The organism is Natronobacterium haloterrestre, assembly GCF_900112205.1.
GTDB lineage: Archaea > Halobacteriota > Halobacteria > Halobacteriales > Natrialbaceae > Natronobacterium > Natronobacterium haloterrestre.
In genome coordinates this window covers 1-111,980 of record NZ_FOKW01000006.1, presented here as the reverse complement: position 1 = coordinate 111,980, position 111,980 = coordinate 1, and the positions used below count along the sequence as shown (strand labels likewise).

Annotated in this window: 112 protein-coding genes, 1 tRNA gene and 2 pseudogenes (1 of these 115 running past the window's edge); 57 read left to right on the top strand and 58 right to left on the bottom strand. The window is 62.7% G+C overall.

What is annotated here, in order from left to right; genetic code table 11:
• Positions 1–281, bottom strand: partial view of a phosphatase PAP2 family protein gene (locus tag BM113_RS12755; RefSeq protein ID WP_089788459.1) — the beginning only. 577 nt of this gene lie to the left of the window's left edge; only the first 281 of its 858 coding nucleotides appear in the window; its start codon is at positions 279–281; its stop codon lies beyond the left edge, outside the window.
• A 168-nt stretch (positions 282–449) separates the two neighbouring features.
• Positions 450–1,604, bottom strand: a complete 1,155-nt coding sequence (locus BM113_RS12750) for a multicopper oxidase domain-containing protein (protein WP_089788458.1) — start codon at positions 1,602–1,604, stop codon at positions 450–452.
• A 148-nt stretch (positions 1,605–1,752) separates the two neighbouring features.
• Between BM113_RS12750 and BM113_RS12745 the strand changes: the two genes are divergently transcribed.
• The 4 genes from BM113_RS12745 (at position 1,753) to BM113_RS12730 (ending at position 5,860) form a co-directional block, all read left to right on the top strand.
• Positions 1,753–2,571, top strand: coding sequence for a type 1 glutamine amidotransferase (locus tag BM113_RS12745; protein ID WP_089788457.1), 819 nt, complete (start codon positions 1,753–1,755; stop codon positions 2,569–2,571).
• Positions 2,572–2,760: 189 nt separating this feature from the next.
• Complete coding sequence (locus BM113_RS12740) at positions 2,761–3,906, top strand: ABC transporter ATP-binding protein (RefSeq protein ID WP_089788456.1); 1,146 nt, start codon at positions 2,761–2,763, stop codon at positions 3,904–3,906.
• A gap of 10 nt (positions 3,907–3,916) precedes the next feature.
• Entirely contained in the window at positions 3,917–4,876 is a 960-nt protein-coding gene (locus BM113_RS12735) for a carbohydrate ABC transporter permease (RefSeq protein ID WP_089788455.1), read from the top strand.
• A gap of 6 nt (positions 4,877–4,882) precedes the next feature.
• Positions 4,883–5,860, top strand: a complete 978-nt coding sequence (locus BM113_RS12730) for a carbohydrate ABC transporter permease (RefSeq protein ID WP_089788454.1) — start codon at positions 4,883–4,885, stop codon at positions 5,858–5,860.
• 24 nt (positions 5,861–5,884) lie between these two features.
• On the opposite strand, the gene BM113_RS12725 is transcribed toward BM113_RS12730, so the two are convergent.
• The 6 genes from BM113_RS12725 to BM113_RS12700 all read right to left on the bottom strand — a co-directional run bounded on the left by BM113_RS12725 (position 5,885) and on the right by BM113_RS12700 (position 10,336).
• Positions 5,885–6,286: a hypothetical protein gene (locus BM113_RS12725; protein WP_089788453.1), complete on the bottom strand. Its 402-nt coding sequence runs from the start codon at positions 6,284–6,286 to the stop codon at positions 5,885–5,887.
• A 1-nt stretch (position 6,287) separates the two neighbouring features.
• Positions 6,288–7,556 carry an ABC transporter substrate-binding protein gene (locus tag BM113_RS12720; RefSeq protein ID WP_394327718.1) on the bottom strand — a complete coding sequence of 423 codons (1,269 nt, stop codon included), beginning with the start codon at positions 7,554–7,556 and terminating at the stop codon, positions 6,288–6,290.
• Positions 7,557–7,735: 179 nt separating this feature from the next.
• Positions 7,736–8,182, bottom strand: coding sequence for a hypothetical protein (locus BM113_RS12715; RefSeq protein ID WP_089788451.1), 447 nt, complete (start codon positions 8,180–8,182; stop codon positions 7,736–7,738).
• A gap of 106 nt (positions 8,183–8,288) precedes the next feature.
• On the bottom strand, positions 8,289–9,566 hold the full coding sequence (gene thrC / locus BM113_RS12710) for a threonine synthase (protein WP_089788450.1): 1,278 nt from the start codon (positions 9,564–9,566) through the stop codon (positions 8,289–8,291).
• Between the two features lie 47 nt (positions 9,567–9,613).
• Positions 9,614–10,033, bottom strand: coding sequence for a helix-turn-helix domain-containing protein (locus tag BM113_RS12705; RefSeq protein ID WP_089788449.1), 420 nt, complete (start codon positions 10,031–10,033; stop codon positions 9,614–9,616).
• A 51-nt stretch (positions 10,034–10,084) separates the two neighbouring features.
• The gene (locus BM113_RS12700; protein ID WP_089788448.1) at positions 10,085–10,336 is read right to left on the bottom strand and encodes a DUF8001 family protein; all 252 of its coding nucleotides are present in this window, start codon (positions 10,334–10,336) and stop codon (positions 10,085–10,087) included.
• A gap of 130 nt (positions 10,337–10,466) precedes the next feature.
• Between BM113_RS12700 and BM113_RS12695 the strand changes: the two genes are divergently transcribed.
• Entirely contained in the window at positions 10,467–10,937 is a 471-nt protein-coding gene (locus tag BM113_RS12695; protein ID WP_089788447.1) for a histidine kinase, read from the top strand.
• Positions 10,938–11,452: 515 nt separating this feature from the next.
• On the top strand, positions 11,453–11,953 hold the full coding sequence (locus tag BM113_RS12690) for a hypothetical protein (RefSeq protein ID WP_089788446.1): 501 nt from the start codon (positions 11,453–11,455) through the stop codon (positions 11,951–11,953).
• A 67-nt stretch (positions 11,954–12,020) separates the two neighbouring features.
• Here the strand turns inward: BM113_RS12690 and BM113_RS12685 are convergent, their stop codons facing one another.
• The 9 genes from BM113_RS12685 to BM113_RS12645 form a co-directional block, all read right to left on the bottom strand.
• A complete protein-coding gene (locus tag BM113_RS12685) occupies positions 12,021–13,151 on the bottom strand; it encodes a [LysW]-lysine hydrolase (protein ID WP_089788445.1) in 1,131 nt (376 codons plus the stop codon).
• Positions 13,148–14,296, bottom strand: a complete 1,149-nt coding sequence (locus tag BM113_RS12680) for an aspartate aminotransferase family protein (RefSeq protein WP_089788444.1) — start codon at positions 14,294–14,296, stop codon at positions 13,148–13,150. The genes BM113_RS12685 and BM113_RS12680 overlap by 4 nt, the downstream gene beginning before the upstream one ends.
• Positions 14,293–15,159 carry an acetylglutamate/acetylaminoadipate kinase gene (locus tag BM113_RS12675; RefSeq protein ID WP_089788443.1) on the bottom strand — a complete coding sequence of 289 codons (867 nt, stop codon included), beginning with the start codon at positions 15,157–15,159 and terminating at the stop codon, positions 14,293–14,295. Before BM113_RS12675 ends, BM113_RS12680 begins: the two co-directional genes overlap by 4 nt.
• Before the next feature lie 139 nt (positions 15,160–15,298).
• On the bottom strand, positions 15,299–16,381 hold the full coding sequence (argC, locus tag BM113_RS12670; protein ID WP_089788442.1) for an N-acetyl-gamma-glutamyl-phosphate reductase: 1,083 nt from the start codon (positions 16,379–16,381) through the stop codon (positions 15,299–15,301).
• Positions 16,381–17,265: a lysine biosynthesis protein LysX gene (gene lysX, locus BM113_RS12665; protein ID WP_089788441.1), complete on the bottom strand. Its 885-nt coding sequence runs from the start codon at positions 17,263–17,265 to the stop codon at positions 16,381–16,383. Before lysX ends, argC begins: the two co-directional genes overlap by 1 nt.
• Positions 17,262–17,426: a lysine biosynthesis protein LysW gene (lysW, locus tag BM113_RS12660; protein WP_004267676.1), complete on the bottom strand. Its 165-nt coding sequence runs from the start codon at positions 17,424–17,426 to the stop codon at positions 17,262–17,264. The genes lysX and lysW overlap by 4 nt, the downstream gene beginning before the upstream one ends.
• A 271-nt stretch (positions 17,427–17,697) precedes the next feature.
• On the bottom strand, positions 17,698–19,182 hold the full coding sequence (gene argH, locus BM113_RS12655; RefSeq protein ID WP_089788440.1) for an argininosuccinate lyase: 1,485 nt from the start codon (positions 19,180–19,182) through the stop codon (positions 17,698–17,700).
• Between the two features lie 2 nt (positions 19,183–19,184).
• A complete protein-coding gene (locus BM113_RS12650; RefSeq protein WP_089788439.1) occupies positions 19,185–20,459 on the bottom strand; it encodes an argininosuccinate synthase in 1,275 nt (424 codons plus the stop codon).
• A gap of 327 nt (positions 20,460–20,786) precedes the next feature.
• The gene (locus BM113_RS12645; protein ID WP_089788438.1) at positions 20,787–22,019 is read right to left on the bottom strand and encodes a DUF7343 domain-containing protein; all 1,233 of its coding nucleotides are present in this window, start codon (positions 22,017–22,019) and stop codon (positions 20,787–20,789) included.
• Positions 22,020–22,126: 107 nt separating this feature from the next.
• Between BM113_RS12645 and BM113_RS12640 the strand changes: the two genes are divergently transcribed.
• The 3 genes from BM113_RS12640 (at position 22,127) to BM113_RS12630 (ending at position 23,346) form a co-directional block, all read left to right on the top strand.
• Positions 22,127–22,315, top strand: a complete 189-nt coding sequence (locus BM113_RS12640; protein WP_089788437.1) for a DUF7554 family protein — start codon at positions 22,127–22,129, stop codon at positions 22,313–22,315.
• A gap of 99 nt (positions 22,316–22,414) precedes the next feature.
• Positions 22,415–22,915 carry a 2'-5' RNA ligase family protein gene (locus BM113_RS12635; RefSeq protein WP_089788436.1) on the top strand — a complete coding sequence of 167 codons (501 nt, stop codon included), beginning with the start codon at positions 22,415–22,417 and terminating at the stop codon, positions 22,913–22,915.
• An 83-nt stretch (positions 22,916–22,998) separates the two neighbouring features.
• The gene (locus tag BM113_RS12630; RefSeq protein WP_089788435.1) at positions 22,999–23,346 is read left to right on the top strand and encodes a hypothetical protein; all 348 of its coding nucleotides are present in this window, start codon (positions 22,999–23,001) and stop codon (positions 23,344–23,346) included.
• Between the two features lie 16 nt (positions 23,347–23,362).
• Here BM113_RS12630 and BM113_RS12625 read toward each other — a convergent pair whose 3' ends face one another.
• Positions 23,363–25,576: an ATP-dependent DNA helicase gene (locus BM113_RS12625; protein WP_089788434.1), complete on the bottom strand. Its 2,214-nt coding sequence runs from the start codon at positions 25,574–25,576 to the stop codon at positions 23,363–23,365.
• A gap of 146 nt (positions 25,577–25,722) precedes the next feature.
• Here BM113_RS12625 and BM113_RS12620 point away from each other — a divergent pair, with 146 nt between their 5' ends.
• The 3 genes from BM113_RS12620 (at position 25,723) to BM113_RS22875 (ending at position 27,441) form a co-directional block, all read left to right on the top strand.
• Positions 25,723–26,136, top strand: a complete 414-nt coding sequence (locus tag BM113_RS12620) for a hypothetical protein (RefSeq protein WP_089788433.1) — start codon at positions 25,723–25,725, stop codon at positions 26,134–26,136.
• A gap of 148 nt (positions 26,137–26,284) precedes the next feature.
• Positions 26,285–26,812 (top strand): metallophosphoesterase, encoded by a 528-nt coding sequence (locus tag BM113_RS12615; RefSeq protein WP_089788432.1) that lies wholly within the window; start codon positions 26,285–26,287, stop codon positions 26,810–26,812.
• A gap of 497 nt (positions 26,813–27,309) precedes the next feature.
• The gene (locus tag BM113_RS22875; protein ID WP_007141233.1) at positions 27,310–27,441 is read left to right on the top strand and encodes a DUF7859 family protein; all 132 of its coding nucleotides are present in this window, start codon (positions 27,310–27,312) and stop codon (positions 27,439–27,441) included.
• 9 nt (positions 27,442–27,450) lie between these two features.
• Here the strand turns inward: BM113_RS22875 and BM113_RS12610 are convergent, their stop codons facing one another.
• Positions 27,451–28,464 carry a threonine aldolase family protein gene (locus BM113_RS12610; RefSeq protein ID WP_089788431.1) on the bottom strand — a complete coding sequence of 338 codons (1,014 nt, stop codon included), beginning with the start codon at positions 28,462–28,464 and terminating at the stop codon, positions 27,451–27,453.
• Positions 28,465–28,581: 117 nt separating this feature from the next.
• On the opposite strand from BM113_RS12610, the gene BM113_RS12605 reads away from it, so the two are divergent.
• The 4 genes from BM113_RS12605 to BM113_RS12590 all read left to right on the top strand — a co-directional run bounded on the left by BM113_RS12605 (position 28,582) and on the right by BM113_RS12590 (position 31,512).
• The gene (locus BM113_RS12605; RefSeq protein ID WP_245758045.1) at positions 28,582–29,592 is read left to right on the top strand and encodes a hypothetical protein; all 1,011 of its coding nucleotides are present in this window, start codon (positions 28,582–28,584) and stop codon (positions 29,590–29,592) included.
• On the top strand, positions 29,576–29,818 hold the full coding sequence (locus tag BM113_RS12600) for a hypothetical protein (RefSeq protein ID WP_007141236.1): 243 nt from the start codon (positions 29,576–29,578) through the stop codon (positions 29,816–29,818). Before BM113_RS12605 ends, BM113_RS12600 begins: the two co-directional genes overlap by 17 nt.
• A gap of 84 nt (positions 29,819–29,902) precedes the next feature.
• The gene (locus BM113_RS12595; protein WP_007141237.1) at positions 29,903–30,997 is read left to right on the top strand and encodes an aminopeptidase; all 1,095 of its coding nucleotides are present in this window, start codon (positions 29,903–29,905) and stop codon (positions 30,995–30,997) included.
• 92 nt (positions 30,998–31,089) lie between these two features.
• Positions 31,090–31,512 (top strand): universal stress protein, encoded by a 423-nt coding sequence (locus BM113_RS12590; protein ID WP_089788430.1) that lies wholly within the window; start codon positions 31,090–31,092, stop codon positions 31,510–31,512.
• 40 nt (positions 31,513–31,552) lie between these two features.
• On the opposite strand, the gene BM113_RS12585 is transcribed toward BM113_RS12590, so the two are convergent.
• Positions 31,553–32,326, bottom strand: a complete 774-nt coding sequence (locus BM113_RS12585; protein ID WP_177209162.1) for an SDR family oxidoreductase — start codon at positions 32,324–32,326, stop codon at positions 31,553–31,555.
• Between the two features lie 142 nt (positions 32,327–32,468).
• Positions 32,469–33,014 carry a hypothetical protein gene (locus BM113_RS12580; protein WP_089788428.1) on the bottom strand — a complete coding sequence of 182 codons (546 nt, stop codon included), beginning with the start codon at positions 33,012–33,014 and terminating at the stop codon, positions 32,469–32,471.
• 157 nt (positions 33,015–33,171) lie between these two features.
• Here BM113_RS12580 and BM113_RS12575 point away from each other — a divergent pair, with 157 nt between their 5' ends.
• A complete protein-coding gene (locus tag BM113_RS12575; protein ID WP_089788427.1) occupies positions 33,172–33,537 on the top strand; it encodes a hypothetical protein in 366 nt (121 codons plus the stop codon).
• Positions 33,538–33,662: 125 nt separating this feature from the next.
• Here BM113_RS12575 and cysE read toward each other — a convergent pair whose 3' ends face one another.
• The 3 genes from cysE to BM113_RS12560 form a co-directional block, all read right to left on the bottom strand.
• Positions 33,663–34,175, bottom strand: a complete 513-nt coding sequence (cysE, locus tag BM113_RS12570; RefSeq protein ID WP_089788426.1) for a serine O-acetyltransferase — start codon at positions 34,173–34,175, stop codon at positions 33,663–33,665.
• A 72-nt stretch (positions 34,176–34,247) separates the two neighbouring features.
• Entirely contained in the window at positions 34,248–34,916 is a 669-nt protein-coding gene (locus tag BM113_RS12565; RefSeq protein WP_089788425.1) for a metallophosphoesterase family protein, read from the bottom strand.
• Between the two features lie 97 nt (positions 34,917–35,013).
• Positions 35,014–35,610 carry an IMP cyclohydrolase gene (locus BM113_RS12560; protein ID WP_089788424.1) on the bottom strand — a complete coding sequence of 199 codons (597 nt, stop codon included), beginning with the start codon at positions 35,608–35,610 and terminating at the stop codon, positions 35,014–35,016.
• A 91-nt stretch (positions 35,611–35,701) separates the two neighbouring features.
• Between BM113_RS12560 and BM113_RS12555 the strand changes: the two genes are divergently transcribed.
• Both BM113_RS12555 and BM113_RS12550 read left to right on the top strand, forming a co-directional pair.
• Complete coding sequence (locus BM113_RS12555) at positions 35,702–36,505, top strand: homing endonuclease associated repeat-containing protein (protein ID WP_089788608.1); 804 nt, start codon at positions 35,702–35,704, stop codon at positions 36,503–36,505.
• A gap of 115 nt (positions 36,506–36,620) precedes the next feature.
• Positions 36,621–36,693 (top strand) — tRNA-Gln (locus BM113_RS12550).
• 113 nt (positions 36,694–36,806) lie between these two features.
• Here the strand turns inward: BM113_RS12550 and BM113_RS12545 are convergent.
• The 6 genes from BM113_RS12545 to BM113_RS12520 all read right to left on the bottom strand — a co-directional run bounded on the left by BM113_RS12545 (position 36,807) and on the right by BM113_RS12520 (position 44,094).
• The gene (locus tag BM113_RS12545; protein ID WP_089788423.1) at positions 36,807–38,177 is read right to left on the bottom strand and encodes an oxidoreductase; all 1,371 of its coding nucleotides are present in this window, start codon (positions 38,175–38,177) and stop codon (positions 36,807–36,809) included.
• A gap of 50 nt (positions 38,178–38,227) precedes the next feature.
• Positions 38,228–39,271 (bottom strand): NAD(P)-dependent alcohol dehydrogenase, encoded by a 1,044-nt coding sequence (locus BM113_RS12540; protein ID WP_089788422.1) that lies wholly within the window; start codon positions 39,269–39,271, stop codon positions 38,228–38,230.
• A 74-nt stretch (positions 39,272–39,345) separates the two neighbouring features.
• Entirely contained in the window at positions 39,346–40,482 is a 1,137-nt protein-coding gene (locus BM113_RS12535) for an LEA/WHy family protein (RefSeq protein WP_245758044.1), read from the bottom strand.
• Between the two features lie 86 nt (positions 40,483–40,568).
• Positions 40,569–41,132 carry a carboxymuconolactone decarboxylase family protein gene (locus BM113_RS12530; protein ID WP_089788421.1) on the bottom strand — a complete coding sequence of 188 codons (564 nt, stop codon included), beginning with the start codon at positions 41,130–41,132 and terminating at the stop codon, positions 40,569–40,571.
• A gap of 92 nt (positions 41,133–41,224) precedes the next feature.
• A complete protein-coding gene (gene cgi121, locus BM113_RS12525) occupies positions 41,225–41,737 on the bottom strand; it encodes a KEOPS complex subunit Cgi121 (protein WP_089788420.1) in 513 nt (170 codons plus the stop codon).
• Positions 41,737–44,094 (bottom strand): ATP-dependent DNA helicase, encoded by a 2,358-nt coding sequence (locus BM113_RS12520; protein WP_089788419.1) that lies wholly within the window; start codon positions 44,092–44,094, stop codon positions 41,737–41,739. The genes cgi121 and BM113_RS12520 overlap by 1 nt, the downstream gene beginning before the upstream one ends.
• A gap of 112 nt (positions 44,095–44,206) precedes the next feature.
• Between BM113_RS12520 and BM113_RS12515 the strand changes: the two genes are divergently transcribed.
• On the top strand, positions 44,207–44,644 hold the full coding sequence (locus BM113_RS12515; protein WP_089788418.1) for a universal stress protein: 438 nt from the start codon (positions 44,207–44,209) through the stop codon (positions 44,642–44,644).
• A 163-nt stretch (positions 44,645–44,807) separates the two neighbouring features.
• On the opposite strand, the gene BM113_RS12510 is transcribed toward BM113_RS12515, so the two are convergent.
• Together BM113_RS12510 and BM113_RS12505 are read right to left on the bottom strand one after the other, a co-directional pair.
• Positions 44,808–46,016, bottom strand: coding sequence for an inorganic phosphate transporter (locus BM113_RS12510; protein ID WP_089788417.1), 1,209 nt, complete (start codon positions 46,014–46,016; stop codon positions 44,808–44,810).
• Between the two features lie 77 nt (positions 46,017–46,093).
• A complete protein-coding gene (locus tag BM113_RS12505; RefSeq protein ID WP_089788416.1) occupies positions 46,094–47,017 on the bottom strand; it encodes an alkaline phosphatase family protein in 924 nt (307 codons plus the stop codon).
• 93 nt (positions 47,018–47,110) lie between these two features.
• Here BM113_RS12505 and BM113_RS12500 point away from each other — a divergent pair, with 93 nt between their 5' ends.
• Both BM113_RS12500 and BM113_RS12495 read left to right on the top strand, forming a co-directional pair.
• Positions 47,111–48,400 carry a glycosyltransferase family 2 protein gene (locus BM113_RS12500; RefSeq protein WP_245758043.1) on the top strand — a complete coding sequence of 430 codons (1,290 nt, stop codon included), beginning with the start codon at positions 47,111–47,113 and terminating at the stop codon, positions 48,398–48,400.
• A gap of 23 nt (positions 48,401–48,423) precedes the next feature.
• The gene (locus BM113_RS12495) at positions 48,424–49,521 is read left to right on the top strand and encodes a lysylphosphatidylglycerol synthase transmembrane domain-containing protein (RefSeq protein ID WP_089788414.1); all 1,098 of its coding nucleotides are present in this window, start codon (positions 48,424–48,426) and stop codon (positions 49,519–49,521) included.
• A 21-nt stretch (positions 49,522–49,542) separates the two neighbouring features.
• Here BM113_RS12495 and BM113_RS12490 read toward each other — a convergent pair whose 3' ends face one another.
• Positions 49,543–50,997 carry a hemolysin family protein gene (locus tag BM113_RS12490; RefSeq protein ID WP_089788413.1) on the bottom strand — a complete coding sequence of 485 codons (1,455 nt, stop codon included), beginning with the start codon at positions 50,995–50,997 and terminating at the stop codon, positions 49,543–49,545.
• Between the two features lie 166 nt (positions 50,998–51,163).
• Here BM113_RS12490 and BM113_RS12485 point away from each other — a divergent pair, with 166 nt between their 5' ends.
• A complete protein-coding gene (locus tag BM113_RS12485; RefSeq protein ID WP_089788412.1) occupies positions 51,164–51,409 on the top strand; it encodes a ferredoxin in 246 nt (81 codons plus the stop codon).
• Between the two features lie 19 nt (positions 51,410–51,428).
• Here the strand turns inward: BM113_RS12485 and BM113_RS12480 are convergent, their stop codons facing one another.
• On the bottom strand, positions 51,429–52,082 hold the full coding sequence (locus BM113_RS12480) for a helix-turn-helix domain-containing protein (RefSeq protein ID WP_089788411.1): 654 nt from the start codon (positions 52,080–52,082) through the stop codon (positions 51,429–51,431).
• Positions 52,083–52,163: 81 nt separating this feature from the next.
• Between BM113_RS12480 and BM113_RS12475 the strand changes: the two genes are divergently transcribed.
• Positions 52,164–53,594 (top strand): cytochrome P450, encoded by a 1,431-nt coding sequence (locus BM113_RS12475; protein WP_089788410.1) that lies wholly within the window; start codon positions 52,164–52,166, stop codon positions 53,592–53,594.
• Positions 53,595–53,608: 14 nt separating this feature from the next.
• Here BM113_RS12475 and BM113_RS12470 read toward each other — a convergent pair whose 3' ends face one another.
• Together BM113_RS12470 and mdh are read right to left on the bottom strand one after the other, a co-directional pair.
• Complete coding sequence (locus tag BM113_RS12470) at positions 53,609–54,271, bottom strand: HAD family hydrolase (RefSeq protein ID WP_089788409.1); 663 nt, start codon at positions 54,269–54,271, stop codon at positions 53,609–53,611.
• 109 nt (positions 54,272–54,380) lie between these two features.
• A complete protein-coding gene (gene mdh, locus BM113_RS12465; protein ID WP_089788408.1) occupies positions 54,381–55,295 on the bottom strand; it encodes a malate dehydrogenase in 915 nt (304 codons plus the stop codon).
• 153 nt (positions 55,296–55,448) lie between these two features.
• Between mdh and BM113_RS12460 the strand changes: the two genes are divergently transcribed.
• From BM113_RS12460 to BM113_RS12440, 5 genes are all read left to right on the top strand, one after another.
• Positions 55,449–55,925 carry a TIGR00725 family protein gene (locus tag BM113_RS12460; RefSeq protein ID WP_089788407.1) on the top strand — a complete coding sequence of 159 codons (477 nt, stop codon included), beginning with the start codon at positions 55,449–55,451 and terminating at the stop codon, positions 55,923–55,925.
• Positions 55,926–55,963: 38 nt separating this feature from the next.
• Complete coding sequence (locus tag BM113_RS12455) at positions 55,964–56,650, top strand: helix-turn-helix domain-containing protein (RefSeq protein ID WP_089788406.1); 687 nt, start codon at positions 55,964–55,966, stop codon at positions 56,648–56,650.
• A 70-nt stretch (positions 56,651–56,720) separates the two neighbouring features.
• Complete coding sequence (locus BM113_RS12450) at positions 56,721–57,497, top strand: alpha/beta fold hydrolase (protein ID WP_089788405.1); 777 nt, start codon at positions 56,721–56,723, stop codon at positions 57,495–57,497.
• 35 nt (positions 57,498–57,532) lie between these two features.
• On the top strand, positions 57,533–57,961 hold the full coding sequence (locus BM113_RS12445) for a GNAT family N-acetyltransferase (protein ID WP_089788404.1): 429 nt from the start codon (positions 57,533–57,535) through the stop codon (positions 57,959–57,961).
• A 91-nt stretch (positions 57,962–58,052) separates the two neighbouring features.
• A complete protein-coding gene (locus BM113_RS12440; RefSeq protein ID WP_089788403.1) occupies positions 58,053–58,841 on the top strand; it encodes an Sjogren's syndrome/scleroderma autoantigen 1 family protein in 789 nt (262 codons plus the stop codon).
• Here the strand turns inward: BM113_RS12440 and BM113_RS12435 are convergent.
• Both BM113_RS12435 and BM113_RS12430 read right to left on the bottom strand, forming a co-directional pair.
• Positions 58,838–60,118 (bottom strand): AMP-binding protein, encoded by a 1,281-nt coding sequence (locus BM113_RS12435; RefSeq protein ID WP_089788402.1) that lies wholly within the window; start codon positions 60,116–60,118, stop codon positions 58,838–58,840. The two genes, BM113_RS12440 and BM113_RS12435, sit on opposite strands and share 4 nt — an antisense overlap.
• A 75-nt stretch (positions 60,119–60,193) precedes the next feature.
• The gene (locus BM113_RS12430) at positions 60,194–60,994 is read right to left on the bottom strand and encodes an alpha/beta fold hydrolase (protein WP_089788401.1); all 801 of its coding nucleotides are present in this window, start codon (positions 60,992–60,994) and stop codon (positions 60,194–60,196) included.
• 132 nt (positions 60,995–61,126) lie between these two features.
• On the opposite strand from BM113_RS12430, the gene BM113_RS12425 reads away from it, so the two are divergent.
• A complete protein-coding gene (locus BM113_RS12425; protein ID WP_089788400.1) occupies positions 61,127–61,738 on the top strand; it encodes a DUF8121 family protein in 612 nt (203 codons plus the stop codon).
• Positions 61,739–61,742: 4 nt separating this feature from the next.
• Here BM113_RS12425 and alaS read toward each other — a convergent pair whose 3' ends face one another.
• On the bottom strand, positions 61,743–64,517 hold the full coding sequence (gene alaS, locus BM113_RS12420) for an alanine--tRNA ligase (RefSeq protein WP_089788399.1): 2,775 nt from the start codon (positions 64,515–64,517) through the stop codon (positions 61,743–61,745).
• 500 nt (positions 64,518–65,017) lie between these two features.
• Here alaS and BM113_RS12410 point away from each other — a divergent pair, with 500 nt between their 5' ends.
• A complete protein-coding gene (locus BM113_RS12410) occupies positions 65,018–67,381 on the top strand; it encodes a GAF domain-containing protein (RefSeq protein WP_089788397.1) in 2,364 nt (787 codons plus the stop codon).
• A gap of 10 nt (positions 67,382–67,391) precedes the next feature.
• Here the strand turns inward: BM113_RS12410 and BM113_RS12405 are convergent, their stop codons facing one another.
• Positions 67,392–67,934, bottom strand: coding sequence for a putative phosphothreonine lyase domain-containing protein (locus tag BM113_RS12405; protein WP_089788396.1), 543 nt, complete (start codon positions 67,932–67,934; stop codon positions 67,392–67,394).
• A 163-nt stretch (positions 67,935–68,097) separates the two neighbouring features.
• Positions 68,098–71,187, bottom strand: a complete 3,090-nt coding sequence (locus BM113_RS12400; protein WP_177209161.1) for a replication factor C small subunit — start codon at positions 71,185–71,187, stop codon at positions 68,098–68,100.
• Positions 71,188–71,323: 136 nt separating this feature from the next.
• Between BM113_RS12400 and BM113_RS12395 the strand changes: the two genes are divergently transcribed.
• Complete coding sequence (locus tag BM113_RS12395) at positions 71,324–72,451, top strand: bactofilin family protein (RefSeq protein WP_089788395.1); 1,128 nt, start codon at positions 71,324–71,326, stop codon at positions 72,449–72,451.
• Positions 72,452–72,514: 63 nt separating this feature from the next.
• Positions 72,515–72,754: a ubiquitin-like small modifier protein SAMP2 gene (gene samp2, locus BM113_RS12390; RefSeq protein ID WP_089788394.1), complete on the top strand. Its 240-nt coding sequence runs from the start codon at positions 72,515–72,517 to the stop codon at positions 72,752–72,754.
• A 37-nt stretch (positions 72,755–72,791) separates the two neighbouring features.
• Here the strand turns inward: samp2 and ilvA are convergent, their stop codons facing one another.
• On the bottom strand, positions 72,792–74,030 hold the full coding sequence (gene ilvA / locus BM113_RS12385) for a threonine ammonia-lyase (protein ID WP_089788393.1): 1,239 nt from the start codon (positions 74,028–74,030) through the stop codon (positions 72,792–72,794).
• A 391-nt stretch (positions 74,031–74,421) separates the two neighbouring features.
• On the opposite strand from ilvA, the gene BM113_RS12380 reads away from it, so the two are divergent.
• From BM113_RS12380 to BM113_RS12365, 4 genes are all read left to right on the top strand, one after another.
• Positions 74,422–74,820, top strand: a complete 399-nt coding sequence (locus BM113_RS12380) for a GNAT family N-acetyltransferase (protein WP_089788392.1) — start codon at positions 74,422–74,424, stop codon at positions 74,818–74,820.
• A 154-nt stretch (positions 74,821–74,974) separates the two neighbouring features.
• On the top strand, positions 74,975–75,286 hold the full coding sequence (locus BM113_RS12375; protein ID WP_089788391.1) for a DUF7521 family protein: 312 nt from the start codon (positions 74,975–74,977) through the stop codon (positions 75,284–75,286).
• A complete protein-coding gene (locus BM113_RS12370; protein ID WP_089788390.1) occupies positions 75,283–75,783 on the top strand; it encodes an FAD synthase family protein in 501 nt (166 codons plus the stop codon). Before BM113_RS12375 ends, BM113_RS12370 begins: the two co-directional genes overlap by 4 nt.
• A 77-nt stretch (positions 75,784–75,860) precedes the next feature.
• Positions 75,861–76,421, top strand: a complete 561-nt coding sequence (locus BM113_RS12365; protein ID WP_089788389.1) for an SHOCT domain-containing protein — start codon at positions 75,861–75,863, stop codon at positions 76,419–76,421.
• 51 nt (positions 76,422–76,472) lie between these two features.
• Here BM113_RS12365 and BM113_RS12360 read toward each other — a convergent pair whose 3' ends face one another.
• Both BM113_RS12360 and BM113_RS12355 read right to left on the bottom strand, forming a co-directional pair.
• The gene (locus BM113_RS12360) at positions 76,473–78,851 is read right to left on the bottom strand and encodes an ATP-dependent DNA helicase (protein WP_089788388.1); all 2,379 of its coding nucleotides are present in this window, start codon (positions 78,849–78,851) and stop codon (positions 76,473–76,475) included.
• Between the two features lie 142 nt (positions 78,852–78,993).
• Positions 78,994–79,950, bottom strand: a complete 957-nt coding sequence (locus tag BM113_RS12355; RefSeq protein ID WP_089788387.1) for a CPBP family intramembrane glutamic endopeptidase — start codon at positions 79,948–79,950, stop codon at positions 78,994–78,996.
• Between the two features lie 152 nt (positions 79,951–80,102).
• Here BM113_RS12355 and BM113_RS12350 point away from each other — a divergent pair, with 152 nt between their 5' ends.
• A complete protein-coding gene (locus BM113_RS12350) occupies positions 80,103–80,375 on the top strand; it encodes a DUF7127 family protein (RefSeq protein WP_089788606.1) in 273 nt (90 codons plus the stop codon).
• 34 nt (positions 80,376–80,409) lie between these two features.
• On the opposite strand, the gene BM113_RS12345 is transcribed toward BM113_RS12350, so the two are convergent.
• Positions 80,410–81,039 carry a metal-dependent hydrolase gene (locus BM113_RS12345; protein ID WP_089788386.1) on the bottom strand — a complete coding sequence of 210 codons (630 nt, stop codon included), beginning with the start codon at positions 81,037–81,039 and terminating at the stop codon, positions 80,410–80,412.
• A gap of 110 nt (positions 81,040–81,149) precedes the next feature.
• Between BM113_RS12345 and BM113_RS12340 the strand changes: the two genes are divergently transcribed.
• On the top strand, positions 81,150–81,758 hold the full coding sequence (locus BM113_RS12340; protein ID WP_089788385.1) for a DUF1684 domain-containing protein: 609 nt from the start codon (positions 81,150–81,152) through the stop codon (positions 81,756–81,758).
• Positions 81,759–81,812: 54 nt separating this feature from the next.
• Positions 81,813–82,187, top strand: coding sequence for a 2Fe-2S iron-sulfur cluster-binding protein (locus tag BM113_RS12335; protein WP_089788384.1), 375 nt, complete (start codon positions 81,813–81,815; stop codon positions 82,185–82,187).
• Between the two features lie 42 nt (positions 82,188–82,229).
• On the opposite strand, the pseudogene BM113_RS12330 reads toward BM113_RS12335, so the two are convergent.
• Positions 82,230–82,502 (bottom strand): annotated as a pseudogene (locus BM113_RS12330) (class I SAM-dependent methyltransferase); the annotation flags it as partial.
• A 61-nt stretch (positions 82,503–82,563) separates the two neighbouring features.
• Here BM113_RS12330 and BM113_RS21910 point away from each other — a divergent pair.
• From BM113_RS21910 to BM113_RS12320, 3 genes are all read left to right on the top strand, one after another.
• Complete coding sequence (locus BM113_RS21910) at positions 82,564–82,917, top strand: hypothetical protein (protein ID WP_143095841.1); 354 nt, start codon at positions 82,564–82,566, stop codon at positions 82,915–82,917.
• 2 nt (positions 82,918–82,919) lie between these two features.
• Positions 82,920–83,894 carry a tyrosine-type recombinase/integrase gene (locus tag BM113_RS12325; RefSeq protein ID WP_089788383.1) on the top strand — a complete coding sequence of 325 codons (975 nt, stop codon included), beginning with the start codon at positions 82,920–82,922 and terminating at the stop codon, positions 83,892–83,894.
• A 76-nt stretch (positions 83,895–83,970) separates the two neighbouring features.
• Positions 83,971–84,213, top strand: a complete 243-nt coding sequence (locus BM113_RS12320) for a hypothetical protein (protein ID WP_089788382.1) — start codon at positions 83,971–83,973, stop codon at positions 84,211–84,213.
• 351 nt (positions 84,214–84,564) lie between these two features.
• On the opposite strand, the gene BM113_RS21905 is transcribed toward BM113_RS12320, so the two are convergent.
• Complete coding sequence (locus BM113_RS21905; protein WP_143095840.1) at positions 84,565–85,719, bottom strand: hypothetical protein; 1,155 nt, start codon at positions 85,717–85,719, stop codon at positions 84,565–84,567.
• A gap of 1,278 nt (positions 85,720–86,997) precedes the next feature.
• Between BM113_RS21905 and BM113_RS21900 the strand changes: the two genes are divergently transcribed.
• A complete protein-coding gene (locus tag BM113_RS21900) occupies positions 86,998–87,441 on the top strand; it encodes a hypothetical protein (RefSeq protein WP_143095839.1) in 444 nt (147 codons plus the stop codon).
• A gap of 133 nt (positions 87,442–87,574) precedes the next feature.
• Here BM113_RS21900 and BM113_RS12300 read toward each other — a convergent pair whose 3' ends face one another.
• The 4 genes from BM113_RS12300 to BM113_RS12285 are packed head-to-tail and all read right to left on the bottom strand — an operon-like array spanning position 87,575 to position 90,902.
• The gene (locus BM113_RS12300; RefSeq protein ID WP_177209160.1) at positions 87,575–87,922 is read right to left on the bottom strand and encodes a LuxR C-terminal-related transcriptional regulator; all 348 of its coding nucleotides are present in this window, start codon (positions 87,920–87,922) and stop codon (positions 87,575–87,577) included.
• Positions 87,915–88,757, bottom strand: coding sequence for a COG3415 family protein (locus BM113_RS21895; protein ID WP_143095838.1), 843 nt, complete (start codon positions 88,755–88,757; stop codon positions 87,915–87,917). The genes BM113_RS12300 and BM113_RS21895 overlap by 8 nt, the downstream gene beginning before the upstream one ends.
• The gene (locus BM113_RS21890) at positions 88,747–89,859 is read right to left on the bottom strand and encodes a hypothetical protein (protein WP_143095837.1); all 1,113 of its coding nucleotides are present in this window, start codon (positions 89,857–89,859) and stop codon (positions 88,747–88,749) included. Before BM113_RS21890 ends, BM113_RS21895 begins: the two co-directional genes overlap by 11 nt.
• A complete protein-coding gene (locus BM113_RS12285) occupies positions 89,856–90,902 on the bottom strand; it encodes a hypothetical protein (RefSeq protein WP_089788375.1) in 1,047 nt (348 codons plus the stop codon). Before BM113_RS12285 ends, BM113_RS21890 begins: the two co-directional genes overlap by 4 nt.
• Positions 90,903–91,120: 218 nt before the next feature.
• Between BM113_RS12285 and BM113_RS21885 the strand changes: the two genes are divergently transcribed.
• Entirely contained in the window at positions 91,121–92,104 is a 984-nt protein-coding gene (locus tag BM113_RS21885) for a DUF8102 family protein (protein ID WP_143095836.1), read from the top strand.
• A gap of 184 nt (positions 92,105–92,288) precedes the next feature.
• Here BM113_RS21885 and BM113_RS21880 read toward each other — a convergent pair whose 3' ends face one another.
• Complete coding sequence (locus BM113_RS21880) at positions 92,289–92,825, bottom strand: V-type ATPase 116kDa subunit family protein (protein WP_143095835.1); 537 nt, start codon at positions 92,823–92,825, stop codon at positions 92,289–92,291.
• A 388-nt stretch (positions 92,826–93,213) separates the two neighbouring features.
• Here BM113_RS21880 and BM113_RS23105 point away from each other — a divergent pair, with 388 nt between their 5' ends.
• The gene (locus BM113_RS23105) at positions 93,214–93,372 is read left to right on the top strand and encodes a DUF7563 family protein (protein ID WP_449406646.1); all 159 of its coding nucleotides are present in this window, start codon (positions 93,214–93,216) and stop codon (positions 93,370–93,372) included.
• 16 nt (positions 93,373–93,388) lie between these two features.
• Here BM113_RS23105 and BM113_RS12265 read toward each other — a convergent pair whose 3' ends face one another.
• Positions 93,389–94,117, bottom strand: coding sequence for a recombinase family protein (locus BM113_RS12265; RefSeq protein WP_143095834.1), 729 nt, complete (start codon positions 94,115–94,117; stop codon positions 93,389–93,391).
• 192 nt (positions 94,118–94,309) lie between these two features.
• On the opposite strand from BM113_RS12265, the gene BM113_RS21875 reads away from it, so the two are divergent.
• Positions 94,310–95,308: a ComEC/Rec2 family competence protein gene (locus tag BM113_RS21875; RefSeq protein ID WP_143095833.1), complete on the top strand. Its 999-nt coding sequence runs from the start codon at positions 94,310–94,312 to the stop codon at positions 95,306–95,308.
• A gap of 769 nt (positions 95,309–96,077) precedes the next feature.
• On the opposite strand, the gene BM113_RS21870 is transcribed toward BM113_RS21875, so the two are convergent.
• Complete coding sequence (locus tag BM113_RS21870; protein WP_143095832.1) at positions 96,078–97,094, bottom strand: ComEC/Rec2 family competence protein; 1,017 nt, start codon at positions 97,092–97,094, stop codon at positions 96,078–96,080.
• A gap of 197 nt (positions 97,095–97,291) precedes the next feature.
• Between BM113_RS21870 and BM113_RS21865 the strand changes: the two genes are divergently transcribed.
• The 5 genes from BM113_RS21865 to BM113_RS21860 all read left to right on the top strand — a co-directional run bounded on the left by BM113_RS21865 (position 97,292) and on the right by BM113_RS21860 (position 105,682).
• Positions 97,292–98,446, top strand: coding sequence for a HEPN domain-containing protein (locus tag BM113_RS21865; RefSeq protein ID WP_143095831.1), 1,155 nt, complete (start codon positions 97,292–97,294; stop codon positions 98,444–98,446).
• Between the two features lie 366 nt (positions 98,447–98,812).
• Positions 98,813–101,671, top strand: coding sequence for a hypothetical protein (locus tag BM113_RS12255; RefSeq protein WP_143095830.1), 2,859 nt, complete (start codon positions 98,813–98,815; stop codon positions 101,669–101,671).
• Complete coding sequence (locus BM113_RS12250; protein WP_089788368.1) at positions 101,664–102,581, top strand: PglZ domain-containing protein; 918 nt, start codon at positions 101,664–101,666, stop codon at positions 102,579–102,581. The genes BM113_RS12255 and BM113_RS12250 overlap by 8 nt, the downstream gene beginning before the upstream one ends.
• 9 nt (positions 102,582–102,590) lie before the next feature.
• Positions 102,591–105,290 carry a DUF1156 domain-containing protein gene (locus tag BM113_RS12245; protein WP_089788367.1) on the top strand — a complete coding sequence of 900 codons (2,700 nt, stop codon included), beginning with the start codon at positions 102,591–102,593 and terminating at the stop codon, positions 105,288–105,290.
• A gap of 2 nt (positions 105,291–105,292) precedes the next feature.
• The gene (locus BM113_RS21860) at positions 105,293–105,682 is read left to right on the top strand and encodes a DUF8076 family protein (RefSeq protein ID WP_143095829.1); all 390 of its coding nucleotides are present in this window, start codon (positions 105,293–105,295) and stop codon (positions 105,680–105,682) included.
• A 94-nt stretch (positions 105,683–105,776) separates the two neighbouring features.
• Here BM113_RS21860 and BM113_RS21855 read toward each other — a convergent pair whose 3' ends face one another.
• Both BM113_RS21855 and BM113_RS21850 read right to left on the bottom strand, forming a co-directional pair.
• A complete protein-coding gene (locus tag BM113_RS21855; protein ID WP_143095828.1) occupies positions 105,777–106,220 on the bottom strand; it encodes a hypothetical protein in 444 nt (147 codons plus the stop codon).
• Positions 106,217–106,858: a hypothetical protein gene (locus tag BM113_RS21850; protein WP_143095827.1), complete on the bottom strand. Its 642-nt coding sequence runs from the start codon at positions 106,856–106,858 to the stop codon at positions 106,217–106,219. Before BM113_RS21850 ends, BM113_RS21855 begins: the two co-directional genes overlap by 4 nt.
• Positions 106,859–107,037: 179 nt before the next feature.
• On the opposite strand from BM113_RS21850, the pseudogene BM113_RS12235 reads away from it, so the two are divergent.
• The 4 genes and pseudogenes from BM113_RS12235 to BM113_RS23095 all read left to right on the top strand — a co-directional run.
• A pseudogene (locus tag BM113_RS12235) lies at positions 107,038–107,733 on the top strand (helicase-related protein); the annotation flags it as partial.
• On the top strand, positions 107,720–109,057 hold the full coding sequence (locus BM113_RS12230; RefSeq protein ID WP_089788365.1) for a DUF790 family protein: 1,338 nt from the start codon (positions 107,720–107,722) through the stop codon (positions 109,055–109,057). The pseudogene BM113_RS12235 and the gene BM113_RS12230, both read left to right, overlap by 14 nt.
• A gap of 122 nt (positions 109,058–109,179) precedes the next feature.
• Positions 109,180–109,329, top strand: coding sequence for a DUF7837 family putative zinc-binding protein (locus tag BM113_RS23100; protein WP_449406645.1), 150 nt, complete (start codon positions 109,180–109,182; stop codon positions 109,327–109,329).
• A 146-nt stretch (positions 109,330–109,475) separates the two neighbouring features.
• Entirely contained in the window at positions 109,476–109,811 is a 336-nt protein-coding gene (locus tag BM113_RS23095; protein WP_449406644.1) for a DUF7344 domain-containing protein, read from the top strand.
• Positions 109,812–109,830: 19 nt separating this feature from the next.
• On the opposite strand, the gene BM113_RS12225 is transcribed toward BM113_RS23095, so the two are convergent.
• Positions 109,831–110,214, bottom strand: coding sequence for a TRAM domain-containing protein (locus BM113_RS12225; protein WP_089788364.1), 384 nt, complete (start codon positions 110,212–110,214; stop codon positions 109,831–109,833).
• 51 nt (positions 110,215–110,265) lie between these two features.
• Positions 110,266–110,457 carry a hypothetical protein gene (locus tag BM113_RS12220; RefSeq protein ID WP_143095826.1) on the bottom strand — a complete coding sequence of 64 codons (192 nt, stop codon included), beginning with the start codon at positions 110,455–110,457 and terminating at the stop codon, positions 110,266–110,268.
• Between the two features lie 680 nt (positions 110,458–111,137).
• Here BM113_RS12220 and BM113_RS12210 point away from each other — a divergent pair.
• Positions 111,138–111,410: a PadR family transcriptional regulator gene (locus BM113_RS12210; RefSeq protein ID WP_089788361.1), complete on the top strand. Its 273-nt coding sequence runs from the start codon at positions 111,138–111,140 to the stop codon at positions 111,408–111,410.
• The last annotated feature ends 570 nt before the right edge of the window (positions 111,411–111,980 follow it).

Here is a 111,980-nt window from a genome sequence, read left to right as displayed (position 1 = left end):
TCCTGTAGTACCGCCACGAACGCCCCTTCGACGGCGTAGATCGATTCGGTCATCCTCCAGCCGATCGCGTACGAGAGGTCCAGTCGCTCGTCGTGAGTGATCCACTTGAGCAGGAAGACGACGGCCGCGACGGCGAGATACGGAGCGGTGCTCGCGATCCGGCGATCGAACGTGTCGATCGTTCGCCGAACCTGCTCGGCCGTGAGACAGAGAAGACAGGTGGCTACCAGTCCGAGCCCGACGACGACGGCAGTAACGATCGCAACGGATGGCAGAGCCATTTCGAAGGGACCTCGCGTCGGCGAAGGGGTAGTGTGCCCTACCGTATCACGCTTTTCCGCTTAACGGTGTCGGTCAGAACGATATCGGTCAGTTCGGTCCGGATGGGCGGCGGAAGAAACGAACGGATCGGCGGCGAAGCGTCGTCCGAGATACCGCCGGTCGACTGCTCAGCCCTCGTAGCCCGCGTAGTCCATCAGGTCCGCGAAGATGTCGGAGTCCATGGCATCCCGATAGACGATGGCGTTGACCATCCCGCCGGGGTAGGAGTTGCCGTTCATAGCGTGGTCGACCTTGTGACAGTGCATCAGATAGATACCGGGTTCGGCGTCGGCCTCGAACTCGAGGGTGTGTCGCTCCGCGGGGGCGACGTTCGTGACGTCCTGTTCGTACTGGGCCGCCTCGGGGATCTGTCCGCCGTCCTTCTCGACTAGCCGGAACCGGTGGTTGTGCGTGTGCATCGGGTGGGACATGTAGCCGGCGTTGACCACGTGGAGCCGCACGGTATCGCCCTGATCGACGATGATCGGCGACCCCTCCTCGGGGTGGATCGTCCGCGGGAGGCTCTTCCCGTTGATCGTGAACACGTCCGGGTTACGGTTGCGGGGGCTGTAGTCGAGGTCTTCACCCGCGAACTGTCGGTTGACCCTCGAGTCCCAGTCCTTGACGGTGAAGAAGTACTCCTTGTCGGCCGGCTCGTACCCCTTCGGATCGACGCGGAAGATGCCGTACATCCCCATGTCGATGTGGCGGTGAGTCTGGTAGTGGCAGTGATAGAGGTGGGTGCCGGGGACGTTCGCGGGAATCTCGTACGTGTGTTTCTCGCCGGGTTCGACCGTGATGCCGGTCGTCGTCGGGACGCCGTCGTTCTCCCAGGTCTTTTTCGCGCCGTGGAAGTGCAGCGTGTGCGGGTGATCGTTGTCGGTGTTGTCGAGCGTGACCTCGATGTCGTTGCCTTCCGTGGTCCGGATGATCGGTCCCGGAACGCTGGGCTCGCCGTCGTCGGCCTGGAACGCCCATACCCGGGGCAGTTCCACTGGGCCACCCATCGAGTCCATCGGATGGGCGGCGTGGCGAGCAGTCACCGAGCGCAGCGTGACGCTCCCGCCGCGTTCGTCGACGTCGACGACTTCGGGCGATTTCGTCCACGGGAGCCCCGAGCCGTCGTCCTCCGGGTCGGACGCCGCGGGCTGGGAGTCAGTCTGTGCGGGGGAGCTACTACCCTGTGTAGTACAGCCGGCCAGTGCCGCCGTTCCGAGGCCGGTCGCAGCGAGGAAGTCACGTCGCGAGAAGTCGAAGCCAGGAGCACCAATACGATCTTTCATACGAGTGGTCGTATGAAAGTCCGACGTATAACGGGCCCAGCAATTCTCGAGTCCCGGGAAGCGCGGCAAACACGTTCGCCTGGAGTACAAAAAGGACGACGCCGGCGTCCCCGAAGGCCTATTTCCGTCCAGAACACAGGAAGGCCTAATGGATCGACTCCGCATTGCCGTCCTGAACGCGGCACACCGGGACGAGAACACGACGCGAAACTTCCGGCGCGAACTCGACGCTTCCCTCTCCGAGTTCGACGTCACCGAGGGTGAGATCCCCACCGACTACGACTACGACGGCGCGGTCGTCACGGGCTCGCGTTCGTCCGTCTACTGGGACGAAGAGTGGATCGACGCCACCAAAGGCTGGGTGGCCGAAGCGATCGACCGCGGCGTTCCCTTCCTCGGCGTCTGTTGGGGTCACCAGCTGCTCGCGGACGTCCTCGGGGGTACCGTCGAGGATATGGGCACCTACGAGGTGGGCTACAGCGACATCGAACAGGTGGCCGACTCTCGGCTGTTCGACGACGTGCCCGGAGAGTTCCTCGCGTTCACCAGCCACTCCGACGCGGTCTCGGAGCTTCCACCCGGTGCAAAACCCCTCGCGGAGAACGAGTACTCGAATCACGGCTTCCGCAAGGACCGCGCCTTCGGCGTCCAGTTCCACCCCGAGTACGACTCGAAGACAGCCCGGGAACTGGTCCACCGGAAGGAACTCTCCGACGAGCGCCTCGAGTCCATCCTCGAAGAGATCACCGCCGAGAACTATCGGCGTGCCTGTCCCGCGAAACTCGTTTTCGACAACTTCCTCGAGTACGTCCGCGAGGTCCGGGCGGCCGACGCTTCCGCGGAGGCCACCCCCGAGGCCGAGAGTGCCGCCGGCATCGAGACCGGGAGCGGGAGCGGGGGCACGAGCGGGACCGGCGCTGGCGGCCGCGGCGCGGAAGCCGAACCCGAAACCGGACAGACCAACTGACGACTCGATTTTCCCTTGCCGCCGACGGTGATCGATCGCAACCGATCGAACTCATCTGGCGGCTTGCCCTCCACTAATCACCCATTTCGACCGCGCTAAACACCGATTCACGTATCAACGAGCCTGACGATGTAACCGGGATTAATGGGCGAATCCACCGTACGTCAGCAGGTCATGACATCTATCACCATGGACGGTGTTAGCAAATACTTCGACGGGGGTGAGACCGTCGCGAACTATCGACTGAACCTCGAGGTCGACGACGGCGAGTTCCTCGTCATTCTGGGGCCGTCCGGCTGTGGCAAGACGACGGCACTGCGGCTCGTCGCCGGCCTGGAGGAGCCCTCGGAGGGGGACATCTACTTCGACGACGAGCGGGTCAACCGGTGGTCGCCGAGCGAGCGCAACGTGGCGATGGTGTTCCAGAACTACGCGCTGTACCCCCACATGAGCGTCCGGGAGAACATCGCCTATCCGCTGAAAGTACGAGGGATCCCGCCCGACGAACGGGATCGGCGGATCGAGGAGGTGACGGAACTGCTTCACATCGAGGGCCAGATCGGGAAGCGCCCGGCCGCGCTGAGCGGCGGGCAGCGACAGCGGGTGGCCCTCGCGCGGGCGATCGTCCGGGAGCCGTCCGTCTTCCTCCTCGACGAGCCGCTGTCGAACCTGGACGCGAAGCTCCGCCAGGAGATGCGCAGCGAGCTGAAACGCCTCCAGGACGAGCTTGGGATCACGACCATCTACGTCACCCACAACCAGGAGGAGGCGATGAGCATGGCCGACACCGTCGTCGTCATGAACCGCGGGACGATCCAGCAGATTTCGCCCCCCGAGGAACTGTACTCCCGGCCGCGGACGGAGTGGGTGGCCCGTTTCATCGGCTCGCCGCCGATGAACCTGTTCGAGGGAGAACGGCGGAACGGCTCGATCGCCATCGGCGAGGCCGGTACCGTCGACCTCGAGAGCGTGGCGGGGGTTCGGGGGATCGACGCTACGTCCACGTCCACATCCACGTCCGCGTCCGCGTCCGCATCGCTCTCCGACGACCTCTCCCTGGGCGTCCGCCCCGAGGACCTCTTCCTCTCGAGCGAGCGGCCCACCTCGGGGAACGCGCTCGAGGGGACGGTCGATACGGTCGAACCATTGGGCGAGTACACGCTCGTCAACGTGGCCGTCGACGACCGGCTCGTGAAGGTGAAGGTCGGCGACGCGGACGTCACGCGGGGCGAAGAGGTCTGGCTGACGTTCGACGACGAGGACGCCTATCTATACGACGAGAACGGCGAGCTAGTGACGCAAGCGCCCAGTCCGCAGCCGACGGAGGGCCGATAGTCGCACGATCATGAGCTTACGGGACTACGTCGACGCGCTCGACGCGGACGCAACCCCCGGACTGAGCGTGGAGATCGACCGCGAGAAGGCCGTCGCCCTCGCGGTGTTTCTGATTCCGGGAATGACTCTGTTCGGCATCTTCTCCGTCGGGCCGATCGTCTACTCGGCGGTAGGGAGCTTCTTCTCGTGGGACGCGTTCTCGATGCAGCAGTTCACTGGCCTCGAGAACTGGATTCGGACGTTCAGGGATCCGCTGATCATCAACTGGGAGAACCTCAGACGCTGGCGGTTCCCGATGGGTGCGCTGGCGCAGAACCTCCTGTGGGTGGTGCTCCACGTCCCGATCAGCACCGTTCTCGGGCTCGCGATGGCGCTGCTGTTCGCCGATCTCCGGGGCCGGCGGATCCTTCGATCGATGGTCTTTCTGGGGTTTACCGTGCCGACGATCGTGATCGGGCTGGTCCTGCTTTTCATCTACGATCCCCAGGCCGGGGTCTTCAACGAACTGCTCCGCGTGATCGGCATGGAACACCAGGTCCGCAACTGGACGCAGTCCCCGCAGGTGGCGATCTACGCGCTCATCGCCGGCGGAATCTGGGTCCAGACCGGGTTCAACATGCTGCTGTACAGTTCGGCGCTGGCCGCGATCGACCCCTCGCTGATCGAGTCCGCGAAGATCGACGGCGCGGGACCCTACCGCCGGTTCAGGGACATCATCTGGCCGCTGGTCAGGCCCGTCACCGCGGTCGTCGTCATCATGGGCATCATCTGGGTGCTCCGGGTGTTCGACATCGTCTACGCGGCCGGCGGCTCCGCGGGGGGACCGAACCACGCCTACTCCGTGCTCGGGATCGAGGTGTACCGGGCCGCGTTCGAACCGCCGATCGACTACGGGAAGGCGATGGTGGTGGCGCTCGTCCAGCTGGTGATCGTCGCCCCCCTCGCCGCGTACATCGCCCGTATGGGCTGATCAGACATGAGTGACAGCGACGACCCATTCGAACCGAGGCGACCCGGAACCGATCCCGAACGGGAGAGCGACGGACGCGGCTACCTGTCGGTCGACGAGATCCCCGAAACCGCACCCGCCAGGGAACTGGACTGGGCGACGCGGCTCGCCAACGCGACCCCGTCGCTTCCACGGCTACTCAAGTACGCCATCGCGATCACGGTCGCGGTCCTCTGGATCGTCCCCTTCCTCGGACTCTTTATGGCCTCGCTGCGCCCGCTCAACGAGATCATCCAGGGGTGGTGGCACCTCGAGGGGATGACGCTCACCCTCGAGAACTACCAGCAGGCCTGGACCTACCGGACGGCACCGATGCGCCGGGCCCTGATCAATACCCTGATCGTCACCGTCCCCGCGGTGCTCGTCGTCATGTTGCTCGGCGCGATGGCGGCCTACCCCTTCGCGCGGTTCGAGTTCCCGCTGAAGACGACGCTTTTCTTCCTGATCCTGCTCGTGATGGCGGCGCCGCCGGAACTGGTCGCGATGGGCAACTACAACACGCTCCGCGAGGTCGGGCTGTTCGACACGTACATGGGGCTGATACTGGTCCACATCGGCTGGGGGTTGGGCTGGGTCGTCCTCTTCCTGCGGAACTACCTGCTGGGGATCCCGAAGGAACTCGAGGAGGCCGCCCGCATCGACGGCGCGTCGCGGTACCAGATCTTCCGGACGATCATCCTGCCGCTGTCGACGCCGGCGCTCGTCTCAGTCGCCGTGATCCAGTTCACCTGGGTCTGGAACGCTTTTTTCTTCCCGCTCGTGTTCATGCGCTCGCCCGAACTCTACCTCGCGCCGCAGGTGCTCCCCCTGATGCGCGGGCGCATCCAGGTCGAGTGGGGGCTGGTCGCCGCCGGTTCGGTGATGACGATGATCGTTCCCGTTCTCCTGTTCCTGACCCTCGAGCGGTACTACAAGCAGGGGATGGTCGCCGCCGTCACTGACTGACGTGACGGTGGCGACGACGGCGGTTCACAGCGGCAACAGCCCTGCCTCCGTCGCGGCCGCCGTCGCCGCGATCGCCGCGAGGTTCACCAGGAAGAACGCCCGCGAGGACTTCCAGGCGAAATAGAGGAAGGTTACGAGCGGCAGCGCCGCGATCATCGCCGGTCGGGTCCCCCGCACCGCCAGCGTGGCGAGAAACGCCGTCGTGAACACGTACAGGACGTCCACGACGGCGGCGCTCGCGTTGCGCCGGCGGAACTCCTCGAGGAGGACGAGCGGCGATCTGGCGCCGTCGCTCCCGTCGAACCCGTTGGTTCCATTGGTTCCGTTGGTTCCGGCGGTCCCGGCGGTTCCGGCCGTATCGGCGGTTCCGGCCGTATCGGCGGTCTCGGCGTTCCGATCGCTTTCGCCGGCACCGAGTTCGCTCACGTCACAGCCCGCCCCCGTCCGCCACGGATTCCTGCAGGAGGTCGGCGAGCGAGTCGACCAGCGAGGTGACGTCTTGGTCCGGACGTGCCCAGAGGCCGGTCAGCGACGCCCAGAACTCCGACTGGAACGGATCGCCCACCGTGTCGTCGAGGTCGGGAACGAGATCCACCTCGTCGGCCCGGTCCGCGAGGTCGCCCATGATCTCCACGTCGTATGCCTCGTCCGGCACCTGCGCGTTCGAGGCGATGAAGCCCCCCCGTTCGGCCCAGACCTGCTGGCCCTCGGCGGAGACGAACGTCTCGACTGCCGTTCGCGCCGCCTCGACGTTCTCCGAGTACTGTGGCACCGTAAACCAGTTCTCGGCGGCGACCATCGCCTCCGCACCAGGGATCATGAAGTAGCCGAGGTCGTCCGGATCCTGGATCGCCTCGAACGCCGGCGTCCACGACCCCATGAAGTAAAGCGGCGTCTCGTTCTCCCAGAAGAACTCGTACTGGACGCCGAAGTCCCGCACCTCGCTGAAGTAGCCCGCCTGGAGGAGGTCCTGTATTTCCTCGAAGGCGGCGACGACACGCTCGTCGGTAAACTGGGTATCGCCGTCGACGAGTCCCCGCTGGAGTTGTCCCCCGTTCTCCTGTCGGATGATGAACCCCTCCGTCACGTCGCTCAGGGGCCAGCCGTCCCCGTTTCCGGACGCGATCGGAGCCTCGACGCCCGAAACCCCGTCGATCTCCTCGAGCAGGTCGAGGAATTCGTCGTAATCCTCGGGCTCCTCGAGACCGTTGTCCTCGAAGAACGACTGGCGGTACCAGAACCCCGGCTTGAGGTCCATCTTGAACGGCGCCGCGTATATTTCGCCGTCGGCGCTCACCTGATCCGCGTCGGTCGCGAACTCGTCGGGGTCCCAGACGTCCCCCATCGCTGCCAGGTGGCCACGCTCCGCGTCGGACTGGATCCGGGCCGGCGACGGCATCACGACGATGTCGGCGGTTGCGACTCCGGCCTCGTAATCCATCAGCGTTCCCGTCAGAATGGCTTCCGTGTCCCGCGGCTGATACGTGATGTCGATCCCCGTCTGGTCCTCGACGTAATCGACGACGGCGAGGAAGTCCTCCTCCTCGCCGCCGGTCCAGACGCCGGTTACGGTAAGCGCTTCCTGTGCGGCCGCCGATCCCGCGACGCCGATCCCCACTCCCGCGAGTCCGACGGCTCCGCCACCCATTCCTCGTAGCACGGTACGCCGATCGAACTGACCGTTAGGTTCGGTCATACGGGATGCTATGACCGATCCTAAACTTAATCATTTTTCACAATAATCCTGTAATGGCGGATTTCGAGACAATCATCGGTTCCGAGATCAGAGGCGGTCGGCCGCCCATCGCGTCGGTCGAACGGGCGGCCAGCGTACGGGCCGGCTACGCGAGTAGGGCGGCGCTACGACTGTCGGCGTCAGCGACGCCAGCGCTCGAGGAGACGGCCCAGGAGGCCCGGGTCGCGGTCGCGATCGCGGTCGCGGTTGCTGTCGCCGTCATGGTCACGGGTGCCGGCCCCCTCGAGGGCCTCGGTTCGGTCCTCGAGCAGCCGCTCGTACTGCGTAATGACGGATCGCCGACGGCGCTCGCTGGTCGTCAGCGCGCGCTCGAGCGCCGTCACGCGGGACTGGAGTCGAGCGCGTTCGATACGGGTCGAGAGGTCGGTATCGTCGGGTGATCGGGACCGCGGGGACCGCGAGGACGCCTCCGGTGACCGGAACCGGTACTCGTACTCGTGTTCGCCGTCCCTGACGTCGGGTTCATCACTGGAGTCGGGGTCAGTCGTCGCCTCTCGAGTCACGTCGTCGGGTCGGGGCTCCCGACGGTGGTAGCGGGTCGTGGGGGGTCGTTGCTCGGCGGACATGGGCCGAATGGCGGTATACGACTCTCGGCAAAAAGGTTCAGTCAGCCGACCGTCAGACGCGGCGGTCGAGAGTGCTCGCTTCGAGGCGCGCGAGGACGCCGTCGCTCTACTGCTCCGACGAATTCCTGCCCTCGAGGTGTGCGAGAATGCCCCCGGTGTCGGCCGGCACGGGTTCGGGCTCGTTCCCCGCGGCCGCCGCCGCGTCTGGGTCCTTGAGCAGGTGGCCCGTGGTCAGGCAGGCGACTCGCTCGTCGTCGGCGACGATCCCCGCCGCACGCAGCTTCCGGAGGCCGGCGACCGACGCCGCGGAGGCCGGTTCGACGCCGATGCCCTCCGCCGCGAGGTCGCGCTGGGCCTCGGTGATCTCGTCGTCCGAGACCGCGATCGCGGTGCCGCCGGTCTCGCGGATGCCGGGCAGCGCCTTCGGCGCGTTCACGGGGTTGCCGATCCGGATCGCAGTCGCCCGGGTCTCGACCTCCTCCCAGCGGCGGACTTCGTCGGCCCCGTTCTCGACCGCCTCGACCATCGGCGCCGCGCCCTCGGCCTGGACGCCGGTCAGTTTCGGCACCTCGCGCTCCTCGACCGCGCCCGCCTGGACGAGTTCGCGGAACGCCTTGTACAGCGCCGCGGTGTTGCCCGCGTTGCCGACCGGCAGGACGATCCGGTCCGGGAAGGCCCCGTAGTCGTCGCGGAACCCTTCGAGGATCTCGAGGCCGATCGTCTTCTGGCCCTCGAGTCGGAACGGGTTCAGCGAATTCAGCAGGTAGGCCTCCCCGCGCTCGGCGAGTTCCCGGACGATATCGAGACAGGCGTCGAAGTTACCGTCGACCTCGAGGATGCGCGCGTCGTGGAGCGCGGCCTGGCCGACCTTCCCGGCGGCGACCTTCCCCGCGGGCAGGAGGACGAGCGTCTCCATGCCGCCCCGCGAGCCGTAGGCCGCCAGCGCGGCGCTCGTATTGCCGGTAGAGGCACAGGCGAGCCGCCCGACGCCCAGTTCTCGTGCGACGGCGACGCCGACGGTCATCCCGCGGTCCTTGAACGACCCCGTCGGGTTCATCCCCTCGTGTTTGATCCGCAGCGCCTCGACCCCGACGTCGGCTTCGAGTCGGGGGACCTCGTACAGCGGCGTCGCCCCCTCCTGGGTCGTGACGCCCTCGGAGAGCGGGAGGGCGTCGGCGTAGCGCCAGACGCCGCGTCCCGAGAAGTCCTCGAACGTGGGGAGGTCGGCATAGCGTACCTCGAGCAGTCCGTCGCACTCGTCGCAGGTGTAGCGGACGTCCTCGAACGGCGCGAAGGTGTCGCCGCAGGCGATACACTCGAGCCAGACGCCGTCGTCCGCGACGCCGGGTACGGTCGGCCGGTCGGCCGAGAGGCTGAGACTCATTGTCGTCCGAGAGGTAAGCGAGCGGGAAAAAGTGAGCGGATGCGGCGTTACTCCCGGGGGTCGGATCGGACCCCCGGTCTCGGTCGCTCCCGGTCGGCGTCGAACTCGTCGATCACGCCGTGGACCGACCGCGTCCACGCGTTCAGCGCCTCGTGGAGCATCTCCTTGGCGTCCGGGAGTTCGACCGCGGTGTACTGGTAAACGTAGCCGCCGCCCTCGAGCAGTCGCCGGTCGCGCTCGACGAGTCCACGGTCCTGCAGCGTCGACAGCGACCGGTTGATCGTACTCCGGTCCCGGTCGAGGACCGTCGCGAGTTCGTCGATCGTACTCCCGGGCCGCTCACAGAGCGCGAGGTAAGTCCGCGTTTCGTGATCCTCGATCCCGAACACACAGCTCATTACCTTCTCGAACGGCGGGTCCGAATCCTCGAGGAGTTCGCCGAGTCGGTGTTGCGGGTCCGTCGCCATACGCTCCGTACGAACGCAGGTATGAAAGAACCCCACACACTGTCCGCGCCGTTACTCCTGCTCCGAGGGATCCTTGACGTAGCCGTTTTTCCGGATACAGCGGCGCATCTCCCGTTCGCTCTCGTGGCGGTGGAGCCGCGTCGGCGTGTCGCAGTAGTAGACGGAGCCGTCGTACCGAAGCGTCACCTCGTGTTCCTCGCCGAGCATCGTCGTCGTGATCACGACCCGCCGACCGTCCTCGATCGCCTCGAGGATCGCGTCGGCCACGAGTTCGCCGGCCGAGATCCGTACGGTGTCCGCCATGGGTATGGCTGTGTGTCTCGGTCCCAAAGAACCCCACGTCGCCGATCCCCCCATCGTCCCGTTCGGCGGCCGTGTACGAGCGACGCCAGACCGGGATACCGCTACTACACCCCCTGTGCTATAGATCCACATGGCACAAGAAGCCGAACGACCGACCGTAGAACGAACGTCGACCGCACTCCCGCCCTGGCAAGCCGGCACCGTCGGCGGCATCGTCGGGGCGATCGTCTTCGGGGCGCTGATGGCGCTGCAGACGCCCGGCGTCCTCGAGATGGCGATCCCTTCGATGTACGGCCTGGAGGGTGGACTCGCCGGGATGGTCATCCACGTTTCCCACGGTGCCGTCCTCGGCGTCGTCTTCGCAGCGCTGCTGGTGGGAACCGGCCGACGGGACCTCCGTCCCGGCAGGGCCACCGTCGCCGGCCTCGCGTACGGAATCGCCGTCTGGGCAGTCCTGGCCGTCGTCGTGATGCCGATCTGGCTCTCGGCGGTCGGGTTCGAGATGGGACCGTCCGTGCCAAACGTGGCACTCGAGAGCCTCGTCGGGCACGCTGCCTACGGGATCATTCTCGGTCTGGCGTACGCGGGGCTGGCGCGATAGGTCGGCTGCTTTCCGTCGGCTCCCCGGGGTTCCCCAACCCCGCGTTCCCATTCGGCTCCCACGGACTGCGCCGGCCCGGGGCCTACAGCAGGTAAAGCACGACCAGCGCCGCCGGCCCGAGCAGCATGATGAGGACGCCGATCACCACCCTGAACTCCATACTCGTTTCGTCGATCCTCGTCGTCGACCTATAACTGATACCGATAGTTCAGAAAAAGAACCGTTTCGGACCGGGAGTCAACAGCCGGTTGAGGGGAGAAATACGGCATTTATGCCGGAGAGAGCGCTCGAGCAGCGGGTGTCCCGCACCCAGAACACCACTGGCTCGGTCCGGGCGAGTCGCGACGTCGATCCCCGGACCGGGCCGCGGAGTCGACACTGCAGTTGCCCACTCGCTGCTCTCGGAAGCCCACCCGTCTCGACAGGACGGCAGGGCCGCATGCCCGCTCAGTTATCGTTCCCAGAATCCGATAATTGTTGTAATAAATACAACCGCTTGCTCGCCACCTCGTCGTATGGGGACCGAAACAGAGGTCGACGCGACCGGCGAGACCGAACCGGACGTACCGAACCGCAGCATCATCACCTACGCACACTGGCCACAGGCAGCTGTCGTCGGCGGAGTCGCCGGCCTTACCCGGCCGCTGCTCAACGCGGCAGGCCTGGGCTCGTCCGCGGGGGTCCTCGCGGCGCTGCCGGAGTTTCAGCTGTGGTGGGTGATCCACATCGGGTACAGCATCGTCTTCGGTGCCGGCTTCGGCGCGCTCGTCTACCACGAGCGGCTCCGCTCGGCAGCGGAATCGATCCCGATCGGGACCGTCCTCGGGTTCGGCTACGGCGTCGCGCTGTGGGTCGGCAACGTCGTCGTCGTCTGGAACTTCCTGCTGGTCGAGTACGCGTTCACGACCGCAGAACCGATCGACTTCCTCGCCGTCGATCCGATCGTGGATCACCTCCTGTTCGGTGCCTTGCTCGGGCTCGGCTACGCGCTCGTCGTCGGGCGCCTGATGGACTAGAGCCCGACCCGAACTCGAGGGGCCGCGGCCGCACCGAGGCAGAGTTCGAGAACCCGTGCCGCCCCGGTCAGTCGTCCCCGTTTCCGGCGAGCGTCGTCGCGACGCGCTCGAGGACGGCCACCGACCGGTCGAACTCCGCGAGCGAGAGCCGTTCGTCCGGCGCGTGATCCAGGTCGGAGTTGCCGGGGCCGTAGGTCGCCATCGGGCAATCCCACGCGCCGGCATAGAGGTTCATGTCGCTGGTGCCGGTCTTGCGCAGGAGCCGGGGATCCTCGCCTTCCTTCCGGATCGCCGCGCGGAACGCACGGGCCACCTCGGTCCGGGGACTTTCCATCACCGGCGGGATCGGTTCGGCCCAGGAGACGGTGCCGATCTCGAGTTCCGCCTCGGCCGTCTCGCGGACCGTCTCGACGTCCATCGAGGGGGGCACCCGGAGCTGTGCCTCGAGGGTCGCCTCCACGGAGAGCCCGTCGTCGCTGATGCCGCCGTCGATGGCGACGGGTTTGGCGGTCACCTGTTCGAAGACGGGGACGTCCCCGCCGTCCGTGTCCGGATCGGAGTCCGGATCGAACGCCTCCTCGACGCTCGTCCACCACTCCGTCGCGTGCTGGATCGCGTTCGGCTCCGGACGGGAGGTATGGCCCGACTCGCTCGAGGCGACGTACGTGCCGACCAGAAAGCCGCGGTAGCCGAGCGTGATCCCGTCGGTCCCGCTCGGTTCGCCGTTGACGACCGCGTCCGGTTCCTCGCGGTCGACGACCAGGTGGCGGGCTCCCCGGGAATTCGTCTCCTCGCCGACGACGCCGACGAACGAGACGCCCGTTCGGACCGCCGCGGCGGCCATCGCCGCGAGCGGCCCCGTGGCGTCGACGCTCCCGCGACCCCAGAGGACGTCCTCGCCCTCATCCTCGGCCACGTCGGCCTCGAGGTCCTCGGCGTCGGCCGGCTGGACCTCGACCGGGACCTGACCGGGGACGGTGTCGACGTGGGACGTCAGCAACACGGCGTCGTCAGCGGGCGCGCGAACGTTGCCCACCTCGTCGATCCACGCCTCGCGACCGTGGGCCGAGAAGAACTCGACCAGCCGGTCGGCCGCCTCCGACTCCTCGCCGGAGGGCGATGGGATCGAGACGAGATCGATCAGGAGGTTGCGCGCCTCCTCGAGGGGGACGTCCGCGGTGTCGACGCTCGCGCTCATGACTGGGCCCTGGCGTCCGGCGTCAGCACGTCGCCAAGCGCGGCGACGACCGCGTCGGCGTGGCTCTCCTCGAGGACCAGCGGCGGGAGCAGGCGGACGACGCTGCGACCCGCCGGCAGCGCGAGCACCCCGTGCTCGAGCGCGAGGTCACGCAGGACGCGGTTTGCCCCGCGTTTCACCTCGACGCCGAGCATCAGTCCCTCGCCGCGGACGTCGCGGATGGGGGCGTCGAGCGCCGCGAGTTCGTCCTGCAGGTAGCTCCCGACCTCGGCGGCGTTGCCCGGCAGGTCCTCCTCGACGACGACCTCGAGGGTGGCGTTCGCGGCGGCGGCGACGACCGGATTGCCCGAGAACGTCGAGCCGTGGGGCCCCGCGTTCTCGGCGATCCAGTCGGCACAGAGCGTCGCGCCCATCGGGAGGCCGCTGGCGATCCCCTTCGCCGTCGTCAGGATGTCCGGCACGACGCCGTACCCCTCGCAGGCCCAGAGGTCGCCCGTGCGGCCGATTCCGGTCTGGATCTCGTCGAAGATCAGCGCCGTGTCGGTCGCCTCGGTGACCTCGCGGGCCGTCTCGAGGTACGACTGGGGCGCGGGATGGATCCCGCCCTCCCCCTGGATCGGCTCGAGGATGACCGCCGCGGTGTCGTCGTCGACCGCCGCGGCCAGTTCCTCCTCGTCGCCGTAGTCGACGAACTCGACGTGGTCCTCGAGCAGCGGCTCGAACGGTTTCTTGTACTTCGGTTTCCAGGTCGCCGACAGCGTGCCGGCGGTGCGGCCGTGGAAGGCCCGCTTCGCGGCGACGATCTTCGTCCCGTCGGTCGCGCTGCGGGCGAACTTCAGCGCGGCCTCGTTGGCTTCGGTACCGGAGTTGCAGAGCCAGACGTTCCCGATCCCGCCGGGGGCGAGCGCCCCCAGTTTCTCGTGGAGCGTCGTCCGCGACTCGACGGGGTACGACCCCTGGACGTACAGCAACTCGGCGGCCTGCTCCTGTACCGCCTCGACCACGTCGGGATGACAGTGGCCCGTCGGGGTACAGGCGTAGCTCGCGCCGAAGTCGAGGTACTCGGTGCCGTCCTCGGCGACGAGGGTGACCCCCTCGCCGGATTCGATGCCGATCGGCTTCTCGGAGAAGACGAACCCGCTCATTGGGCCACCTCCGTCTCAGTGGCGTCCGAATCCGCGAGCGCGCCCGACTCGAGGGTCGTGCCCCCGCCCTCGAGCGCGTCGGTGACGGGCGCGTCGGCGTTGGCCGTCGCGACCGTCACGCTCGAGGCACCGCTCTCCAGGGCCTCCTCGGCGGCCATGACCTTCTTCGTCATGAACCCCTCGGCGGCCGCTTTGATCGTCTCGAACTCCGCGGGCGTTGCGGCCGAGTCGATCTTCGTCGACTCGTCGTCGGGATCCTCGTAGATCCCCGCGACGTCCGTCAGCACGACGAGGTCGGCCTCGAGCGCGCCCGCGATCGCTGCGGCAGCGCGGTCGGCATCGGCGTTGACCGCGGTGTAGCCGCCGTCTTTCTCCCGTCCCAGCACGGGGACGGAGACGACGGGCGTGTAGCCACTCGAGAGCAGCGTCTCGAGCAGGTCCGCGTTGACCGAGTCGATCGTCCCCGAGTGGTCGCCGCGCTTGATCTTCTTCTTGCCGTCCTCTTTCACGCGGACGGCGGACTTGCGCTTGCCCTCGAGGAGTTTGCCGTCGGTTCCCGACAGTCCCACCGCGTCGACGCCCGCGTTCTGCAGGCTCTCGACGAGATCGGTGTTGAGTTTGCCCGGCATCACCATCTTGAAGACGTCCATCGTCTCCTCGTCGGTGAAGCGTCCGACGACGCCGCCGGGCGTCTCGACGTAGGTCGGTTCCTGCCCGAGGTCCTCGAGGGTCTCGTCGACGGCGGTGGAGCCGCCGTGAGTGAGGACCACCTGTTCTCCCCCTTCAACGAGGGTCGCGACGTCCGCGAGCGCCCCTTCGGGGTCGACGGCGCGTGCGCCGCCGATTTTCACCACGACGGTCACGCGAGCCACCTCCGGTGGCGAGTGTGACTAGACAAGTCGCAGTCCGCGAAGCAACGCGAGCAGGAACGTCTTGGCGTAGCCATCTTAGGGTGTTTTGCTGAGCGAAGCGAAGCAAGGCTCATGAACGAGCGAAGCGAGTTCATGGTGCCCCCACGGGGTGAAGCCCCGTAAACTCGAGTCCGGCCATCTCCTCGAGGCCGAGCGCGACGTTGGCCGCGTGGACGGCCTGCCCCGCCGACCCCTTCATCATGTTGTCGATCGCGGAGAAGACCACCACGCGCTCGTTCGAGGGATCGAGTTCGAACCCGACCTCGGCGTGGTTCGTCCCGGCGACGGCCTTCGGTTCGGGGTAGCGGTAGACCCCGGAGCCACCGGCGGCCATGCGGACGAACGGCTCGTCCTCGTAGCAGCCCCGATACGCGCTCCAGAGGTCGCCCTTCGAGACCGGCCCGTCTGGGAAGACGTGGCTCGTCGCGCTCGCGCCGCGGACCATGTCCACGGCGTGGCAGGTGAACGCGACCGAGGTACCGAGGAACGCCTCGATTTCGGCCTCGTGGCGGTGGCCCGTCGGCGCGTAGGGACGGACGACCCCCGAGCGTTCGGGGTGCGAGGAGGCCGCGCCGCCGCCCGCGCCCCCCTCCGAGGAGCCGACCTTGACGTCGACGACGATCTGCTCGTCGCCCTCGAGGATGCCCCCCTCGAACAGCGGATACAGACCCAGAATGGTGGCGGTGGCGTTACACCCTCCACCGGCGATCAGTTCCGCCCCCTCGAGGTTCTCGCGGTTGATCTCGGGCAAGGCGTACTCGGCCTTCTCGAGGTACTCGGGCGCGTCGTGGCCGTCGTACCACTCGTCGTACTGGGCCTCGCTCTCGAGGCGGAAGTCCGCCGAGAGGTCCACGACGGTGTCGGCGACCTCGAAGAACTCGTCGATCCGTCCCATGGAGACGCCGTGGGGGGTCGCCGCGAACAGGACGTCGACCGACTCGAGGTCGTCGGGTTCCGTGAACCGGAGGTCCGCGCCGCGAAGCGGCGGGTGGACCGAGCCGACGCTCTTGCCGGCCTTCGATCGGCTCGTCACCTCGGCGACCTCGAAGTTCGGGTGCCCGGCGAGCAGGCGGAGCAGTTCCCCACCCGTGAAGCCGGAGCCGCCGACGACCGTCGCGGTGACGCTCTCGCCGGCGTCGTCCGCCGAGGGATCGATTTCCGTGCCGGCGGCCATCAGGCGGTCACCTCGAGTTCGGAGACGGGGTCCGTCCCCGCCTTCGTCTCGAGCCAGTCGACGACCGCGCCGGCGACGTCGGTCTCGACGGCGTCGTCGAGGGCCTTGAACTCGACCGTGTGGTTGACCTCGTGGACCGTATACCCACTTTCGGTCTCCATCAGGTCGACGCCGAGCAGGCCGCCGCCGACCGCGTCGCTTGCCGTCTCGACCAGTTCTTTCGCCTCGTCGTCGAGTTCGAAGACGTCGGTCTCGGCACCCTTCGCGGCGTTGGTGATCCAGTGGTCCGACGAGCGAACCATCGCCGCGACGGGTTCGCCGTCGGTCGCGAGCACGCGGATGTCGCGCCCGGGCTTCTCGACGAACTCCTGGACGTAGAACACCTTGTGCTCGTAGTGGCCCAGCGTCGCCTTGTGCTCTAAGATGGCCTCGGCCGCGTCGGGCGAGTCGATCTTGGCCATCAGACGCCCCCACGAACCCACGACGGGTTTGAGGACACAGGGGTAGCCGAACTCCTCGATGGCCTCCATCGCGGTCTCTTTGGTGAACGCGACCTTCGTCTCGGGCGTGGGCACGCCCGCCCCCTCGAGCGCGAGGCTGTTCTTGACCTTGTCCGCGCACGTGTCGGCCGTCTCGTGGCTGTTGACCACGGGCACGCCGTAAGCCTCGAAGAACTTCGTGGCGTAGAGGCTACGGCTCGTGGCGAGACAGCGGTCCACGACGAGATCGAGGTCGGCGAACTCCTCGGGGACCTCGCCGACGTCGAACTCCTGTTTTCGGACGTCGATCTTGGTGACCTCGTGATCGCGCTCGCGCAACTCGTTCAACAGGAGCTTCTCGTCCTTGCGGATCCGGGAGTAGAGTATTCCTATCTGCAATGTCACTCACCCCAGTCCTCTTCGAGCTCGGGGGCCCGCTCGAGGACTGGCGGCTCGGTGTCGACGACTTCCAGCTCGGCGCCGCAGGTGGTACAGTCGACTATCTCTCCCGCTTCCAGATCGTCGTGCAGGGACACTTCGGCCCCGCACTCGACGCATTCCGTCATTGTACTCCCGACTGGGAGGCGATACCCCTTAAAGGCTTCGAACCTAACAGAAAAATTATAGTACTGCATGCTACGCTAACGGCGTGAAAGGACTAATTTACCGCATTTCTGATCCAGTGTATCATTTAGTGTATAATAGTCCCCTCACGGGGACGGCCGCGGCGACGGGAACCGAGGGCCCCGTCCGCGTTCGCGTTCGCGTCCGCGTCCCGGTGGGGACGGCCGCGGTGGCGACCGTATCCGTGGCACTACTCCGGTCGGTCGTCGCGTCTCAGACATACCCGTTCACCTCGGAACGAAGCGCTTCGTAAGCGTCCTCGAGCGCGGTCCGGTTCTCCGCGAGCGATCCCCTGTCGTCCGCAAGCGCGGCGTTCGCGGACTCGAGCTGGCTGGCCACTGCCTCGGGCGCGGGGCCGCCGGTCGAGTCGCGACTCGCGACGCTCTCGGCCGGATCGAGCGCGTCCTCGACGGCCGCAGGATCGACGAACGACTCGAGGGGTTCGCCGAGGACGTCGGCGGCGGCGGCCTCGAGGGCGTCGTAGTCGCCCCCGTTTTCGGCCGCGACCGCGACCATCTCGTGGGCCGTCCTGAAGGGGAGGCCGTTCGCGGCCAGCAGGTCGGCGACGCCGGTCGCCGTCGAGAAGCCCTCGCCGGCCTCCGTCGCGAGCGCGTCCTCGTTCCAGTCGGCCGTGGCGATCGCGCCCGCGGCGACCTCGCTCGCCTCGGTGACGGCGTCGGCCGTCTCCCAGGCGTGGGTCGTCGCGCGCTGGAGGTCGCGGTTGTACGCGCGGGGGAGCCCCTTGAGGGTCGTCGTCAGCCCCTGGACCGCGCCCGCGGCGTCGCCCGCGACCGCACGGACGAGTTCGAGCGTGTCGGGGTTCTTCTTCTGGGGCATGATCGACGACGTCGAGGCGTAGTCGTCCGCGAGGTCGACGAAGCCGCGGTTCGCGAAGACGACGACGTCCTCGGCCAGTCCGGACAGCGTCGTCGCGTGGGTCGACAGCGCCTGGACCGTCTCGAGCAGGAAGTCGCGGCTCGAGGCGGCGTCCATCGAGTTCTCGACGACGCCGTCGAAGCCGAGCAACTCGGCCGTGCGCTCGCGGTCGACGTCGAATGTCGTCCCCGCGAACGCCGCGGCCCCGAGCGGCGACTCGTTGATCCGCTCGTAGGCCCCGAACAGCCGTGCGGTGTCGCGGCGAACCGCGGACTCGTAGGAGAGCGCCCAGTGGGCGACCGTCGTCGGCTGGGCGGGCTGGAGGTGGGTGTAGCCGGGCATGACCGTCTCCGCGTGGGCGTCGGCCACCTCACATAGCGACTCGCGCAGCGCGAGGGTCGTCTCGATCGCCTCGAGGACGTCCTCGCGCAGGCGGTAGCGGATGCAGGCCGCGACCTCGTCGTTGCGCGAACGGGCGGTGTGCATCTTCCCGCCGTCCTCGCCGACGCGGTCGATGACGGCCGTCTCGATCGCCTCGTGGACGTCCTCGCCCTCGGGGAGGCTCCCGTGGCCGCTGACCTCGATCGTATCCAGCGCCGTCAGGATCTCGCCCGCGATATCGTCCGCGATGATCCCCTGTTCGGCGAGCATCACGACGTGTGCGCGGTCGACCTCGAGGTCGGCCTCGAAGATTCGCTCGTCGGCCTCGAGTGAGGAGAGGAAACTCCGGGCGGGGCCGCCGCTGAATCGATCCCGGCGGACGACGCTCTCGTCGCCGCCGTCATCGCCGAGTCCGCCGAACTGAGCGCTCTCCTCGGACATCGTTACTGGTCGTCCTCCGTGCTGCCCGCGTCCGCGGCGTCGACCGTTCCGCCATCGGTCGCGAGTTCGACGGGGTCGCCCTCGGCCGTCTCGTCGTCGTCGTTCTCGAGGACGCCGTTCGCGAGGCGACGCTGGAACCCGTGGTACTTCGCGACGCCCGTGGCGTCCTCCTGGGCGATCTTGCCAACCGTCTCGGTGTCGAAGGAGGCGTGGTCGGCCGAGTACGCGGCGTACTCGCTGTCACGAGCGACGGGGCGGGCCTTGCCGCCCTCGAAGCGGATCGTCACCGTCCCCGTCACGCGCCCCTGGGTCTTGGCGATGAAGCCCTCGAGCGCGCCCACGAGCGGCGCGTCGACGAGCCCTTCGTAGGCCTTCTGGGCCCACTGCTGGTCGATCTGCTGTTTGAACTGGCGCTCCTCCTGGGTGAGGACGAGCCCCTCGAGGGACTCGTGGGCGTTCAGCAGCGTCGTCGCCGCGGGGTGTTCGTAGTTCTCGCGGACCTTCAGCCCGAGCATGCGGTCTTCCATCACGTCGGTGCGGCCGACGCCGTGGGAGCCCGCGAGGTCGTTCAGGTACTCGATGAGTTCGACGGGGTCGTACTCCTGGCCGTCGACCGCGACGGGGTAGCCGTTCTCGAAGGCGATCTCGATCTCCTCGCTCTCGCCCGTCGGTTCGGCCGTCCAGTCGTAGATCTCCGGGGAGGGGACGTAGCTCGGGTCCTCGAGTTCGTCGCCCTCGACCGAGCGGCTCCAGAGGTTCGTGTCGATCGACCAGTCGCCCTCGTTGCCGCCCTCGACGGGGAGGTCCTTCTCCGCGGCGTACTGCTTTTCCCAGTCGCGGGTGAGACCGAGTTCGCGTACGGGCGCGATGACCTCGAGGTCCGAGTCGCGCCAGACGGCCTCGAAACGCAGCTGGTCGTTGCCCTTGCCCGTACAGCCGTGGGCGACGCCGTCACAGTCCTGTTCCGTCGCGACCTCGAGGATCGCTTCGGCGATCACGGGACGCGCGAGCGCGGTGCCCAGGGGATAGCCCTGGTAGGTCGCGTTCGCACGCACGCCGTCGAGACAGAGGTCGGCGAACTCCGCCTTCGCGTCGACCACGTAGTGGTCCAGGCCGAGGGCCTCGGCGGTCTCTTCTGCTTCCTCGAACTCCGATTCCGGTTGGCCGACGTCTACCGTGACGCCGATCACTTCGTCGTATCCGTATTCTTCCTCGAGCAGCGGGACACAGACTGTGGTGTCCAGTCCGCCCGAGAACGCGAGTGCCACGCGGGTCATGTCGTATCCGAATCAAACGGCAGAAGGGTATTAAATTCACCGATTTATTTTACGAAAACTAAGGTTAGAGTGCACTCTAACCGTGAAAACGAGGGTTTTCGGGGAAGCGAAGCGGCCGGGGGACAGGGGTGATAGTATAGTACGGGCTCAAAGGCCCGGTCGCGGTCGCCGCTGTCGCCGCTGGGCGACGGACCCGTCGGTACGGAAAAGGGTGAGCGCGGACCCGACGGATCGGCTCATTACTGGACGAGTATCGCTCCCACGTATTAAAACCTGTCTGCGGCGCAAATGTTACGACCGGCGGGAGATCCAGCGCGACGGGACTCGCTACGCGTCCTCGCGCCCGCTACCCGTGTCGTCGACGTCGCCGGTTTCGCCGCCCTCGTCCGGAAGTGCAAGGACGTTCTCCCGGCCGATTCGGAAGACCTCGATGTCGCCGTCTTCCCGCAGTCCGCCGACCACCTGGCTCGTCTTGGCCTCGGTCCAGCCCAGTTCAGAGACGACGTCCTGCTGTTTGATCCGGCCGCCGCGTTGCTCGAGCAGTCGGAGCACGCGTTCCTCGTTGCTCAGCAGTTCCGGCGGCGGTCCCTCGGCAGGCCCGTTCCGACCGGCTCCGGCGTCGGTTCCGCTCCCGGTTGCTCCGGAATCGGCGTCGCCGGCACCGTTCGCGTCCGCCTCGCGCTCCGTCTCCACGTTCGGGGCCAGGATCTCCTGGTGGCGAATCCACCAGCCGGCCGCGGCGACGGTCGCCAGGAGCGCGAGCACGGCGACGACGATCGGCCACGGGTCGTCCGGCCCCGCATCGGGTTCGTCCTCCTGGGCGGTCGCGCCGCCGTTCTCGAGGATTTCGACGTACGGCTCGTCGTCGGCGAACTCCGTGTCGTCCCCGTTCCAGAAGACCGAGTTGTCGGGGCGGTCGTCGGGTGTCGGCTCGACCTCCCCGATGACGTACCCTTCGGGCGGGAACAGGCGCATCGTCGTGTCGTCCGACAGCGTGAACCCGGCCAGCGCGTCGCCCGCGTCGATCCTGTTCAGTTCGACGTAGGCGAACGAATGCCACTCGAAGGTGAACTCGACGTGGCCGATCTCCTGTGGTGCGGTGGTCCTGTCGGTGGCGACCGACACGTTGCCGATCTCCATTTGGTCCCGGCCGGTCGCGTTCCTGGCCTCCTCGAGCGTCTCGTTCCAGCCGCTCGCCTCCTGCTGGGCGTACATTTCGGGGTACTCCTCGACGTCGTCCCGGAGGGCGGTCCAGTTCGACTCCGAGCCGTTTTCGAACCGGTAGTCGACGACGAACGTCGCCGACCCGTTCTCGTGGATGTAGACCTCGATGTGGACCTTGTCGGGATCGTCGAGCTGGTCGATCTCGGCCGGCTCTTCCTGCTGTGCCGCCTGTGCGACCGCGGGAGCGACACCGGCACCGGATTCGCGGTCGGCGTCGACCTGGCCGCCGACCTCGCCGACACCATCGACCGCGGCCGCCGTGAACGGAACGAACGCCACCGAGCACCCGACCACCACGAACACACAGAGCAGGGCCCACAGCCCCCTCACGTCCATTGTATCACAATGCCGGCGCTGGCTAAATAGGTCTTTCCGACTTCGAACCCGGTTCTCGGCTACCGGCTGCGGAGCGTTTTTCACCGCTGCTTACCAATCCCCGGCCGATGCCTTCCCGTCACCGTGGTACGCTCGCGGTCGAAACCCTGCTGAAGGTCGTCCTCGCGCTGGTCGCCGTCCTGCTCGCGCTCCGGATCGTCGGAATCGTCGTCGGCTGGCTCGTCCGAACGCTACTGTTGGTCCTGGTAATCGCGGTCGCGATTCTGGTCGCTCTCCGACTGGTCGACCGGCTATGAGCGTCCCGCCCCAGCATCGAGATCCCTCGTCCCGACCGGAGGGAAAACCCTCGAGAACGTCACACTGATACCTCCCGCCGTCCACCCTACGAACACCACGTGTACAGCGTCAACGTTCCCGTCCCCGGCCGCGTCCGGACCCTCGCAAACGAGCTCTATCCGGAGCTCGTCGAATTCGACGACGTCCGGGAGACCCACTCGTGTCTACTCAAGCGCCTCGGCGACGCCGACCACGTCGCCCAGCTCCAGCACCGCACTCACCGCGCGCTCGAGGGCGCACCCGCGGTCGAGGCCCGGATCACGGGCATCGACTACTTCGAGAACCCGCCGCTGGGGTCGGCTCCAGTCATCTACCTGGCCGTCGAGAGCCCCGGTCTCGAGTCGATCCACGCCGACCTCACCGACGCGTTCGACGCGGTCGAAGGGCTAGAGGGGACCGACTACGTCCCCCACGTCACGCTCGCCCGCGGCGGAGACGCCGCCGCCGCAGCCAGGCTGGCCGACCGCGAGATCGAACCCGTCTCGTGGACGGTCTCGGAACTCGAGTTCTGGGACGGCCTCGAGAAGCTATCGGTGAGCCGGGTCTCGTTGCCGGCCTGAGGTCGAACCCGGAGTCGACCCGCCGTCGGTGGACGTGTGAAACGGCCGGAAGTATATTTTGACTGTACTAAGCACGGTACCGTATGCATAGACGAACATTCGTGTCGCTCGCGGCAGTCGTTCCGTTCGCGGGCTGTACCGGACTGTTGGGCGGCGGTGGCGTCGATACGACCCTCGAGGACAACGAACGGACGGAGTTCGACGTCAGCGACGGTGCCGAATTGACCGTGACGGTCGACGTACAGGAAGTCTTCCAGCCTGACATGGACCTCGAGCGCGAGGGCGTGTCGTTCCGGCTCGACCACCTCGAGAACGGCCTCGTCGACACGCGCATCGTCGAGGACTCCGAGACGTTCGACCTCGAGATCGAGGACGGGGGGACCCACGCGGTGATGATCACGGGCGGTATCGCCGACGTGACGATCGAGTGAGTCGACGCCTCGGTCGCTACGGCGCGGGCGGTTCGCCGTCGTAGGCGTCGTGATCGCCGAAGAAGTTGAGCATCGAGAACTTGAGTTTCTCGGGGTCGATGTCGATCAGTTCCTCGCGCTCCTCGTGGGGGAACGTGCCGTTGACGCTGTAGCGGCCGAGGTCCGACTTCGCTCGCCTGGAGTAGCGCCGGTCGAGCAACGCGCGAACCCCGACGTCCTCGGGCGAGCGGATCACGCGGCCGAGCGCCTGTCTGGTCTTTCTGACCGTGGGGATCTCGACGGCATAGCGCCAGCCCGTGTCGGTCCCCTCGAACGCGGCGTCGTAGGCCTCCTGGACCGCCTCCGCGCGGTCGTCGAGGTGGGGGTACGGGACGCCGACCACGAGGACGGTCCGGGCGTCGTCGCCGTCGAAACTGACGCCCTCGGCGAGGGTGCCCCACAAGGAGGTAAAAAGCACCGCGTCGTCGTCCGCGACGAACTCCTGGCGGAGGTCCTCGACGGCGACGCCCGGTTCGTCGGTGTAGACGGTCCCCTCGCCGCCGAGTCGTCGCTCGAGGCGGTCGGCGTACCGGCCCGCCTCGCTGTAGTTGGGGAAGAACGCGAGCGTGTTTCCGGGGGTCATCCGGACGGCGTCGTGGATGGCGTCGGTGACTTCCTCCTGTACGTCGGGGTCGTCGCGGTCCGAGGAGAAAAGCGGCGGCGTCTCGACGGCGTAGGTGCGGCGGTTCTCCTCGGGAAACTGCAGCCCGTAGGCCATCGTGACGGACTCCTCGAGGCCGAGTACGTTCTCCGTGACCTCGAACGGCTGGAGCGTGGCGCTCATCAGCACGGTCGCGTGGACCTCCTCGAACAGCTGCCCCGTGACCTGCCGCGGGAGGCAGGTGTACAGTTCAGCGCGGCCGTAGATCTCGTCGGTGCCGGCGTCGCGGGTGACCGAGACGACGGGGTACAGCCCCTCGGCGCTGCCCTCGTTCATCCACGCGCTGACGAAGCCCGCGGCCTGCAGCGTCTGACACTCCGTGCGCGTGGCGGTCTCGCCCTCTCGGTAGGCTTCCTCGTACTCCTCGTCCAGGTCCTGGCCCAGTTTCATCGCGGCCTCGAGGTCGTCCCCGATCCCCTGTCCCGAGTAGCGCTGGAGGAACTCGAGGGTCAGGTCGTCCTTGCGGTCCTCGTTGGCGATGGGGACGTCCTCCCAGTTCTCGCCGATCCGCTCTCGCGCTCGCGGCCCGCGGCCGCTCGCGTTGTCCGTGGCGCGTTGTGCCGCGCTGTCCCCGAAACCGAACGACTCCTCGTAGGTCTCGACGAGCGCGCGGTGGAACGCCGAGAGGACGTTCGCCGCGTCCTCGGCTCGCGGATCGTCCGTCTCCCCGAGTTCGTCCAGCGCGGACTCGAAGGTCCGTTCCGAGCAGGTCCGGGTGGCGTGCTCGCGGGCCGCGTCCTCGACGTTGTGAGCCTCGTCGAAGACGGCGATGACGTCCTCCGGGTCGCGGCCGAGCCAGCGGAAGAACTGTTCCCGTATCGTGGAATCCAGCAGGTGGTGGTAGTTACAGACGACCAGATCGACGCCCTCGATGCCCTCCTTGAGGAGTTCGTACCCACAGAGGTGCTGCCCTTCGGCGTACTCGTAGATCTCCTCGGGCCGGCGGACGTCGTCGAACAGCCACGCGAAGAAGTCGTCCGTGTTCCCGGTGAGGTTGTTCCGGTAGTAGTCACAGACGTTTTGCTCTTCTAAGTCCTCGAGTCGCTCCTCGATGGACTCGAGTTCGTCCATCACGGCCGAGCGGGCGTCGGCCGCCGAACCGTCGCCGTCCTCCGCCTGGCTCTCGGCCAGCAGTTCGCGCTGGCGGCGCTCGAGTTGCTCGCGGTCCCGTTCGGCGTCGACGAGCGCCCGGGTGTTGTCCCGCAGGGCCTGACACTCCTCGTAGCCGACGTCGATGTGACACATCGACCCCTTTCCCTTGAAGACGATCGCCCGGATGTCCTCCTCGCGGGTGATCGCGCGGGCTTCGGCGACGAACTGGCGCATCTGCTGGTGGACGTCCGTCGTGATGACGACCGTCTTGTCCTCCTCGCGGGCGACCTCGAGGGCGGGAACGAGCGAGGAGAGCGTCTTGCCGGTCCCGCAGGCCCCCTCGAAGAGCACGTCCTGGCCGCGCGAGAGCGCGTTGTAGATGCGGTCCATCGCCTCGCGCTGGTTCTCGTAGGGCTGGTCGTACGGGAAAAAGCGCATGTACCCGGCTGTCTCGGACACGATGAATGATAGGTCGCGCCGTCGCTAAAAGCGTTCGTCTCGCAGCGTTCACTACTTAAACCGCCCCGGACGGGCCGGCCATCGCGGGGCGTAGAGCCATCCGTTTCGAACGCGTCCGCCCGACCATGCCCATTCCGGGATACGACTCCGGTAGCGTCGCGGAAGTCAGGCTCGAGTCCGTCGGCGCGCGGGTCGCCGTCGTCGCGGGCGTCGTCCCCGACGAGTTCGGCCTCGAGCGGAGCGCGAGCGAGCCGCCGGTCGACGCCCTGGGGGAGCCGGTCGACGTCGTCGGCCTCGAGGACCTGAAGGCCGTCGAAGCCGTTCGCATCGCGCTCGTCTACGACCCCTCGCGGCTCCCGCCGGGGGCAAGCCCGACGGACGTCGCGGTCGCCGTCCGGACCGACGAAGGGTGGGAACCGCTCGAGTCGACGGTCGACCTCGAGGAGACGACGGTGACGGCCGTCCTGAACGATCTGCCGCCGGGCGGAACGCTCGTCGCGGGGTACGACGATCGGGAACCCGAGGGGCCGCCGGCCTGATACGGACTGCTGTAAGTCATTACCGGCGCAACCGCGACCGTCCTGCGGTTGCACCGGTAAACAGTTACAGCAATCCGTATGAGGGATCCATCGGCGCGAGGGGACGGAAACGAAAAGAGACGTCCCGGTCGCGACCCAACCTGCGATCATGATCGCTATCTTTTCCGATACGCACAGCGCCGACGGCCACGCACTCGAGGGCGAGGCACTGACGGCGGCCCGCGAGGCAGACGTCGTCGTCCACGCCGGTGACTTCACGACCACGGGCGCGCTCGAGGCCTTCCGGGAGGAGTGCGACCGCCTGTTCGCGGTCCACGGCAACGCCGACGGCGCGGCGGTCCGGGACCGGTTGCCGTCGGCCCGGGTCCTCGAGGAGGCGGGCGTCAGGGTCGCCGTCACCCACCGCCGCGACGGCGGCGAGACCGGACTGGCGATGTTCGGCCGCTCGCGGGGTGCCGACGTGGTCATTTCCGGCCATACCCACCGGCCGACGGTCGTCGAGACCCCCGACTGCCTGCTGCTCAACCCGGGCAGCCACGCCGACCCGCGGGGGAACCGGCCGGGCTTCGCCGTCCTCGAGGAAAGCGAGGACGGCGATTCGGACGTCCTCGAGGGCGAGATCCGCGAACCGGACGGGACGCCCGTCGAGTCGTTTACCGTCGAGGGACGCGAGTAGGCGTCGCAGTCCGGGTACTCGAGAACGGACGCAGGGACAGTGATTTCGACATCGCCGCGGGGTCGGGGAGGGCGCGGCGTCAACGGGGTGTCAACGGGGTGTCAGCGCGGCGTCAGCGGGGAGTCAACGGGACTGCGGAGGACGTCGGGGGGACGTCAGCGGGTGTGGGCGAAGTGGGGGAGGAGCCGCCGCCCGCCAGCGGGGCGGGCAAGAGCGGACGGCGGCGACCGTTCGGACAGGGGGTGACCGTCCCTCGATTCGAGCGGGACGGAAGGTCCCACAGCCCGGCCCGGGCCGGGGCCGAGCGCGGGACGCAGTAGCACCTACACAGGATACGACATTATAGGCGGCGCAAGGTGAAAAACGGATTTTAGCTAGCCGCCCGTCCTCTGCTTCGACGCCGATTCGAGGCTCGAGGCGCGGTGACGCGTCCGATCCGGGCGAGCGGCCACCACGCGTCGAAACGATTTTCCACCGCGGCGCTGTACCCACCGGGTATGCTGGATTTCATCCCCGACGATCCCGTCATCATCGCGATCGTGTTGATCCTCCTGTCGCTGATCTTCTTCTCGTACCTGCTGTTGCGCCGGACCGTCCTCGAGTTCCGGGACGGGATGCGGGGCCGTTGAGACAGGCGGTCAAAACGTCGCTTCGATCCGCTCGAGCGCCGTCTCGACGTCCTCGCGCGAGACGTCCCGGTGCGTACAGAACCGAACCGTCGACGGGCCGAACTGCGTCGCCAGCACGTCCTCCTCCTCCAGGCGTTCGATGACTGCCTCCGTCTCGAGGCCAGTCCCGGAGACGTCCGCGAGGACGATGTTCGTCTCGGGGGGTTGCACGTCGAACCCGTCGATGCCGTCCAGTTCCTCGGCGAGCAACTCGGCGTGCTCGTGGTCGCGCTCAAGGTCCTCGACGTTCTCGAGGGCCTCGAGGCCGGGCGCGGCGATGATCCCGGCCTGGCGGAGCCCGCCGCCGAACAGTTTGCGGACGCGACGCGCCTCCTCGACGAACGCCTCGCTGCCGGCGAGCATCGAGCCGATGGGCGCGCCGAGCCCCTTCGAGAGGCAGAACATGACCGAGTCGACCGGCTCCGTGATCTCGGTGACGGGGACGTCGAGCGCAGTCGCGGCGTTGAACACCCGCGCGCCGTCGAGGTGGACGGGCACGTCGTGCTCGCCGGCGGGCTCGGCCGCCGCGGCGATCCTCTCGGGATCGATCGCGAGGCCGCCCCGGGCGTTGTGCGTGTTCTCGAGCCAGAGGAGGCCCGTTCCCGGTCGGTGGAGGCTCTCCTCGACGAGGCCGTCGGCGACCTGGCTCGGCGACGGAACCCCCCGCTCGGCGTCGACCATCCGCACCTGCAGGTTCGAGTGGTCGGCCGCGCCGCCGAGTTCGTATTTCACGACGTGGCTCTTCCTGTCGGCCAGCAGTTCCTGGCCGCGCTCGGTGTGCACTCGGGCCGCGATCTGGTTGCCCATCGTCCCGCTTGGCACGTAGAGGGCGGCCTCGGTCCCCACGCGGTCGGCCGCGCGGCGCTCGAGTTCGGCGACGGTCGGGTCCTCGCGGTAGACGTCGTCGCCGACGTCGGCCGCGTGTGCGGCGTCGCGCATGCGGTCGTCGGGTTTCGTAACGGTATCGGACCGGAGGTCGATCATTACGAACGGCTCCTTTCGGGATCGCCCTAACGTTGTCGAAGGCGGTCGTACCTGTCGCCCGGTGACAGTCGACGAACGTTCCCAAAGCTTACTACTCAGCCCGCCGACACGAACGTCGTGAACGCTGCCAGCCCTCCATCCGGTTCGGACGACGGCGGTCCCTCCGCCCGGCGCAATCCGTTTTCGCACCACCTCGCCCGGGTCGCCGATCGGTTCCCCGACCTCCTCCCCTTTCTCGCCGTTCCGTTACTCACGACGTTGCTCGATGCGGACGGCGTGAGGCGAACGATCGCCGAAGCCGGGAACCGGGTCTCGATCAACTTCGAGTTCCGGTTTCCGGACCCGTTCCTCGACCTCTGGTCGTTCGTCGATCCACCCGCGCCGACGGCCGCCTCGAGCACGGGCGGGTCCGTTCCGTTCGCCCCCGCTCCCGTCGATCCCCCGACCGCGACCGGAGCCGGCGACGTCACCGTCGACCTGGCGTTCCAGTCCCGCTCGGTCCCGCTCGGAGAAGCCGGACCGGGACTGATCGCCGGATTGCTTGCGCTGCTGGTCGCGTACGCCGCGGTGTTCTCGGTCGTCTACGCGGTCTACGTGGGCGGGATCGACCGACGACTCCGGGGCGAGCCGATAGCGGTCGTCGACTGCGTTCGGTCCTACGCGGGCCGCTTTCTGGCGTACTTCGCGATTCTCTTCGGCGTCTTCCTCCTCGCCGTTCCGATACTGGCGGTGCTGATACTCCTCGCCCTCCCCGTCGCGTTGCTCGCCATGTACCTCTTCTACGGCGTGCCGTTCCTGTTCGTCGTCGCGGACCTCCCGGTCCTCGAGGCGTTTCGCCGATCGTACCGACTCGCCCTCGAGGGCGGCCCCTATCTGCGGTTCGGCGCGTGGTACTTCGTCGTCACCCTGATCGCCTCCCCGATCGTTTCGGTCGTCGTTTCGGCCGGCGGCCCCGTCGGGTTCCTCCTCGGGTTGACCCTCGTCGTGCCGCTGTCGGTGCTCCTGACGGCCGCGACGGTCTCGTTCTTCGACGAATTCGTCGGGCAGTCGTCCGGGGCCGGAGTCGAAACCGGGGTCGACGGTGGCGCCGCCCCCCACGGAGGCGGAAGCAATGACTGGACCGACTGATGCCGCGTCCTCGAGTTCCGAGAACGGGAACGCGACCGGCCGCCGCGTCGCTTCGGCCCTTCGGCTCGCGGCGCTCGCGCTCGTGATCGTCGGCTTCGTCGGCTGGGCAACCGAGGACGCCGCCTTCGACCTCGAGTCGCCGTACACGATCGCCTTCGGGCTGGGCGTTGCCTGCGCCATCGCATCGATTTACCTCGGGATCTTTCTAGCAGAGAGCGAGGAGTGACCGGAGAATCGACCGTCGGACTCTCCTCGAGGGGGCTAATTTCGATTCGAAAACCGTATCCCGCCGGTACCAGAACTCGGCTACATGGACCCGCGAATCCGCGAACACGCCGAGATCATCGCTAACCACTCCGTCGATCTCCAGGAAGGCGACAACGTCGTCGTCGACGCCCACCCCGTCGCCGAGGACCTGGTCGTCGCCCTCCACGAGGTCATCGGCGAGAAGGGTGCGAACCCGCTGACGACGACACAGCGGGCCGGCAAGCGACAGCGACGCGCGTTCCTCCGGAACTCGGACGGCGAGTTCGAGACCCCCGAGCACGAACTCGCCCTGATCGAGAACACGGACGTCTACATCGCCGTCCGGGCCAGCGACAACGTCACCCAGACCGGCGACGTCGACCCCGAGACGAGTTCGGCCTACCGCCAGGCCCGCCGACCGATCCTCGAGGAGCGACTCGGCATCCGCTGGTGTCTCACGCAGTTCCCCGCCCCGGCCAACGCCCAGCTGGCCGAAATGAGCACGGAAGGGTACGAGAACTTCGTCTGGGACGCGGTCAACAAGGACTGGGCGGAACAGCGCGAGCACCAGGCCAACATGGTCGAGATCCTCGACCCCGCAGACGAGGTCCGCATCGTCAGCGGCGACACGACCGACGTGACGATGTCCGTCGACGGCAACCCGACGATCAACGACCACGCCGAGCACAACCTGCCCGGCGGCGAAGTCTTCACCGCGCCCGTCCCCGACAGCGTCGAGGGCGAGGTGCTGTTCGACATGCCGCTCTATCACCAGGGACGGGAGATCACGGACGTCTACCTCGAGTTCGAGGACGGCGAGGTCGTCGATCACTCGGCGGCGAAAAACGAGGAGACGCTGACCGAGGTCCTGAACACGGACGACGGCGCGCGTCGGCTGGGCGAACTCGGCATCGGGATGAACCGCGACATCGACGAGTTCACGTACAACATGCTCTTCGACGAGAAGATGGGCGACACGGTCCACATGGCGGTCGGCCGCGCCTACGACGACACCGTCGGCGAGGGCAACGAAGCCAACGACTCGGCGGTCCACGTCGACATGATCGTCGACATGAGCGACGATTCGTTCATCGAGGTCGACGGGGACGTGGTCCAGCGTAACGGTACCTTCCGGTTCGAGGACGGCTTCGAGGAGTAGCGGTCCGAGTTCGAGCAGCGACGAACCACCAGCCGTCCCGCCCTCTGGGGATCCTGCTGTAGGTTTATCACGTCTCGCTCGGTAGGTTGCGTATGGCAATTCTCGTAGCCTACGACGGCTCCGACCCCGCACGGAAGGCAGTTACTCGAGCGTTCGACGAGTACCCTGACGAGGAGCACGTGTTGCTGCGAGTCGTCGAGGCCGCGGGCGGCTCTACCGGTGCGGGCATCAACCTCGCCCAGGAGGCGCTCAAGGACATGCGCGAAGAGACCTCGAACGACGTCGAGGACCACGTCGACGACCTCGAGGTCGGTGACGACGTCGATTACCGCACCGAGATCGTCGTCGGCGATCCGGCCCGCGAGGTCGTCGAGTACGCCGAGGAGGAGGACAACGACGTCGACCACATCTTCGTCGGCAGTCACGGACGCTCGGGCGTCTCGCGGGTGCTGCTCGGCAGCGTCGCGGAAAAGATCGTGCGACGAGCGCCGGTTCCGGTGACGGTCGTCCGCTGATTCGAGCCGTCGCCGACTCGAGCGAGTCGACCCGTTCCGCTTATTGCGTGTTCGTCATCCCGCCGTCGAGGACCAGCGACTCCCCGTTGACGTACCCCGAGAGGTCGCTCGCGAGGTACAGCGCCGCGTCCGCGACGTCCTCCGGCTGGCCGGCCCGGCGGGACGGGATCGCCTCGAGGAACTCGTCTTCGGCCTCGGTGCCGATGATGGCGTAGTCCTCGGTCGTCATCTTCGTCTCGATCAGCCCCGGGTGGATCGCGTTCACGCGAACCCCGTCGGGGCCGAGTTTCGCAGCCATGGAGTAGGTCAGGAGCCGAACCGCGCCTTTCGTCCCGCAGTACGTGACGAACTCGCCGGACCCCTCGATCCCGGCGACCGACGAGAGGTTGATGATGGCGCCACCCTCGCCCTCGACCATCCGCTTCGCGGCGGCCTGCGCACCGAAGTAGACGCCCTTGACGTTGATGTTCATCATACGATCGAACGCCTCCTCGTCGACCTCGAGGAATTCCTCGCCGTGGAAGATCCCCGCGTTGTTGACCATCACGGTGACGCCGCCGAACTCCTCGGCCGCCTCGACGGCCGCCTCGAGGTCCGCGACGTTCGAGACGTCACATTCGACGAACTTCGCCTCGGCGTCGGTCTCTTCCGGAATCAGTTCGTGGGTCGGGGTCCCGCCTTCGCGGGGTTCCTCCTGCAGGTCCGCGATCACGACGTCGGCTCCCTCCGCCGCGAATCGGCGGGCGATCGCCCGACCGTTGCCGCTCGAGCCGCCGGTTACGACCGCTACGTCGTCAGTGAGCATTGGTGACATTGCACAATTTCCTACGGTGCGGCGAATATTAACTATACCCATCCTTTTCACAAACTGGTGAGGTGGCTTTATCCGAGAAAAAGTTCCGAGGAGACCCCTCGAGAGCCGTGCTGGGGGGTTCGGTCGCTCCGGTCGCGGAGGATCAGGAATCGATGATCCGAACCTCGCCCTTCTGGCCGACGGGCTGGTACTCACAGCGGTAGGTGTCGATCTCCGCGGTCGCCTCGAAGACGAGCGTCTCGGTCTCGCCGACGACGTCGTTGCCCGGGGTCGAGTAGTCCGCGACGACCTCCCAGTCTTCGTTCCAGAACGCGACGTTGTGGTGGATCCCGTCCATGTTCTCCCAGGTGAGTTCGTACTCCCGGCCCTCGACGAGGACCAGCATCGGGTTCTCGACGCGATCGATGGCGGACGGTTCGACGCCGACCCAACCGCCGACCCAGCCGTCGAACCGGAGCCGCTCGACGTCGATCCAGGCGTCGCGGTCTGTGGTCCCCTCGGTCGTCTCCGCTTCGTCGACGACCGGTTCGTCCTCGCTCTCGCCCGGTCCGCCGCCGGCCCCGCCGCTCAGGCAGCCGGCGACCGTCGAGGTGGCGACCGCCGCACCGAGTCCGGCGAGAAACGCTCGCCGTCGACACGGGCCGCGAGGCCGACAGTCGTCGGGTGCTCGGGGATCGCTCGAGACCATTGCCGGTTCTAGCCCGTCCAGAATCATAAGACGCAGTTACGCTCGAGCGGACTGTCGGCCGCGCCGAAACGTTCGCGAGGACGACGGTCCACATCGGTACCCACCAGGTTGCGTACTCCGGGGCCGCGTTTACCGGTCCGGCGGGCGACGAATCGGTATGAGCGATCGCTCCGACGAGGCAGCATACACCGAACTGACGCCCGACTCCTGGCACCAGAACGACGAGGGCAACTACTACATCGACTGTCCGGAGTGTGGCTCCGCGGCGACGCTGATGAACGTCGTCAAGCACGGTCGCTGTAACGGCTACCTAGACCAGGAGGAAGCCGAGACCGAACTCGACGAGGAGCAGTTCGACTGCACTGCCAAACTCTGGTTCGAACTCGGCTACACTTCCGATCCGGACGCCGAAATGACCGAGGACGCCGTCGGCGAGTCAGCTGCCGACGTAGAAATGGAGGAGGGCGTCCCCGCCGAGGGATCGCCGCCCGGGACGGACGGGGCAGTCGACGACGAGGAGTAGCCGTTCCAGAACTCGAGCGCGTTCGACGTGGAACGAAGGAAGTCATACGGTTTACTGTCCGTCAGTTCCGGCGACCCCGCGACCCGGGCGGCGGGTGTGCCGTGGCATCGGGACAGGGATCCGTATCAGTCGTCGATTCGCGTGGCCGGAACGCCGGCGACGGTCGCACCCGGATCGACGTCCTCGGTAACGACAGAACCTGCGCCGACGGCCGCGTTCTCGCCGACCGTGATGTCGCCCAGCAGCGTCGCGTTCGCGCCGATTTCGACCCCGTCTTCGATCGTCGGGTGTCGTTTGACCGGTTCGTCCGCGTCGCCGCCGAGCGTAACGCCGTGGTACATGTGGACGTCGTCGCCGACTTCGGCGGTCTCGCCGATGACGACACCCATGCCGTGGTCGATCGTCACCCGGCGGCCGATCGTCGCTCCGGGGTGGATCTCGACGCCGGTCAACAGTCGGACGAGTTGGGAAAACAGCCGCGCGAAGAGGGTGAACCCGCTCGTCCAGAGGCGGTGAGCGACCCGGTGGCCCCAGACGGCGTGAACGCCGGGATAGCACAGCACGACCTCGAGACAGCCCTTTGCGGCGGGGTCGCGATCACACATCGCCCGGACGTCCTCGCGAAGCCGTCGCAGCATCTGTAGTGGGTTGGAGTCCGAGGCTGGCGGTCTAAAAGGGTTCGTTTCGGTCCCCGTTCGGTCGGGGAGAGGTCACTTCCCGCGGGCGAGCCGCCGGCCGATCCGCTCGGGCAGGCCCGCCTCTCGAACGGCCTCCTGAACCGCCTCGACGTCGTACTCCACGCGATGGGTCTCGACGGTCATCGCCTCGAGGTCGACCACTGCGTACCCTGCTCGCGGATCGCCGTCCCGGGGTTGGCCGACGCTGCCCGGGTTGACGACGATTCCCTCGGCGTACCGCTCGACGCCCTGGACGTGCGTGTGGCCCAGCACGAGCACGTCCTCCTCGCCGAGCAGCCGCGGGGAGAACTCCTCGGGGTACGTGTAGCGCGTGTACCGGTCGGGGTCGTCGGGGTGGCCGTGGACGACCTTGAGCAGGCCGTCGAACTCGACCCGCTCCGTCGGCAGGTCGGCGAGCCACCGAAGCTGATCCGCGGAGAGTTGCGTCTTGGCGTATTCGACGCCGGCTCGAGCCATCCCGTTGAACCGGAAGGGGGTCTCGGCGGCGACCGCCGCGTCGTGGTTGCCCATCACGGTCGGGACCGCCCGTTCCCGGAGTTCGTCGACACAAGCCGCCGGCCATGGGTTGTAGCCGACGACGTCGCCGGCACAGACGAGTTCGTCGACCGGCGGCATGTCCTCGAGGACTGCCTCGAGGGCGACCCGGTTGCCGTGGACGTCCGAGATGAGTCCGACCTTCATGTCCGTGCTCGAGGGTACGGGCGGGAGCGGTTTGTAGGTTATCCGGCTGCTCGAGCGGATCGGGCAGGGGCGCTGTCGACGCGAGCCCTCGAGTCGATTACTCCCCGTTTTCGATCGCCGTCTCGAACCCGTCGTCGGTCAGGGCGACGCCGGCCGCACAGACCTCGTGTTCGAACTCGAGGCCGTAGGCCTCCCGGGCGGCTTCCGCTGCGGTTTCGGCCTCGAACGCGAACGGTTCGGGGGCGTCCTTCTCGTAGGTCGCCACCAGCGTCGGCTCGTCGACGGTCTCCACCAGTACGGCGTCCTTCCGGACCGTGCCGATCAGCGCCTCGCCGTCGTTCCCGGCGTCGATCGTCGCCGCGATGCGGGGCGTGTCGTAGTCGTCTTTCTCGTAATCGAGCGCGAGCAGGCTCTCCGCGAGGGCGTCGCGAGCGGGGTAGCCCAATTCGAGTTTCTCCGCGATGGGATCGACGTGCGAGCCGTTGCCGAAGGCGGCCGTCCCCCCGGTCGGGGTCTCGACGACCCGCAGGCAGTTGTAGGAGACGTAAGGGTTGTCCGTCTCTGGGGCGTCCTCGGTGGGACCGACGGTGAGCGCGTCCTCTCGAGCGGTGATCTCTCGGTTCGGGAACGACCGCGAGGAGACGCGGTACGCGCCGACCTCCGGGCCGACGACGACGAATCGTCCGACGTACATACGCGTCGATGCGCGGGGGTGGGGAAAAGGAATGTCGGTTCGTCGCGCTCGCGTTCGAGGGTTTATGCCGGATGCCGCGGCGAACGCCGGCGTGACGACGGAAGCGGAGTGTCTCGAGGCGTTACGGGAGGCGGCCGAACGGCTCGGCGAGTCGCCGACGAAGGCACAGTACGAGGAACTGGGGACGATGCCCGCGTCGGCGACGATCATTCGAACTATCGGCGGGTGGAACGAGGCGAAAGAGCGAGCGGGACTCGAGACGAATCCATCGACGGGGTCGCGGGTGGGTCCGAAGCCGGACGACGTTGATCTTCCCGACGGAACGGCTTGGGACGAGCTATCGGTCGATCAGCGGTGGCACTACCGCAATGTCGGATGGAATACGGAACGATCGTTACGTCGCCGCTCTCGGCTTCGGTCGTGGTTGAACGGGATCAAGCGGGAACGCGCATGTTCGCGATGTCACGAGGACACTGCGGCCTGTCTCGACTTCCATCACGTCGATACCGCGGCGAAAGAGATGGCAGTCGGGAAGATGGTCACCTTTGGGTACGGGAAAGAACGACTCCGTGAGGAAATAGAGAAGTGTGAGGTGCTCTGTGCCAACTGCCATCGGCAGCTTCATTTCACACAGCCGGACGACGAACGCCGTCGATGGGTTCACGATCGAAAGCGCAGCGCAGGGTGCAACCGATGTGGGGAATCCGATTCTGCGTGTCTCGACTATCATCACGACAACGAGCGGAAAGAAGCGAGCATCACGAGACTGATTGCGGACGGTCGGACGAAAGATCGAATCCGAGCCGAGATGGAGCGGTGTACCGTCCTCTGTGCGAACTGTCACCGGCAGGAACACTACGAACCGCCAGAAGGGAGTCGGCGTGATCACGACTAACTCGAGTCGTGTTCGACACGCTCTCCCTGTGTCGATCCAGTTCGTAACACTCTAATACACACCCCGGCTATTGGATGGTACGTCGCCGGTAGTCAGACTCCGGCAGAAAATGTCAAGTCCCATAGGGTAGTGGCCAATCCTGAAGCCTTCTGGGGGCTTCGACCCAGGTTCGAATCCTGGTGGGACTACTTCTCTTCGGTTTCAACTCGAGCGAACAGCCGATGGCCTCCCCGGTTTTCCAGTTGAAACGAAGGGGTCTACACCCGGCAGGAAGTGAGAGACAGACGAGGTCGTAGCCCCGTTAATCGTCGTAGACCCCTTCTCGATCGAGTTCGCCGCGTTTCCGGAGGACGTCGGGGGTGCGGCAGATGCCGGGCGCCCCGGTCACCTGCGGAACGGTGCAGTTGTTGCAACTCTCACAGAGGACGCTCGGTTCGCCGTCCGCGGCCCGCTCTCCCGCCCTCTCCTCACCCGTTCCAGCCGCGAGTAGCCGCGCCCCAAGCCGCGGTTCGGCGTAGAACGGGCGGGCCATCCCGACGGCGTCGCAGGCCGGCCTCGCGTCCGCTCGATCCCCGAGCAGGCGGTCGATCTGGCCCCGGTCGCGGATCCCGCCCTCGGCGAGTACCGGGATCGACACCTCCTCCCGGACGCGTCGACAGAACTCCTCGTTCCAGGCCGGTTCGAAGTCGTACCCCAGCGACTCGAGCCAGTTGCCAGCCGCGACGAGTCGTCGTCGGGTCGACCCGCCGAAGGCCTCGTCGTACCCCTCCCGGAACCCCTCGTCGGTCCAGGCCCGCTCGGGGTACTCGCCGCGGACGATGCTCATGTCCCAGACGACCGACGTCAGGACGGGAACGACCGCGTCGTAGCCGACCCGCTCGAGTCGGCGGGCCGTCTCGATCCCGTCCTCGAGCGAGAGTTTCCGCCGGACGAGAGGAGCGGGCGGGGCGGGCGTCTCGGCCGGCACCTTCGTGACGAGCGGAACGTCGCCCGCGCGGTCCCGGATCTCGTCGTGGACGAGCGCGAGGAACTGCAGTCGCGCCTCGGGGCTCCCGCCGAACTCGTCGTCCCGGCGGTTGTAGAACGGCGAGAGGAACTGCTGGACGATCCCCATGTTCGCCCCCGAGATGTGGATGCCGTCGTAGCCGGCGTCGACGGCGTACGCGGCCGAACGGCCGAAGTCCGCCGCGAGGTCGTACACCTCGTCGGTCGTGAGCACGTGCGGATTATAGGAGAGGAAGCCGACCCGGTCGAGCAACCGCAGTTGCCAGGGCGGCTCCGAGACCGCGAGCTGTTCGAGTTCCGGGTTCCGCCGGCGGTAGTCGGCGTGCCAGGTCTCCATGCTGCGCAGGCCGCCGTGCTCGAGTTGGAGGAAGATCCGGCTCCCGTGTTCGTGGATCCGGTCCGTCAGCCGGGAGAGCCGGGAGACGAAGGCGGGGTCGTGGACGCGGGTCATCCCCGGCGCGGCACAGCCGCCCTCGCCGCGGACGATGGTCGCGCCCTGGAAGAGCAGGCCGACGCCGGAGTCGGCGGCGGGTTCAAGATCCGCGATCAGCGTGTCGACCGCGTCGGGCCCGTTGCCGGCGCACTCGAGCAGCGGCGCGCGGTAGAGCCGGTTGGGTACCTGGATGCCGCCGATCTCGAGGGGGTCCTCGAGGTCGAGGGAGGTCATGGGTCGGCTACTACGGGATCGCACAAGAGGATGCCGCCGGTCGTCGGCGATCAGGGCGGCTGGATGACCGCCCGTCCCTCGATCTCGCCGCGCTCGAGCCGTTCTGCGACCTCGTTGATCTCCCCCAGGTCGTGGCGTTCGGTGTGCAGTTCCACGTCGCCGCGGTCGACGAGCGCGACGAGTTCCTGCAGTTCCGCGTACCGGCCGACCAGCGCCCCGCGGAACGAGAACTCGCCGAACACCATCGCCTGGCAGGGTTCGTGGACGTGGCCGCCGTAGCCGACGACGTGGTGGTCGCCGCCCTGGGCGACGATTTCCGGCGCGAGCGCGGTCGTTTCGTCGCGGCCGACGAAGTCCAGCACCTGTTCGACCCCGCCGTCGTCGGTGAGGTCGGCGACGACCGAGGCGACGTCCTCCTCGCTCGAGTCGACGGTGTGGTCGGCCCCCAGGTCGGTGGCCAACTCGAGCGCTTCGTCTTTGAGGTCGACGGCGACGACGTCGGCGGCGCTCATCGCGTCGACGCACTGGAGCCCGATGTGGCCGAGCCCGCCGATGCCGATCAGGACACAGGTATCGCCCGGATTCAGCTCGTCGGTCGCCTTCTTGGCGGCGTGATAGGCCGTGATTCCGGCGTCGGCGTGTGGTGCGATCTCGGTCGGATCGACGCCGTCGGGAAGCGGGACGACGGCACGCTCGTTGGTCAGAACGTACTCGGCGAAGCCGCCGTCGGTCGTCAGGCCGTTGAACGCCTGGTTCTCGCAGTACATGTCCTCGCCGCGCCGGCAGGGCCGACAGATGCCGCAGGTCTGGACGGGGTGACAGAGCACGGGATCCCCCGCCTCGACCAACTGGACCTCGTCGCCGACCTCGGCGACGATGCCGGCGTTCTCGTGGCCGAGCGTCATCGGAAGCTCCTGCTCGACGTACTCGTCCCACATCCCCTCGACGATGTGGTTGTCCGTCTGGCACCAGCCAGCGCCCTCGACTTCGACCAGGACGCCGTCCGAGCGATCGATCTCCGGACGGTCGACGTCGTCGATCTCGAGCGCCGCGTCCATCTCGTCGGTGTACTCGTGGAGTCGCGCTGCTTGCATGGGACAGGGCCCGCTTCACCGCCAGCGAAGAAAACGTTCGGCAGCTATCGGGTTTCGTGACGGTCAGGTCCGGTTCACCGACTCGAGGGCAGCAGCAGGTCGTCGAGCAAGGACTCGTCGCCGTCGCTGTCACCGTCACCGGCAGCGTCATCCGGTGCCTCGAGGTTCGGCGTGGCCCACGGGACGAGCGTGCACTCGCCCTCCGAGAGGCCTGCGTCCTGCTCGACGAAGATGGCCGTCGTCATCTCGTAGTCACAGCGGATGGCGTCGCCGTCTTCGGGGATCGTCACCGTTTCCCCGCCGACGGAAAGCGCCAACTGCGCGCGGAACTCGGCGTCTGTGACCTCGCCCGCGTCGACGTGGGTCGCGAACCAGTCGACGACGTCGTCGTTGTCCAGTTCGACGACGAATGTGAGTTCCCGGCTCGAGCGCGGCGGGATCGTCGCGTCCCGATCGGCGTCGAGGAGTTCGACCTCGTGGGCCTGCCAGTCGCCGACGACCCGGTCGTTGAACTCCATCTCGCCGGTCAGCGACGGCGTCGCGAGCGGGTAGGCGTTCGGGTTGTACACCTCGTAGGTCAGGTGCAGTTCGGTCGTCTCGGCGTCGACCGTGCCCCACGCGGCGTCGGTGTCGCGGATCTCGACCGTCGGTTCGACGAGTTCGCGCTGGATGCCGTCGTCCGTCTCGACCGGGGACAGCGAGTGCTCGCCCTCCTGTTCGGCCAGCGCCGCGGCGACCATCGGCTCGAGGTCGGTCTCGATCCCGTCCTCGTAGGTGTGGGAGGGCGATCCCGAGACGGGACCGACGTCGGCGTGGACCGTCACGTCGGCCTCGAGAGTGCTCGCTTCGTCGTTCCGGACGTGTGAGACCCACCAGTCGGGGAGCCGTTCGTACCGCAGGTCGGTCCGCAACTCGGTCGTCGAGTTCCCCGCGGGGACCGCGACGTCAGCGGCGGTGCCCTCCGCGAGGTCGACGCCGTTCATCGCCAGCGCGTACTCGAGAGTCAGGTCGTCGAGTTCGATCCCCGGGTTCGGGTTGTCGATCCAGACCGTCGTGAGCACCTCGATGCGCTCGTCGTCGACCTCGCCCCAGGCGTTGTCCTCGAGGCCGGCGTCGGGAACGCCGAGGACGCCGGCCGCGAAGAGGCCCCCGAGGGCTGTGGCGAGACAGACGACCAGCGCGAGTGTGACCTTCGTTCCCGTGCCCGTCATGCGTCGGACGGGGTTACCCGACCGGCGGCTAAGCCCTGTCGGTTCGCGTCGAGACGGGTCGGGTCGGCCGCACCCACTGGGTCCGGTCAGTCGTCCGCCGCCTCGCCCTGCCAGGGGTGATCGTACTCCGTATCGAAGACGATATTCACGCGGTTCGCCGCCGAGAAGACGTTGACGCCGTGGACCAGTTGCAACAACGCCGCGTCGGAGAGACCGTGTTCGGTCCGGAGTTCCTCGACGTCCTCGCCAGTGACCCCGTGGGGGTCCTCGTTGACCTGCAGCGCGAAGTCGACGATCGCTCGCTCGAACTCGTCGAGCGAGTCGCCTTTCACGCCCTCCTGGAACGCCACGATGTCGTCCCTGTCGGCCCCGGTGTTCCCGAGGATCGTACAGTGAGCGCCGGTGCAGTAGTCGCAGTCGTTCGCCATCGACACCGCGATGGCGACCCGTTCCATCGTCTCCATCGACAGCGGGCCGTCCTCCCAGAGGGCCTGCTGCATGTAGAAGAAGTGCTCGAACGCCTCCGGGAAGTTCGCCTCTATCTTGAAGTGGTTCGGGACGGCTCCCTGTTTCTCGCGTGCGTACTCGAAGATCTCCTCGATCGTCTCGTCCGATAGCTCGTCGGGATCCAGCCGGTCGATGCGTGCCATGCCAGTGAACGACACTCACCATGGCGCATAAACGTTCGGAGACCCCGCTTCGGTTTCCGGAATCCCGGACGCGACCGCCACCCCCGCGGGCGCTACTTCTCGACCTCGAGCAGCGCCACCCGCTCGCGAACGAGGTCGCCGAGCGAGGCGTCGGTCGCTTCCCGCTCGGCACCGGTGATCTCGAAGAACTCGCACAGTCGCTCCTCGTCGACGGACTCGAGGGTCGGCTCCTCGCCGGCGACCGCGTCCAGTTCGCGGACGTCCGCGAGCGCGTCCCGCTCGGCGCGTCGGTCCCCCTCGCGGGAGTCGACGAGGACGACGGCCCGGTTCTTCCCCTCGTCGACGCCCATCTCGAGGGCGCGGTCGATCTGCCGGCGGCCGGCGGCGTACAGCAGGATCTCCACGGCCCGATCCCGGGCGACGTTCTCCCCGCGCTCGATGGCCCGGTCGGCGAACGCGACGGCCCGCTCGAGGTGGCGACGGTCGGCGACGTAGCGGGCGTCGAACGCCTGGATCGTCACGCCGTGGCGGTCGCCGATCTCGCCGATCGCGGCGACGAACGCGTCGAGGTCGTCGATCGCGAGGGGACATTCGAGCAGTTCCATCAGAAATCACCCAGGCTGGACTGGCTGTCGTCCGGTTCTGCGTCCTCGGTTCGTGTCGATGCGGTTTCCGTGCTCTCGGCGTCGTCGGCGTCCGACTCGTCAGTTCCGACGCCCCCGCCCGCCGGCTCGACCCCGTCCATCGACGGATCCTCGCGGCCGGCGTTCTCGAGGATGTTCTCGGCCGTCTTCTCCCCCTTCAGGGCGTCGAGGACGACGCCCTTGTCGGCCGACCGCAGGTCCGCGGGCTCTTCGATCCCGCGTTCGTACAGGCGACGGGCGCGCTTGCGGCCGACGCCGCCGACGGAGACGAGTTCGAGCAATTCCTCACTTACGCCGTGTTCGACGCGGGCACGGGCTTCCCGGACGGCCACGGTCCACTCGCTGTCGATCTCCCGTGCCAGCGACTCGGCGGCACCAAGCAGCCACTCGGCGGTGTCGACCTTTCCGCGCAGGTCGCCGGGACCGATCTTGTACCGTTCGGTGATCCGCTCTTCGTCGTCCTCCTGGGCCCAGTCCTCGAGGAGTTTGCCCGTCTTCAGGGCTGCCAGCCAGTCCTCGAAGCGGTCCTCCTCGAACTCGCTTGGGGCGTCGCCGAGCAGTTCGGCCTCCCGCTCGTAGTAGAGTTCGCCGAACTGCTCGTCCTCGCCCGACCGGAGGTAGAGTTCGTACATGTCGGGGGTCCGCGAGACGAGTTGATAGAGGCCAAGCGCCGTCGGGCGGTCGTCGGCGCTCTCGAGGCCGTGAACGATCTCGGCGGCGCTCATCGGGTCGAGGTAGAGCCGCGAGACGGTGTGACCGAGGCTGGTGGCCTCGAGTTGCTCGTCCTCGTCGCTCCGGTCCGCGAGGTCCGCCGCCGAGGTGAACGCGCCCCCGCCGGAATCGTCTCCCGATCCGCCCGACCGTTCGATGAAATCGTTGCGCTCGAGGTACGCCAGCACGTCGTCCGTGACGGCCGCGAGCCGGCCCGACTCGCCCGACTGGCTCGCGTACAGCGTCGCCTCGAGGAACTCGAGCAGCCCCTCCCGCGTACGGGCGAAGCCGGACGCGATCGTCGCGAGCACGTGCGTCCGCAGGGCGGGTTCGGCGGCGAGTTTCGACCGGACGGGCTCGGGATCGGCCCAGACGTACCGGTCGAACAGCTCCTGGCTCTCGTCGTGGCTCTTCGCGAGCAACACGGCCTCGCCGTAGGGGTCCAGTCCGGGACGGCCCGCACGGCCCATCATCTGGTGGACCTCGAGGACGTCGAGCGGCGCCATTCCGCCGGCGGAGGGGTCGAACCGCCGCCAGTCGCGGACGATCACCCGTCGTGCGGGCGTGTTGACCCCGGCCGCGAGCGTCGGCGTCGCCGAGATGACCTTCAGCAGCCGATCGCGGAAGGCGTCCTCGACGAGCGACCGCTGGGTGCTCGAGAGCCCGGCGTGGTGGAACGCGGAGCCGCGTTCGACGCAGTCGGCGAGGTCCGTGCTGGTCTCGGTGTCGCTGTCGTCGCGGATCTCCGCGGCCAGGTCGGCGAGTTCGGCCCGCTCGTCGGCGGTCAGTTCCTCCCGGGAGACCTGCCCGAGCCGGCGGGCCGCGGCTTCCGCGTTGCGCCGCGAGTTGACGAACACGAGCGAGGAGCCGCCCTCCTGGAGGATGTCGCGGACGAGCGCGGCCTCCTGTTTCTCCGAGCCCTCGACGGGTACCTCGCGGGTCGAGCCGTCGTCGAAATTCAGGGCGTTGCCGTAGTGGACGCCCATCTTCAGATCGATCGGCCGCCAGTCGGTATCGATCAGTTCGCCGTCCAGCCAGCCCGCGATCTCGTCGGCGTTGCCCACCGTCGCCGAGAGCGCGACCTGTTGCATTCCCGGGTTCAGCCGCCGGAGCTTCGCGAGGGTCACCTCGAGGGTCGGCCCCCGCTCGCGGTCGTCGATGAGGTGGACCTCGTCGCTGACGACGCAGGTGAGATCGGAGAGCCAGTCCGCGCCGTTGCGCACGAGCGAGTCGATCTTCTCGCTTGTGGCGACGACGATGTCCTTCGTGGCGAGCCAGTCGCTGGTCGACTCGTAGTTGCCGGTCGCGACGCCGACGGTGACTCCGAACTGCTCGTAGGCCTCGAACTCCTCCTTTTTCTCGCTGGCCAGGGCCCGCAACGGGACGATGTAAAGCGCCTTGCCGCCGCGCTCGATCGCCGATAGCATCGAGAGGGCGGCGATCATCGTCTTCCCGCTGGCGGTCGGCACCGCGGCGACGAGGTTCTCGCCCTCCGTCGCGCCGGCCTCGACGGCCTCGGCCTGCGGTGGGTAGAGTTCCTCGATCCCGTCCTCCCGGAAGTGGTCGATCGCCCCGGGCGGGAGCCCCGACAGCTCCTCGACGTTCATTGTCCGCCTTTGGCGCGTCCGGTGGTTTAAACTGTCGTCTCTCCCTCGCTTCTCCGCCCCGGTTCGCGGTTCCGGCGATAGACCGATGACGGTGGGTGCCCAAATCGACCCTATGGCCGATCCGGATCCCGACCGGGTCCTCGTCCCCTCGCTCGGTCGCCCAGGCGAAGACGAGGCGCTCGCGTACGCACTCGAGTCGTTTCCCGACGCGGAGATCGTCCTGCTCGCCGTCGTGACGCCGCTGGAGTCGCCGCTCAGCGAGGGCGGCGTCCTCGAGCGCGACGACGACCGGTTCGAGGAGGCGCGCGAGACCGCGAAAACCCGGCTCGCGTCCGTCGCAGCCGACTCGAGCGAGCGCGTCCGCATCGAAACGGTCGAGGGCCGCCCGGGAACCGTCGTTCCCCGGTACGCGAGCGACGAAGCCGTCGACCACGTCGTCATGTACGGTCACGGAACGAATACCTCGGGCCTCGTCCGGCGGTTCCTCGGCCGCGACGTCGCCACGACCGTCGTCGAGCGGACCGACGAACCGGTGACCGTACTCGGTTGAGGCGTACCCCGGATCGCGCACGATCCTCTGTGGGATCGGTGGGATCGCTACCGCCTGCTCGGGCTGTTCGTCGGCGTCCTCCTGACCCCCGGAAGCTACCTGGCCTCGCCGGCGAAGTGAGTCCGGCCCCGATTCGGTTCCGGTTCGGGGTCAGACACCGAACTCAGCCGCCGATGACCGCCTCGAGCGCCTGATACAGTCCGTAACCGACGACGGTCGAACTCCCGAGCGTCAGCAGCCAGAACGTCACGGTAAACCCGATCTTCCGTTTCGAGACGCCCGCCGATCCCGCCGCCAGTCCGCCGCCGATCACCCCGGAGAGGATGATGTTGTTCAGCGAGATCGGGATCCCGAGCGCGATCGCCAGCTGTGCGATAATAAACCCGGGGACGAGCGCCGCGATCGACCGGCGCACCCCGAGCTGGGCGTACTCCCTCGAGGTCGCCTGTAACAGCCGCGGTGCGGCCATCCAGGCCCCGGCGAGGATCCCCGCCGCCCCCAGTGCGAGCAGCGTGATCCCCGGGAGGCCGAGTTCGACCCGGAACAGGTTCTCGAGGGGACCGGTCGCGAGCCCGACCTGCGACCCGCCCGAAGAGAAGGCGACGATCCCGCCCAGGACGAGCAGGAACGTCCGGATTCCCCGTTCGACCGATACGACCACTCGGTTGCGGATCCAGTAGAAAGCGAGCGCGCCAACGGCGATCGTTACGAGGACCGTACCGAGGTCGACGTCGGCGACGAGCGTCGGACCGCCGCCGAACTGTCGGGAGACGAATCTGGCGAGAGTTCCCTGGTCGGCGACGGGATCCGGGATCACGCCGAGTCTGATGTTCGCGACGATGCCCCCGACGATACCGGCCAGGAGCGGAACGCCCACCGTTTCGGGCACGTCGTCCCGCCGGAGGACCGTCGCGGTCACGAAGGCTAACCCCCCAGACATGAACGGCACGAGCAGCCAGAACGTGCCGAGACGCTGGTACGTCGCCATCGCCGGATCGCCGCCGAGCGAGAGGCCGACGCCGATCATCGCCCCCGTCGTCGCGAACGCCGCCGGAATCGGATAGCGCGTGTAGATGCCGACGGCCATGAACGTCGCCGCAGTGAGCAAGCCGGCGGTCGCGGCCAGCGGCGTGATCGTCACACCGTCGATCAGGTCCGCACCGACCGTCTCCGAGATGCTGCCCCCCTGCATGAGCGCGCCAGCCGCTGCGAGCAGCCCGATGACGAACGCAGCCTGCATCGTCGAGATAGCGTTCGCGCCGATCGCGGGGGCGAACGGCGGCGAGTTGCTGTTCGCTCCCAGGACCCAGGCCATGAACAGACAGGTACCGATTGCAGCGGCGACGAGCGCGACGAACGACGGATCGACCATTCGGTTCCCGATGGTTCACTGTCCCGACAAAAAAGCGTTCGTGCCGGGCGTCGCATGCGCTCGAGCGAAACTGGCGACTAGCTGACGTATCCCAGCGCCTGCAGCCGCTGTTGCACGTCCGACTCGGCCGTCCGCTCCTCACAGTCCGGGTCCGGTTCGTGCGTTTCCCGGTCCGTCGCGGACGTGGTCACCCACGGCACCGTCCGTACGGCGGGGTGGAGACAGCCGACCGGGTGGTCGTAGATCCCCCACTCGCCGAGCGCGTCGCCGTGATCGGCCGTGATGGCGACCCGGTCCGCGTCGACGTTCTCGAGGAGGAGGTCCACGTCCTCGAGCGCGCGACGCAGGTTGTCCTGGTAGGCGGCCCAGAAGGTCTCGAAGTCGATCTTGTCCTTCCGGAGCGCGTCGACGACCGTGTCCGACAGCGCCGGACCGAACGGTTCGGCGTCGAATCCGGCGTCGAGTCCGAGGAACGGGTGGTGGGGCTGGACGTAGTGGACGATCAGCCGATCCGGATCCGTCTCGCGGGCGGCCCGGATGGCCCTGTCGGTAACCTGACGCGGCGGGACCGTATCGTGCTCGTCGTCCCAGCCGTACCGCCAGACCTCGTCGAGGTCGCCGAACCGGTCGGCGGAGAGGAGCCGGTCGGAGAAGACGTTGCTCGTCACGTACGTGGTGTTTGCCACCTCGTCGGCGTACTCGTCGGTGAACGTCTTGGCCATCCACTCCTTGGACATGCTCCCGACCGATTCCATCCGTTCGATCTCCGCGTCCGCGAGGAAGGCGTACTCGTCGGCGACCGAGCGAAGCAGATCGACCCGACACGCGTCGAGGATGATCAACACGTCCCAGTCGCGCTCGTAGACGTTCGTCCCACGCGGGAGCGGCCAGGCGAGCCACCAGAGCCCGGTGTACAGGTCGTACGCGACGTCCCCGACGCCCTCGAGTCCCTTCTCCCGGATCTTCCGCGCGGAGACCCGGAGCCAGTCGTCGAATCCCATCCTTCCCGTAGATATTCCACTGAGTCGGTAACTAGCTACCGGAACGAGTTGCGAGCAGAACGTTGAATAGCCAACCGACGCGTCGTTAGGATGATGCCATCGGTAGTCACTCGCGTCGTCGAAAAAGCGGGAACGATACTCGCAGTCGGCGCGCTGTTCGCCGTCGGGTTCGTAACGGGGGCGGACATCTGGACGGTGGCGCTTTCTCCCCTCATCATACTGGATTTCTTCGAGAGCGCGGTGTACGTGGGAATGTTCACCGTCGCGATCGCCGGGACGGGGGTACTCCTCGCCTACGACGTCTGGCGGGACGGATCGTCGGCGACGTCGCCGAGTCGGATCGCGTCCGGCCCCACCGTGCGGGCGATCGTCCCCGCCTACCAGGACGCGGACGTCGTCGACGAGAGCGTCACCAGTCTGCTCGAGAACGACTACGACTCGCTCCGGATCTCCGTCGTCGTCGAACCCGACGACACGCGGACTCGAGCGCGCGCGAGCGAACTCGCGGAGCGCTACGATGCCGTGGACTGCGTGATCAACGACTCACCCGGATCGAAAGCGACCGCGATCAACACCGCGGTCGAGCGGAGTTCGGCCGACTACTTCGTCGTGTTCGACGCCGACGAACGGGCCTCCCCCGAGTTCGTCTCCATCGCGATGGGCGAACTCGTCGGCGACGCGGACGTCTTCCAGGGCCGCCGGATCCCGCGTCCGACGGGCCCCGTCGAGACGCTTGCCTACTGCGAGCGCGTCGTCGTCCAGGCGGGATACATGATCGGCGAGTTCGTCGGGTTCACCCACTGTCAGAGTTCCGCGACCGGGTTCACCCGAGAGGCGTTCGAGGCCGTCGGCGGCTACGCCGACGTGTTGACCGAGGACATCTACTTCTCCCACCAGTGTCACAAGGCCGGGTTGACGGTCGCCCAGAACCGGCGCTGTACGAGCACGATGGAAGCCCCTCACACCGTTCGGGACCTCTGGGGGCAGCGAAAGCGGTGGCGGATCGGTCACGTGCAGGTGTCACACCTGCGGATCGTCGAGTCGATTACGGGCGGCATGGACGTCGACGACGTCGTCTCGGTCGGCCGGGCGGTCGGGGCCGTTCTCGCGGGTGCCACGTTGCTGGTGCTCACCGCACACGTCCTGTTCCTGTTGTTGTTCGACCCTGGCTCTGCGATCGCCGCGCTGGTCGCGATCTACGGACTGATCGGCGGCGTCTGGAGCCGTGACCTGGTCGACGGCCGGGTCGGTCCCCCATCCTGGACGATCGCACTCGCGCCGCTCGTCTATCTGGGCCACGGCGTCCTGACCGTGAAGGCGATGTTCGAGTACGGTCTGACCTGGGACGGCGAGTGGTACCAGGTGACGAAGACCGGAGCCTGATCCCGGCGACACTCTCTAGTATCGTGTCCGATCCTGATTCCGATCCAGATCCCGATACCGCCGCCGACGGCGAGGCGACCGCCCACGGGGACGAGGAGTCGGCCGTAACCCTCGGCGCGGGGTGGGGCGATCGCAGGACGGTCGCGAAGACCGCCCTGGCGTTTCTCGTGGCGGTCGTGCTCGTCTACCTGCTCGGGGCCGTCGTCGGCTGGGACCGAACCGTCTCGCGGCTCCGAACAGCCCAACTCGAGTGGGTGGCCGCGGCCTGCGTCTCGACGCTGCTGTGTCTCGTCGCCTGGGGGAAGACCTGGCACGTCGTCCTCCGGGCGATCGGCGTCACCGTCCCGTTCCGGAAGCTGATCGTGACGTTCTTCGCGGCGACGTTCGCCAACTACGTCACGCCGATGGGACAGGCCGGCGGCGAACCGTTCATCGCGTACGTGCTGGCCCGCGACACGGAAGCGACGTTCGAACAGAGCCTCGCCAGCGTCGTCACGGCCGACCTGGTTCGACTCCTCCCGTTTTTCACCGCGGGCGGGCTCGGCCTCGGCTACCTGCTGTTTACCGCCCAGCTCGCGGGGCCGATCGAACGGTTCGCCGTCCTGCTCGCTGCACTCGCCGTGGGGCTGCCGGCCATCGCCGTCGTCGGCTGGCGGTTCCGGGAGCGGCTCCGCGACCTCGTCGTGCGTGCGCTCGCCCCCGTCGCCCGCCGAACCGACCGGCTCTCGCTCGAGTCGGTCCGCGACCGGATCACCCGCCTCTACGGGTCGCTCGAGGTGATCGCCGATTCGCCCCGCGTCGTCGTCACGGCGATCGCGTTCGCGTACGTCGGCTGGGTGCTGTTCGCGATCCCGCTGTACTTCGCCGGCCTCGCGCTCGGGACGCCGGTGTCGGCGTTGCTCGTGTGCTTTCTCGTCCCGGCGAGCGTCATCGCCGGCTCGACGCCGCTGCCCGGCGGGCTCGCGGCCATCGAGGGTACGCTCGTCGCGCTGTTGACGGCGTTGACGGCGCTCGCGACGGCCGACGCGCTCGCGGTGGTGGCGATCTACCGGCTCGCGAGTTACTGGCTGGTGATCGTCGTCGGCGGCATCGCCGCGCTCTGGGTGATCCGGCGCGTCTGAGTGTCCTCGGCTCCCGCCCTCTCAACTCCCCTCCGACCTCTCGGCACGCTCGGACTCGAGGGCAGTGTCGTCGCCGGCCGCTCCGTCCGTCGCCGACTCCGCCGTGCCCTCGAACGTCCCCGACTCGGGCCGAACGACGACCGTCGAGGCGCGCATGCCGTCGACCGCCGTCACGGTCAGTTCGTGGCCCGCGATCGATACCCGGTCGCCGGACTCGGGCGGCCGCCCGAGTCGAGCGAGCACCAGGCCGCCGATCGTCTCCACGGCGTCGTGGTCGAAGGTAGTCCCGAGTTCCTCGTTGACCGTCGAGAGCGCGACGCCGCCGTCGACGGCGACGCCCTCCTCGCTCGCGTCGCGGTCGATCGACGGCTCCCGCGAGGGGACGTCGAACTCGTCGTGGAGGTCACCGACGACCACCTCGACGACGTCCTCGACGGTGACGATCCCCTCGAGGACGCCCCACTCGTCGATCACCGCGGCCATCTGTGCCCGTTCCCGCTGGAGATCCGAGAGGAGATCGCTGACGGCGACGGTTTCGGGGACGACGGGGATATCGTGGGCGAGGTCGCCGGCGGTGGTCGTGCGGTCGTCTCCGTCCCCGTCCCCGTCCCCGTCCCCGACTTCGCCCTCGGCCTCGAGGGTCCCCGCCCGAATCACGTCCTTGGCGTCGACGAGCCCGACAACTCGATCCGGATCGCCCGCGTCGACGACGGGATAGCGCGTGTGACCCGTCTCGACGATCCGGTCCCGCAGGTCCGCGAGCGGGAGGTCCGCGGGGACGCTCCGAACGTCGGGTCGCGGAACCATCACCTCTCGCGCCGTGACGTCGTCGAGTTCGAACACCCGGTCGATCATCTCGACCTCGTCCGCGGCGACGTTGCCCTCCTCGCCGGAGCGGGCAAGCGCCATGCGGAGTTCCTCCTCGGTGAACGTCTCGTCGGTCTCGGAGGCCGGCGGGATCCCGATCAGCCGGGTGAAGGCGTTTGCCGTCCCGTTGAAGACGACGATCCCCGGCACGAACAGGTAGTAGAAGGCCTTCATCGGCGCGGCGACCAGCAGCGCGATCCGTTCGGCCCGGGCGATAGCGATCGTCTTCGGCGCGAGTTCGCCGAATACCACGTGGAGGAACGTGATGACGCCGAACCCGACCGCGAAGGCGACGAGGTGGACGGTTCCCTCGGGGAGGAACGGGCCGACGGCCGGTTCGATGAGCGCCGCGACCGCGGGTTCGCCGATCCACCCGAGCCCCAGCGAGGCGATCGTGATCCCCAGTTGTGTCACGGCGAGGTAGTCGTCCAGGTTGTCCATTACCTCGGCGAGCAGCGTCGCGCCGGTTCTCCCGTCCGCGACCAACGACTCGACGGCGGTCGAGCGAACCCTGACGAACGCGAACTCGGCGGCGACGAAGAACCCGTTCAGAGCGACGAGCACCAGCGCGGCACCGACTCGAGCGCCGGAGAGGGCGAGGTCTACCATCGTCCGTTCGCCTCCGCGCCGGACGGGTTCGGATCACTCGGTCCTCTCGGCGGGCTGAGGTGATCGAACATGGCCTAACGACCGGGTGGCAGCCACTAAACGGTACCGTCGATACGGAGGACAGACGACCGCTACCGATTTAGGGTGCTCGCCCGAATCTCGAGCCATGAAAGTCGAATTCGACGAGGACACCTGCATCGGGATGTTCCAGTGTGTCGCCGAGTGGGACGCCTTCGAGGAGGACAAATCGAAGGGGAAAGCCGTCCTCCGGGACAGCGAGGAGGTCGAGGACGGCGTCTTCGTCCGCGAGGTACCCGAGGACGCGGAACTCGACGCGAAGTTCGCCGCCCGAACCTGTCCCGTCGACGCCATCAGGATCTACGACGACGACGGAGAACAGTTGATTCCCTGATTCCGGGTCGGCTTTCGACTTATCGTCGTACCGCCGCGTCGACCAGCTCCGCCTCCGCTGCCCGTAGCAACGTCGACGCCGCGCTCTCGGAACACCCGAGTTCGTCGGCTACCGTCGCTAAGTCGCCGCTCCGTGGCACCTCGTAGTACCCCACGTCGCGGGCGACCTCCAGCGCCTCGAACTGCCGGGCCGTGAGTCGGCCGGCCAGCGTCTCCGAACGGCGCTGGTGTTCGCTCACGCGCGTGACCTCGACGTCGATATCGTCGGGTGCGTTCTCGAGCAGCCGCGACATGGCCGCTGGCTCCCCGAGCACGGTGACGTGAACGTTCTCTCGGCCCGTGTAGACCATCGGCGGGACGATCACGAGTCCGGGGACGTCGAACGTCCCCATGACGGTGGCGTCGGCGGCTCGCAGGTCCATCTCGACGTAGCCGTAGAAGGTGTCGGCGTCGATCGGCGTGACGTCGTACCGGCGGACGGACTCGAGGTCTTCGGCCAGGTTCCCGAGAGCGCCGGGGTCACCGACGACCAGCGAGAGGAAGCGGACGGTCTCGGACACGGGGTCGACCTCCCAGGAAAGGACCTCCTCGCGCTGGAACGACTCGAGCGGGTCTTCGGGTGCCGGCAACTGCATCGACGGCGGAAGTCGGACGGTGAGGTCTGCCGACTGCATACCGGTCGTTCGGTGGTAGTATATAAAGAAGTTCAGTGCTTCGAGCGAGTATCGACAGTCGTCCGCTTCGAAGGGAGGTGTATGACCGAGCCACGTTCGACGGCGAAGGATCGAGACCCGACGACCGACGCGGACGATACCGAAACGACGCGACCTGCAGTCGAATCGCCGCCACCCGGTCCGCGCGGGCTTCCGATCGTCGACAACACCATCGGGTTCGCTCGAGACCCGCTCGAGTTCCTCTCCTCGATGCGCGAGTACGGCGACGTTGCCGGATACGAGGCGTTCGACCGCGAATTCGTCGTCGTCTCCGACCCCGGACTCGTCGAGGAGGTCCTCGTCTCCCGCGACGACGAGTTCTGGCGCGGCGAGTTCGAGAACGAGTTCGGCGAAGCCCTGGATATCGAGGGCGTGTTCTTCGCGGAGGGCGATCGTTGGCGCCGACAACGCACGCTCCTCCAGAACGCGTTCACGCCGGCACGGATCCGATCCTACGCGGACGACATGGTGGCAGAGACCGTGCGCCTGCTCGAGGAGTGGTCCGACGGCGAGGTCGTCGACATCCGAGAGGCGGCGTCGACGCTGACGCTCCGGGCATTGACGCGGTCGCTGTTCGACCTCGAGTTCGAGGACGACCGCACCGATCGCGTGCGGCGCTGGGTTCGGGCTATGGGCGCGTACAACGATTCGGAGTTCCTCGGCGTCCGCGTCCTCCTTCCGTCGTGGATCCCCAGCCGGGCCGAACGCGAGTACCGGCGCGCGACGGCAGACGTCACCGAACTCGTCGGGGAGTTGGTCGCCGAACGGCGCCGATCGGACGCGGACGGCGACGACCTGCTCTCGTTGCTCGCGACCGGCGAGTACCCCGACGGCTCGAGTCCGTCCGCCGAGGAGATCACGGATCAGTTACTGCTGTTCCTGCTCGCTGGCCACGAGACGACGGCGACCGCACTGACCTACGCCTGCTGGCTGCTGGCCGGCGATAATAACGTTCAATCGCGTCTCGAGCGAGAAGTTTCGACCGTCCTCGGGGATCGGGATCCGGCGTTTGCAGATCTGTCCGATCTGGCCGTCACCGAGGCGGTCGGTCGGGAAGCGTTGCGTCTCTACCCGCCATTGCCCTTCCTTCAGCGCGAGCCCCACGAGGAGACCACCCTCGCTGGCTACCGTATCGGGTCGGGAACGACGGTACAGCTCAACATGTACAGCATCCACCGCGACGAGCGCTGGTGGACCGACCCCGACGCGTTCCGTCCCGATCGGTGGCTCGCGGACGGCGAGGACGGCCAATCCGTGCTCCACGGCGGCGACCGGCCCGAGTACGCCTACTTCCCGTTCGGCGGCGGGCCGCGCCACTGTATCGGGATGCGCTTCGCGATGACCGAACTCCAGCTATCGCTGGCGACGATGGTTCGACGCGTCGACCTCGAGCGAGTGACGACGTCGATCGACCCGTCGTTCGAGGTGTCGCTCGATCCCGGACCGGTCGAGATGCGGGTTCGGAAACGGTAAGCCCTTTTCGCCCCTCACGTGAGGCGTTTTACCTCGTGTAGGTCCTCGACCTCGTAAGTCGGCGTGACCTCGAGATCGACGTCTCGACAGTGTGATCGGCGAACGAAGACCGACTCGAGCCCGGCTCGTTCGGCCGCGATCACGTCGCTTTCGCTGTCGCCGACGTAGAGCGCCGACTCGGCCCCGACGCCGAGGTCGGCCAGGCCCCGCTCGAGGTAGTGGGTGTTCGGTTTCTTCAACTCGAGGCTCTCGATCGTCATCTCCCGGCCGTAGTAGGTGTCGAAGGCCCCCGCCAGCCCGAAGTGGTCCAGGACGAACTCGACGGTGGAGTGGTGGTTGTTGCTCACCACGCCGCAGGGGACCTCGAGGTCGGTCACGGCGTCGACGTCGTCGTACCGGTTCCGGGTCCCGTCCCGGAACTCGTCCAGTTGGGACCGTTCGTCGTGGCGCTCGCGGGCCGACCAGAACGTCTCGGGGTCGAGATCGTACGTCGCACAGATCTCGTGGAGGAAGTCGACGGTCACGCCGCTGACGACGCCGGTGACGTGCTCGCGGGCGGGGTCGTCGACGCCTACCGATTCGAACGCGGCCCGTGCGGCCCGGATCTGCGTTTCGACCGGCGGCGGGTCGACGAGTACGCCGTCGTTGTCGAAGAGGACTGCGTCGTATCCGGTCACTCGAACGAATAGTTCGAAACGCCAATTGGTAGTTTCGGTCCGACGTCGGGCCCGAGGGCGACGCCGCTGTCCGGTTGGGGTAGAAAAACGGGGTCGAGCCGACGGTCGCTTACGCGATCTCGTCGTACTGGTCCGAGAGCTTCTCGGCCGCTTCGCCGAGCTGGTTGCGCTCGAACTCGGTGAGTTCCCACTCGACGATCTCCTCGACGCCGTCGGCACCGAGCTTACAGGGGACGCCGAAGGCGGTGTCCTCGTGGCCGTACTCGCCCTCGAGTTTGACGCTGCAGGGCAGCACCTCGCCCGTATCGCGGAGGATCGCCTCGACCGTATGACCGACGCCCGTGGCGGGACCCCACTGGGTCGCGCCCTTCTTCTCGATGACGTTCATCGCGGAGGTCTGCAGTTCCTCGAGGAGTTCCTCCTTCTCGTCGTCGTCGAACTCGGGGTCCTGACCGTTGACGCGGACCTTCGAGAACACGGGCACCTGCGCGTCGCCGTGTTCGCCGAGGATCGTCGCCTCGACGTTCCCGACGGGCGCGTCGAACCGCTCGGAGATGACGTAGCGGAACCGGGCGGAGTCGAGTCGGCCGCCGAAGCCGATCACCTTCTCGCGGGCGCGGTCGCCCGACTCGTAGAGGTGCCGATTGAGGAGGTCGACCGGGTTCGACGTGGTGACGGTGACGAAGTCGTCGTTGTGCTCGGCGATCGAGGAACCGATGTCCTCCATGATCGGAGCGTTGTCGCCCGCGAGGTCGATGCGGGTCTGGCCGGGCTGGCGCGGGATGCCGGCCGTGATGACGACGACGTCCGACCCCTCGGTGTCGGCGTAGCCGCCCTGTCGGACCGTCGTGTTCGAATCGTAGGCAGCGCCGTGGTTGACGTCGGCGGCTTGCCCGATCGTGTCGTCTTCCTTGTCCGGAATGTCGACGAGCACGAGTTCGTCTGCGATGTCCCGAAGCGCGATGTTGTAGGCAGCGGCGGCCCCGACCGTTCCGGCCGCGCCGACCACGCTAACTTTCGTCATACCACGTAAAACTGGACCAGCCCTTGCGTTAAATCCGTCGGATTCCCCACGTACGCCCGAAATTGACGATATTCGATACGTCGATCGTCGAACCAGTACCGCCGAGTCTCGCGTTTCGAACCGGTGATAGGGCTCCGGTCCGGTATGCCCACCATGAGCCATCGGATCAGCGTCATCGGCGGCGGCGCGATCACGGACGACCAGCGGGAACTCGCGGTCGCGGTCGGTCGCGAACTCGGCGCGCGGGGACACACCGTCGTCTGCGGCGGCCGCGGCGGCACGATGGCGGCGGTCTGTCGCGGCGCGAAAACCCAGGACGGGGAGACGATCGGCATCCTGCCCGGCGACGACCGCGCGGCGGCCAACGACTACGTCGACGTCCCGATCGCGACCGGGCTCGGCCACGCCCGGAACGCGCTCGTGGCCCTGAACGGCGACGCCGTGATCGCGCTCGCCGGCGGCGTCGGCACGCTCACCGAGATCGGCTTCGCCGGCATCTACGACCGGCCGGTCGTCGGCCTCGAGACCCACGACGTCTCCGATCTGGACCTCGGGATCGCCCTCGAGACCGTCGAGACGCCGGAGGCGGCCGTCGACGCCGTAGAGCGGGCGCTCGAGGACCGATCGTAAGTCAACTGGTATTTCAGTCCGACCGTCTACCGCTCGCTATGGGGCTCGTAGCCGAGTTCGACCTTCCGTGCGAGGGACTCCCGCTCGTCGGCGTCGCGGCGGCCGTACCGGCGGCGACGGTGACGCTCGAGTTGCAGTTCAACCACGGCGATCGGCCGCCGTTTCTCGTCACCGTAACCGGCGGGTCGCCGACGGCGACGGAGCGGGCGCTCGCCGACGCCGACGACGTGGCGGAGTACACGCTGGTCGGCCGGGCCGGCGAGACGCGACGTTACCAGGCGATGCCGGCGTTCAGCCTGGAGGAACAGCTCGGGGGCTATCTCGACGACCTCCGGGGGCTGGAGGCGCTCGCGACGGCCGACGCCATCATCGAACGCATCGAAGTCACCGGCGACGGCTGGACCCAGACGGGGTGGTTCGCCGACCGGGAGACCTTCGACGAGTTCCGGACGTTCTGGCAGCGGAACGGCTACTTCCGCCTCCGTCGGCTCACTCGCGACGGGGAGCCCGAGCCGCCGGGCGACGGCCTCACGGACCGCCAGCGCGAGGCGCTCCGGACGGCGTACGAACTGGGCTACTTCGACATCCCACGGGACGCGTCGCTCGAGGACGTCGCCGCGGAACTGGGGATTTCGGCGTCGTCGGTGTCCGAACGCCTGCGCCGCGCTCAGACGCAACTCATCGAGGAGACGGTCGCCCCGATGTGGCCGCCGCTGCTCGAGTGAGCTCACTTAAACTGCCGGACGATCGAGAGTCAGCCCTACCCGACACCGGATCGAACCGCTATATCCAGCGATGCAGACGGTAACGTCGGCAGACGGTACTCGTATCGGCTACGAAACGTTCGGCGAGGGGCCGCCGCTCGTCTGTCTCCACGGGAGCAGCGAGACGCGCCACGGCTGGTATCCCCTCCGTCCGGCGCTCGAGAACGACTTCACGCTCGTCGTTCCCGACAGGCGGGGCCGCGGCGGGAGCGGCGACGCCGAGTCGTACGGGCTCGAGCGCGAGGTCGAGGACCTCCGCGCGGTCGTCGACGACCTCGACGGCGACGTCTCGGTGTTCGGCCACTCCTTCGGCGGTCTCGTCGCGCTCGCGGCGGCCGGCGACGTCCCGGTAGAACGGCTCGTCCTCTACGAGCCGTCGCTGCTGGTCGGCGACCACCGCGGCGACGACCTCAGCGACCGGCTGCAGGAACGGTTCGCGGCCGACGGTCGGGAGGCGGCGATGAAACACTTCTATCGGGAGGGCGCCGGGATTCCCGCGCCCGAGGAGTTGCCGATCTGGCCCGACGAGGTGAACTTCGACCTCCTCGAGACGGTCATCCGGGAGACGGCGGCCGTCGAGGCCTACGACCTCCCCGCGGAGATCGAACTCGAGCAGCCGACGCTCCTCCTGACCGGCGAGCGCGGACCGGCGCACCTCCGCGAGGCCGCCCGGACGCTCGACGATCGGCTCCCCCGGAGTCGCCTCGCGGAACTCGAGGGCGTCGGTCACGTGGGCGTCAAGACCGCGCCCGGTCAGGTCGCGGCGGAGCTTCGCACCTTTCGGAAGGAGCACGCGTCGAGGGCGTAAACCAGAGTTTTGTACGTCCGACCCGATCAGCGGATATGACCGATACGGACGGAACGGATCCGTACGCGATCCGGGAGGAACTGCCCGCCCCCGAAACGTTCGCCCGCCTGCGCGAGGCCGCCGGCATGACGTCCCGGTCGCTCGAGGGGATCGAACGGGGGCTGCCGAACTCGCTGTACGGCGTCGTCGCGGTCCACGAACCCACCGGCGAGGTCGTCGGCATGGGCCGGATCGTCGGCGACGACGGCACCGTCTACCAGCTCTCGGACATGGCCGTCCACCCGGACCACCAGGGTCGCGGGCTCGGCACGCGGATCATGGAGCACCTCGAGGACTACATCGAGGAGACGGCCCCGCCGAACGCGTACGTCAACCTCATGGCGGACGTCGACGGCTTCTACGAGCGGTTCGGGTACGAGGAGACCCGACCCGCCTCGAAGGGGATGTACCGCCGGACGGAGTGATCCGGGAACGCTCGGTGCCGTCGATCCCGCGGGGACTGACCGGGTCCCCGCCTTCGCAGCTTTTTCGACCGGTGAGCACATCTAGACCAGTATGAGCGACTTCGACAAGGAAGCCGAGCGCGAGAAACTTCGGGAGAAGTACGAGCGCGACAAGGCCGAGCGGGAGGCTACCCAGCGGATGAGCGACCTCCTGTTGAAGGGTGCGACGATGACCAACGCCCACTGTGGCACCTGCGGCGACCCACTGTTCAAGGAAAACGGCGTCACCTTCTGTCCGAGCTGTCACGGCAACTCCGAGGCCGTCCAGGGGACCGACCTCGAGGCCCAGCCCGCCGAGGACCCCGCCGCCGGTGACTCTCGGGACGCCGACCCCGCGGACGCGACGGACGCGGACGACCGCGACGAGCCCGCCGAGGCCGCCGCGGCGACCGACGCCGCCTCGAGCCGGGACGAGCCGGACCGGCCGCGTGCGCGGTCCCCGTCGCCGTCACGGGACGAATCCGCCGACGAAAGTTCGACCGAGTCGGCCTCCCGAGCCGACCGCGGGGCGGACGCCGACTCCACGGACGTCTCCCCGGCGACCGCCGAAGCCGCCCGGCGACGCGCCGAGACCGCCCAGTCGCTCGGGGCGTCGTCCCGGTCCGGCGACGGGTCGAGCGGGGGCGGGGGCAGGGGCGGGCGCGGGCACGAACCGTCGCGGCCCCGCCGCTCCCGAACCGGCGGCAGCGCCGACGGCGACCTCGGGGATGCCCGCGACTCCCTCCGGGAAGCCCTCGAGCGGTTCGCCGCCGAGGCCGCCGCGACCGACGACCCCCGCTACGCGAAGGAGTGTCTCGAGGCCGCACGCGAAGCGGGCGAGACGCTGCGGACGCTGCGCTAATCCTCGACCGCGATCGGGTGGTAGTTCCCCTCTCCGTCCCGCCGGACTCGGCGGTCGGTCTCGAGCCAGCCGTCCGAGAACCGGGGGCGACCCTCTCCCGTCGCCACGGTCTCGAGCGGATCCGTCTCTTCTCCGGGACCCGTCTCTTCCGGCTCGAGGAGTCCGGGCGGCCCGACGTAGCCGTCGGCGACGAGCCGTCCCGCCAGGTCGAGTCGCCCCTCGCCGGCCCGACCGGCGGGGATCGGTTCGCCGTCCTCGACGAGACGGACGCGGCAGTCGGGCATCGGCGGGCCGACGGCGGGTTCCCCGGGCCCGGGATCGGCGCCGGCGCGTACCGCAGTCGAGTCGAGTCGCCCCCCGAACGCGGTCGGACACTCGAGGCGGCCGAACGTCCGGGCGACCGGGGTCTCCGTTTCTCGAGCGGTGTCCCGGACCCCAGAAGGGACCGCACCCTCACAGAGGACCCGGTCGACCGACTCGAGGGCCGCCGGGAACCGGTCGTCGTCGGCCAGGTCCGCGAGCGAGCCGGCACGCCCGGAGAGAAGCGTCGCCTCCCGTTCCGCCATCGCGGTCACCGTATCGCCCGGATCGAACGCGCGATCCAACAGGAGTTCCCCGCCGGCGTACAGCACCGGGAGGGCCACCCGGACGAGGGCGTCGCCGGCGGACAGCGGAGGGAGGAGCGGAACGACGTCCGTCCGTGAGATACCCCAGGCGACGATCGCCGAGACGCAGTTCCACTCGAGCGTCGCTTCGGAGAAGGTCGCGACGGGCCGGCCGCCGTCGCCGTGGAGCGCGAGCAACGGGCCCGCGTCGTCCGTCGCGGGCGCACTCGCGTTCGGGTCGTCCGTCGACTCCGTCTCGGCCAGTTCCGCGAACGTCACCGACCGGTCGAACGGGATCGATCGCACGAGGTCCCGCTGGGCGCGCTCCGAGACGACCAGATCCGGCTCGAGGACGGCGAACGGCCGCTCGACGGTCGCGGGCGTCAGCCAGTGTGAGATCGGAGCGAGCGTCGCGCCCAGACGTCGGCAGGCGAAAAGCGTCGCCAGCGAGGCCGCGCGGTTCCGCGAGACGAGACAGACCGTGTCCCCGGCCCCGATCCCGCGAGCGGCCAGCCGTCCCGCGACCGCGTCGGCCAGCCGCGACAGCTCCGCGTAGGAGAGCCGATCCTCGTGGACGGTCTCGGCCGGCGCGTACAGCCGCTCCTCCGAAACGTCGACGACCGCCGTTCGGTCGGGATGTCGGTCAGCCCGACGCGCGAGCGAAAAGGTCACGGACGGCGATACGAGCCGCGAGCCCGTAAGACGGCGGGGGTCACTCGCAAGCGCGGGGCCGGGACGAACGGCGAGTCAGTCCTCGAGTTCCAACGCCGCGTGCTCCTCGAGGAAGCCCGCGAGGAGGTCGTTGACCGTCCGGGATCGCTCGATCGTCGCGAGGTGGCCCGCGCCCTCGACCGGCACGAACTCGCCGCGGGGGAGTCCACGGGCGAGGTCCCGGCCCGCGTCGGGCGGGACGAGGTCGTCGTCGGTTCCGTGGAAGACCCGCGCGGGCTGGGTCACCTCGACGAGCCAGTCGGTCGCGTCGAACCCCTCGAGGGCGGCGGCCTGGGCTTCCCAGCCGGCGCGGTCGGCGTCGCCGTCGGCCCGCCAGTCGACGATGCCGTCGACGACGTCGGGCTGTTCCGCACGGAACTGCGCCGAGAGGACGGTCTCGAGGGACTCGCGGATGGCGGTCCCATCGTCCGGCGACGCGAACAGGGGCTCGAGGTCGAACGCCGTCCCCTGCGGGCCGGTCCCGACGAGCGACAGCGTCTCGATCCGGGTCGAGTCGCGGGCGGCCTCGAGCGCGATCGCGCCGCCCAGTCCCAGCCCGACGACGTGGGCCGATCGCGCGCCGCAGTCGGCGAGGACGGCCTCCAGATCGGCCGCGAGCGTCTCGAGGTCGTACGGGCCGGGCGGCGCGTCCGAGCGGCCGGTCCCCCGGAGGTCCCAGACCACGACCTCGAAGGGGCCGGCCAGGGCGGCGTGTTGCCAGCCCCACGACCAGCCGCCGAGGCCGGCCTCCGGGACGAAGACGACGGGCTCGTCGCCGGGCCCGTCGCCCGCGCGGTCGTAGAACAACGAAACGTCTCCGTTCGAAGCGGTCGGCATGTCGGTCTCGAGGGGCGCGAGCGGAAGAAAGGCGACGGTTTCGGTTCGTGCCCCCGGTCGATACGGTCGGTTTCCGACCGCGACGGCGGGCGTTCACGAAGAATTGATACTCCCTGGCCAGTACACGGACCCATGGTTCCCCACGACGGTACCTCGCGATCGCCCCGTCCATCCCGCCGGCGGCTGCTGGCCACCAGCGGAGCCGGCATCGCCGCCGTCCTCGCCGGCTGCGGTGGGCTCCGGGCGCAGACGCTCTCCCGGCCGGAAACCGAGGCCGAGGAGACCGAGACGCATCTCGTCTACCGAGACGACGGCGACCGCCTCGCCACGGTCTCGCTCCTCGAGCGCTTCCGCGACGAACCCCGAACCCCGTACGGGATACGGCTGCACGTCTGGCACCGCGAGGGAACGCGCTTCGAGGAGGTACGGTACGAGCTCCGTCCGATCGGCGTCGGGCGACCGCCGGAGTTCTCGCTCACTCGGCCCGGCGGCTCGTCGTGGGAGCCGATCAGGTTCAGCGCCGGCGAGGACCCGGAGACGACCGTGCTCGCCGTCTCGGACCTCGGGTTCCGGAGCCGCGGCTCGGTGACGTTCGACCTGCTCGTGGAGCCGCGGGACGAGGACCCGTTCGACCTGCGCCTCGACGTCGACGCGACCCTCGAGTCGGAACGAACCCTCGGCCCGACGTACGCGCTCGAGGGGTCGCTCGTCCACACCCTTCCGGGAACCGACGACCTCGACTAGCCGCTCAGGCGTCCAGCACCTGCCGCAGGACGTCCGGGGCAGCCTCGAGCGCGTCGTCCAGTGCCTCGACGTCCGGGCCACCGCCCTGGGCGAAGTCCGGCGGGCCGCCACCGCCGCCGCCGACCTTGGCGGCGAGTTCGCCGACGACCTCGCCGGCGTTGACGCCGACGCCGTCGGGGACGGAGACGACGAACTGCGCGCCGTCCTGTCCGCTGCCGAGGACGGCGATCTTGCCCTCCTCGCTGATGGCGTTTGCCGTCGCGCGGAGTTCGTCCATGTCGGCGTCGATGCGGTCGACGACGGCCGCGGTGTCGCCGACCTCGACCTCCTCGCCGTCGCCACCGCCGCCGGCGCGGGCCGCCGCGAGCTGTTCTTTCAGGTCCTCGATGCGCTTGCCGCGGTCCTTCCACTCCTCGAAGAACCGCTCGGCAGTCTCGGGGACCTCCTCGGGGGAGACGTCGAGGGTCTCGGCCGCCTCGTAGAGGGCGTCCTCTTTCTCCTGGGTGGCCTCGAGGGCGGCCTCGCCGGCCGCGAACGTGATTCGTTCGACGCCGTCCTGGACGCGCTCGGTGGAGAGGACCTTGATCGAGCCGATGTCGCCGGTGCGGGCGACGTGGGTGCCACCGCAGGCCTGGACGTCCTCGTCGACGTGGATCAGGCGGATCTGCTCGCCCGGCGGGATGCCGCCCTGGTAGAGGTCGAAGCCGTGTTCGGCCTCGGCCTCGTGACGGTCGGGCCACTCCTGGGTGACCTGGCCGTTGTCCATGACGATGTCGTTGGCGACGCGTTCGATCTCCTTGACGTCCTCGCGGGTGATCCGCTCGTAGTGGCGCAGGTCGATCCGCGAGGAGTCGACGCCCTTCTGTGCGCCGGCCTGGCGGACGTGATCGCCGAGCACCTGCCGGGCGGAGTGGATGACGATGTGGGTCGCCGTGTGGTGGCGCATCAGCTGTCGACGGCGATCGGCGTCGATCTGGCCGTTGACGAACTCGCCCTTGCCGGGGTTCTCGTCGGTCCGGTGGAGGATCACGTCGTCCTCGATCTGGACGTCCGTGACCTCGACCGTGGTGTCGTCCGTCGAGAGCGTCCCCGTGTCTGCGGGCTGGCCGCCGCCCTCGGGATAGAACATGGTCTGGTCGAGGACGACGTCGTACCCGTCCTCGCGCTCGAAGACGTCCAGCACGACCGCCTCGAACTGGGTCCGTCCCTGGTCGTCGTAGTAGAGCTTCTCGGTCTCGGGGAGGTCCTCGAACCGTTCGTCCTCGTCCTCGGACGCCGTCTCGACGCTCTCGGGCGTGTCGTGGCGGTCAGCGACGAGGCTGTAGAAGTCGTCAGGGACGTCGACCTCGGCGCCGACGTCTTCGGCGATCTCCGCGACCATGTCGGGCTGGATGCCGTGGGAGTCGTAGAGTTCGATCAGTTCCTCGTGGGGGATCGGCTCGCCCGTCTCGGCGTACTCCTCCGCGATCGCTTCGACGCGGCGGCCGCCGCGCTCGAGGGTCTCGCGGTACTTCTCGACCTCCGTACGGACGATGTCACGGATCGTGTCCCGGTTCTCGTAGCCCAGGCGCTCGGCCTGCATGTCGACGAGTTCGTCCAGCGGCGCGTCGACGCCGACGTTGTCACAGAGCCGTTTCGTCCGTCGGAGCACCATCCGCGCGAGGTAGCCGGTCCCGACGTTCGAGGGGACGATCCCGTCCCCGAGCATGTACGCGAGGGTGCGGCAGTGGTCGGCGATGGCGTAGACGTCCTCGAGCGGTTCGACGAGGTCCCGGAGTTCGTCGACGGAGACGCCGAGCTGGTCGGCGATGTCGCCGCGGGCGGCCTCGACGTCGTCGACGTCGTCGATGTCCAGGTTCCCCGAGAGGCGGGCCGCGCGGGCGACGAGGTCCGCTTCCTCGTCGGTGTGTTCGATCCCCGCGTTCTCCTCGAGGAAGTCGATCATGTCGGGGTAGATCGCTTCGTAGACCGTCGGCGTCCCCTGGGACATCCAGGTCCAGCGCTCGAGGCCGTAGCCCGTGTCGACGATGTACGTGTCCATGAACGAGTAGGTGTTCCCGTCCTTGAGTTCGTACTCGCCGTCGGGGTCTTGCTCCATGCACATGAAGACGAGCGTCGCGAGCTCGAGGCCCTTGTAGATGACCTCGATCGCGGGGCCGGCGTTGCCGCCGCCGACCCAGGGGTCCTCGATGTAGGTGACGTCCTCGATGTCGGCCCCCATCTCGTCGAGCAGGGTGTCACAGAGTTCGACGGTCCGGTCCTTCCAGTAGACCTCGCCCTCGTAGGCGTACTCGGCGTCGGCGTCCTCCCGGCTATTGAACGCGTGATGGGCCATCATCTCGAAGGCCATCGTGTGGCGTCCGGTCTTGCCGACGTTGTCGATGTCCTGCATTCGGATGCAGGGCTGGGACACCGTCAGCGGGTTCGCCGGCGGCGGCGTCTCCCCCGATGTGACGAGCGGCTGGAAGTCGTAGATCGACGCCTGCGTCAGCAGGACGTCGTCCCGCCACCGGTTCGCGGCGACGGGGTAGGGGTCGATCCGCTCGTGGTCGTGCTCCTCGAAGAAGGAGAGAAACGCCTCCCGCATCTCCTCTAAGCTGTGCGCCTCGTCGAAGCCGGGCTCGCCGATGAAGTCGTATTCCTCGCAGGGCGGCTCGCCGCAGGTTTCCCGGGTTTCGTCGCGCGTCCAGAAGTGGTCCCCACACTCGGGACACTCCTTTCGCACGAATCCTTCCTCCTCGAAGTACTCGAGGCGGTACTCGTCCGCCAGTTCGCTCATTACACGTGTGTTGACCAGCCAGCGCCTAAAACAGTTCCGCAACGTTCACCGGGGAAGAATCGGCCGTGCGGCGGGAACGGGGATCGACTCGAGGGCCCGCTCGCGGTGGGCCGGAAAAACCAATTCGTCGTAACGGTGGGATTCGAACGCAGCGGGAGCCGACGGGGAACTAACGGGTGGAGGAACGCGAAACGACCGCGCTCGATCCTCGTCGCCGCGATCCTCTCGGATTCCTGGTACGCCAGGCTCGCGAGTCCGTCGCCGAACCGGGCCGAGGCCGGTCCCGTCGACCCCCCAACGGGAACCGCCGCCCGCCGGGCGACGCCTGTCCGCTCGGACGAAGCTGCGAACGGGGTTCTGACGGCGCTTCGATCGTAATATTCTGCTGTATCGGCGGTATAATATCGACAGACACTGCGAAAGAATCGTCAGACGCGGCCAGAGAAACTTTACCCCGGTCCGCCGGACAGTACACATAGTCAACGGGTTCGAAGTCATCGATGGCACACTCGTCAACGCGTCCCCGCCCCCGAACGATTCTCTACGCGGCCACGACCGAAGCGACGGCCCGCGAGGGAGCGGCGGCGCTCGAGCGAACGGTCGCCGAGACGACCGACGGAACCGACGACGAACCGACGGTTCACCCGATCGGGACCCCCCAGCGGATCCGCGAGTTCGCACCCGAGGCCGACTGCGTCGTCTTCGCCGAGCGCGAGGCGGATCGAACCGGCGACGGAAACCCGGGCTTCGGGCTGACCGCAAACGTCGACCTGCTCGAGGTAGCCGATGCCTGCGGGGAGACGCCGCTGGTCGTCTTCACCGACGACTCCTACGCCTCGGCGGCTTCGCGGTCCGCCGACAGGGTCGACGGCTACGTCCGGCGCGGGACCGACGACGCGGTCTCCCACCTGGCCGACGAGATCGAACGGGCATGTCACGACGTCGCGACGGCCGGCACCGGATCCGGAGGAGGGTCGGCGAGCGCCGGGTCGAAATCGGGGTCGCGATCGCGATCTGAGCCGACCGGCACGCCCGCGCCCCCACCGGGCGACGAGCGGGTCGCGGACCGCTCGGACGTGGAGGGGACGCGACCGAACGCGCCTTCGGGGCCGGGGATCGAGGACCAAGACGGCCCCGACGACCCCACCGACGGCGACGCCGCCGATTCCGCCGGCGAGACGAGCGGAGCAACCACCGCCGTCCTCGAGGCCGCGGCACGGCTCGCCGACTGCCGGGACCGCGAGCGACTCTTCGACCAACTGATCGAGGAGGTCGTCGAGGTGCTGGGCTACGAGTACTGCTGGATCGCGACGGTCAAGTTCGGCGACCTCGTCCCGCGGGCGACCTCGTCGGCGATCCCCGAGGGGACGATCGGCGACACGCCCGTCCACAGCCCCTTCGGCCGGGCGTTCCGGAACGACTCCGCCGTCCGGATCGACCTCGGACTGCACGACGTCCTCGAGCGCCCCGGCGAGAACGCGCGGTCGCTGTACAGCGTGCCGGTCGGCGACGTGGGCGTGTTGCAGGTAGTCGTGGATTCCCCCGAGACGGGTGAGAGCGCGACCGCGAGCGACGGCGGGACCGTCGAAACGGACCGGTACGCCCAGTCCAGCGACGAGTCCGACCTCGAGATCCTCGAGTCGCTGTGTGAGTACGCCGCGACGATCCTCGAGCGAAACTGGACCGAACGGGGACTGATCAACGAGCGCGACCGGGTCCGCCGCGAGCAGGAACGGCTCGAGGCCGAGCGCGACCTGCTGGCCGATGCCTCTCGACGACTCGAGACCGAACGCGACCGGCTCCAGCGCGTGTTCGAAAACGTGCCCGACCCCGCGGTCAGGTACGAACTCGAGGACGGTCGCGCCGTCGTCCGGGACGTCAACGGGGCGTTCGCGGAGACGTTCGACGCCGATCCCGACGCGCTCACGGGCGAACCGATCGCCGAGTACACCGTCCCCGACGGCCTCGAGGAACGTGCCGAGACCCTCGCCGCGGCGCTTCGCTCCGGGGAGCGGCAACTGCTGATCCACCGCCGCGAGACGGTCGAGGGCGTCCGGGATTTCGTGTTGACCGCGGTGCCGCTCGAGACGGTGGTAGAGGGTGACGACGAGGACGGCGAAGACGACGCTGGCGAGGAAGCGGACGCCGACGGCGAACTTCGGACGGAAACCGGACTGCTCGTCTACGACGACGTCACCGAGCGCAAGCGCCGCGAACTCGAGCACGCCGCCGCGACCGAACGCCTCGAGACGATCGCCGAACTGGTCGACGACGACGTGCTCGCACCGCTGAACGTCGCCCGGAGCTACCTCGAACTCGCCGAGGAGACCGGCAAGGAGGAACACTTCCGAACCATCGCCGACGCCCACAAGCAACTCGAGGCCGGGCTCACCGCGCTGGAAGACCTGGCCGACGCCGACGAGGCCGAACCCGTCGCGGTCAGCGACGTCGCACGGCGCGCCTGGGCGACCGTCGACACCGGCGACGCACGACTCGTCACCGAGAGCGACCTCGTGCTCGAGGCCGACCGCGTGCGCCTGCGGGAGCTGTTCGAACACGTGCTCGAGACGGCGGTCGACGGGGAGCGGACGGCCGACGCCGGGTCGGAGCCGATCACCGTCACCGTCGGCGCGACGGACGACGGCTTCTACGTGGCCGGCGACCGGCCCGCAAACGAGGACGGGCCGGACGGCCGCCAGGAAGCACCCACGCCGGGTCGACTCGACGGCACGGAGGGGGCGGGCCTCCAGTTGGACGCCGTCGAGGAGATCGCCGCAGCCCACGGCTGGGACGTCGGCGTCGCCGAGGACGAGGACGGGACGGCCTTCGCGTTCCGCGGCGTCGACGCGCTCGATCTGACCTGACGCGATCGACTCAGGCCACGTACCGGGCCGGCACCGAGAGGCCGAACTCCGCGGCCGACTCCGCGACGATTCCCTTTCTCGTGTAGATGTCGGGCTTGTAGTACAACTCCTTCGTGATCCCGTACCCCTCGCGGATGTGATCCCTGACGCGGTCGACGTCGCCCTTCGCGAAGTAGTTCGGCGTGTACACGGTCAGGAGGTAGTCGTCGTACATCTCGAGGTGGTCGTAGCCGTAGGTCGTCATCGCTTTCGCGGCCCAGATGATCCCGTCCTCCGCGTCGGCGACGAACTCGGGCCACAGTTCCGCGATGCGCTCGCCCGTCCCCGTCACCTGCCACTTGCCGATCGTCGTCTCCGTCTCGAGGGCCTCCCGATCGATCTCGGCGACTGCCTCGCTGTCGGCGGGGGGCAGGTCGTCGGCAGTGACCTCCGACGCCCGGGGCACGTCGTGGGTCGAGAAGTAGGCGTCCCCGCCGATAGCCGGGGCGTCGCTGACGTCTCTACTGCGGAGCCAGTACGTCTCCTCGTCAGTGATATCGAGTGGTGATCGCACACCTCGAGTTCGACGGAAGCGTACGACAAGGTTCGCCGAACGGGGTGAAAGTGGAAGTGGAAGTGGAAGTGAAAGTCGAGGTGAGAGTGGAAGTGGAAGTGAAAGTGAGGGTGAAAGTCGAGGTGAGAGTGGAAGTGAAAGTGGAAGTGAACCGACCGGACGATTACTCTTCGTCTTCCAGCGCCAGCGACGCCAGCATCCCCTCGAGTTGCAGCCGCTCGTTCGCACCCGTCGTGATACGGTAGTCGACCTCGCCGAGCCGCTCGAGCAGTCGGACCGTCGCCCGCTCGGGGATGTCGAACTGCCACGCGGACCGGTGGAGCTGGTCGATGACGTCGCCCCCGGCGAGCCCGCGGTCGGTCAGCAGGTCCTCGAGGGCCGCGCGGGCGGCGGTGAAGTCGCCGTCGATGGCGTGTTCGACCATCTCTTCGACCTCCTCGGGGCGGGCGGTGGAGGTGATCGCGAAGACGGTGTCCTCGTCGACGGTCTCGCCCATCACGGCCGCGGCCTGGAGGCCGTTGATCGCCTTCCGCATGTCGCCGTCGGCCGCGAACACCAGGGCGTCGACGCCGTCGTCGGTCACCTCGATCCCCTCCTCGGCGGCGATCTCGCGGACCTGGGCCTCGATGGCGTCGTCTGTCAGTTCGGTAAAACGGAAGACGGCACACCGGGACTGAATGGGGTCGATGATCTGGCTCGAGTAGTTACACGAGAGGATAAAGCGGGTGTTGCTCGAGAACTGCTCCATCGTGCGACGAAGCGCGGACTGGGCGTCGCTGGTGAGCGCGTCGGCCTCGTCCAAGAAGATGATGCGGTGGTCGTAGCCGCCGAACGAGGACCGCGCGAAGTCCTTGATCCGGTCGCGGACGACGTCGATCCCGCGCTGGTCGGAGGCGTTGAGTTCGAGGAAGTTCTCCCGCCAGTCGTCGTCGTAGATCTCGCGGGCGATGGCTTGTGCTGCGGTCGTGTTGTGCATGACCGTTGGCACGTCACCCGCTACGTAGTTTCGCGTTCCGGGCACCGTGAGGTCGTAAACGCGACGCTCGTCCTGAATTTGCTCGACGTTCGAAACACGATCGAAATAGAGCGTCCCGCGTGAAAGCCGATCGAGCGTGACCAATTGTTCAACGACTTCCATCGAACACATCTCGTCGGCGACGTCGAGAATACGATCGGCGACGGTCTCGAACCGCGGTAGCGATCCGAGGTCGTGATCGTCGTTCTCGAGGAGATTTCGGACGTCCGTCCCGAGTAACTCCGTTCCCTCGGCGACTCGATTGTCCGAGACGCCGAGTGCATCTATCGCCTCGCAAAGCGATTCCTGTATTGCGGAGATATCTGGCGTTTCGGCGCGCGACTCGAGCGTAACGAGCAACTCGCTGGCGCGCCGTGCGGGCGGGGATCGTCGCCCGTCCGCGTATTCCAGCAAACGGTCCGTCCGAATCCCCGTCGTGGATTCCACCTCCTTTCGCGCTTCGAGCGGTTCCATTGCCTCCCGCTGGTCGATCCACTCCGTCGGAACTGCAGTCGTCGATCGGATATCAGTTCGGACCTGGTCGATCTCTCGTTTGACCTGTTGTGCCGTCTCGAGACGGTCGGCCGCGGCCTCCAACACGCAATCGATGTCCTCGAGGTAGGATTCACGACCGGGGGTGTCAGGGTTTAGGGACTCGGTCACTAGCGGCTCTTTTTTCAACGCGAGCGTTCGACAGAGGTTATCGACGGCCGTCTGTGCGGGCATCGTATCGTGGTTCGGATTCCCCGTGCCTGACGTCGCGTCAGCGAGTCGATCGCCCTTGTAGTCGATAGTAAATCCGACCGCGTCTTCGAACCGTGAGAGCGCCGAGACACCCGAGATATACAGTGCGTGGTACTCCTGTTCCGTTTGGGAGCCGTTCGTTGCCGTCTTCTCGATGCGTTTCCGCCTCGTCGGAACTCCGAACGAGGCGAGCAGATAGGAACAGAGCGTAATAACCGATTCGTCTTTCTGTGTCAGTTCGATCGTCGCCTGGTCCGCGACGTACGCCTCCGAGTCGAAGACGGACCGCAGGAACGCCGCTCGAACGTCGTCAGGAGCGTGAACGATAGTCGAACCGATGGCTGATTCCGACGAGTCGGCGAAGACATCGAAGCAGGACTCGAGGAAATGATGCAGCGACTTCGTCCGGAGTTCGACGAACGGGATATCGTTGTGTGTGCCACGGGTCGTCTCGACGTCGAACAGGTCCCGTGCGATCCGTTCGAACGACTCGCAGAGCGCGTCGTCCGTGTTATAGAACTTGATTCGACCGTTTTCGATCCGTGCTTCACTGATCGCGAGACCAACGAAACGTGCCAGGTCAGGGGTCAGTTCCCATGCCGGCGTAATCGGAGTGGATCGATTGTTGTACGGGGTGACATACTGTACCGATTCGACGTGAGTTCGGAGTTCCGATTCCGCAACCCCAAGCGACCGAAGATATTCCAGTGAACAGGTCGTCGATGGCTTCTCGAGATCGATCGAGACGTCTCGTGCGTAATTTTGTGCCGTTTTCCGAGCGATATCGTACTCAGCGGTAATCTCGTCGACCGAATAACCGCGTCGAAGACAGCCGATCACCGTCTTCTTCTGGCCGACGTAGTTTTCTTCGGCCGGAATATCGTGTTTCTCGGCGAACGACTCCGAGACCGTAACGAACGTCCGGTCGCCGTCCATCGACGAGAGCCAGTCGAGTGACGTGGACGGGTTGTCGGTAAGTGATGTTTCGAGTGGCCGAACGATCCGTTCATCGCCCGACAGCGATCCAGCCTCTCGCCACTCGAGTCCCGTCTCGTCCGCGACGAGAAGTTTGTGTTCCGGCGTGACCGTGAACTCGTTCCCGTCTCGAGTCTCGATCGAAACGAGATCAGTCGCGTCTTTGGAGAAAACGTACGACGGAGCGACGTATTCGAACGTCCCGTCGGTGTCGTAGGTCAGGATCTCGAGGTCGTCGTCCGGCGTCTTGAACCCGTCACTATCCCCGACGATGTCCGAGATCGGGGCAACACCCTTGTTCGTCAGTACCGGCGTTTCACCGGTGACACATTTGCCGGTGCCCGCCGGCCCCGCGAACATGAGGTGGGGGAGGTCGTCCTGCTCGACGTACCGTTTCAGCCGCGGGACGATGTTCTCGTGGCCCTTGATCTCGTCGAGCCGGTCCGGCCGGTACTTCTCGATCCAGACCTCGGTCTTGCCGGGTGTCGGCTCCGCCGCCTCGGCGTCGGCCTCGCTCATACCGGGTCAACGCGCGGCCCGGAAATAAAACGACCGAAGGTCGCCGTCGAGTGGGCCGCCACGTTCCCGGTCCCGCAGCCTGAACGCCGACGAGGGCACACACAGTATTTTAGCCCTGCTCGAGGAAGTAGCGTACATGTCATTCAGGGAACCATCTCGAGCCCGGATCGCAGTCGCGGTCGTCCTCGCCGCGCTGGTCTGTGCGACGCCTGTAGCAGCCGCGACCGCGCCCGTGGCCCAGACGGGGACCGACGTCCGGATCGGCGCGACGATCGTCGTCGACGAGGGCGAGACCGTCGACGGCCTCGAGGCGATCGGAGGAACGATCCTCGTCGAGGGCACCGTCACCGGCGACGTCGAGGCAGTCGGGGGCGACGTCCGGATCGACGGCGACGTACAGGGCGACGTCGACGCCGTAGGCGGGACCGTAACGATCGGCGGCGACGTCGGGGGGGACGTCGGAACGGCCGCGGGCAGCCTCGAGATCCTCGAGGGCGCGACGGTCGACGGCACGCTCTCGGCGGGTGCCGCCACCGTGACGATCGACGGCACCGTGGTCGGCGATGCGTCGGTCGGTGCCGAGACGATCCGACTGGGCGACAATGCGGCGCTCGAGGGTGACCTCCGGTACGGCGGCTCGCTCGAGGGGAACACCGATGCGGTCGCGGGCGAGATCGAGCGCGACTCGTCGATCGGCGTCGGCAGCGACCTCGCGCCGACGGTCGAGCCCCTGGCCTCGTGGGTGTTCGCGCTGTATGCGTTCGCGCTGAACCTGTTGCTCGGGGCCGTGCTGCTGGCGCTGTTCCCGCGGTTCTCGGCCGGCGTCGCCGACCGGGTCGCGAGCAACCCGGTCCGGACCGGGCTGGTCGGACTGGGCGTCCTCGTCGGGGTGCCGATACTGCTCGTCGCGACGGCGATCACCGTGATCGGCATCCCGCTGACGATCGTCGGCACCTTCGCGTTCCTGCTCGTGATCTGGATCGGGATCGTCTACGGCCGGTTCGCCGTCGCCGCGGCGCTGCTTTCGCTCGCCGGCGTCGAGAACCGGTGGCTGGCGCTGGTCGTCGGCCTCCTGGGCGGCGCGGTGCTCGGGCAGGTCCCCTACGTCGGCGATCCGCTCAACCTGCTGATCTTCCTGCTGGGGCTTGGCGCGCTCGCCTCGACGCTGTACGGTCCCCGGCGGACCGCCCGCGAGCGAGGGCAGGCGGAACCGGAACCCGGATACGAGGGAGACGTCGGATCCGACGAACCGGCGACCGACTGACGCCGAGCGGGACCGAGCGGGGCCGAGCGACGCGCTCAAGTCCGCGCCCTCGTAACTGGGGGTATGCGCGTCACCGTCGACGTCAAGGGCGAGACTACCCACGAGATCGACCTCGAGGAACTCGGCACTGCCGGCGGTTCGGACGGTCGAGCCGAACCGACCTACGCCGACCTCCTCGGGGCGGTCGATCTCAGTCCCCACGAGGTGAGCGTCCTGGTCGACGGCCGTCCGGTGCCGGAGGATCAGCCGGTCGACAGCGACGAGGTGACGGTGTTGCGGTTGATCAAGGGCGGTTCGGCGTAGCGGAAAGCTCGCCATCGGTTTCGACGTCAGGAAGGGGTCAGGCGTTGACGTGTTTGACCTCGTAACCGTGATCCCGGATCGAGCGGATGATCGCCCGCGACTGCCCCGCGCCGCTGGTCTCGATCTGGAAGACGAGATGAGCCTCGCCGACGTCGAGTTCCGGGGCCGACCGGTCGTGACGAACGTTGCGGATGTTGGCGTTGTGCTTGGCGATCAGACCCGAGATCTCCTCCATCCTCCCGGACTGGTCGTCGATCCGCACCCGAAGCCGGAGTAACTGATCCCGGTCGCTCAAGGCGTGGACCAGCACCGTCTGGAGCATCGTCATGTCGAGGTTGCCGCCACAGAGTAGCGGCATCACCGTCTCGCCGGTCACGTCCAGTTCCTCGCTGATGATGGCCGCGACCGAGGCCGCACCCGCACCCTCGACGACCTGTTTCGCTCGCTCTAACAACAGGAGGATCGCCCGCGCGATCTCCCCGTCGGTTACCGTTACCACCTCGTCGACGTGCTCCTCGATCAGCGAGAGAGTGAGATCGGAGATCCCGCCCGTCGCGATCCCGTCCGCGATCGTATCGACCGACTCGAGCGAGACCGGCGTCCCCTTCTGGAGGCTGTCGGGAACCGTCGCGGCGTCCGAGGCCTGGACGCCGACGACGCGGGTGTCGGGCGAGAGTTCGGCGAATGCGGTCGCGATCCCGGAGATGAGCCCCCCGCCCCCGATCGGAACGACGATCGTGTCCACCTCGGGGAGGTCCTCGTACATCTCGAGGCCGAGGGTGCCCTGCCCGGCGACGATCGCAGGGTCGTCGTAGGCGTGGACGAACTCGACGTCGCCGCCGTCGTCGGCGAGGTCGCGGGCGTGGGCCATCGCCTCGCGGAAGTCGGTGCCGACGAGTTCGACGTCCGCCCCGTACTCGCGGGTCGCATCGACCTTGGCCTGGGGGGCGCTGCGGGGCATCACGATGGTCGAGTCGATGCCGAGTTTCGTCGCCGCGAGCGCGACCCCCTGGGCGTGGTTGCCCGCGCTTGCCGCGACGACGCGGTTCGCCTCCCCTTCCTCGACCGTCTGGGCGATCTTGTTGTATGCGCCCCGGGTCTTGAACGAGCCCGTCCACTGGAGGTGTTCCATCTTGAGGTGGACCTCGCCGCCGGTGAGTTCGTCCAGCGAGGTGCTCCGTTCGACGGGCGTATGCTTGACGACCGAGTCGTCGTCGAGCCGATCGCGGGCGGCCTCGACGTCGGCGAACGAGACGGCGTCTGAACTGCGTGTCATCCGTTGGCGCAATATTTGCGCGCGAGTCAATAATGGTTCGTTCCGTGGCCGGCCGCCGGGGTGATCTGCACCCGGCAGCCACCACCTGGCATCTGGAACCCGGCAGCCACCACCTGGCATCTGGAACCCGGCAGCCACCACCTGGCATCTGGAACCCGGCAGCCACCACCTGGCACCTGACACCCGGCATCTGGCCCTCGACACCCGGCATCTGGCACTCGACAGCCCGGAAACCGGAAGCCGTGCAATTTTCCGCGGCCGGCAACGAATCCACTCACATGGTAGCCGACAGCCCTCCCATCCCACCCCTCGAGCCGCGTCGCACCCTCGAGGAGCGAGCCAATCGGTCGGCACCCGCCGGCGTTTCGTCTGCGAGTAGCGACCCCCCATCATGAAGCCGTTCGTCCGTCCCGCCCGGTCCGCCGACGCCCTCGAGGTCAGACGCATCCTCGACGCGGCCATGCTCGAACCCGGCGACGTCGAGGGACGGATCGAGACCGGGGACGTGTTCGTCGCCGGCGACGGGAACGGCGACGAGGAACGGATCCTCGGGACGATCGTGCTCGAGCCGATCGAGGGCGAGCGCGGCGCACACGTCTCCGCCATCGGCGTCCGCCGTCGCCATCGCGGTAACGGGCTCGGTCGCCGGCTGATCCGACACGCACTCGAACGAGAGGGACGGCTCACCGCGCGGTTCGACGACGGCGTGCGGCCGTTCTACGAGTCGCTGGGGTTCGCGATCGAACCCCTGGACGAACGCCGACACCGGGGCGTCGTCGTGGACGATTGACGCTCCGCGGACGGCGGTCGGGCGGACAGGGCCCCAATTGACCGAACGTGTTCTTCGACAGTTCCACTTACCTGGGAAGCGACGGAACGACTGAAGTATCCGAATCGTGGAGAGTCGGTACGGATCCCCGTTTCCGACACCCAATACGATAGCTATGAACGAATACACGGCTTTCATCGTGGCAGCCAACGCCGCGACGCTCCTCCTCGGCGGCGCGGTCGCGGGGCTCGCCTACCGGGCGTTCCGCCGAACCGGCTCTCGGGCGCTGCGGGCGGTGGCCGCCGGCTTCGGCTTCATCGTCGCCGGATCGGGCATCGCCGGCCTCGCCCACCTGATCGGCGGGAGCATCGGGCTCGGCGTCGCGATACAGAGTTCCTGTACTGCCGGCGGGTTCGCTATCCTCCTGTACTCGCTGTATACCGAGACGTCCACGACCACGACCGTCACGGTACGGGGGTCGGGATGACCGAGTCCGAGTCCGAGCACGAGCACGAGCAGGAAAGAAGCCCAGCGAGGGACCCGACCCGCGTCGTCGCCCAGGGCACGTTCGACCTGCTCCACCCCGGCCACGTCCACTACCTCGAGGAGGCGGCCGCGTTGGGCGAGAAACTCCACGTAATCGTCGCCCGCCCGGAGACGGTCGACCACAAACCGGCTCCGATCGTCCCCGCCCCACAGCGACGCGACGCCGTCGCCGCCCTCGAGGTCGTCGATCACGCCCGGCTTGGCCACCCCGAGGACTTCTCCGTGCCGATCCGGGCGATCGATCCCGACGTGCTCGTGCTGGGTCACGACCAGCACCACGACGAACGCGAGGTCGCCGCGATGCTCGCCGACTGGGGGATCGACTGTCGCGTCGAACGGGCCAGCGGCCTCGAGGCCGACGGCGACCGACTCCACTCGAGCAGCGAGATCAAAGAACGGGTACGCGAGCGTCGCTCCGTCGACGTGCCCCGCCGATAGTACCGCCGGTATCGCCGGTACCGCCGGACGAGTGTAGATTTCGTAACAATAATCGTCGTGTAGACGAAGCGATACGTATGGGTGAACGACGGTTCGACCGCTCCGATCGGCTCGGGCGGTGGCACGCGCTCGTCGAGCACTATACGCCCGACGGATGGCTCGGACGGTCGCTCCTCGGGTCGACGGTCGGCACGGCCGGGCTCTGGCTGCTGGCGCTTGCCCTGTTCGAGGTCCCGCGATGGGGGGTGTCCCTCGGCGCGTTGTTCTGGCTGCCCGCGTTCCTCGGGCTGGGGCTGCCGGCGCTTGCCCTCTCGTTGACCGTCCTCTGGCCGGTGTATCTCTCGCTCATCGGGAACGTGGAGTCGGCGGACGCGTACTCGCGGGGGACGAAGATCCACGAACGGACGGCGTCGAACGTTGGGACCGATCCGGATGCACCACCCGCGTCCGTCACGAACGCGGACGCCGCGGCGACGAACGATCCGTTCGTCGACCTGAAACGGCGGTACGAGAGCGGTGAGCTATCCGAAGCCGAGTTCGAGCGGCGCATCGAGTCCCGGCTCGAGGACGAAACAAAGCGATCGGCGGCCGATGCGCCGGAGGACGGGCATCGAGAACGGCTGTCGGAGCGAGAGTGAAAACGGGGACGGATCCACGGACCACCGGTCGGAGCGATACGTTCCGATTCGTTAGGACGATTCGAGCCGCGAGCGGAACCGCTCGAGGCCGTACTCGAGCATGTCGGAGCTAACAGACTGGAACTCGCCGTCGTCGGGCAGGTATTCTCGAACCGAGTCCCAGCTATCGCGGGCGTAGCGCTCGTCGAGCAGGACGCGAACTCCGACGTCCGCCGGGCTGCGGATGACCCGGCCGATCGCCTGTCGGGCCTTCCGGACCGCAGGGATCGTCAGCGCGTACTCGAACCCGTCCCCGAACGCGTCGTCGTAGGCCCGCCGGACGGCCCTCGTCCGCGGACTCGAGGTGTTGACGATCGGGACGCCACAGACCACGGCGGCCGAGAGCCGGTCGCCGCTGTAGTCGACCCCCTCGGTCAGCGTCCCGCGCAGGCTCGTCACGAGCACCTTCCCGTCGCCCGCGAAGAACTCGGCTTTCAGCGACTGGGTCGTCTCGTCGTCGCTCGAGGCGTCGAGCAGGACGGGTTTGTCGACTCGTTCCTCGAGTTCGCCGGCGATCCACTCGGCCTCGGCGTAGCTGGGCATCCCGACGAGGACGTTGCCCGGGAGCCGGGCGACCTTCGAGACCGCGTCGGCGTAGTGGGTCCTGGTCGGGTTCTCCTCGCCCGGATAGCCACGGTTGTCGTAGGTGAACTTCGGCGCGGCGACCGCGAAGCTCTCGCGGTTCTCCTCGGGGAAGTGTAGCCCGTAGCGGCGCTCGACGATCGGCCTGTCTTCTTCGCGTGCGAGGTACTCCAGTCCCGTCACCTCGGTGAAGGCGTCGATCGGCTCGAGGGTGGCGCTCATCAGGACGCCGCCGCCGAAGGCCGCGAGCCGTTCGCCAATAGCGTCGCTCGGGACGCAGTTGTGCAGCGCGAGGCGAGCGTTGTAGGCTCGCCGCCAGGAATCCGCGGGTTCGGTGTCGTCCCAGGTCCGCTCGAGTTCGATCTCCCGGAAGTAATCGGTGTGATCGCGGCGGTACCACTCGCCGAGCACGCGGCCGACCGCGGGCGCGGCGCGGGTGCGCTCCTCGTCCTCGGCCTCGTTCAGGATCCGGGCGACGACGGCCCCGACGGCTTCGGCGCGGACCCACTCGGCGTCGCCGTAGCCGGCCTCGCGGGCCCACTCCGTGATCTCGTCCTCGGCGGGTTCCGCCGGGTCGCGCAGGGGGAGCTCGTCGTCCTCGAGATCGTTCAGGTTCGATTTCCACCCCCTGTGGTTCCGGTCGAGATAGGCCGTCACCCGGCGGTCGAGTTCCGCCCGGAGGTCGCCGATGAACTCGAGGGTGCGGTTGAGTTCCTCGTAGGTGACGTCGCTGTCGTTCAGTTCGGCGCGCACGAGGTCGGCGTCGGCGGTCTGGGAACCGCCCTCCGCGCGTCGCCCCTCGCGCTCGAACTTCACCGGCTGAATGACCCGCGAGAGTTCGGTCTCGGCGTCCCGCAACGTTCGGTCCCCGACCCCGTCGCTGACCAGATCGCGAACGCGGGGCTCGAGCATGTGCGCCTCGTCGCAGACGACGAACGTCGAGTCGTCGAGCAACGCGCCCGTGAACGAGCCGACCGTCCGCGGGTCGAACGCGTGGTAGTAGTTGCCGACGACGACCTCGACCTGGCCAAGCACCGCGCCCATCACCGAATGCGGGCAGGTGCCGTTCCGGGCCGCGCGGGCCACCAGATCCTCGGGGGTGACCATCCCCGCCTGGGTGAAGTCGTAGGGGACGGCCTCGGCCGGGTCGCCGGTCCCGTCTTCGCTTTCCGGGAGGTCCTCGAGGTATTGCGCGTAGAACGGGCAGTACTCCGTGGCGACCCCGGCTGCGCCGCCGTCGTCGTACTCCGGGAGGTCCCGCGGGTAGGGCGTCGGTTCGCCCGCGGTCTCGAGGTAGGTCCCACTGTTCGCGCGGCCGCTGTCGGCCAGCCCGATCTGCTGGCTGCGGGCCCGCGCGGCGAGGTTCTTCGCGGTCGTTTCGCCGCCCTCACCCGTGAGATCGCGGGTGCGATCCCGCAGCGTCTCGCAGCGGTCGTAGACGTTGCCGTCGTCGATCCCCGCCGCCCCCTCGCGGTTGTACGGACAGACGTCGGCCTTGCCGACCAGCGTGAGCCCCGAGACGGGCCGCCAGTCGTCGGGCAGGTTCCCGTTGATCGTCTCGAGGTCCGCCTCGAACTGGCGCAGTTGCTGTTTGACGCTCGTGAGGACGAGGACGCGCTCGTAGTCGCTGTCGGAGTCGCGCACGAGGTCGATCCCGGCCGTCAGCGCGAGCATGGTCTTCCCGGTGCCACAGGCCCCCTCGACGACGGTGTAGCCGCCCTCGCGGGCGGTCTCGATCGCGGTTTCGATCCCGTCGACCTGCTCGTCGTAGGGCTCGTCGTGGCCGAAGATCGAGCGCCAGTCCGTCATTCTTCGCGTACTCGTGGGCGGTCGTCCATAGCGTTGACGGACCGAAGTCGCGGCGGCTTCCCTTATAAACGTCCGTTCGGCACCGATCCCCGGTCGTACGCGGGCCGTCTCAGCGCCACCGAGGAAGACGAAACGTCGACCGCTACTCCTCGAGCGGCGACCCCTCGAGGCCCCCGCTCTCCCGGCCGCCGCCGTCCCCGGCTTCGCTCTCCACCGGCAGCGCCCAGTCGCCCTCGAGCGCGGGCGTTCCCGTGAGAGCGATTCCGACGGCGGCGAGCCCGAAGACCGCGATCCCGACCGCCCCGACGGGGTTGACGACGAGTTCGGAGCCGCCCTGTGCGAAGACGAGCATCGTCGCCGCGAAGGCGTTGAACGTGCCGTGCAGCGCGGTCGGAGCCAGCACCGACTGCGCCTCGATCGTGACGTACGTATAGACCGGCGACATCGCCAGACAGGCCGCGGTCATCATCCCGACGCCGACGACGGGGTAGTTCGGATAGTTGTACCCCTCGAGGATGACGGGTGCGTGCCACACCCCCCAGCAGAGGCCGATGACCGCCGACGCGCCCCAGAAGCCGAGGGGGGCGAGTTCCGTCAGGAAGACGCCGCGCCAGCCGAACTCCTCGCCGAACGCGAAGACGCCGTTGATCGTGACGCCGAAGACGACCGCGGCCACGATCGAGATCAACAGGTTCCAGGGCCAACCGGGCAGAGACGGGCCGGCCGGGGCTGCCTCGCCGTCCTGTGGCTGGGCGAACTCGGTCCCCTCGCCGGTCAGCGGGTTCGCGTCGGGGACGAACTCCACCCCCGGCAGCCCCAGCGAGATCGCCGTCCCCAGCAACACGAGAGCGATCGGGACGGCGATGGCGACTGCGAGCCAGCGAAATCGACCCCGCGGGAGCCTGAGTCCCGCCGCCTCGAACGACAGCCGACCGACGATGCAGGTCGCGATGCCGGCGAGCATCGGCGTAAACATGTACGCGGGCGCGAGCGCGAGCATGCTCACGCCGGCGAGTCGCGAGACGGCGACGACCGCGCCCGAGAGCACCGCCAGCGTCCCCAGGAAGATCGCAAGCGATCGACGATCGATCCCGGTCACGCCGGCGTCACCCCCGTCGACGAGTCGGGAGAATGTAACATGGTTGACTGGTGTACCGGGCGATCGATAAACGTTGTGTCGCTTCCCGACCGCAGGTGTGGCAGGACGTTGCCGGCCGGAGGCTTACCATCCACTGGTCCCTGGAACCGGACGTGAACGTACCAGAACCGCTCCGAAACGCCGAGGGTGACGACGCGCTCGTTCGGAGTTTCGAGTACGACGATACAGACGAGAGCCTCATCGCGGTCGACTTCGGCCGGGACAGGGCCACCGGCGACGAGCTTTCCGTCGACGTGGTCGACTCGCGAGTCATCGTCGTCGCGGACGATCAGGGACTCGAGTGCGAGTTCGATCTTCCGCCGTCGGCGACCGACGTCTCCGTCCGCAACGGCGTCGTGACGATCGCGGGCGAACCGGACGGCTGAGCGAGGTCGACACCACGTTCGTCGGCGCAACTCCTCACCGTTCTCGCCGTTCCCGTAGCCCACGGATGGACGATCCCAGCGAAACCAGCGTCCGTTTCCCACCGGCCAGACACTCGCGGGCGACCGGTGCGCCGTCGTAGAGCCACAGTAGCGCCGTCAGGACGACGATCCCGAACTGCAACCACAGGTACGTCGAGAGTTCACCGGCGAGCAACTGCTCCCGGTAGCCGGCGAACAGCCGGGAGAACTCGCTGAGAAAGCCCGCCGGAGCGGCCGTGGGAGGCGTCTCGACGGGCGCGACCGGCCAGAGGACGATGCCGAACTCGAGGTAGCCGCCCCTGACGTAGCCGTCGACGACGTCGGCGGGCAGGTGCAACAGGTAGCCGAGGCCGAACGCGAGCCCCGCGCGGGATCGACCCCAGGCCCGCGCGAGCGAGCCGACGACGATCGCCAGCGGGACCGCGACGAAGATCGAGTGGCCCAGCGCATACCCGCTCTCGAAGACGCCGAACTCCCAGGCCAGCGGCTTGTCGATCAGGTCGGGCAGGACGGAGGCGACGACGACCGCGAACGCCTCGAGGCCGCCCGGGGACTCGCGGTGGAAGGCGTGACAGCACAGCGAGTAGGCGAGATACCCCACGAGCGCGTGTTCCCAGGGCCACATCGTCTACCCCTTGCGCCGGCGCGGGGAAGTGGGTTCGCCCCGCTCTCAGCGAGTGAACAGCGCGGCGCCGCGAACGCAACGCACTCGAGTGTGGGGTCACAATCGGAGGTATGAGCGAGACGGACGCCGACGCCGACGCCGACTTCGACGTCGACCAGTGGCGCGACGAACTCGAGGCCAAACGCGCCGAGAAAAACGAGTTCTTCGCCGAGCACCCGCAGTCGCCGATCCCGCCCGAGGAACGGGACGGGTTCGACGGACTGGACTACTTCGACCCCGATCCGGAGTACCGCGTAACCGCGACCGCGACGGTCCACGACGACCCCGAAGTCGTCCTGATGGACACCACCGCGGGCCGGGAGATGCGCTATCTGTGGACGGTGACCCTCTCCGTCGACCTCGAGCGCACGGACGAGGACCTCGAGGACGCTACCCTGGAGCTGGCCGCCTACCAGCAGGAACGCCCCCAGGGGAATCGGGCGGAGGAGCCGCTTTTCATCCCCTTCCGGGACAAGACGACCGGCCAGCAGACCTACCAGGGCGGCCGCTACATGGAACTGGCACCCGACCGGGAACTCACAGATGGGGACGAACTCGTCGTCGACTTCAACCTCGCGTACACGCCCTTCTGTGCCTACAGCGAGACGTTCGACTGCCCGCTCCCGCCCGAGGAGAACTGGCTCGAGGCCGCGATTCCGGCCGGCGAACGCTTCGAGTAGCGCCGTCGACGGCGGCCCCGCGGCTCTTTGTAGTTCGGTACCGTATGCCACTTCATGCCGACCGTGTACTACCGGGGCGAACGGATCGAGTGCGAACGCGGTGCGAACCTCCGGGACGTGCTCCTTGAAACGGGACTGTCGCCGCACAACGGGATGGCCGACACCCTCAATTGCGGCGGTCACGCGACCTGTGGCACCTGCGCCGTTCGACTCGAGGGTGACGTGAGCGAACCGACGGCGGCCGAAAGACGGCGGCTCTCGGTGCCGCCGCTGCGCGGCCGCGAGGGGTTGCGACTGGCCTGCCAGACCGAGGTACTCGGCGACCTCGAGGTGAGGAAAGGCGAGGGCTTCTGGGGACAGCGGGAGCCATCGGACGACGGACGGGCGGAAAGCGACGAGCAGTCCGACGCGCCCGAATCCACGGGCTGATCGGCACTCACCCGAGTCGGCCCGACGGGTCTCCAGTCGAAATCAGGGGGCGACGCCGACCGTCAGCAGCGTCCCGTACTCGCGGTAGCGTTCGACCATGTCCTCGCGAGTGTCCCAGTCTTCGGTCGGGAACTCGGACGCGTCCGGGATCGTCGTCTCCCGGTCCGGGATGTTGTCCTGCTCGGCCACGCGGAGGCCGGCCTCCCGGAACGCCCGGCGGTACTCCTCGCGGTCCCAGCGGGTCATCTCGACGTCGATCGACTCCTGCCACTCGTGGGAGTGGACGTTCTCCTCGTAGTAGTTGACGGCACAGTATGAAACTAAGTACAGATATTATCTGTAATAGTTTATATAGCGTCGTTGTGAATGGGTGAGTATGCCACAAGTGAATGTGGAGCTTTCAGATGAGCAATTCTCGGAATGGACTGAGTGGGTAGATGAAGAGAAAACGCCACACAATACCAAATCGGACCTAATCAGAACCGCAGTGAACGACTACATAAACGAATCCCAAGCAGACAGAGACCTGAACGACATAGACGAAGTGGTACGGCTCTTAGAAAGCATGCAGAGAGATATAAATGGTATTTCTGGAGCTGTAGAACAAGCACACGAAGAACAGCTTACAGAAGCCGAGCTAAGCGATTCTGTAGACGCCACGGTAAGAAAACTTCTGTATGATGCATTAGTTCAGAATGAAGCTGTAGATGGAATATCTTTGGCAGAATAACAATGACAGAGACCGTACCATACTGGGAGCGTTGCAAAGACCATATAGCAAGTGATATGGATACAGAAGATGCGTTAAAGCAAGCAAGAAGCACTCTAAAGCACTTTGCAGTATTTTTGAAGGAGCGAGATTTAGAGCCTGAAAATGTTGAAGCACTTGATATTCTTTCATACTTGAACAAGCTGAAAAACACCTACACAAAAGTTACTACATATAACATGTATAGGCACTTAGGAGCTTATTTTAGAGCATTAGAAATTGAAAGGATTATCGTAGATAATCCAGTAGATGAAGCTGAAAAAGAATATGATGACGAAATAAAGCCTGATGAATGGAGTACGTCGAACCCTAAGAAGGTCGAAGAACAAGGAGAGAGCGTCATTGAGCTAGATTCTGACAAAATAGACCAGATGGTAAGGGAAGCTGACTCTATACGTGATAAACTAATAATACAATTATTGAGAGATACAGGACTTAGAGCGTCCGAATTGTGTAGCGTGACCGTGAAACAAATAGAGGAAGGTCGAGAACATCGGAAAATAGAGAATATACAAATTGCCAAGAGAGATGGTGCAGAGAAGACCGTATATTATACTAACAGGACAGATTCTCTACTCACAGAATACCTGAACGTAGGCAGGAAACGCTACAAACCCGCTTCAGAGTCGCCGTATTTGTTGGTAAGCCTCAGAAGTGAGCAAATCCACCCTAACTGGCTGAATAGGATTGTACGACAGACGGCAAGAGATGCAGGCGTTCAAGAAATTATGTTCACAGATGCAAAGGGAGACCCGCGCTATAGATACGTTGCGCAGCACTTCCGTTCTAATTTTGCTATAAAATATATTAGTGATGGAGGGAATGTCGAATTTTTGCGCCAGATGCTCGGACACGCTGATTTAGAGACTACAGAAGAAGCCTATTTGTCTTTCAAGGAAAAAAGCATACGAGAGAGCTATAGAGATGTTATTGGGTAGCCCACTCTCCCTTTATTAGAAGATGAGACCGTAAGAATGACATTCTGATTCCTTCTCTGTCTTGTCGTGATGTTCTATGAGGCAACACGATGCGGAGCAATTGAAGGAGGAGTTGAAATGGGCGAAGGAAGCAGCAGTCATCGCTGAGGCACAGCAAAACGGCTTTTTCGGCTCTAAGATGCTCGAAGCGCAGACGGAGCAAATTCCAGCCGAATATCAGCATCTGACGGACATCGACCCACAAACTCTAGAGCAACGGATTGAACGTCTCGAACGGGACCTCCAACACGCCAAGCAAGGAGATTGGGACGATGACTAACCTCCTAACGCTGCCGTTCAACTCATTGCAACTGCAATAGCTCTGCATCAATTATACTATATGAGCATCATCGGCTTGAGCCACATCTGGCATGCAAACGGGACTGAGCTATTTGCATTGGTCTTTCTCGTCACAACACCTTTCGTATTATTTTTCATTGTGACTTGGCACTACATCGGTTTCTGGACGGGCGTATTCGCTGGAGCGGTCGGTTCTGGTATCTCGATTCTATGGATTCCAATTCTCGTAGTTTGGACTCTGTTGCTCCTCGTACTCGACCTGCTCATCGGAATCAACTAGAACTGAAAATGAACCATGTTGGCTTGATAACCAGTACAGCACCACGAAGGGTTACGCCGAAGGTGCATAGGTCGAGAGGTATACCGCACCCTTATCAACATACCTGAAACTCGTCATACCGTACCTTTCATCGTATTCTTGCAGCTTCTTACCAGCGGTCTTGTGAGTAGCGGTTCTAATGAGACCTCCTTCTTCCAGCACTTCGGCTACATCCTCTAAGGACATGGTGTCTTCACCTTCCTCTTCAGCTGTGGCAAATAGCTGATTCACTAGGTCCGCCTCGTTCCTCTCTGTATCTATCAACTCATCCGCTAACTCAGCAAAATTGTCCTGTGTTACGGTCTTTTCATCAATCGGAGCGTAGTCGAAAATCTCGTACTCTTCACACCACTTTTCTACGCGGTCTTTTGCGTAGTCTGAATCGTGTCCGTGTGCCTTCTGTAGTAGAGCCACAAAATTACCTTTATTTAATGTTGGCATGTTCTCGTATAGTTCATACATCTTCTCTTTTTGTTCATTTACGCGGGTCAAATCGTCCGAGATAGCGAAGTAATCATCAGGGTCAGTTATAATAACTTCCGTGAGAATCTCAGGGCTATCTATGTACGCTCCCATATCCTCAGATACAACATCAACAGCTATGGGATGAGTGGGTTTCCTACCGTTTTCCACATAGTCTATTAGCTGCCGTTTGCACTCGATACGGTCCATACGGTCTGAAAATGCCGACGCGTACACTGACCGAACAGCATCTTCGAGGCGAGTACCCCAACCACGCTGCCACGGTGCCGTTTGCATAACCTGGCGCGGCAGCCAGACCTTCACCTGCGTACGCTTCTTTTCAGGGTTCTCAACGCCTCTACGTATATCTTCTTCTGCCTCATCTTCTGTTCGAACCTTCAATTCATCTAACGCCTCGAAATCAAGCTTTTCAGGTGCAGACTCGTTTAACCTGGACTCTACAGAGTCCAGCCTATCAGTTAACTCATCATAGGAAAACAGCAGACATTCATACGCCAAAACACCTTGTGTGAGTTTCCGATTTCGAACGGAAGCTACGTAGGACACCGCCTCATGTGCCCATTTGTGCATGGTAACGCGCTTACTGTCGCTATTTGTGCCGTGTAGAATTGTGTGAGACGGGTAGTCGCTCTCATTAATGTGCTGTGCCCCTGATTCATTGTCCCCAGATTTGTTCTTAGACATTATGATTAATACTTAGGGCAAGATGGTTAAATAGGCCAGGATTTATTGTATGTAACTCACACAATTGATTCCAAGGTGGCAACAGGAAGAGGGAGTCACGAACGGGGGAATCACGGAGTGAAACAGGGTCGAGAAATCTTTTCTTTTCTGTACATGACGGGTCAAGGAGTGTAGGGCAGGGACAGAGTGAAAATCTAACCTAGGTGTAGAGAGTTTCAACGGTGGGTTTTGTTTAGTTTTCAACGGCGGGGTCCTACTGGTGATGGAAAGGTTTTGCACTAACTGTACTTCTAACCACACAATTGACGCTACTTCTTTTCCACTAATTTCACCCCTACTTCTCCAGAACACGATGTTCTTCCGACAGTTAGCGAGTGCTAACTGTATAGTCAGCTATACAATTAGCACGATGCAGGGCAGTCCTATTGTACCCTATCGATACAATTAGTGTTTTGAAGGATTTCTACCTCCCCCCAATCGTATTACCTACACTGTCCTATTCCACTGTTTAAACACCTCTACCTCCAAAATGGCTTTTCGATTTACTCCCTGTCTATACTCCTTATCCCGCTGTGTTCCAAAAAGAAAAATTTCGGAACTCTAGCACCGTTCCCCCACCGTAGACCGATACGATACAATCAGCGAGATACAGACGAATAAACAACTCGAAAAGCGTGCGGACGAGCCGCCAAGTGTGTTTTCTCTGGGAAATTCGAAGCTATTCAAAGAGCATTCTGATGGCTGAGAGATGAGCTAATGAAATCTATTCTTCCCTCTTGGCAGTATTGTCGCCAAGGAGGTGATGTCGATACGAACACGGTCTCCAAGCCGATAGCGAGTCATCACCGCTGTTGGCTTCGGTAGCGTATTTAAACCTCAGCATCACTTGCCCCCATCATCTCAACCTTCCATCAGGATGTCTACGAGCCATCGAAAGTTGAAAGAGACTGTCCTGAGTGTGGAATTACGTTTGACTGCAGCTATGGTGCGCTCTCTCGTTGGTGAGTGAGGTTCAATTCACGTGAAGTGGGTCAATGCTTTCAGTGGTTGAACTCCCCCCTGTTCTACTGTAAAGACAGTATAAGCGCGTTGCGGTCGTCGTCTGCCGTGCATTACCTGAGTAAACCATTTAGGGCTTATCTGATTCGTTCAGAATGTATGAAATATAATGGCGTACATGTTGATTGGATAAGTCAGTGGATTCTCTCTTATCTATGCGAGTCAGAGACTTGGGAGTCCACGTCCAGTATCAGTGCTGCTCTCACCTCGTATGACGGTGTGACGGACAGCAAGGTTCGGAGGCGGCTCCGCAAACTGCGCGATGCAGGACTCGTAGTGTGCGAAACAGAAAAGCGTGAGAACGTCGCTGACGCTAATCTCTACAGGACCAACCCAGACGGTTTGTCTGATTTAGATGGCCTATCACGCCCTCCTGCACAGTCTGTAGACCGCGATGAAATGCGGAAGGAACTGGAGGAGGTGCGAGTCGAAAACAACCGTCTCAAATCTGAAATTCGGGAGTTGAGGTCTGAGCTGGAGCTACTTCAAAACCACTTCAATAATAGAGGCACAGGCCGCATCGGTCGTATTGAGGAGAGACAAGAGTACCTAATGGAGCATGCCGACGTGACAGAGACCCACCTCAAAGCAGCAGCAGAGTTATACAGCGAGCACAACATCAACTTTGACGAATATCTGAGAAGTGTTCAAAATAGTCAATAACGGATTCTTTCTGTGCTTTCTCTATCAACTCCGTTGCATCGCCGCTCAGTGGCTCGTTCACGCTCCCAAAATTGCGTTTATCCACAGTGACTGTAGAATTCGGTTTACTCGCTGTAGAATTTTAACTATCCGTCTATCCGTTCTTGTCTTCTTGCTCTTGGATTTCGAATTTGACATCAAGACCTCGGTCACGGAGTCGTTCTACCGCGTATCGCGCAACTGCTTCGATATTCTCATCACGACGAGCATTGCGTTGCTGGTCAAGCATCGCTTCTATCACAGTTACCTGCTCGCCCAGTTTCGAATTTGCACGGCTGTAGTATGTGCCGACAGTTGATTCAGCAATTCCAAGGTCTTCACCGACCTCTTCATAGGATTTGTGTTGCGCTTTTTGAATGACTTGGACCTCTCGATTCGAGAGAACGACGCGGTCATGCTCCAAATCCAGCGGATGAGGATTCGCAACACGAGAGTCAGTCATTGCCCTCACCCTGTTCTGCGATACCATCTTGCTTGTCATAATGCCCGTTGAGCACAGTTGAGACATATTCGTAGGCAACGTCATATTCTTCTACCTTGAGTCGCTCATACACTGCTCCAGTGGTCGGTTCATCCATCTCTGCTGCGATTTCTCTGATTTTAATCCGTTTGCGCGGGACTTTATTACGATTGGGAGATGTGTTTTTGAGATAACCAGAATCTCGTCGCTCGATGCCGTGATTTTGCATGCCTCGGAGAACGGGTGTGTGGTCTGCTAACTCCAGCTCGTCGGCTATTTCACATAGCGTGAGTCCTTCAGTGTGGTATTTTTGACGTAGCCAGTCAGGGTCTTTAAGCTCAGGAGTTCCTTTTGGCCGCTTGGGGATTCCGTGCTTTTTGAGCCAATTTTCGATTGTTTTATGACTGCAACCGAGTTCGTCGCCAACCTCTGTCATCGTCATTTCTTGTTCGACGTATAACTCACGCAGTCGGCCCTCATCTCGCCACGGTTTAGGTTCGTCTGTTGCTGAGGGATTGGTCTCTTTATTCTTGGTTGGAAGATAATCCTGCACTGTCTCTCGTACCGTCTGATATGCTGTGTTGATACCTCGGTCCTGACAAGCTTGATGAATGTCTGTATATGAGGCTGAGGGCATCACCATCGCGACCTCGATGATGTCCTTTTGCAACGGAGTCGCGTCAAGGTCAGAGAGCAGCGTCGATTCTTCCTGACCGTCGTGTGCGTTATCCTGTGGGACTTCAGTTCGTTCTGCACGTTCTGAAATATGCTGGTACCCTCCATCAATTGGGTCGCCCTTGTATTCTCTACTCGGCATCTTCGCCACCTCCAAGCATGTCCCGCATACTTTCAATTGCTTCTCGTCGATTCACACTGGCTTCGACAATCTCGTAAACCGCTTCTTCGTGTTCCATTCCACACACGTGGTTTTGAACGAAGGAATCAATATTATCGATAGCCAGTACCTCTCCACCATGGATTGCGATACGGTATTGGTCACCGATTTCTAGAGCGATTATATCCCTGACCACGACCATCAACTCTTCCGAGCAGCGAGGAGAAATGGATGCAGCTGAGACTTCCTCACCAACTTCCTCTGGAAAGAGGTCAATACCTGCGAGAGATTGGAGAAGCAGTTCTTCTAAATCATCCCGTTGCTCAGCTATCGCACTGAGTGCAACAGTAGCTGCCAGTTCGTTGGGGACGGTATAGCTCTCTAAGGGATTGTAGTCGTCTGAAATGAGTCCCTGTCCGACCACGTTGTTCGGAGAGTCATCTAACTGAATTACTCTCCAATTGCCACTACCAGTGAACTCAGGGGCCATACACAGGATTGTAGTATCCCATTCACCGTTCCCGTATGGTAGTATTGGTGGATGGTCAGTTGAATCGGGCACGAAGCGTTCATACTCACCAATCTCGGCTGGCCAATGTCGATATTGGTCTTCCTCTGCAGTTAGAGCGACTTCCTCATACGGGTCTTGTACTGGCTCTGGTTCCAAATCATCTACCTGACCGTACTTTTCTTGTACATCCCGAGCTGTGGCACCGTTTTCTTTAATCGCCTGTGCCACGCGCTCATGTTCCTCATCTACGAGTTGCTCCGCGAATTGGTCTACATCGGTGGTAGCGTAAATACGGTCGCGAAATATGAAGACGTGAGAGTCATAGGGAAGATTTGCTACAATAACCTCCTTAGCAATTCTTTCAACCTCTGTATCACCGTTGAGTTCAAACGGGACTCCAGCTCCGCAGCAGTTTCGTTGACCTAATCCGTGCTGGAGTGCTGCGAGACAAGATAAGATTTCGTCGAGGTACTCCTCTGGGTTCCCCCTCAATTCGCAGGGAACAGTCAAATCAGTCGGCAGTTCAAGCAAGACATCCCAAGCGTTCGCTTGATTCGACGAGGTCGTACTCATCGCTTCTCACCCCATTGAGTATTGACTACAGAGCGAGGACAACCAGATGCAACGTACTCTTGGAGGTTTGAAATTCCCTCATCAATCGGCACTGGCTCCATACCGCTGATGTCATCATCGGCATAGACAGGGACACGATGGAGGAAGTTCGGTCCACCAACACAACAGAACTCAAAGTTGAGGTCTAACACGTCGCCTTCAACACTGATGGTTTGGTACTGACCAACGACCTCGTAAGCAGTCGCATCAGGTATCCAAACGCTCAGCGAGAGTTCATCTTTGCTACTAAGCTCTGTTTCTACAGCAATTGCAACGGCACCAGCTTCGACAAGCTCCTCAGCAAGCCTGTCCGCAGCAATAGATTCCGACGGCAATGGTGTCGGGTTCTCGCCGTTCTGGACGAACTCGGTGACCTGCCGAACTCCGTCCTCAACAGTGACCTCTTTCGGGCCATACGCCATCGCCTCAGCGTACAGTGGGACTCGACGATAGAGGTGAGTCTCTGCAGCTAATACACTACTCAACCGAATCGGGTACGGTTTTCCTCCAATCTCAACAGCGTCAAACTCGCGTAGTGCGTCGGCGACACCTGCGTCATCACCACCAGCGGGAACGTGGTAGATTACTTCGAAGAGGCCACGAGCAAGGTAGTCCTCTGGAATTGCTGCGAATACAGCTTCTGTTTCCGCGAGGGCGTTGCCTACTGTTTCAACAGAGGCGACATCAACGCCCAGCGACTCGGTTGCATCAAACTGGTTCTCTAGCGACCAGCAGCGCTCAACGATTTCTTCGACAGCGTCATCTTCTGAGTGGACTTCCACATACGAGGCCAGACACGAAACCTCTCCTTGGTCGCCCCATTCGCAGTGGCGGTAGCTCGTAACGATAAACGACCCATCCTGCCGTGCTTCGATACGCGCCGATACAGGCGTGTGCGCCGCCTGGACCTTCCATAGATTTGTTTGTGAGTCAACACTCCACGACTCATCGAGCTGGTTCCGAACTGCTGCTTCTATGTCATCCGTCAATTTTCTTGCTGTCATGTTCGACATATTTGGCTGAGGAGGCGACATATATAAATTTGACGATTAGAATCGGTAAGCACAAACTAGAGTTGATTTATATGGGGGTAAGATTATATATGCGAGGTTAAATAGGCCGTTATAACAGTTATAATTGGAGAGGGGGAATAGACCCTAATATTTTGGTTTGGTAAGCACAATTCAATAGGTATTTTAATATGGGCTCCGTATACCGTTGTATGTCAGGGAAACGGTATCGAGGAATTCTCACAAAGGACGATAGGGACGTTCTGACCTCGGTGATGGACGGGACTGAACATACAATAGATTCACAAACGGAAATCCGCATGCGTCGCCGAGCTCAGCAAGGATTAGTTGACCTTTGTCTCCTCAATGAGCTGTATACAGACGACAATAAGGTAGTCAGTGATGGCTTCAAGGAAGAACGAACGCTTCCATTTGCTGGAGACTCCTATAATGTTGATACCATCCAAACCGCACTGTCGTTTCTGATTGGGGGTCTCTGGGATAGCGACCAACACCAAGCAACTCAAATCCTCGAACAAGCAATCCGTGACAATCTCGAAACCCCAGAAACAGTCGTGCAGACCGACATCACTGTCACTCGCGATAACCGTGATGAGCTTCTGACCCGCACTTACGAGCGGTACCAAGCAGGGGAGGAATTAGACAACCAAGAGTCACACATCCTTTTACAGGAGTACAGTCAGTATGGGTGCGAGCCACAAACTGAACACAAGCCGACTCAGCGGGCAGTACTCCTCAGAGAAGAATTGCTGCACTACCCATCCCATTTCACCAGTCTGATTGCTGATGATATGATGAAGGAAGACTTGGAAATCGATAGCAACTTGGAGGAATTCGAAAGCGTCGGTGACTTTTTCAAGACGAATCTTGAAGATAACCTTCCCGACCTTGTGACACAAATAACAAATAATCTCACGCTCACAGTCCATGCTTTCAAAGGAGAACTGTCGGAAGAGGATTATGAAGAGGTCTGTAGTGAAATTGAAAACGCCTCAGCTGACATAGTCCAAATAATGACACCAGATGTAGCATCAGTACGAGAGGAGATGTTTCAAACAGAGGATTTTGAAACAGATGTGAAACGAATTCATGCATATGGATTTAATCTTCGACCTCCGACAGGTAATACGAAGATGTTTGAACTAGATAACGAACCGCGGAGAGTATATCCTTAATAGAAACTCTGAGAGCAAATTCATTAGTCCCTACTTGAGTAGCCGCGTATGTAGCAGCGGTGTTCTTCCTTGCAGAGCTTGGTTGGTATGCTATCTGGATGTCGTTGTGTACCGTGAGTGCAGGATGAGTCCCTATTGATTACACCGTTAGTAATCCACAATAATTGTAGAAGATGTTGCCCTGTTACTCTGTTACCTGACTGAGCTCCCAAACGAATGGGGTTTTATCGGGGTCATGATAGATAATCTTGCCGTTTGAAGTCTCTTTCACGCGGAATTTTCCGTCACTAAGACTCTCCATCGCTTCAGCAACCCTTGATACTGTCTTATACTCCACATTTATAGAAAGAATAGTATCCAACCTTTCTACCAACTGATTGAATTTCATTCTGTCCCCGCTTTTCGCTTTATCAGACCATTCCTTCCAGTTCTCTATTACCCTCATCGCTCGTTTTCTTGGAGCAGTATCTTTCACATGCACCTCATCCCATCCGAGGTGATAGATGCGTTCTGCATCAGAAAGTTGAGTTTCTAACTCTTGACTTGTGTGGACCTTCTCAACTAATTCTTTCATGAGTTCACGATTCTCATTTTCCAACTTATCTACACTCTCTTCTAGGTTATCAATAGAACGGATAGCGTTGTTCAACCGTGATTCTAGCAGCGTGATTCTTTCCTCCATCTCATCTATGCGGGACGCATCATCTTTCTCATCAGCCATTAGTCACTAGCAGAACAGAGTTCCCTAAATATCTACTGACAGATGTTGTCAGTGGTGGGAGGGCACCCTCTGTCAGTAGACCCTCTCTAGTACGAGTACGATATTATTAGAAGTAATTTTCCATTCTTTATTACCCCACATTCCGATAATTATTTAAACCTTGGTCACTTACAAAAGAGTGTAAGCCAGGAGCAGTAGCGGAGCGTGTACTAACGTAAGTTAGTACAAACGGAGTGTAAGCGGAGTTCTCTGGCGCTTCGGTCATTTTACTACTGACAACATCTGTCAGTCACAGTCCCGTAGAAAACAACGGTACACTGGATGGCCAAAATTAAGCCATAGGTATTATATTTGAGAATTTCTGATTTACTGGTAGTGGTCAAGTCCGATGCCTGAGTGCCAGAACTGTGGTACACACGTTACGGAGCGATATGTCCGTGTGTTTGCTCCTGATGGTGTTGATGAGCCACGAGTCTGCCCACAGTGTCCCGATAAACTCCGAGACGGAGCAGAGATACGAGAAGCTAAGTCGAAACGACGGCAATAGAAATAAGTTATCTCTCCTATCGGTCCGATTTGGTCGGGAGGTCGTACAGTTCACGGCGGTCTTCCTCAGTGGTAGCTCGACGAATCGTCGTCCGCGAGGTTTCCAGCATCGAGGCTGCCTTATTCTGAGACAGCTCACCGTTATCAACCAGCTCTAACACCGAGCAGATTCGGTTGAAGTCCTCTGTTGGATACAGGTTCCCGTTTTCTTTGTCGAAACCCAATGGTGCTCGCCCCCACTTATGGCCGTTAGCTCGCATTTCCCGAATTGCGGCCTTCGTCCGCTCTTGAATCAAGTTGACCTCAAACTCAGCGAAGACAGCCGTAATTTGTCTCATCAGCGTACTCATAGCATCCTCTCCATCAGGGTCGTATCCAATTGGTTGGTCAGTGAGGACGAGTCGTGTATCCGCTTCTTCGAACTGCACAATGATGTCCTCAAAATCACGGATTGACCGAGCAATACGGTCGAGCTTTGTAGCTACTACAGCGTCGAGTTCATCAAGGTCATCGAGTAGCTCCTGAAATTGTTCTCGGGCTTCAGCTGATGTCCCCGTTTCAATATCAGCGTATTCAACTTGGTCTGCCCCGTTATACTCGTAGTTGACATAGTCCTGTACTCGGTTTCGCTGCTGTTCGGGATTCTGTTCTTCCGTACTAACTCGGGTATACTGGGCAACGCGCTTTGCTTCTGTTTCTCCGTGTTTATGTGTTAGTTCATTCGTGTTTTCCTGTGATTCGCTCATACTCAATGTACAGGGCGGTATGAATGTAAAGATACCGCCTTTCGTCCACTGGGAGAGGTTATCGGACGTTATCGGTCGTCTTCGTTAACGCCAGTTACGCAAAATGCATTTGTACCTACTGGGGAATCATTTTCACTTTCACTTTGGTCACGGAAGTCTTTTTACCAAACATACATAATGAATGGTAACTGAATGGCGAAGAAGACGAATCATGTCCTCGATATTCGAGTGTGGGACGTAGAGCATGGAAGCGCAGCCTACATGAGTGCAGGAAATAGAGACGTGGTTATCGACTGTGGCGCAAATACAGGTGAGAATGAGTGGTCACCCCTTCGGTGGATAAACGACAGTCGGTTCGGGGTGAACAAGATTGACTATCTAATTATTAGCCACCCCCACCACGACCATATTGAAGACCTCGATGTGATGGAAGAATTGGGCCTTGCTCCCAGCATTCTACAACGACCTAAATCGGCAACAGAGTTAGTAGAAGAAGGGTTAGAAGAGGCACGTGAGAACAATCATGAGGACTACATTGAGGATGCTGAATATTATTTAAATACTCTTGATGAGTACGATGGCGACGTTGAGACACCGCCATCTGACCCATCATGGGCAATAGATGAACGGACGGTAGGACGAACCAGAGCCGATGGCGGTATTCCATCGGACGGAGTTACATTCCATAACTTTGGTACTAGCGATGCTTCTCTTGGCAGTAGTCGGTTTAAGAAACTGAACAACCTGAGTAAGGTATCGGTCGTCAATTCTTACGGTTTCCAGTACGTGACGATGGGCGATATAATGTCACAAGGTATAGATGAATTGAAGGATAACTCCACTGCAATGGCAGCTATTGAGGACTCAGAGGTTCTGGTTGCTCCTCATCACGGGAGAGACAGCAGTTACGATGAGGACTTAGTTGACCATATCAATCCAGACCTTGTGGTGTTCTCAGATGAAGGTGACCCTCAAAACCCGGCTACAGAAGAATATCGTAGCCATGCCAGCGGAGTAGAAGTCAAACATGAAGACACAGGAAATACAGATATAAGGTATGTTATTACAACTCGAAACGATGGAAGAATCCGTATAAAGGCCTCAAATCCCGATGACTGGGAGGTATCTGTCTCTGGTCGAGACTACTCCTCGCGAAAGGCATCCACCAAACGTTATGAGAGGATGACCTAAATAAAGAATGGAATGGCTGTTGCTCGAAGCTTTCGTGCTCTTGAACTCTACGACGTTCTCACCAACTTAGTTCCCGGCGCAGTAGTATTACTGATTCCGAGTATTATTTTCCCTGTTGAGAACTTCATATCATCCTCAACTGGGACTCTCGGAGCTGGTGCTTTCTTAGTCTCTGCTCTTGTTTTTGGACATATTGTCCAAGTAATAGCTAGTTGGCTCGATGGAACACCCAAACTTTTCGGAAAGGTCATACGAGCTACTCGCGGTGAAGATGTAGGTGACTTGCCGATAGACATCACGTATGTTGAGGAGTCAGTTTGGCCCTTGATGGAACGGCAGTTTGCCCTCCCTGAGAATTTCGATGACTATGGTGAGATGTTCCGTTTGCTATTAAGTTACATAGAAACGACACCAGCGACTCGTGCTCTACGGTTCCAGGCTCTCCATTCATTTCATCGGAGTATGTGGGCGGTAGGGCATATCGCAGTTCTCATTACCACTATAGGAATCCTGCTAAAGCGTACAGGATTGGTGACTGTTCGTTCCTGGCCAGTTCTTAGTTTGGCCCTGATTGGGAGTCTTATTGGTATTTGGGTCTTCGGACAGCGGAAAGAGAAAATGAATAAGCGATTTATCCAATATGCGATAGCTGACTTCTATATACATCAAACAGAAAAGCGAGATAACAGTCATTGGAGGTCTGGTTCTTGAATTCTGTTCGTCAACTGTGTTCTCAGCCATCTTGTGCGTTCTAAAGGGGACTGCCCCTTCACTCGATTGTCACCTGATAGTCACTGCTCGAGTTTACCCCGAGGTATATTGCCCCATCTTTCCGGGTGGTAACGACATTACGGACTGTTGAATCTCCTTCTCGATGTTCTACTGTTTTTCCCGTTGCTTGATGGCTGTATTTTTGAGATGCACTATATTCAGTTCCATCAGCATCTGAAATCGCGACTATCTCTGGGGTTATGTAGTCGAAAAGTCGTGGAGCATAACTACTGTCTCGACCATGATGAGGTGCAACCAAGACATCAGTACCCTGAAGCGCTCTCCTTACGTCAGCACGGTCTAACAAGAGTTCAATCCCCTTTTCCTCCAAGTCACCCATTGTTGATAATTTAAATCCATTATATTCAAATATATTGAGAATACTAAGATTATTTAACGAGGGAGATTTTTCATCAGTAGATAGCTGTTTGGCTGGAGTCATCCCAAGTTCATCGGGGGAAAGCGAAAACTCGTGAACACGCAACTGCCCCCGTTCAATTGGAGGTTCTTGATAGGAAAGTCGCCTACCTTCGAACTCTAAAAACTTGTCCGAGATGGTCTGATACACTTCGTCATTTGGATAGGTGTATTCTTTTTTATGCTTGATGTATGGTGCTGCTTCATCTGGGGACGAATAGAGCGAAATATCGTACTGGTCATCAAGTATTGCTATATCGCGAATATGGTCCTTATCAGGATGGCTGATTATAAGCCAGTCAACTCTCTCTACACCATTATTCGACAGATAGTTGATTGGAGAAAAACCATTTTTGTGCTGGCCCAAATCGACCACGATGTTGGCTTCAGGAGAGTCGATGAACATAGCATCGCCGTGTTCAACATCCCAAAACACAAAGTCGACATTATAATCCGACTCTTCGTCTGAATCTCCGAAAAGTAGCAGACCGGCCAACCCAGCTGCAGCAGCTTGCTCAGGGTGGTCACGAACATAATCGATACCCCGCTGTAGATATTCCATATAAGACGGTTCAGTCCCTCTGGGCTGCCTACTCATAGCTCATATCAGAGTTTGAAGGCACCCAATTTGTTTCTTTTCTTGGAATGTCTCTTCAGCAGTCCATACAAATTGGTACCAGTAATTCATCGCTTTGTATGGGGTAGTGGACCAAGCTCTCCTAGCAGAGTACGATTAGATAGGTACGACTACCGTAGACCGCCACTTATAAACATTTACTGAGAGCCCAGGTAATCATGACAGAATATAATATTCGGTACCGACTGCTTGGACCAGCTAATATCCAGGATGGTGGTGAGTTAGGAGAGGGCACTCTTATTCCGTTAGGAGGGGAGAATCGAAATGCAAACGCGGCTTTACAATATACAATTGACGCTGATAACCGGGAAGAGGCCCGAGATATTGCTCGTGGAAGCCTACAAAAGAAGGCCAGAAAGGATGTGAGTATTTTGTCATTTGTATCGGAAAATGGGATTTTGCTTGGTCCACATTATCGAATCCGTCCTGCAGATGCAGCAAATCAATCTATGGTAGATGTCAGCAACCCTATTGATGATTTGAATATTAAGACCGCTGACCAAGTGAGAGCAAACTTAGAATCAGTTCTCAATGGCGATGATAAAGCCCGACAATCGCTTAATTGGTATAATTACGGTCTTGCAACGAGTATTTCAGAAGATAAGTTAGTGGCATTGTGGACTGGTATAGAGGCATTTGTTGAATTAGACGAACAAGATTTTGATGAAGAGAAGGAAAGAGCATATGAGAGGGCGAAAGATGCTGCTCTGGACTCAGTTGACCCAGACGAACATCCAACACTACATGGGAGGATTGGACAGCTCTTTGGTGAGAAAATAAAACAGCAATCTATCTCAGTCGCAGTAGCTAAGTTAATTAGAAACACTGTCCCAATCAACAGAATTTCTAATTTAGAAGAGAGCGAACTTAACGAGAGGATAGACGAGTTGTATACCGCCCGAAATAAAATCGTTCACGAGGGCAAGGATGTAGCAGATATAGATAGAGTCTCTACTCCTGCGAACGAGTTAGCGACAAATGCTGAGGACATTCTTAGAGAATTGCTGATTAGCCGTCTCCCCGACGCCTTCGCCAGGTTTATTGATTCTGAGCCGCCCGAAAGGTTCGAATATCAATATTTGGTCGGATACGATTGGATTTTGCGAGTCTTTGACCAGAATTATGATTGTACACTTACTGCCGAAGAGATAGCCCAAAGAACATTCGCTCTCACGAGGGAGCTATCTGAAATCCGCCGTATACCACTGGATAATTTCGCCGGTGAAAATGAGCCTCTTCAAAAAATAGATGAGAATGAGTATCAACTCAATCCTGACTTTGATTTTGAGGATTATCGAGATAACGTAGAATAACGTAAATTCTCACGAGTAGTTGCAGACTGCCGACCCGGACATGGCCGTTCAGATGTTCCGCCTGTTTGCAGGCGCACTCGGAGCGATGATTCCACTTTCTGTTGGTGGTGTGTTTCTCTATGCCTTCTTCGAGTTTGCTGAAGAGATGGCATAGTCTCAACCACGCTCTTCACTTGAGATACAACGGACTATAATTTCATACAACTATAATATAGGTATTACTTCTACGGACTCGAAACATTAGCTTAGAAACCATACGTGATGTACATTTTCACCCGAACGGTTTGTGTGTGGAAATATTAGTAAAGTTATAAACAAAAGCTATCGTCGGAAAGACTAACTGATAACAATGGAGATATGCGACAGATGACAGACGGCGTAATATCTGACTACGTCACTCCGTCCGAGGAAATCCAGGGAGAGGACGGAGAAATTACGGCTGACAACCTTCTTGACGAAGTCAGTCTGTACAATCTCTACGACAGTAGAGAATCGCCCGAACAGGATGCTGAACGAATTCTCAACATCACATATCCGACTGAGACGCTTACCTCAATCATCGAGCGGACAGCAGACAAGTTCGATGCCGATTCAAGCGTTTCGGAAGGTGCGCACATCATCGGTGGCGAATTCGGGAGTGGGAAAAGCCATATCGAGCTCGTTCTGTACCACCTGTTCGCATCGCCAGAAATCGGTCAGGAGTGGTTGACCGAGAATGGTATCGAAGCCACACTGCCCTCGAACGCGCAAACCGCTGCCCTTCAAATGCTCAACCTCGACCGCGACTACGACAGGCTTCACGTCGCGGTCGGTGAGTACCTCGACATCGACGAATGGAAAGAGGGCGACCCACCGGGCGTTCATCAAATACGGGATGCTCTCGACGACCAGCCCACAGCAGTTTTCATCGACGAGTTCGAGCGATGGTTCGGAATGAGCGGTAGGTCCGACTATCAGGACGATAACCTCGGGTTCCTCCAGAACCTCCTCGAGGCTGCTGGGCGAGACGATACACCACTCGCAGTCTACGTTTCGCTCCTGTTCGAAGAGGCAGACGTAGAGGCGATTCTTCCACGGACTAACCCGTTCCGTCACGACCTCTCCCGTCGTCGTGACGAAAAAATTCGATTCCTGCTACATCGACTGGTTGGCGATGTCAGCGACCCCGATGGACTTGCTTCATTAGCGCAGGAGTACGCGGATGTGTACCGGAATAACGGCCAGATTCAACTCACCGACTACCAAGAGATGGAAGACCGTCTCGAGCGGTACTATCCTTTCCATCCACTAGCGCTGGATACCCTGATGGACAAGTTCTCCGAACAACGGGGGCACCAGGACGCTCGCGGTCTTCTCCACCTCCTTACTGAGATTTTCGCCGACAATTACCATGAGGTTGACCTCATCCTCACTGGTGACATCGACGTCTTCGAGTACACCGGTTGGTTCCGGTTCATCGACGGTGAATTGGTTAGCAAGTACCTGAATGATTATCACCGCCTCGGTGAGGCAACGTCCGATGAGCAGGAGGGAGAGAAAATCTTCGAACCGCATATCGAGGAGTTGTTGAATATCGTTCTCCTCCACAGTCTTGCCCGTGGCGGAGAGGAGGGGGCGAACAAGCGCCAGATGCTCATGGGAACCATGCGGAAGGGCAAGAACGCTCATGAAATCATTCAGACGTTTACCGAGGACCTCTTTGGGCACGCGTGGCACGTCTTCCGTATTAACGGGGAATACGCCTTCGACACAGAGGAGAACCCGGCGGCCCGCATCGAAAAGAAGGCCGAGGACATCCACAAGAATACTGCCATTCATCGCGTCGAACGACTCATCAAAGAGGACCTGTTCGAAGGTCACAACAACGTTCATATCCTCAATCCGGTCAATACCGAACAGGATATTCCGGACAACAAAACGCTACAAATCATCGTCTCTCTGTCGGCCAAGCAAAACCAACAGGCGTACAACCAGCAGTTCGAGGAACTCACGACGGGCCAAGAACGTGAGTTCAACAACACCCTCGTCCTCGTTACGCCACAGCAACGCTCCAGCGTAGACTCAAACACTGGAATCAGGGAGCTCGCCCGAAAAGTGGTTGCTGGTGAACAGCTGGACCACGAGGAGGAGGTACTCCCAGACGGCTTCGACGACATCCACGACCAAAACTACCAAAACCTTCGCGACCGCGTTCGGGACAAGTACGGGACCGTCCACACGTCCACCGAACGAGGTCTCGTCCCGCAGGACATCTCCGTGAGCGGGAACATGGACTTCTACACGGCTACCCTCGAGGAGATTCGGCCCGACAGTAGTCAGGTTCGTTCCGAGGTGAAAGATGCCGTTGAGGAGGCAGAAGGTGGCGGTATCCAGTACCAGCATCTCCTCAACGACTTCTACCGGAATACCAAGTACACGACGCTGACGGACGAACAGGAGCTCAAGGACGCTATCCAGTCGCTCTGTCGCGACGAAGTCATCAAGGTCGGGACGTACTTCGGTGAGCGCGTCGGGAGCATCGGGAATGATACGGTCCTCGTTCACGAGGACTACGTTCAGACTGTTGAGGAGGAAGACGACGACGATGCGACAGCGACGATTACTGTTGACTCGACCTCAGTAGGAGGCACGGGAACGAGTAGTACGTCTTCTGGCGGAACTACCTCGAGTTCCGAAACCGATGAGGGCAGTGGAGGAACATCCGGTGCAGGACAAATCTTCACGTGCCCGCAATGCGGAGACGAATTACAGGGCACGAGTTGCGACTGCGGCTTCGAGTTCGACGCCTCGGACATCAAGGAAGGAAAAGTCACTGTTGAGGGGGGAGACGCCACTGAACTCGTCCAGACCTTCGAAGAGTTGAAAGACGAGGTCGAGGAAGAAGACCTGGAAGGCACGACGACTACACGATTCCCGGTAATGGGAGCGTTGGACGCCGACGACAAGCCGAGCCTTATCGACACACTGGAACGCGAACTCGGTATCGAATGGACGATTCACACGGTCAGTCTGTCCTATACGGGAACACTGGCTGCCGACGGTGTGGCAAGCCGAGGTCTCGATGCTGACAGTCTCGCTGACCAGGTTGAGGTTGACGAGACGCTGATAATCTCACCGGAGGAGCCGCTATCGAGGGATGCACTTCTGAACGATGTGCTCCTCCGGCTGGACGTTCCCGATGACGCCTCGTTCGAGGTCTGGATGGAGGTCGAGAAAGGTGAGTGACGAACTCTACGGTGCGGACGAGCTTGCGGCTCTCGTCCGGCGGGAGTCCGTTCTCGATGGTGCCTTCGAGTGTCTCCGCCGTATCTGGTCGCAACCGAATGCACTCGTCGGTGAGAACCTCGCTGCCGAGTACAAGACGCGTTCGCTGGAGCACCACTTGGACACCCAAGAACCTAAATTGTATGACGAGCTGAAAGAGTCGATGGGTGACCATCCCATTACGCGACTGGACTCCGGATGTGGCGTCATCATGGACGCGCTGAGTCTCCGAGAGGGGTTCCAACTCTTGCGCGAGCTCCCGGAAGACAACGGCTGGGATGTGACGCTGGATTGGGCACCAATCGAGCGACTCCCCTCGGAGACGAAGTTCATCTGCCGGGAATGGTTTGACGCACATAGCCCGTCAGCAGTCAACCGAGACGACTACCGATTCGTCGGCGACCTCGACGTACCGCAGTTGCCTGGCACAGACCCAGAGTTCGTGTGGACGCGCCATCCCGACCGCCGGCTCGAGGAGTCCTTCAAAGGACACTACTCGTCGGAGGAAATGGGTGACATCTACGAGGACGTAAAGGGGCTGCTGGAAGACATCGTGAACGAGAGCGTCCACAACGAGTTTCTTGTAACCAGTGACCACGGGTACGTCAACGTTCACGACACGAATCCCTACGTACTCTCCGACAGCGATGCGGAGGCGCTCAAGAACAAGTTCAGCAGTCGCTTCCGCGAGGTCGAAGACGGATATGCGTTCGACCAGCTTCGTGAGGCAGGAGTTATCGAACGCGTCGGCGGTTACTACGTGGTCAAGGGATACTACACGCCGACGAAACGTGGCGCATCGAAAAGAATCAAACACGGTGGCTTCAGCCTTGCAGAGTGCATGACCCCCGTTCTGCGAATCAACACCTAAGAGGTAATCATGACTGACGAAATCGAAACCTGGGACAAACTCCCGCTGAACCTTATGGACGCACTGGCAGAGAAGGAAACCTACCGGCGTGACGTGTACCGTCCCATCTACTCACTCCATAAGTGGTGGGCGCGTCGTCCCGGTTCGACGTTTCGTTCTCTTGCTCTCGCAGCAATGACGGATGACACCATTACGAAAGACGACATCCTTACGCGGCGGTCGAGCGGGACTCATGACGGACTGTACATTGACTCCTACGACCCGAAAATCAACCCGGACGACGAACACATCGACCGCGATGTGACTGTCCTTGACCCCTTCGCAGGAGGCGGGACTACGCTCGTCGAGAGCAACCGGCTTGGTGCAGATGTCATCGGCTACGAACTCAATCCGGTCGCGTGGTGGACCGAGAAGAAGTCGATGGACGACGTGAACCTCGACGTTCTCGAACGCGAGTTCAACCGAATTCTGGAGGAGGTCCGTGAGGAACTTGGAGACTACTACACTACCATCGACCCAGAGACGGGGCAAGAGTGTGAAGTCTTGTATTACTTCCAGGCACAGCGAATCCCTTGCCTAACATGTGGCGAAGAAGTTCAACTGTTCCCGCGCTATGAATTGTCCAGAACAAAGAAGACCAGTCCGGGTGTGCTGTACTGCCCCAATCAGGATTGCAACGACCGTATTATCGAACTGGAAGACCGAGATAAAGGACTTGACGAAGGAACAACAGTCACGGTTGAAGCTGGGGAGCAGGTAACGGTCTCAGAGGACGGAAACGAGGTTTGTCCGAACTGTGGGCATGAATTTGACCCGAGTGATGGGAACGCTGGATGGGGCAAATACACGTGTTCTAACGGGCACAAACACGACATCAAAGAAACGTTGAAGAGAAAGGATGAAAATCCGGAATTTGACCGATTTGCCCTTCAGTATGTTGACCCGCATGGTGACAAGAAATTCAAAGAGTTTGATTCAAAGGATGCAGAATTAGTTGAGTCTGCGAAGGAGCATTTTGATAGCCTTCGGGAAGACTTACCGATTCCAAATCAGAGGATTCCTGAGGGAATGGCGATGACGACAGGAGCTCTCCGTAACTACAATTACGACCAATTTAATGAAATATTCACAGACCGTCATCTTCTAACATTTGGACTACTATTTGACCGGGCTTGGAAAACTCGGGAGAAGGAATTTGATGACGCAGATGCACAAAATATCGCCGAATTCCTTGTCACAGCTGTCTCAAATAATCTAGAATACAACGGGAAATTAGTAAAATGGGGTATCACTTATTCAATCTCAGGACACGTTTTCGAGCGTCATGCCTATATCCCACGTGTACAACCGATTGAAGGGAACCCAATCAATAGTCACGGGAGCCGTAACGCTCTCGAGAACTTCTTTGAGAAAGTTTTGAGAGCGAAGGAATACTGTGAGAGACCATTTGAGAAAGTGAAAAATCAAAAAACAGGTGACGTTGAGCAGTTCTATATTGAGAACGAATCAATTGAGGAAGACCGTGTAAAGGAGCTAAACTGCTCAACAGCAGAGCGAATCAATGAAGATGACGAATCCGTAGATTACATCATTACTGACCCACCATACTACGACAACGTCCAGTATTCAAAACTATCTGATTATTTTTACGTTTGGCTACACCAATGTCTAAAAGAGGAATATGATGAGTTCCAGCCTGAACTAGTGCCGAAAGCCCGAGAGATAGTCGCTAACGAGAAAGCAAACAAGGACGAGGAGTTCTTTGTCAAATCGCTTGCTAATGTCTTCTCGGAGTGTCACCGCGTTCTGAAGTCTGATGGTGAGATGATTTTTACCTATCACCACAACGAGAACGAAGCGTGGTCGGTGATTCTCGAAGCCCTCATTGAGAGTGGATTCACTATCACCGGTGCGTACCCGGTGCAGTCGGAGATGCCGAACAGTCCACACATCTCTGAACTTGATAACGCAGAGTACGACATCCTCGTATTCGCCAACAAGGAGCAAGTCGATGAGGAAATCACGCTTACGGAGCTTCGGCAGAATCTCTTCTTCGAGTTGCAAGACATGGCTGCCGAAGAACGAGAGCGACACGAGGACCTCTCGAAGGCAGACCTCGGTGTTATTCTCCGTGGCAAGTGTATGTACTTCTACTCTCGTCACTACCCGAACGTCTACTCTGAAGGTGAGCAGGCTGGCATCGACGAGGCGCTCGAGACCGTGGACTCCATCATCGAACAGGTACTCGAGGGGTCGGTTAACCTCCCGGCAAGTATCGACTCGATAAGCGAGGCGTACGCTGCCTTCGTTCAGCGAGGTCCCGAGGGCTACGACGACCTCAACAAACAACTGCTCGCGAAGAACCTGAACGTCAGCGACCTCGAGGACGAGAAACTCGTCAAGGGACCGCGTGACACGAAGGAGCCAGTCTCTGCCGACGAGCGAGTACACCACATCGAGCGGAAACTCAGCCAGAACGGGAACGGTACCCAGCAGACACTCGGTGGTGACAACGTGGACTCGGACGCACTTCTGGACATCGACAAGGTGCAGTACCTCTATCACCTCTACAAGACCGACCAGAACACGTCCGAGTATCTCAGTGAGTGGAAGAGTGACGACCTGCAAGAGCTCGCCGAGTTCCTCGCCGACGCCACGGGTGACGACCGCTACGAGAACGTGATGGAAATGAGCCTCTCCCAATTCTGACCATGTCACTCAACGCCGGCTACAATCTCGTGACCGACCGTATTGAGGACACCAAGGAGGAGCTGCCAGCATTGGCGTTCTTCCGCCGACTCGCTACCGATGGCTCGCTCCCGCCCCGACTTACAGTGACTGGCCTCGAGGACCTCCTCCACGAGACTGACGAAGACGAACTCAATGAGGGTGTCCGTGAACTCCGCGACGTCCTTCGGGAAAGCGGGTCGTTCCGTGGCCCGAAAGCCGTTCAGTTCGTGTTCGATGGCGACCTCGTAGATGACGACGTATTCACAGTGCGTATTGAACGCGGCGGCGACGCGGTGTACCTTCCTGTTGGGAATCTCTTTGTGGAGGAACCGCGTGTTGTCGGTCCTGGTCACGCAGTCGCTCGTAAATAAGGCTCTGCGTTGAACCGGTTTTCACCGGTGGAGTCTTTGAGAAGCCTACGTGACGAAAGAGTTGCAGAGTTTACCATATTTATAATTTAACAAATCAATTGAATTGGTGAGATGGTGAACCCATCTCCATAGGAGACACATTCACGATTCCTGTTTTAACTACCTCGGAGTATCTTGCAAAAGCCACTTCAAAGTCATCATACACCTCTCGTGCTGCCCGTTGCCACATCTGTCCATCTCGTTCCTTGTCAAACTCAACATCAATAGTGATGACATGGCCATCATCCGCGTACGTTAATCTAACTCTGCGTGTTTCGCCATAGACAAGCGTTGCACTCGCTGTTTGCGACTCTGATTCGGGAGAGAAGGCGGCAGACTGGAGGCGTGTCCACCCGTAGTCAGAGCCAAGGAACTCTGGCGCAATCAGTGTCTTATCCTCAATTTGGAGGTCACCACCCCCCTCAACGAATTGTATGTTCTCGCCAATAGTTGGCTCTCCTTCCTTGGAAGGGAAGTCAGGTTCTGGAATAGCAGTCATTGGGTCTCACCCGTCTGTATCTTTGTTTCTACTTCATCAATTGCAGCGTCAAGGTTCTCCCACGCTCCTAACGTCTCAAAACCGTATTCATGGGATATGCTGGCTTTCCATTCTGAGTCAGTATCACTACTGAGGTGGACCTTTGGACTACGGTTGTTGCTACTGAGAACGATTTCTTGGGCTTCTGTATCAACCTCAACAACGCACTCCATCAACTCGCGTTCTTTGAGAATAGCTCCGAGTTCAAGATTGACCTTCTCAATCAGCCATTCTGGATACGTTGGTGTCGAACCCCGTAGTGGGTCAGTTGCAGGGTGGTGTTGCCTAACAATACCAATAGCGCCATAGGCGTTTTCGAAACGACCGAGGATTGTCCGATGGAGACCTGGAATCTCGCGGATAACTATCCAATCTTGACCTACTGTGTGGGCAACGGTGAACAAGACCTCCTCATCGTCTTGTTGAGTACGTCCAATCTCGACATATGCCAACACAGTGTCTCCTAGTAGACTTCTTCCATATTCCCTGCCCGCTTCGATAATGAATTCGTCCAGTTCCAATTCGATTATTGCGTCCACAAGCTCACCGTCGATTTCTGCAACATCAATAGGATTTTTATTCTTTCTCTTATCTATCATTTATTATATTAGTGGGATAGGATTATCTGCACTTAAAATACCGGGCCGATTAGTCTGTGACATTTGGTATTATATCTGGTACGTCGGCACACGGTGAGCCATGTGGACCGTGTGAAACCCGTGTGAGAAAGCACCATGTGTCAAACTTTTTGGATTGTTTAAACCGCTGACCGACAAGCCCGTCATGCTACGAGGAGAATGTCGATGAGCTTGCAGGCGAGTATCTCAGCGAGTACAAGACTATCCATCTGAAGGTTGAACTCTCCTCTGAAGAACGCGAGAAGTACGATGAGGAGTACCAGATTTATCGCGACTACGTGGACAACCACGATTTCGACATCTGGAAAGAAAGAGGCTATCAGGAGTTTCTCAAGCGGTCTTCATACGACCCGCAAGGTCGCCGTGCCTTCGTCGCGAAGCAACGAGCCGAAGAGATAGCCCGTACTGCCGAAAAGAAACTGGATACGCTCGATAATCTGCTGAAGCGCCATCACGATGACCGCACCATCATCTTTACCGCGAACAACGACTTCGCATACGACATCTCCAAAGAGTTCGTTGTTCCATGCATCACTCACCAGACAGAAACGGACGAGCGAACGGAGATTCTGGAACGCTTCCGCACGGGCGAGTACTCGATGCTGGTCACGTCGCAGGTGCTTGACGAGGGTATCGACGTGCCTGCAGCAAACGTCGGCATCATCCTTTCGGGGAGTGCTTCAAAACGCCAATACGCCCAACGGCTCGGGCGGATTTTACGCCCCACAGATGACCGCCAACCCGCTCGCCTGTACGAAATCATTACCGACAACACGAAGGAGCAGTACGTCTCTACGCGCCGTCGTCAGGGGGTGAGCACCAGTGCTGACGGCTGACCTCGCTCGCTCTCGTACGCGAAACGGAACGGTACAACCGCTGTTCATCGACGTGGGCGACCCACAGTATCGAGAAACCGCAGCGGAGCTCATCCAGATATTTGAGGACCACATAGGTGAGCCAAAAGGTGAGTTGGAGGAGACAATTGACCAACTCACCATCGCAGATACGGACTACAAAATCGTACAAGGGCTGGCAAAGCTGCTGAAGGACGAGTGCGAATTCGAGACCGTTGCAGCAGCCGAACCACAGGATATACGCCAGTTGTTATTCCAGAAGTCCAACAAGACGTATCCGATTGTCCGTCAGCCGACGCTCGGAGAGGACACGCAGAAGCTGGAGGTCTACAGCACGGTTGCTGATAAACTGGGTATCTCGCTCGAAGAGTGTTATCGTGGGATGTATGCAGACCTCGACGACAACAAGCGCCTCGTTCAGTTTGGACACCGTGTTTCCGATGGACACGAGGATTCAGCTAAGACCTCCACGACGACGCAACTGACGGGAGACAGCGAGGAATCCTATGCTGAAGACGCAATCACCGTTGACTGGCTTCTTACACGATACAACCTAGCGCTCGCACAGGCGGTACTGTATGATGCGACTCGGATGCAGATTCGTGTCTGGGACTCCTTTGGAACTGTGTTCAGCTACGTCAAGCTGTTTGGACTCATGCACCGTATCTATCCCATAGATGGAGCTGGCAACCGTATAGCGGATACAGACGCCGCAGATGGGTACGAGGCGATACTTGACGGTCCAGCGTCGCTGTTCTCTAAGTCGCGGAAGTACGGAATTCGGATGGCTAACTTCCTTCCTGCACTCCCCCTCTGTGACCGTTGGGAGATGGAAGCAGAAATTCTCGGCGACGAGGCTACAGGGAACACTGTCGCGTTTGACCTTGACCACACCGACGACCTCTCATCCCACTACAGTTCGCAGGGCGATTTTGACAGCGACGTAGAGCGGACCCTCGCCCAGAAGTGGGAACGAGCAAACACAGACTGGGAACTCGTCCGAGAGGATGATGTGCTGGACTTGGGCGCAGAGGTGATGATACCCGATTTCGCAGTCGAACACCCCGATGGCCGCCGAGCAATTCTGGAAGTTGTGGGCCTTTGGACGCCTGAATACCTCGATGATAGGCTGACGAAGATACGGGAAGCAGATGCTGATAACCTCCTTCTTGCCGTCTCCGAGCGGTTAGATTGCTCATCAGAGGATTTTGAGGGGATGGATGACCGTGTTCTGTGGTTCAAATCGGGCATCCATGTCTACGATGTCGTGGAGTTAGCTGACGAGCATGCTACAGAAATGTCCTGACTAGTCGCGCCTTCACGCTAACTACTTTCACGGCAGTAACATTAGCTATTTCACCCTTGCTGTGTATTGATTCACAGAAGCTTGGATACTCTGTCACACGCTCCAAACTTCCCCTTTGAGAGATGAGTGACTCAACCCGCATACTTGGTAACTGTCCGTTTTGTGGGACTGAAATTACTAGTGAAGCAGTTCTTGTTGAATTTGAGACCAATGGGAAAGAGCGGCTCTTTGCTGAATGTTCCGAATGTAATGAGCCTGTTGAGCCCCAATAGAAAGATATATCACATCAAACATATACAAATGCTATTCTATATATAGATGTTTTATTGAGAGCCAATTTGTTTAGATATTTGTCTCCATAGTAATACTTATACACCTAGCTGCTATTTGATAGATTAATCAGTACGGGGTAGTACGGATGGGATACCAACAGTCAAACCAATCTTCAAAGGTAGACAAGTTGCTGACGGCACTTTCAAATAATCACTGCCGTAATATGTTGTTTTACCTTTGTGAATCTTCGGAAGAAGTCGCTTCAGTTGATGAACTTGCGAGCGTTGTCTGCCAACAGGGGCACGGAACTGAAGAACAGGTCGCCATCCAGTTACATCATTCAACACTTCCTCGGCTCGCAGCTGCTGGAGTGATTGAGTATGACCCAAGGAATAGAACCGTTCGGCAGTGGGACGACCCAATGTTGGAGGCCCTGTTAGAGGGGGTTTCGGAAGGCTTGTCGAAAAGTGTAGATACCTAACCGATTCAAGAACGGTACGTTAGTTAATGACTTCAGCGAATGCAACGTTTTCTCGTGTCTCTGTCACCCGTACAGTTACGTGGTCACCGACCTCTGTACCAGGAACAATTACGACATAGCCGCGCTCGACTCGAGCGATACCATCTCCTTGGTCACCAACATCCTCAATTTCCACCTCTCGAATATCTTCTTCTTCGACAGGCGGTTGCTGGGGTCGGTCATTTTGTTCGTTACGCTCATTTTGGGTAGATGATTCAGAAGAGATGATGGCAGCTCGATAGACTTCGCCGCTCTGCACGTCACCGACTTCAACCTCACGCTTAGGCACCTCAACTACGTAGGACCCATTTCGCTCGGTGATTTGTGCGCTATACAGACAGAGTAAGTCATCAGAGAATTCCATCGACTTCCGTATGGATTACAAGAGGGATGACATAGGTGTTTTGATAAAATATTATATTTCTTTAGATTGCTCTGTTAGCAGTTCCTGAAATCTCTCTGTCTTGGAAATTAGGTTTGTAGTTGTGTATACCGCCATCATCTTGAGGAGTTGTTCGTCGACGGAATTACCCTCTGCCTCTGCCATTTCGGCAAGCAATTCAACAGTCTCTTCTTCAAATTCAGCCACTAGTTGGTTGTCATGCATATCCATATATTCACATACACATGTTAAATTATTTATTGTAATTTACAGTTCGATTCAACTAGTGCTACCTTGGTCTATTCTATTTATTGACTTCAAAGGAATCTATAATTTCGACTTCGGCATCAGAGGGTGGTTGAGGTGTAGATGCGAGCCAATATGTTCTTACAGTTGCACTCATAGCTTCAATTGGTGCGTGGCATAGGTCTGGGACACCACGCACTGCTTCCTTCCACCTTGTCAGAGGCGTATTAAATCCCGAGATGATTAGTACAGTTTTGTGATGGTCAATGCGGTTAACCACTTTTCTCATCCTGGATGTAGGTGTCAGAAGAATTTCCTATAATTTCAAACTCAGTTGAGCCACAATCACAGCTTCCTCTTCCAATAGGTCGAATCGTTCCATCTGTCCAGACGTTAACAGCATATGCAGAACTGCAAGAACGACACTGAGCGATTGCTCTTTTTCGTTCCCCATTCGGCATAGGGGAGATTCTCCCTCACTCAATATAACGGTGTGTGATTATCTGGGTGAAGTTCCTGCTACATTTACTCGTTGCCCTGTACTTACCGTTCATCGAGAGTCGGAAAAGAGCGTGCGAACTGTTCTATGCCCCCTCAAAATAACGAATAACTCGCAGTACCTGCTTGATAACAATGAGTATCTAAATTGAGCGATAAATATGGACGACCTCACAGGCTTTCAGCGGGACTTGCTCTACGTCATCGCTGGGGCGGACCAACCATCAGGACAGGACGTAAAGGACGAAATAGAGCAGTACTACAGTGCTGAGATTAATCACGGACGATTGTATCCCAATCTGGATACAGTGGTCAACAAGGAACTCGTCGAGAAAGGACAGTTGGACCGTCGCACAAATTACTATGACATCACGGAAGAAGGCGAGGAGATGATTGAGAATCGTCGCGAATGGGAGAGCCAGTATATTGACTAACTGGTTTTATTTCACACTGCTGAAATCAAATCGAAGGACTGAATGCTAAGTTCATTCACTTGGAGCGTATGGCATCAGGCAAGTGTCCCGAATGTGGCTCGACAAGTATCAAGACCGTGTTTGACCCATTCCGCGACGTAAAGAAGTGCAGAGACTGCGGGAACTATCTTTGATTCGCCAGTGAGATTCTGACTGTTTCTAGTCAATGGATTTATGGTAATCGGATGGAGTTTACGGAATGGTGCGTGTCGTAGTGGGCACCCACTGGTCTGGGACATCTGCCACGCACCATTTAACAAGTCAGAGGTGCACCAGTGTCAGAGGCACACTAGGCCTCACTGGCGATTTTCTAAACCGCATAAGACGATTTGAATAATAGTGACCGCTGTTCTTCGTCGGAATTACCGTACGTTGCCATCGGGTCATCCAAATCAATAACAAGAAGTTCAACATCGTCATTGAGGTTCTATGTATCCATCCGTCTTTAGCTAAGCCAAGAATCGCATGACTGCGGCGGCTTATCGGTGGTACTTTTCGGAAGGAATGAGGAGGCGACAGCTGTGTACACCG

Excerpts from the sequence above, each read along its gene's own strand:
- BM113_RS12450 (WP_089788405.1), top strand. The coding sequence starts at position 56,721 with ATGCAGACGGTAACGTCGGCAGACGGTACTCGTATCGGCTACGAAACG.
- BM113_RS12485 (WP_089788412.1), top strand. The coding sequence starts at position 51,164 with ATGAAAGTCGAATTCGACGAGGACACCTGCATCGGGATGTTCCAGTGT.
- BM113_RS21895 (WP_143095838.1), bottom strand. The coding sequence starts at position 88,757 with ATGCCGAGTAGAGAATACAAGGGCGACCCAATTGATGGAGGGTACCAG.
- BM113_RS12265 (WP_143095834.1), bottom strand. The coding sequence starts at position 94,117 with ATGAGCGAATCACAGGAAAACACGAATGAACTAACACATAAACACGGA.
- argC (WP_089788442.1), bottom strand. The coding sequence starts at position 16,381 with ATGGCCGCCGGCACGGAAATCGATCCCTCGGCGGACGACGCCGGCGAG.
- BM113_RS12370 (WP_089788390.1), top strand. The coding sequence starts at position 75,283 with ATGACCGAGTCCGAGTCCGAGCACGAGCACGAGCAGGAAAGAAGCCCA.
- BM113_RS12745 (WP_089788457.1), top strand. The coding sequence starts at position 1,753 with ATGGATCGACTCCGCATTGCCGTCCTGAACGCGGCACACCGGGACGAG.
- BM113_RS12580 (WP_089788428.1), bottom strand. The coding sequence starts at position 33,014 with ATGGTCTCGAGCGATCCCCGAGCACCCGACGACTGTCGGCCTCGCGGC.
- BM113_RS12645 (WP_089788438.1), bottom strand. The coding sequence starts at position 22,019 with ATGGACGTGAGGGGGCTGTGGGCCCTGCTCTGTGTGTTCGTGGTGGTC.
- BM113_RS12365 (WP_089788389.1), top strand. The coding sequence starts at position 75,861 with ATGGGTGAACGACGGTTCGACCGCTCCGATCGGCTCGGGCGGTGGCAC.
- samp2 (WP_089788394.1), top strand. The coding sequence starts at position 72,515 with ATGCGCGTCACCGTCGACGTCAAGGGCGAGACTACCCACGAGATCGAC.
- BM113_RS12600 (WP_007141236.1), top strand. The coding sequence starts at position 29,576 with ATGACTGGACCGACTGATGCCGCGTCCTCGAGTTCCGAGAACGGGAAC.
- ilvA (WP_089788393.1), bottom strand. The coding sequence starts at position 74,030 with ATGACACGCAGTTCAGACGCCGTCTCGTTCGCCGACGTCGAGGCCGCC.
- BM113_RS12750 (WP_089788458.1), bottom strand. The coding sequence starts at position 1,604 with ATGAAAGATCGTATTGGTGCTCCTGGCTTCGACTTCTCGCGACGTGAC.
- BM113_RS12680 (WP_089788444.1), bottom strand. The coding sequence starts at position 14,296 with ATGAGCGGGTTCGTCTTCTCCGAGAAGCCGATCGGCATCGAATCCGGC.
- BM113_RS12440 (WP_089788403.1), top strand. The coding sequence starts at position 58,053 with ATGAGCGACTTCGACAAGGAAGCCGAGCGCGAGAAACTTCGGGAGAAG.
- BM113_RS12475 (WP_089788410.1), top strand. The coding sequence starts at position 52,164 with ATGACCGAGCCACGTTCGACGGCGAAGGATCGAGACCCGACGACCGAC.
- BM113_RS12285 (WP_089788375.1), bottom strand. The coding sequence starts at position 90,902 with ATGACAGCAAGAAAATTGACGGATGACATAGAAGCAGCAGTTCGGAAC.
- BM113_RS21860 (WP_143095829.1), top strand. The coding sequence starts at position 105,293 with ATGTCACTCAACGCCGGCTACAATCTCGTGACCGACCGTATTGAGGAC.
- BM113_RS12740 (WP_089788456.1), top strand. The coding sequence starts at position 2,761 with ATGGACGGTGTTAGCAAATACTTCGACGGGGGTGAGACCGTCGCGAAC.
- BM113_RS12300 (WP_177209160.1), bottom strand. The coding sequence starts at position 87,922 with ATGACTGACTCTCGTGTTGCGAATCCTCATCCGCTGGATTTGGAGCAT.
- BM113_RS12340 (WP_089788385.1), top strand. The coding sequence starts at position 81,150 with ATGAGCGAGACGGACGCCGACGCCGACGCCGACTTCGACGTCGACCAG.
- BM113_RS12345 (WP_089788386.1), bottom strand. The coding sequence starts at position 81,039 with ATGTGGCCCTGGGAACACGCGCTCGTGGGGTATCTCGCCTACTCGCTG.
- BM113_RS21865 (WP_143095831.1), top strand. The coding sequence starts at position 97,292 with ATGACAGAATATAATATTCGGTACCGACTGCTTGGACCAGCTAATATC.
- BM113_RS23105 (WP_449406646.1), top strand. The coding sequence starts at position 93,214 with ATGCCTGAGTGCCAGAACTGTGGTACACACGTTACGGAGCGATATGTC.
- BM113_RS12225 (WP_089788364.1), bottom strand. The coding sequence starts at position 110,214 with ATGGAATTCTCTGATGACTTACTCTGTCTGTATAGCGCACAAATCACC.
- BM113_RS12245 (WP_089788367.1), top strand. The coding sequence starts at position 102,591 with ATGACTGACGAAATCGAAACCTGGGACAAACTCCCGCTGAACCTTATG.
- alaS (WP_089788399.1), bottom strand. The coding sequence starts at position 64,517 with ATGAGCGAACTGGCGGACGAGTACCGCCTCGAGTACTTCGAGGAGGAA.
- BM113_RS12545 (WP_089788423.1), bottom strand. The coding sequence starts at position 38,177 with ATGACCTCCCTCGACCTCGAGGACCCCCTCGAGATCGGCGGCATCCAG.
- BM113_RS12650 (WP_089788439.1), bottom strand. The coding sequence starts at position 20,459 with ATGACCCGCGTGGCACTCGCGTTCTCGGGCGGACTGGACACCACAGTC.
- BM113_RS12400 (WP_177209161.1), bottom strand. The coding sequence starts at position 71,187 with ATGAGCGAGGCCGACGCCGAGGCGGCGGAGCCGACACCCGGCAAGACC.
- cysE (WP_089788426.1), bottom strand. The coding sequence starts at position 34,175 with ATGCTGCGACGGCTTCGCGAGGACGTCCGGGCGATGTGTGATCGCGAC.
- BM113_RS12735 (WP_089788455.1), top strand. The coding sequence starts at position 3,917 with ATGAGCTTACGGGACTACGTCGACGCGCTCGACGCGGACGCAACCCCC.
- BM113_RS21855 (WP_143095828.1), bottom strand. The coding sequence starts at position 106,220 with ATGACTGCTATTCCAGAACCTGACTTCCCTTCCAAGGAAGGAGAGCCA.
- BM113_RS12615 (WP_089788432.1), top strand. The coding sequence starts at position 26,285 with ATGATCGCTATCTTTTCCGATACGCACAGCGCCGACGGCCACGCACTC.
- BM113_RS12425 (WP_089788400.1), top strand. The coding sequence starts at position 61,127 with ATGGTTCCCCACGACGGTACCTCGCGATCGCCCCGTCCATCCCGCCGG.
- BM113_RS12380 (WP_089788392.1), top strand. The coding sequence starts at position 74,422 with ATGAAGCCGTTCGTCCGTCCCGCCCGGTCCGCCGACGCCCTCGAGGTC.
- BM113_RS12640 (WP_089788437.1), top strand. The coding sequence starts at position 22,127 with ATGCCTTCCCGTCACCGTGGTACGCTCGCGGTCGAAACCCTGCTGAAG.
- BM113_RS12730 (WP_089788454.1), top strand. The coding sequence starts at position 4,883 with ATGAGTGACAGCGACGACCCATTCGAACCGAGGCGACCCGGAACCGAT.
- BM113_RS12535 (WP_245758044.1), bottom strand. The coding sequence starts at position 40,482 with ATGACGGGCACGGGAACGAAGGTCACACTCGCGCTGGTCGTCTGTCTC.
- BM113_RS12575 (WP_089788427.1), top strand. The coding sequence starts at position 33,172 with ATGAGCGATCGCTCCGACGAGGCAGCATACACCGAACTGACGCCCGAC.
- BM113_RS21850 (WP_143095827.1), bottom strand. The coding sequence starts at position 106,858 with ATGATAGATAAGAGAAAGAATAAAAATCCTATTGATGTTGCAGAAATC.
- cgi121 (WP_089788420.1), bottom strand. The coding sequence starts at position 41,737 with ATGGAACTGCTCGAATGTCCCCTCGCGATCGACGACCTCGACGCGTTC.
- BM113_RS12585 (WP_177209162.1), bottom strand. The coding sequence starts at position 32,326 with ATGTCACCAATGCTCACTGACGACGTAGCGGTCGTAACCGGCGGCTCG.
- BM113_RS12505 (WP_089788416.1), bottom strand. The coding sequence starts at position 47,017 with ATGGGATTCGACGACTGGCTCCGGGTCTCCGCGCGGAAGATCCGGGAG.
- BM113_RS12625 (WP_089788434.1), bottom strand. The coding sequence starts at position 25,576 with ATGCGCTTTTTCCCGTACGACCAGCCCTACGAGAACCAGCGCGAGGCG.
- thrC (WP_089788450.1), bottom strand. The coding sequence starts at position 9,566 with ATGAGTCTCAGCCTCTCGGCCGACCGGCCGACCGTACCCGGCGTCGCG.
- BM113_RS12360 (WP_089788388.1), bottom strand. The coding sequence starts at position 78,851 with ATGACGGACTGGCGCTCGATCTTCGGCCACGACGAGCCCTACGACGAG.
- BM113_RS21870 (WP_143095832.1), bottom strand. The coding sequence starts at position 97,094 with ATGAGTAGGCAGCCCAGAGGGACTGAACCGTCTTATATGGAATATCTA.
- BM113_RS22875 (WP_007141233.1), top strand. The coding sequence starts at position 27,310 with ATGCTGGATTTCATCCCCGACGATCCCGTCATCATCGCGATCGTGTTG.
- BM113_RS12520 (WP_089788419.1), bottom strand. The coding sequence starts at position 44,094 with ATGAACGTCGAGGAGCTGTCGGGGCTCCCGCCCGGGGCGATCGACCAC.
- BM113_RS12460 (WP_089788407.1), top strand. The coding sequence starts at position 55,449 with ATGAGCCATCGGATCAGCGTCATCGGCGGCGGCGCGATCACGGACGAC.
- BM113_RS12220 (WP_143095826.1), bottom strand. The coding sequence starts at position 110,457 with ATGCATGACAACCAACTAGTGGCTGAATTTGAAGAAGAGACTGTTGAA.
- BM113_RS12335 (WP_089788384.1), top strand. The coding sequence starts at position 81,813 with ATGCCGACCGTGTACTACCGGGGCGAACGGATCGAGTGCGAACGCGGT.
- BM113_RS12445 (WP_089788404.1), top strand. The coding sequence starts at position 57,533 with ATGACCGATACGGACGGAACGGATCCGTACGCGATCCGGGAGGAACTG.
- BM113_RS12430 (WP_089788401.1), bottom strand. The coding sequence starts at position 60,994 with ATGCCGACCGCTTCGAACGGAGACGTTTCGTTGTTCTACGACCGCGCG.
- BM113_RS12500 (WP_245758043.1), top strand. The coding sequence starts at position 47,111 with ATGCCATCGGTAGTCACTCGCGTCGTCGAAAAAGCGGGAACGATACTC.
- BM113_RS23095 (WP_449406644.1), top strand. The coding sequence starts at position 109,476 with ATGGGATACCAACAGTCAAACCAATCTTCAAAGGTAGACAAGTTGCTG.
- BM113_RS12590 (WP_089788430.1), top strand. The coding sequence starts at position 31,090 with ATGGCAATTCTCGTAGCCTACGACGGCTCCGACCCCGCACGGAAGGCA.
- BM113_RS12455 (WP_089788406.1), top strand. The coding sequence starts at position 55,964 with ATGGGGCTCGTAGCCGAGTTCGACCTTCCGTGCGAGGGACTCCCGCTC.
- BM113_RS12690 (WP_089788446.1), top strand. The coding sequence starts at position 11,453 with ATGGGGACCGAAACAGAGGTCGACGCGACCGGCGAGACCGAACCGGAC.
- BM113_RS23100 (WP_449406645.1), top strand. The coding sequence starts at position 109,180 with ATGAGTGACTCAACCCGCATACTTGGTAACTGTCCGTTTTGTGGGACT.
- BM113_RS12685 (WP_089788445.1), bottom strand. The coding sequence starts at position 13,151 with ATGAGCGCGAGCGTCGACACCGCGGACGTCCCCCTCGAGGAGGCGCGC.
- BM113_RS12705 (WP_089788449.1), bottom strand. The coding sequence starts at position 10,033 with ATGGCGACGGACCCGCAACACCGACTCGGCGAACTCCTCGAGGATTCG.
- BM113_RS12610 (WP_089788431.1), bottom strand. The coding sequence starts at position 28,464 with ATGATCGACCTCCGGTCCGATACCGTTACGAAACCCGACGACCGCATG.
- BM113_RS12325 (WP_089788383.1), top strand. The coding sequence starts at position 82,920 with ATGACAGAGACCGTACCATACTGGGAGCGTTGCAAAGACCATATAGCA.
- BM113_RS12410 (WP_089788397.1), top strand. The coding sequence starts at position 65,018 with ATGGCACACTCGTCAACGCGTCCCCGCCCCCGAACGATTCTCTACGCG.
- BM113_RS12695 (WP_089788447.1), top strand. The coding sequence starts at position 10,467 with ATGGCACAAGAAGCCGAACGACCGACCGTAGAACGAACGTCGACCGCA.
- BM113_RS12720 (WP_394327718.1), bottom strand. The coding sequence starts at position 7,556 with ATGACCGAACCTAACGGTCAGTTCGATCGGCGTACCGTGCTACGAGGA.
- BM113_RS12515 (WP_089788418.1), top strand. The coding sequence starts at position 44,207 with ATGGCCGATCCGGATCCCGACCGGGTCCTCGTCCCCTCGCTCGGTCGC.
- BM113_RS12210 (WP_089788361.1), top strand. The coding sequence starts at position 111,138 with ATGGACGACCTCACAGGCTTTCAGCGGGACTTGCTCTACGTCATCGCT.
- BM113_RS12395 (WP_089788395.1), top strand. The coding sequence starts at position 71,324 with ATGTCATTCAGGGAACCATCTCGAGCCCGGATCGCAGTCGCGGTCGTC.
- BM113_RS12560 (WP_089788424.1), bottom strand. The coding sequence starts at position 35,610 with ATGTACGTCGGACGATTCGTCGTCGTCGGCCCGGAGGTCGGCGCGTAC.
- BM113_RS21875 (WP_143095833.1), top strand. The coding sequence starts at position 94,310 with ATGGCGAAGAAGACGAATCATGTCCTCGATATTCGAGTGTGGGACGTA.
- BM113_RS21910 (WP_143095841.1), top strand. The coding sequence starts at position 82,564 with ATGCCACAAGTGAATGTGGAGCTTTCAGATGAGCAATTCTCGGAATGG.
- BM113_RS12595 (WP_007141237.1), top strand. The coding sequence starts at position 29,903 with ATGGACCCGCGAATCCGCGAACACGCCGAGATCATCGCTAACCACTCC.
- BM113_RS12375 (WP_089788391.1), top strand. The coding sequence starts at position 74,975 with ATGAACGAATACACGGCTTTCATCGTGGCAGCCAACGCCGCGACGCTC.
- BM113_RS12510 (WP_089788417.1), bottom strand. The coding sequence starts at position 46,016 with ATGGTCGATCCGTCGTTCGTCGCGCTCGTCGCCGCTGCAATCGGTACC.
- BM113_RS12700 (WP_089788448.1), bottom strand. The coding sequence starts at position 10,336 with ATGGCGGACACCGTACGGATCTCGGCCGGCGAACTCGTGGCCGACGCG.
- BM113_RS12480 (WP_089788411.1), bottom strand. The coding sequence starts at position 52,082 with ATGCAGTCGGCAGACCTCACCGTCCGACTTCCGCCGTCGATGCAGTTG.
- BM113_RS21905 (WP_143095840.1), bottom strand. The coding sequence starts at position 85,719 with ATGTCTAAGAACAAATCTGGGGACAATGAATCAGGGGCACAGCACATT.
- BM113_RS21885 (WP_143095836.1), top strand. The coding sequence starts at position 91,121 with ATGTCAGGGAAACGGTATCGAGGAATTCTCACAAAGGACGATAGGGAC.
- BM113_RS12255 (WP_143095830.1), top strand. The coding sequence starts at position 98,813 with ATGACAGACGGCGTAATATCTGACTACGTCACTCCGTCCGAGGAAATC.
- argH (WP_089788440.1), bottom strand. The coding sequence starts at position 19,182 with ATGTCCGAGGAGAGCGCTCAGTTCGGCGGACTCGGCGATGACGGCGGC.
- mdh (WP_089788408.1), bottom strand. The coding sequence starts at position 55,295 with ATGACGAAAGTTAGCGTGGTCGGCGCGGCCGGAACGGTCGGGGCCGCC.
- BM113_RS12490 (WP_089788413.1), bottom strand. The coding sequence starts at position 50,997 with ATGGTAGACCTCGCCCTCTCCGGCGCTCGAGTCGGTGCCGCGCTGGTG.
- BM113_RS12715 (WP_089788451.1), bottom strand. The coding sequence starts at position 8,182 with ATGTCCGCCGAGCAACGACCCCCCACGACCCGCTACCACCGTCGGGAG.
- BM113_RS21880 (WP_143095835.1), bottom strand. The coding sequence starts at position 92,825 with ATGGCTGATGAGAAAGATGATGCGTCCCGCATAGATGAGATGGAGGAA.
- BM113_RS12620 (WP_089788433.1), top strand. The coding sequence starts at position 25,723 with ATGCCCATTCCGGGATACGACTCCGGTAGCGTCGCGGAAGTCAGGCTC.
- BM113_RS12320 (WP_089788382.1), top strand. The coding sequence starts at position 83,971 with ATGAGGCAACACGATGCGGAGCAATTGAAGGAGGAGTTGAAATGGGCG.
- BM113_RS12630 (WP_089788435.1), top strand. The coding sequence starts at position 22,999 with ATGCATAGACGAACATTCGTGTCGCTCGCGGCAGTCGTTCCGTTCGCG.
- BM113_RS12530 (WP_089788421.1), bottom strand. The coding sequence starts at position 41,132 with ATGGCACGCATCGACCGGCTGGATCCCGACGAGCTATCGGACGAGACG.
- BM113_RS12565 (WP_089788425.1), bottom strand. The coding sequence starts at position 34,916 with ATGAAGGTCGGACTCATCTCGGACGTCCACGGCAACCGGGTCGCCCTC.
- BM113_RS12540 (WP_089788422.1), bottom strand. The coding sequence starts at position 39,271 with ATGCAAGCAGCGCGACTCCACGAGTACACCGACGAGATGGACGCGGCG.
- BM113_RS21890 (WP_143095837.1), bottom strand. The coding sequence starts at position 89,859 with ATGAGTACGACCTCGTCGAATCAAGCGAACGCTTGGGATGTCTTGCTT.
- lysW (WP_004267676.1), bottom strand. The coding sequence starts at position 17,426 with ATGACGGAATGCGTCGAGTGCGGGGCCGAAGTGTCCCTGCACGACGAT.